The sequence below is a fragment of the Streptomyces iconiensis genome, assembly GCF_028657195.3.
In the GTDB taxonomy this organism is placed as follows: Bacteria; Actinomycetota; Actinomycetes; order Streptomycetales; family Streptomycetaceae; genus Streptomyces; species Streptomyces iconiensis.
In genome coordinates, this window is the sequence record NZ_JANCPR020000034.1 from 1 (window position 1) to 104,758 (window position 104,758).

Consider the following 104,758-nt stretch of genomic DNA (forward strand, 5'->3'; position numbering starts at 1 on the left):
GGGCAGGGGCAGGGGTGGGGCAGTGCAGTGGCGGGGGACCGGCGCCGTGCCGCCCCGGGGTGGAGCCGACGGAGGCGTGAGCGCGCACCTGCGACACTGAAACGGTGAACGTCCAGCAGGTTCAGCAGCCGCCAGCCTCCGGCCGGGAGGTTTCCCCGGCCCCGCCCTCCGCCGCCCTGGCGACGCACCGCGCACGCGCCGAGATCGACCTCGATGCGGTACGTGACAACGTTCGTACGCTGCGCGAGTACGCGCCCCGCGCGGAGCTGATGGCCGTGGTGAAGTCGGACGGTTACGGCCACGGCGCCGTGCCCTGCGCCCGCGCTGCGCGTCAGGCCGGTGCGGGTTGGCTGGGTACGGCGACGCCGGAAGAGGCGTTCGCGCTGCGTGCCGCGGGGGACCGGGGCCGGATCATGAGCTGGCTGTGGACGCCGGGCGGGCCCTGGCGGCAGGCGATCGAGCAGGACATCGACGTGTCGGCGAGCGCCCGTTGGGCCCTGGACGAGATCGTCGCCGCCGCGCGCGCGACGGGCCGTACGGCGCGCGTGCATCTCAAGGCCGACACCGGGCTCGGCCGCAGCGGCTGCCAGCCCGCCGACTGGCCGGACCTCGTGGCTGCTGCGCGCGCGGCGGAGGCCGAGGGCGCGCTGCGCGTGACCGGCGTCTGGTCGCACTTCGCGTGCGCCGACGAGCCGGGGCACCCCTCCATCGCGGCGCAACTGGACGCGTTCGGCGAGGCGCTGGACCAGGCCGGACGCGCGGGCCTCGACCCGGAGGTGCGGCACCACGCGAACTCGCCCGCCACGCTCACCCTGCCCGCGTCGCACTTCGACCTCGTCCGCACGGGCGTCGCCGTCTACGGCCTCTCGCCGTCCCCCGACGTGGGCACGTCGGCGGGGCTGGGGCTGCGCCCCGCGATGACGCTCAGCGCCTCATTGGGCCTGGTCAAGCAGGTGCCGACCGGCCACGGAGTGAGCTACGGACACGCTTACCACACCGCGGAAGAGACAACGCTGGCGCTGGTGCCGCTCGGCTACGGCGACGGCGTCCCGCGCCACGCCTCCGGCGTGGGGCCCGTACTGGTCGCGGGCAAGCGCCGCACGGTCGCGGGGCGGGTGGCGATGGACCAGTTCGTCGTCGACCTGAACGGTGATCTGGCGGCGGCCGGCGACGAGGCGGTGCTGTTCGGGCCCGGCGACAGAGGCGAGCCGACCGCCGAGGACTGGGCTCGGGTGACGGGCACGATCGGATACGAGATCGTCACGCGGATCAGCGGCCGGGTACCCCGGGTATACCTGAACGAGTGAGGGAAACCGGGCCCCTGTGACGGATGGGGTTCGTGAGCGCGTGGGCACCACGCGAAGGCACCGAGCAACGGCACGGCGCAACGGCACGCGCGATGACACCGCGCAACAGAACCGCGCAACGGCACCGACAGTACGGGGGCTTGAGCATGAGCGAGAGCGACAAGGTGCGTGATGCCGCGAGAGCCGTCGCGGCCGTCGGTGCGGCCGATGTGGCGAGGGAGGCGGCCAGAGAGGCGCGGGAGACGCTGAATACCCCTGGCGGAGCGGCCGATTGGCCCCGTAAGGCCGGGATCGCGGGCGTCGCCATAGGGGTCGTCGCAGCGGGCGTCGCGTTCGAACGCCTCACCGTGCACCGCGCGGTGCGCCGCAGGGCGCGTGCCGCGCTGGACGCGGCCGGCCCGTACGGCTCGCTGCGGGGCACCCGGGGCAGCGCGGTGGCCGAGGACGGCACGGAGCTGTACTACGAGGTGGAGGAGCCGGCCGACTTCACCGGAGGACCCGGCGAGGCCGCGGCCTCGGGCGACGGGGTGGGCGGTCCCGAGGTCGACTCCGTACGGCTGGACGGCGCCAGGCACCCGAACGGCGCGGAAGCCGGGCACTCGGACGCCGCCGGCCAGGAGCACGCGGAACCCCAGGAGCACACGGACGGCTCCATGGGCGGGGCTCAACGGGGCCTGCTGCTGCGGCTGTTGCGTGGCGCGCGGGAACGTGCGGGAGAAGCGGGGGAGCCCGGGGGAATGGGGGTAGCGGGAGAAGCGGGGGCAGCGGGAGAAGCGGCGCCGCTCACCGTGGTCTTCTCGCACGGGTACTGCCTGAACCAGGACGTGTGGCACTTCCAGCGCGCCGCCCTGCGCGGCGCCGTGCGGACCGTCTACTGGGACCAGCGCAGCCACGGCCGCTCCGACCGCGCGCCCGTCGGGGAGCGGGTCTCCATCGACCTGCTCGGCCGCGACCTGAAGGCCGTGCTCGACGCGGCGGTGCCGGAGGGCCCCGTGGTGCTGGTGGGGCATTCGATGGGCGGTATGACGGTGATGGCGCTGGCCGACCAGTACCCGGAGTACATCGCCGAACGGGTCGCGGGCGTGGCCTTCCTCGGCACGAGCGCGGGCGGGCTCGCCGACGTCACCTACGGGCTGCCCGCGGCCGGGATACGCGCGGTACGGCGCGTGGTGCCGGGCGTGCTGCGGGCGCTGGTCTCGCAGACGGAACTGGTCGAACGGGGGCGGCGTGCGGGCGCCGACCTGTTCGCCGGGCTGGTCAAGCGGTACTCGTTCGGCAGCGCGCGGGACGTCGATCCAGGGGTCGCACGGTTCGCCGAGCGGCTGATCGAGTCGGTGCCCGTCGATGTGGTCGCCGAGTTCTACCCGGCGTTCGCCGAGCACGAGAAGACCGGGGCGCTGCCCGCCTTCGATGAGCGCCCCGCGCTGGTGCTCGCAGGGGACCGCGATCTGCTCACGCCGTACGAGCACAGCGAACGCATAGCCGCCGCGCTCCCCGAGGCCGAGTGCGTGATCCTGGAGGCGACCGGGCACCTGGCGATGCTGGAGCGGCCCCGGGAGGTCAACGGCCATCTCGCCGAGTTGCTGACGCGTACCATCCGGACGCATGGAAGCACCGCACCACCAGCACATGGTCCAGCCCCCGCAGGCCCCGAGCACCGGCGTCACCGTCACGGTTCCCAGCGCTGAGCGCATGCGCGAGCTGGGAGGACGGCTCGCGAAACTGCTGAGGCCCGGCGACCTCGTCATGCTGACGGGTGAACTCGGCGCGGGCAAGACGACGTTGACGCGCGGACTGGGCGAGGGCCTGGACGTACGGGGCGCGGTGACCTCGCCCACGTTCGTCATCGCGCGCGTACACCCGCCGCTGGCCGAAGGCCCCCCGCTGGTCCACGTCGACGCGTACCGGCTGGGCGGCGGGCTGGAGGAGATGGAGGACCTCGACCTGGATGTCTCGCTGCCCGACTCGGTCGTGGTCGTGGAGTGGGGCGAGGGCAAGGTCGAGGAACTGACCGAGGACCGCCTGCACGTGGTCATCTCCCGCTCACTGGGCGAACCGGGCGCCGGGTACACAGGCGACGCCGCGTACGGGGGCGACGGCGCGAATGCGGGCGAGGGCGACGCCGCGTACGAGGACGACGTACGGACGGTGACCGTGACCGGCGTCGGTGAGCGCTGGGTCGGAGAGGACCTGACGGCGCTGCGTGCGTAACGTGCGTCTCACGTCCCGACATGGTGTCGGCAAGATGTTGCGCGGTCGGTGTACCGCGTGGTCCCATGGGGAGTGAGAGCAGGGTTAGGTATACCTAAGTATGCCTGACCACGGCGCCACCAGCCCCCGGGAGGGAGCCATGACGGCACACGAGTCCCAGGAGCGTCCTGAGCAGGCTGTCGCGGGCAAGCCCAAGCCCAAGCCCGCACCGAAGACGCCCATGAGTGAACTGCTCGCATCCTGCGCCGCCGCGGCGGCGGTCTCGAACCCCCCGGCGGACACCGCGTCCCGCACCGAGGAGCCGACCGTCCCCGCGCAGCGCCCGAGCAGTCGCGCGGCGTAGCCAGCCGCGCCCCCAAGGGGCGCGGGGAACGGCGCGACCGGCCACGATGTGAACCGCGGTCCGCGATGCACGATCAGGGGCACGCGGTTCCGGGGCCGGCGACGAACAGGCGGCGCCCGCTCAGCGGACGACGACGACCTTGGTGCCGTTCGTCGCGAGAAGCCACAGCGCCTCGCCGTCCTCGCGCTTCTCGCGGATGCCGCCCGTCTTGCGTGAGCCGTCGGGCTTCGGCATCGAGCCGTCGACGGCGGCGCTGAAGCCGATGGTGACGCCCTGGACGTTCGCGAACCGTACGACGTTCTCGATGGGCACCCCGTCCGAGCCCGTGACGTGCGAAGAGCGCGAGGTGACCTTGTAGGCGCCGGGGGGCGGGCTGACGGTGCTCGGTACGACCTTGAACGTTCTGGTGACCTTCTCGCTCTTGTCGACCAGCCACACGCGACGCCGCTCCAGCGCGTAGACGACGCGGATGCCCTTGCCCGACTTGGCGGGCAGCGCCTTCTCGTCCTTGGAGGGCTTCTTCTTCGTGCCTGAGGCGCCGGGTGAGGGGGAGGAGGGCTGGGAAGCGGAGGGCTTGCCCGCCTTGTCCTGCGCCGCCGAAGCCTGGAACGCGAAGAAGGCGATCACCGCGAGTGCCACGGCCGTCAGCCCGGCCACGACCACTCCCGCGCTGCCGCCGCTGCTGCGTGCCACCGTGTGCCGCCACCCTTCGTGCCGTACCTGCGCTGCCGTTGACGGTAGCAGTACGGTAAGCACCCTTCCGGACGGACCGGCACCGGCCAGGCAGGGGTGGGGCACCGGCCAGGGCCGGGTCGGGCACCGGTCAGGCGGTGGCCTCAGCGAGGACTTGGAGTAACGGCGGCCCCTGTGTTGGCATATGGCGATGACCCCCCACGGTTCATCGACAAGCTCTACAACCCCCATACCGGAGTCGCGGAACCCCTACGACGAGCTGGCCTCGCTCGCTCCGCCCGGCACCCCGGCCCCCACCGGCGAGCCCAAGCCGAACCCGTACGACGCGCTCTCGTCCGAGCCGGGGCCCGATGACAACCCGTACGACCATCCCTATGAGGAAGGTCCCCTCGGGTTCAGCCTGCGCTCGGACTACGACGAACCGGCGTACGAGGACCGGATGCCGTATCTGCGTGCCGTACGCAGGCGGCGCCGCTCGCGGTTCACCACGACCGTCAAGCTCGGCATCGCGCTGTGCGCGCTCCTCGCCTTCCTCGCGATCGGTGACCGCTGGGCGGCGCTCTACGCGGAGGGCAAGGCGGCCGAGAAGGTCCAGGACGCGCTGAAGCTGCACGCGGCGCCCGAAGTGCACATCGAGGGCTTCCCGTTCCTGACCCAGCTCGCCGACGAGCGCCTCGACCACGTCGAACTGACGATCCCCGACGTCCCCGCAGGCCGTGTCTCGGTCGCGCAGGTCAACGGCACCGTCAACGATGTGAAGATCGTCGGCAACGCGCCGTCCTCCATCCAGGGCGCCGTGCTCGGCCGGATGAAGGGCGACGTACTGCTCGCCTTCGACGACCTCGACCGCGAACTGGGCACCTCGCAGGTGAAGTTCACGGCAGGCGGCAAGAACACCGTGCTGGCCGACGGCAAGCTGCCCGTGGCGGGCAACGAGGTCAAGGTACGGGCACGCGCCCATGTCCAGCGCACCGGCGACCACGGCGTCGGCACCACTGTCGACGACATGCGGCTGGATGTGCCCGGCCTCTTCAGCTACACCCCCGGCACGGGCAAGGACGCCGGGCTGCGGCTGGCCCGCCCCCTCGCCGAGCGCATCCAGCGCGACGCGGCCAAGGCCAAGGCGCTCTTCGGCGTACGCGCCATCGCGCAGCGCTTCGGCCTGTCCGAGGAGCGGGCCCAGCGCGTACGGCAGAGCGAGCGCGAGCTGCACCGGGTGACGGGGGCGCCGAAGTTCCTGGACAAGGTGATGCAGGTCAACATGCTCGACGTGCTCATCGACAATCCCTGGCTCCTGAAGAAGATCGGTATCGACCCCGGGCTGGTCGAGGGCCTCAAGAAGATCGAGGAGCCCAAGCTCGCCGACAAGCTGGCGCTGAACCTCAAGCTGCCCGAGATGCCCGGCGATGTACGGCTGCGCGGCATCTCGGTGGCCAAGGACGGCATCCGCGCTGACCTCACCGGCGTCAATGTGCCGTTCGGCAAGGGAGCTGACAAGGGAGCGGACAAGGACAAGGGCGGGGAGAAGGCCGCGGCGGGCGACCACTGAGCGCGGGCCGGGGTCCGGAGTTCCGGTACGGCTCCCGAAGGCGGGTAGCCGAGCGCGACGCAGAGTGACGGTGGGAGAGCGGGCGTTCGGTCGGCAGCGGGAGAGCGGGTGTCCTGGTCACGGCGGAAAATCGGGTGCCCCGGCAACGGCTGAGGGGCAGGTGTCAGGGCGATCGCGGGAAGGCAGGTGCGCGGGCGCCGTACGCTGGACGGGTGCTGATGCTCGCCCTGGATACCGCAACGCCCGCCGTCACCGTCGCCCTGCACGACGCCGACGGCGACCGTACGCTCGCCGCCTCCGACCAGATCGACGCCCGCCGCCACGGCGAACTGCTGCTCCCGGCCGTCGACCGGGTGCTGCACGAGGCCGGGCGGAAACTGGCCGATGTCACGGACCTGGTCGTCGGCGTCGGCCCCGGCCCGTACACGGGGTTGCGGGTCGGGCTCGCGACGGCCGAGGCGTTCGGGGCCGCCCTCTCGCTGCCCGTGCACGGGGTGTGCACGCTGGACGGCATCGCGTATGCCTCGGGACTGGAGACGCCCTTCGTGGTGGCGACGGACGCGCGCCGCAAGGAGGTCTACTGGGCGCGGTACGCCGATGCGCGCACCCGCCTCGGTGAGCCGGCCGTCGACCGTCCTGCCGACCTCGCCGAGCGCACAGGGGACGTGACCGCGCTGCCCTCCGTCGGCGCCGGCGCCGTGCTGTACGCGGACGTGTTCAGCGGCGTGCGCGAGGACCTGCCCGCGCACCAGTCGGCCGCCGCCCTGGCCAGGCTCGCCGCCGAGCGGCTGGCGCGCGGCGAGGAACTGCTGGCACCGCGCCCGCTGTACCTGCGGCGGCCCGACGCGAAGGTCCCGGCCAACTACAAGGTGGTCACGCCCAGGTGAGCGGGGCGGGGAGCGCGGGCATGAGCCCGGCCAATGGCGTCACGATGCGTGAGATGCGCTGGTGGGACATCGAGCCCGTGCTCGCGCTTGAGGAGGAGCTGTTCCCCGAGGACGCCTGGTCGGAGGGGATGTTCTGGTCGGAGCTGGCCCACGCGCGCGGCCCGTACGCCACCCGCCGCTACCTCGTCGTCGAAGGACCTGAGGGTGAGCTGGTCGGCTACGGCGGGCTCGCGGCCGTAGCCGGTATGGGTGACATACAGACCATCGGCATCGTGCCCGCCGTCCGCGGCACCGGACTCGGCGCGCGGCTGCTGCGCGCGCTGATCCGCGCGGGGACCGACTTCGAGTGCGAGGAGATCCTGCTGGAGGTGCGCGTGGACAACGCGCCGGCCCAGCGGCTCTACGAGCGCTTCGGCTTCGCGCCCGTCGGCATCAGACGCGGCTACTACCAGCCGGGCAACGTCGACGCCCTGGTGATGCGGCTCGCCGACCCCTCGACCGTCATCGAAACGCCGGACCCCGATCCGGACGGCGCCCCCGGCCCGGACGGTACCCCCGATCCGGACGGCGCCTCTGACCCGAACGGCACCCCCGGTCCGGACGGCGGCTCCGGTCCCGGCGGTGCCGTTGGCCCGGCCCGTACCTCGACCCGCGCCCCGACTCGCACTCCGACCCCGAGTACCCCCGGCACCCCGAATACCCCTAGCACCCCTCAAGGAACAGAACGCCATGGCTGACGAACCTCTCGTTCTCGGCATCGAGACCTCCTGCGACGAGACCGGCGTCGGCATCGTCCGGGGCCACACCCTGCTGGCCGACGCGATCGCCTCCAGCGTGGACACACACGCGCGCTTCGGCGGCGTCGTGCCGGAGATCGCCAGCCGGGCGCACCTGGAAGCGATGGTGCCGACGATCCAGCGCGCCCTGAAGGAAGCCGGGATCGCCGCGTCGGACCTGGACGGCGTCGCTGTCACGGCGGGTCCGGGGCTCGCCGGCGCGCTGCTCGTGGGCGTCTCGGCTGCCAAGGCGTACGCGTACGCGCTGGGCAAGCCGCTCTACGGGGTCAACCACCTGGCCTCGCACATCTGCGTCGACCAGCTCGAACACGGCGCGCTTCCGGAGCCGACCATGGCGCTGCTCGTCTCCGGGGGGCACTCCTCGCTGCTGCTCGCGCCCGACATCACCTCCGACGTACGGCCGCTGGGCTCGACGATCGACGACGCGGCGGGCGAGGCGTTCGACAAGGTCGCGCGCGTGCTGCACCTCGGCTTCCCCGGCGGCCCGGTCATCGACAGGTACGCGAAGGAGGGCGACCCCGCGGCCATCGCGTTCCCCCGCGGGCTGACGGGTCCGCGTGACGCGCCGTACGACTTCTCCTTCTCGGGGCTCAAGACCGCGGTGGCCCGCTGGATCGAGGCCAGGCGGAAGGCCGGCGAGGAGGTGCCCGTCGCCGATGTGTCCGCCTCCTTCCAGGAGGCGGTGACCGACGTGCTCACCCGCAAGGCGATCCGCGCCTGCAAGGACGAGGGCGTCGACCACCTCATGATCGGTGGCGGCGTCGCGGCGAACTCGCGGCTGCGCGCCATGGCGGAGGAACGGTGCGCGGCTGCCGGTATCACCCTGCGGGTGCCGCGCCCGAAGCTGTGCACGGACAACGGCGCCATGGTGGCCGCACTCGGTACGGAGATGGTCGCGCGCAACCGCGCACCCTCGGACTGGGACCTGCCGGCGGACTCCTCGCTCCCGGTGACGGAACCACACGTTCCGGGCGAGGCACACGGCCCCCACTCCCATGGGTCCGGCGACCACGCACATGAGCACGACCACGACCATGCCCACGCGCCTGACCATGACCATGTGCACGAGCTGAGCAGGAAGAACCTCTACGCCTGATGCCGACCGTAGCCCTCATGTGGGAGGCCAAGGCGGCGCCCGGCCGTGCCCCCGAACTCCTCGACTGGGCGCGCGCCCAGACCCTCGCCGCCGATCCTGAACGCCGCGAGCACTTCACGGCGCCCGGCGAACGCGTCCTCGTCATCACCTGGTGGGCGGGCGGCTACGACGCCGATGTGCCCGAACTCCCGGACCCGGCCGGGGACTTGATCGCCAGGCCGGTGCACAGGTGGCGGTTCGAACGCGTGTGAGGCGGCGAGGCGCCCGCTGGCGCCCCAGGTGCCGTACGCCCCAACTGTGGCCGCTGCGCGCGGAGTTCTGCGGACATACGGCCTGGTTTCCGGGCGAGGGTGCTGATTTACTCCTCGCGCCGGGACCGGCGGTGGGCGAGCGGGAGGGGCGGGGCGATGAGCTTGAGGGGTACTCGGGTACGGGGGAGCCAGGCGTGGGTGGCCGCGGCGATCGTCGTAGGGGCACTGGTGGCGGGCGCTGTACCGGGGCAGGCGAGCCCGCGCGCGGGAGCACACGGGGAGCGCGGTCCCCACGCGACGCCCCCGTTGCCCCACCCATTGACCCACCCGCTGATCCATCCGGCCGGTCACCCCGCGACGCCCCCGTCCGCGCACCCCGCCGCACAGGCAGCCATGGAGGCGGCCGTGAAGCGCGGCGTGCCGGGCGCGATCGGCCGCATCGAGGCGAGCAGGGGCACCGAGGCCGGCGCAGGCACCGAGCTGAGCGGGCGTATCGGAGCGAGCGGGCGTATCGGAGCGAGCGGGCGTATCGAGGCGAACGTGGCGCACGGGGCCCGCGCGAACCCCGCTGACGGTGCCCACGCGTGGAAGGGGACGGCGGGGGTCGCCGACCTGGCGAAGGGCACGCCCAGGAACCCGCACGATCACTTCCGTATCGGCAGCGTCTCCAAGACGTTCCTGGCCACGGTCGTGCTCCAGTTGGAGAACGAGGGGAAGCTGAGCCTGGACGACACCGTGGAGAAGTGGCTGCCCGGACTCGTCGTCGGGAACGGCAACGACGGCAGCAGGATCACGGTGCGCCAGCTCCTCCAGCACACGAGCGGCCTCTACGACTACCCGTACGACCCGGACTTCGACGCGGTCTACGGCACCGACGCGTTCCTGGAACACCGCTACGAGAGCTGGGCACCTGAGGCCGTCGTCGGTGTCGCCATGAAGCACCCGCCCGAGTTCGCACCCGGTACGAGCTGGAAGTACAGCAACACCAACTACGTTCTCGCCTCACTGATCGTCGACAAGGCCGCAGGCCGGTCGTACGCGCGGGAGATCGAGCGCCGCGTCCTCAAGCCGCTCAAGCTGCACGGCACTTCGCTCCCCGGTACGAAGCCGGGGCTGCCCGCACCGCACAGCCGGGGCTACGTCCGCTTCACGCCGGACGCCGCGCCCCTCGACGTCACCGGACTCAACCCCTCATGGGCGCGCGGCGCGGGCGACATGATCTCCACGGCGCGCGACCTCAACCGCTTCTACGACGCGCTGCTCGGAGGAAAGCTGCTGCCCCAGCGGCAGTTGGCGAAGATGCTGCGCACCGTGCCGACCGGTGACACGAGAACGCCGCGGGTGGCCTACGGACTGGGCGTTTTCGTCTACCGGTTCTCCTGCGGTGTCGAGGCATGGGGCCACGGAGGCGGCATCCACGGCTCCGCCTCCTTCGTGGGCACGACCCGTGGCATGAAGAACGCGGCCGGACGGCACGGGAACCCTCCGCGCACGATGGCGTTCCACTACAACGTCGCCGGGGGGAGCAGCCCCCACGAGGTCGCGGACGCCGAGTTCTGCGCGCGGTAGCTCCGTAGAGCGACAGCGCTGCGACACGGGGCCCCGCAGCGCTGTGGCCCCGTAGCGCGCACGGCTGCGCGGAGCCTGGCTGCACTCACCCTGTGTCACCCGGCAGGATGGGGTGTGCAGGTACGCACGATCGGGGACAGCCGGGGGGCCGTGATGCGCAGCCAGAGATCCGCACCGCGAACGGGTCCCGGGAGACGGCCCGCGCAGGTCTTCGTCACCCCGCGGCGGCACATACGGCAGCACACACGGCGGCCCCAGGCGGCGCCACCGGCAGCCGTACGGGCCCACGTCGCAGGGGCCGCCACCCCGCGGACTGCCGTCGAACGGTTTCTGGCCGCTCGGGCCCTGACCGTTCGGACCTCGGCCGTCCTGCTGCTCACGGCACTGGCAGCGCTCGCATCCGTACTCGCGTCGGCACCGCCCGCGACCGCAGGAGACGCGGGCGGCGGGGTACGGGACGCGCGCGGCAGCGTCACGTCAGCGAAGAGCGCCGAGGGCAGGGCCGACGGCGGGTCCGAGGGCAGGACCGACGGCAAGGCGCAGGGCAAGGCGGCGGGCAAGGCGGAGGACGGCAGGACGGACACCCCGGCCGCCTACCTCGCCGAGAGGCTCCGCGAGAACCCCGTCTACCTCTCCGACCAGTTCCCCCGCACGAACCCCCTCTCCTCGGCACCCAGGTTCGCCGAGCAGGCAAGGCGCACGGGTGTGCCCACGTACGTCCTCATCGTCCCCCGGGAGGCGGTCGACGTCGCGGACGGCGAGGAACTCCTGGCCGCCGTGCACGACAGGCTCGGCAAGAAGGGGCTCTACATACTGCTGGACGGCACAGGGGCCGCGCCCTTCGTCTCCACCTTCGGAGTGGACGTGCCCGCTGAGGACGCGGCGACGGCCACCCAGTTCGAACTTCCCTACGACGCGGGCACATTGCTCACCCTCACCCACTTCGTCGAGGCCCTGCGCTCCGACGACGTGGCCGAACGGGCCCGCGAGGCGCTCGACTCCGGCATCGACGGATCCGAACCCGACGACCTCTACACCGACCCCAGCGAACGCGAGGACCAGAGCACCGCCACGGGGTTCCTGCTCACCTGCGTGCCGCTGCTCCTCCTGGGCACGGGGCTGTACGTGGGGCGCAGGCGCGGTGGCATGGGTCCTGGGCCCGCGCTCGTCGGCTCCGTCGCGGCGGGAGCGGCCGTCCTCATCGGCGTCGGCGCCCTGTTCGTACACGACGACACCCGCTCCGACGGCGACCCGCTGCCCACGGCAGCCGATATGAACGCCAGAACGGAACGTGTGGCCGACGGGCTGCGCGAAAGCCCCCTCTACACCGACCCGCTGACATCCGGCGCGCTGACGCCCCGGCAGCGCGCCGCACTGACCGCACGCGCCGAACGGCTCGCCGTACCGGTCTACACCGCCGTCGTTCCCCTGGCGCCCGAGGACGAGTCGTCGGGACACGGCGACCGGCTGGCACAGCGGCTGCACAAGCGGCTCGGCAAGGACGGCGTGTACGTCGTCGCGGGTACGCGGCCCTCCGAGGGCATGGAGATCGTCAACTACGGGGGCAAGGCCGACAGCAGCGACCTCTACCGCTCCACCGACAAGCTGCGCCTCGGCTCCGCCGGCGGGGACACCGGCGGCAGCGGGGAGGGCGGGGAGGGTGAAGGTGCGGGAGAGGGCGGCGACTCCGGGCTCTACGAGCGGCTCGACGAGGTACTGGACCACGTCGAGGACGCACGCGCCTCCCGGCCCGGCGAGCCGTTCCTTCCGCCGCTGTCCGTGGAGGACCCCGTCGAGGAGGACGCGCTGCCGCCGCTGTACTCCGGACAGATGATCGGCGGCGCCGTTCTGGGCGCCTTCGGCGCGGCTGCCGGTACCGGCCTGGTCGCGGCGGGGTTCGGTATCGGGCGGCGCACGGGGCTCGTAGGAGCGCCTGTCTCCCGCGTCCGGGAGGTGGTGCGGCTGGCGGGCGCCGACCCGCTGAGCGCCACCCCCGATGTACCCCAGCGCCCCTCCAGCAGCTGGCTGCGCAGAACCGCGCGGCGCGAACTGGACGAGCTGAACGAGGAGTTCACGCACACCGCCGAGACGGTCTCCGACCAGGTGCGGGGCCGCGCGTGGGAGTGCCTGGACGCGGCGACCCTGCTCCTCGACCAGGAGGGTGACAGCCGCGTCGACGCGGACGCCGACGCGCCCACGCTCGCAGCCGGCCTCGCGCTGATACGTGCGGGCAGCGCCGCGCTGCGCGACCGGACGTGGGCCTTCCCCGTCGAGATGCGCCTGTGCGTCCTCAACCCGCTGCACGGCCAGGCCGTGAGCAACAGGAAGCTGAAGTTCCCCGGAGAGGACGGCCGCCCCCGCGCGCGCCCCGTCTGCGCCGGGTGCGCAGCGGCGCTGTCGGCACCCGAGGTCACCCGCGCGAAGGCCCAACGGGGCGTCATCGGGACCCGGTTGCTGCGGCTGCGCGTCCCCGGCGGCGGTTCGGGCGCGTACGAACCCTACGACCGCCTGCCAGGACCGCTCGCCGCCACCGACGGCACCGGCGCACGCGCCGGGCTCACCTCCGACCAACTCGTCCGCCGTGTACGGGAGCAGCTAGGTGTCCACTGAGCCACGCGCCGGACTCGGCGCCCTCCTCGCCCCCTTCGCCCTTCTCGCAGCGCTGCTGCTGCTGCCCCTGTCCCAGGCACCCCCCGCCGAAGCCGCAACCGGGCACACCACACCGGCACCGGCCAAGGCCGCGGCGGCCGGGCACGCGGCGGCCGTCACAGCCCCCGGCAAGGCCAGCCCGGGTGAGAAGATCGCGCGCGGCCTGCGCAAGTCGCCCGTCTACGTCGACCCGGCGTACGCGGACGCGCTGCCGCCAGGTCAGCGCGGCAAGCTGGCCGCGAAGATCGAGAAGTCGGGCATCCCGATCCGGATCGTCGTCGTCCCGTACATCTCCGGGGACGCCTGGGACGGCGATCCCGGCAAGATGGCGGACGTGGTGCGCGACCGGCTGGGCGAGAGCAAGAAGCGCGAGGCGGTCTACATGACGCTCAGCGCGTCCGGCGGAGACTTTCTGAACGGCTATGAGTACCCCGGTAAGCGGCATCAGGCGTTCTGGGGCGTGGCCGCCGTCGGTCACCTGGACGACATGAAGGACAAGAGCCTGTACACGAGGTTCTCGCGCGCCATCGAGATCGTGGAGGCGGGCAACGGGGACAAGGTGTACGAGGAGGCCACCAAGGACCTCGGCGACGCACCGTCCCGTGGCACCCTCGGGGGCGGTCTCTCCCCGCTCCTGATCACCGCGCTGGTGGTGGCCGGGCTCGCCGTGCTGCTCGCCGCCGCGCTGCTCGTCCGCTTCCTGCGGCACCGCTCCCGCACCTCCGTGCGCGTGCCCTTCACCTCGCCGCGCTCCGTGTTCGCCACGGCGCGTGAGGCCGACGAACGCGACCTGCGCGTGCGTGCCCAGCACGAAGTGGTGACCCTCGGCGAGGAACTGAGCGCACTGGAGTCCTCAGCGGCGCACGATCAGGCCGCGCTCCAACTCGCCCTCGACGCCTACGCGGCAGCGGGCACCGTGCTCGACGCGGCCGACGGCGTCCCCGACCTCGCGGGCGTCCTCGCGCTCGTGCACGAGAGCCGCCAGGCGCTCACCCGTGCCACCCGAGCCACCCGCGGTGCGAAGGGCAACCAGGGCGGCAGGAACCGCAGAAAGGCCAGGAGGGACGCCCAGCTGCCCCTGTGCTTCTTCCACCCGCTGCACGGCCCCGCCAGGGAACGGATCCGCTGGCGCCCCCTGGGCCGCCGCGACTCCCTGGACGTGGCCGCCTGCGAGACGTGCGCAGCCGCCGTCGCGAGTCACCGCGCCCCCGAGGTCCTCACGGCGGCCCAAGAGGGCCGTACCGTCCCGTACTTCGAGATACCGGCCGAGCGCAGCCTGTGGGCCGCCACCGGATACGGCTCACTCGGCGAGGGCACCCTGACCGAGCGCGTCGCGCGCGGTGACTTCTCGCGCGCCCGGGAGGCTCAGGAGGCGGCCGGCTGACGCAGCGGGCGCCCCAGCAGCATGCTCGGGGCGCCGGCGACCCGCGTGAGGAAGACGGTGCACGCCTCACCCCCGGCCCGGGGCTCCAACTTCAGCTTCCTGCGCAGCTCCTCGGGCTCAACGGCCGACCCCCGCTTCTTGACCGTGAGCACTCCGACTCCACGCTCCCGCAGCAGCGCACGCAGCTTCTTGACGTTGAAGGGCAGTACGTCCGTGATCTCGTACCCCGTCGCGTACGGCGTCACATGGGCGGCGTCCGCCGTCACGTAGGCGATCGTCGGGTCGATGAGCCGCCCGCCCACCAGCGCCGCGACCTCGGCCACCAGGTGCGCGCGGATCACCGCGCCGTCCGGTTCGTAGAGGAACCGCCCCACCGCCCCCACATCGGGGTCGGGCAGCCCCTGCCCGTGCAGGGTGTCCCCCGCGGGAAGGAGCGTCGCGCGCACGGCGCCGGGCCGGGGCTCCCCCTTTCCGGTGAACCACAGCACGGCTTCCTTCACGTCACCGCCGTCCGAGACCCACTCCGCCTCTGCTTCGTCCGGCACGGCCTCGTGCGGGATGCCAGGAGCCACCTTGAGCGCACCGTACGGCGATGCGCGTGCCGCCTCCACGGCCCAGCTCAGCGGCGGCGAGTACGCCTCGGGATCGAAGATCCTGCCGCGCCCGCCGCGCCGTGCCGGGTCGGCGAACACCGCGTCCCAGCCCTCGGTACCGACCTCCGTCACATCGGCGCAGCGCACCTCGACCAGGTCCCCGAGTCCCAGCGCCGCCACGTTCGCTCGGGCCACGGCGCAGGTCAACGGGTCCCTGTCGACGGCCAGCACCCTGAGGCCCTCGCGCGCCAACGCGAGCGCGTCACCGCCGATACCGCAGCACAGGTCGACGACCCCCCGTGCGCCCAGCGCCGCGAACCGCCGCGCCCGGTGCCTCGCCACGGGGGCGCGGGTCGCCTGCTCCACACCGTTCGGTGTGAAGTACATCCGCCGCGCGTCCTCAACGGGAAACTTCGCCGCCGCCCGCTGCCGCAACCGCGCCTGCGCGAGCGCGGCCGAGACGAGCCCCGCCGGATGCCGCTTCCGCAGCCGCGTCGCCACCGCGATCTCCCGCGAGGGCTCGTAGTCCCGCAGCTCCTCCAGAAGCGCCTGCCCCTCGTCATCCCTGAGCAGCGCAAACGTCTCAAGATCCACCCCCCGATTCTCCCCCGCCCCCCACCAGCCCCCAAGCCCACCCCACCCCAAGCCCGCCCTGAGGGCACCTCCCGGCCGGCGGCTGGGGAGGATTGCGGACGAGCGCGAGCGACAACCCCCGCGGCGGAAAACCGCAAACTCCCCGCAAGGAACAAGCGACAACCCAGCAGCGGGAGACCCCACAACCCGCGGCAAGGACCCGACCCACAACTCCACAGCGGGGAACCCCGCAACCCCGTAGCGGGACCCCGCAACCGCGTAGCGGGAGCCCCGCAAACCCCCGCAAGGGAACAAGCGTCCGCCCGCAGCGGGGACCCCAACACATCCAGGAAAGCCGGTGCGGCTAGCACTCCGCTTGACCGAGTGCTAAGCCAGGCATAATGTCGAGCCTGGCACTCTCCTCGTGGGAGTGCCAGCACTGCGCGACAGGCAGATCCGGCACCCGCGACGACGGATCTACCAGGTTGCCACCCCAGACATATGCCCCAGTGATGAGATCTCCGAAGGGGGAGGTCGGATCGTGACGACCGCCAGTTCCAAGGTTGCCATCAAGCCGCTTGAGGACCGCATCGTGGTCCAGCCGCTCGAAGCAGAAGAGACCACGGCTTCCGGCCTGGTCATTCCGGACACCGCCAAGGAGAAGCCCCAGGAGGGCACAGTCCTGGCCGTGGGCCCGGGCCGCTTCGAGGACGGTAACCGACTGCCGCTCGACGTCTCCGTCGGCGACATCGTGCTGTACAGCAAGTACGGCGGCACCGAAGTGAAGTACAACGGCGAGGACTACCTCGTCCTCTCGGCCCGCGACGTTCTCGCGATCGTCGAGAAGTAGTCAGCAGTCAGACTGCAGTGAACCGCGCCCTGGTGCCCGCTCCCTATGAGGTAGCAGGGGCCAGGGCGCGGCTCGTGCGAGACGTGTGAGAGGACAGAACGCTCCCATGGCGAAGATCCTGAAGTTCGACGAGGACGCCCGCCGCGCCCTCGAACGCGGTGTCAACAGCCTCGCCGACACCGTGAAGGTGACCATCGGCCCCCGTGGCCGGAACGTCGTCATCGACAAGAAGTTCGGCGCCCCGACCATCACCAACGACGGTGTCACCATCGCGCGTGAGGTCGAGGTCGAGGACCCCTACGAGAACATGGGCGCCCAGCTCCTGAAGGAGGTGGCGACCAAGACCAACGACATCGCTGGTGACGGCACCACCACCGCCACGGTGCTGGCCCAGGCGCTGGTCCGCGAGGGCCTGCGCAACGTGGCCGCCGGCGCCTCGCCCGCCGCCCTGAAGAAGGGCATCGACGCGGCCGTCGCCGCCGTCTCGGCCGAGCTGATCGCGACCGCGCGTCCGATCGACTCCAAGGAGGACATCGCCTCCGTCGCCGGGCTGTCCGCGCAGGACAAGCAGGTCGGCGACCTGATCGCCGAGGCGATGGACAAGGTCGGCAAGGACGGCGTCATCACCGTCGAGGAGTCCCAGACCTTCGGCCTGGAGCTGGACTTCACCGAGGGCATGGCCTTCGACAAGGGCTACCTCTCGCCGTACTTCGTCACCGACCAGGAGCGTATGGAGGCCGTCCTCGACGACCCGTACATCCTGATCCACCAGGGCAAGATCAGCTCCATCCAGGACATGCTGCCGCTGCTGGAGAAGATCATGCAGTCCGGTGGCTCCAAGCCGCTGCTGATCATCGCCGAGGACGTGGAGGGCGAGGCGCTCTCGACCCTCGTCGTCAACAAGATCCGCGGCACCTTCAACGCCGTCGCCGTCAAGGCGCCCGGCTTCGGCGACCGCCGCAAGGCGATGCTCGGCGACATGGCGACCCTCACCGGTGCCACGGTCATCGCCGAGGAGGTCGGCCTCAAGCTCGACCAGGCCGGTCTGGACGTGCTGGGTTCGGCCCGCCGCGTCACCATCACCAAGGACGACACCACGGTCGTCGACGGTGCGGGCAAGTCCGAGGACGTTCGCGGCCGGGTCGCCCAGATCAAGGCCGAGATCGAGACCACGGACTCCGACTGGGACCGCGAGAAGCTCCAGGAGCGTCTGGCGAAGCTCGCGGGCGGCGTCTGCGTCATCCGTGTCGGTGCGGCCACCGAGGTGGAGCTGAAGGAGAAGAAGCACCGCCTGGAGGACGCGATCTCCGCGACCCGCGCGGCCGTCGAGGAGGGCATCGTCTCCGGCGGTGGCTCCGCGCTCGTCCACGCGGCCAAGGTGCTGGAAGACAGCCTCGGCAAGGAGGGTGACGAGGCCACTGGTGTCGCCGTCGTCCGCCGCGCCGTCGTCGAGCCGCTGCGCTGGATCGCCGAGAACGCGGGCCTTGAGGGCTACGTCATCACCTCCAAGGTCTCCGAGCTTGAGGCCGGTCAGGGCTTCAACGCTTCGACCAGCGAGTACGGCGACCTCGTCAAGGCCGGCGTCATCGACCCGGTCAAGGTGACCCGCTCCGCGCTGGAGAACGCCGCCTCCATCGCCTCGCTGCTGCTCACGACCGAGACCCTGGTCGTCGAGAAGCCTGCCGAGGAGGAGTCGGAGGCCGGTGGCCACGGCCACGGCCACTCCCACTGAGGCATCCACTCCGCCGCCGGGCGCACCCCCAGAGCTTCACGGGGGTGCGCCCGGCGCGTTGTGTCGTCCGGCCTCCTCTCCTGGCGAGCCGACCGCTCCCGGCAGGCCGACCCGAGCCGGCCTCGCTCGGCGGGCTCGGCGAGTCGGCCCGTACGCGCCCCGCTCCGTGAACGAACGGCCCTACTTCGGGCCGTACTTGCGCCCCGTCGTCGACGAGGCGTGGGCCAGCACGGAGCGCGGGATGAGCCGCGAGGCCCCCAGCAGTGCCTTGTAGCGCGGGTCGGGCACGCACAGCGTCTTCCCGCGCGCGAGGTCCTGCAGCGCCGTCTCCACGACGCGGTCGGCGTCGAGCCACATCCAGTCCGGGATGCTGCTCGCGTTCATCCCGGCCCTGTCGTGGAACTCGGTACGTACGAACCCGGGGCACAGCACCATCAGCCGCACCCCGCTCCCCGCCATGTCCTTCGCGGCACCCTGCGTGAACTGTGTGACCCACGCCTTGGACGCGCCGTAGGTACCGCGGGGGAAGAAGGCGGCGACGGAGGCGAGGTTGATGACCCCGCCACGGCCGCGCTCGCGCATGCTCTCCGCCGCGGCCGAGGTGAGCCGCAGGACGGCTTCGCAGTGCACCTTGAGCATGGTGAGTTCGTCGGAGACGGGCACCTCAAGGAACCGGCCCTTGTTGCCGAAGCCCGCGTTGTTCACCAGCAGGTCAACGGAGTGTTCGCGGTCGCGCAGCCGGTCCTCGACCGCGGTGATGCCCTCTTCCGTCGCCAGGTCGGCCGTGAGGACGGCCGCCTCGACACCGTGCCGGTCGTGCAGTTCGGTCGCCTTCTGGCGCAGCCTTTCGGTGTCCCGTGCGACCAGCACGAGGTTGTACCCCCCGCTCGCCAGCCGCCGGGCGAAGGCGGCGCCGATTCCTGCGGTGACTCCCGTGATCAGTGCAGTCGTCATACGGGGAACGCTATCCGGAGCACGCCTCCCGGCGGGGGCCGAGTCCACAGTGCGGGGCGATACCGTTCGCCGGCCGAACTGCCCCTCAGAAAGCGGGCACCCGCGCCCCGTTCGCACGGTGTTCAGGCGGTCCGCTTGAGCGCCGTCTCCCGGGCCAGGGGGTCGAGCGCTTCCCCGGCGGCCAGGATGCGCGGCAGCAGGGCGGGTTCGGTGGTCAGGGAACGGAAGAGAAAGCTGACGGTCACCTCGTGCCCCGGCCGGTGCACGACCTCCACCGGATCGCCCGCGTGCACCTCACCCGGCTCGATCACCCGCAGATACGCGCCGGACCTGGCCCGCGCCATGAACCGCTTGATCCAGCCCCGCTCCTCCAGCCAGCCGGCGAACGTGCGGCAGGGGATCCGCATCGAACAGACCTCCAGCAGCGGCCCTGTGCCCTTGGCCCCGACCCGCCAGCGCTCACCGATCAGCGCGTCGTCCACGGCGAAACCCGTGGTGGTGAGGTTCTCGCCGAACATGCCGTTGCTCAGCTCGCGCCCCAACTCCTCCTCCCACTGGTCGAGTTCCTCGCGTGCGAAGGCGTAGACCGCCTGCTCGTTCCCTCCGTGGTGGCGCAGATCGCCGATCGTGTCCCCGGCGAGCCCGCTGCCGCCGGTCCCACGGGGCCCCGGCGCCGCGACGACCACGCCGGCACCGGGCTCGACCGGACGCTTGTCGATACCGGTCAGATGTCCTGCCGCGTCGGTGTGCTCCGAGCGGTGCGGTTTGCCGAGATTCACAGAAAGCACATGCATGATCCGAGCCTAGCCCGCATACCCCAAGGTGCTACGGCATTTTTTCCGCCCACCCCAAGGCTCCCTTATGCGGAGGTAGGCTTCACGCATGCTTGAGGCCCGTCATCTCCGCGTCCTGCGCGCCGTCTCCACCACAGGTTCCTTCTCGGCGGCGGCCCGTGAACTGGGCTGTACCCAGCCGGCGGTCAGCCAGCAGATGAAGGCACTGGAACAGTCGGCTGGAACCCCGCTCCTCGTCCGGGCCGGCCGCGAGATGCGGCTCACGGAGGCCGGGCAGGCCCTGGTCAGACATGCGGTGGGCATCCTGGCCGGGCTCACGGCCGCCGAGGAGGAGGTCGCGGCGCTCGCCGGGCTCCGGGCAGGCAGGGTGCGGCTGGTCTCGTTCCCGAGCGGCAGCTCCACCCTGGTCCCCACGGCCGTCGCCGCGATGCGCGCCGACCACCCGGGCACCCGCGTCTCCCTCGTCGAGGCCGAGCCACCGCGCTCGGTCGACATGCTCCGCGCCGGCGACTGCGAGATCGCCCTCGCGTTCCGCTACGAGCCCTCGCCCGAGTGGGACGACCTCGTCGTACGGCCGCTGCTGACCGACCGCCTGGTGGGCCTGGTCCCCGAGGGCCACGCCTTCGCCGACGCGGAAGAGGTCGGCATCGCGACGCTCGCCGAGGAGCCCTGGATCGCGGGATGCCCGCGCTGCCGGGGGCACTTGGTCGCGGTGTGCGAGGAGGCGGGCTTCACGCCGCGCATCGACTTCGCGACCGACGACTACCCCGCCGTCGTCGGCCTCGTGAGCGCCGGCCTGGGCGTCGCCGTACTGCCCGAGCTGGCGGTGGAGTCCGTCCGTACGAAGGGCGCACGCGCTGTGCGCGTCACCCCTGCGGTGCGGCGCGAGGTGGTGGCGCTCACGCTGCCGGATCTGGAGCAGGTGCCCGCCGTCGGCGCGATGCTGGACCGGCTGGAGGCCGCCGCCCGACGCTGAACCACCGGCGCCCGGGCGGCGGGCCGCCTCCGCGCGTGAACGTTTTTTCTCGGTGCCGGCAGCCTGCGGCTAGCCCTCGGAGCGCGCGTGCACCGACACCATCCGGTTCCTGGCACGCCCGAGCAGCTCTTCGCGTTCGTCCTCGGTCAGCCCGCCCCACACGCCGTAGGGCTCACGCACCTGGAGCGCGTGCGCCGCGCATTCAGCGCGCACGGGGCAGCGCATGCACACCTCTTTCGCGGATGCCTCCCGCGCGCTGCGCGCCGCGCCACGCTCCCCCTCGGGGTGGAAGAACAGTGAGCTGTCCACCCCACGGCAGGCGGCGACGAGCTGCCAGTCCCAAAGGTCTGCGTTCGGTCCGGGAAGACGGGAGAAGTCTGCCATCGCGTATCTCCTCGGTTGTGAGGGGTGCCCGTGAGTCACTCGTCGGTAAATATGACTCTTTGCGAATCTAACCAGTGATCCAGAGAAACGGAAGGAATGGATGCAAATAGGGCACTTCGGTAGGGATCTCTTTCCGGCTGTCCGGGGGTCGGGGATGGTGCTGATCTGTGTACGGCTGCTCACGTAGAGTGCTGGGAACGGCCCCGGAAATCCGTAACTCTTTCGGGTGACCGTCGTTGAGAGAGCGAAAGCGGTTGACTTGAAACAAGCCAGGGCACTGGTGTCCGAGGCCGTCGACCGCGCAGGTGAAGATTCTGAAGAGCAGCCTGGAGGCTCAAGGTGATGCGCATCAGCAGCGGAGGGCGGTCATGACATCCGTCCTCGTTTGCGACGACTCCCCGCTTGCCCGAGAGGCGCTACGCCGCGCGGTCGCGACCGTGCCCGGCGTTGAGCGTGTGACGACGGCGGCCAACGGCGAGGAAGTCCTCCGCCGCTGGGGCGCCGACCGATCCGACCTGATCCTGATGGATGTCCGGATGCCGGGACTTGGGGGAGTGGAGACCGTACGACGGCTCCTGTCCGCCGACCCCGGCGCCCGCATCATCATGCTGACGGTGGCGGAGGACCTCGACGGCGTGGCACTGGCGGTAGCCGCCGGTGCCCGCGGATATCTGCACAAGGACGCGTCGCGCGCCGAGTTGCGCGCGACCGTCACCCAGGCACTCGCCGACCCGACCTGGCGGCTCGCCCCACGGCGCCTCCGCTCGGCCGAGATGGGAGCTGCCCCCACGCTCACGGCGCGGGAGATCCAAGTGCTGGAGGGCATGAGTCACGGCCGCTCCAACGCGGAGATCGGCCGTGAGCTCTTCCTCTCCGAAGACACGGTCAAGACCCATGCCAGGCGGCTGTTCAAGAAGCTCGGCGCATCGGACCGGGCGCACGCTGTGGCGCTCGGCTTCCGCTGGGGTCTCGTCCGCTAGGTCCGACTGCTCGTAGGAACCGACAGCGCCGGACCGCCCCGGTCAACCGGCCCGCACGGCCCTACGGCGGCCTCGCCAGACGCCCGCCCGTCCGCATCGGTAGACGGGTGTGGCGGCGGGCCCGGCGCAGTAATTCGGCGCGTGCCGCATGCTTGGGAGTATGGAGTTCCTCGGGGACGGGTCGGTCGGGCGTGAGGGGAGGGCGCGGGACATGAGGGTCAGTGCGCCTGCGCATAACGCTTCGGCTCACATCTATGAGCGCGGTGCGGCGGACCGTGCGGCGTCGGTGCACCATGGACCGATGCGCGATGACGAGAACGGCGAGTCAGGGGCACCACCCGCTGCCGTTTCCGGTCACGGGGACGTGGCCGCCGAGGTCAGCGCCCTCGTTCAGCGCGCTGTCGAGGGCGATGCGCAGGCCACCCACGATCTGCTGGCACGTGTGCACCCGCTGGCGGTGCGCTACTGCCGTACGCGTCTGACCCGGCTTCCCGGAGACGCGCGTCACTTCGTCGACGACCTCGCACAGGAGGTCTGCATCGCGGTCCTCTGCGCGCTGCCGCGCTACCGGGACACGGGCAAGCCCTTCGAGGCGTTCGTCGTCGCCATCGCCCAGCACAAGGTCGCCGATCTTCAACGGGCCGCGATGCGTGGCCCCGGAAGCACGGCCGTGCCCTCGGACGAGATGCCCGAGCGGCCCGACGACTCCCTGGGCCCCGAGGAGCGGGCACTGCTCAGCAGCGACGCCGAGTGGGCCAAGAAACTCCTGGCCAATCTCCCGGAACACCAGAGGGAACTCGTTCTGCTGCGCGTAGCGGTGGGGCTGACGGCCGAGGAGACCGGGCAAATGCTGGGAATGTCACCCGGCGCCGTGCGCGTTGCACAGCACAGAGCGCTGAGCAGGCTGCGGGCACTCGCCGAGCAGTGACAGGGCGGCTTCTCCCTCTCGGAGAGCGGGGCCGGGCACCCTCTCAGGCCCGTTAGCATGGACGTCCGGTCGGGGCAAGCATGGGAAAGGTGTCATGACAGACAGGGTTGCTGATGTAGACGGAGTGCCCGCCAAATTCGCCACTCTTGGCCTGACATACGACGACGTGCTGCTGCTGCCGGGCGAGTCGGACATGACCCCCGAGGACATCGACACCAGTTCTCTCGTGTCCCGCAACGTCCGGGTGAACGTACCGCTGCTGTCCGCCGCCATGGACAAGGTCACCGAGGCGCGGATGGCCATCGCGATGGCCCGCCAGGGCGGTGTGGGCGTCCTGCACCGCAATCTCTCGATAGAGGACCAGGCCCGCCAGGTCGATCAGGTCAAGCGCTCCGAGTCCGGCATGGTCGCCGACCCGATCACCATCAGGCCCGACGCGACGCTGGAGGAGGCCGACGCACTCTGCGGCAGGTTCCGCATCAGCGGCGTCCCGGTGACCGACGGCGCGGGCAAGCTGCTCGGCATCGTCACCAACCGCGACATGGCCTTCGAGCTGGACCGCAGCCGCCAGGTCCGCGATGTGATGACGCCGATGCCGCTGGTCACGGGCAAGGTCGGCATCTCGCGTGACGAGGCGATGGAGCTGCTGCGCCGCCACAAGATCGAGAAGCTTCCGCTGGTGGACCCCGCCGGCACGCTCAAGGGCCTCATCACCGTCAAGGACTTCGTGAAGGCCGAGCAGTATCCGCTCGCCTCCAAGGACTCCGAGGGCCGGCTCCTCGTCGGCGCCGCCGTCGGTGTCGCGGGTGACGCGTACGACAGGGCGCAGGCGCTGATCGAGGCGGGCGCCGACTTCGTCGTCGTCGACACGGCGCACGGCCACTCCCGGCTCGTCGGCGACATGGTCGCCAAGATCAAGTCGAACTTCCCGCGCGTCGACGTCGTCGGCGGCAACATCGCCACACGCGACGGCGCCAAGTCCCTCATCGACGCCGGTGCCGACGGCGTCAAGGTCGGCGTGGGCCCCGGCTCCATCTGCACCACCCGCGTGGTCGCCGGCATCGGCGTACCCCAGGTGACCGCGATCTACGACGCGGCACTCGCCGCGAAGGAGGCCGGGGTCCCGGTCATCGGTGACGGCGGTCTCCAGTACAGCGGCGACATCGCCAAGGCCATAGTCGCCGGCGCCGACACCGTGATGCTCGGCAGCCTCCTGGCGGGCTGCGAGGAGTCGCCGGGCGAGCTGCTGTTCATCAACGGCAAGCAGTTCAAGTCCTACCGGGGCATGGGCTCGCTCGCCGCGATGCAGACGCGCGGCGGTGGCAAGTCGTACTCCAAGGACCGCTACTTCCAGGAGGGCGTCTCCGGGGACGACAAGCTCATCCCCGAGGGCGTGGAGGGCCAGGTCGCCTACCGCGGCCCCGTCTCCGCCGTCGTCCACCAGCTGATCGGCGGCCTGAAGCAGTCGATGTTCTACATCGGCGGACGCACCGTTCCCCAGATGAAGGAGAACGGCCGCTTCGTCCGCATCACCTCGGCGGGCCTCAAGGAGAGCCACCCGCACGACATCCAGATGACGACGGAGGCGCCGAACTACACGCGGCGCTGAGCGGTGTCCGCCGGAGGCCCCGGACTGCACTGCACGCGGGCCTGAGCGGCGTCCGCCGGCGTCGAGGCGGATCGGGTACCAGCAGTTTTCCGAGCCCGTGGCCCTCCGTGGCCGCGGGCTCGGGCGTGTCAGCGATACTGGGTCGCGGCACACCAGAGTGAAGGGCTGTAAACGTGACTGAGATCGAGATCGGGCGCGGAAAGCGCGGGCGCAGGGCATACGCCTTCGACGACATCGCCGTCGTGCCGAGCAGGCGCACCCGCGATCCGAAGGAGGTCTCCATCGCGTGGCAGATCGACGCCTACCGGTTCGACCTGCCGTTCCTCGCGGCGCCGATGGACTCGGTTGTCTCCCCCCGCACCGCGATCCGCATCGGCGAGCTGGGCGGCCTGGGCGTCCTCAACCTCGAAGGGCTGTGGACGCGTTACGAGGACCCCGAGCCGCTGCTCCAGGAGATCGCGGAGCTGGACGAGGCCACGGCCAACACGCGTATGCAGGAGCTGTACACGGAGCCGATCAAGGAAGAGCTGATCGGGCAGCGCATCAAGGAGGTCCGTGACGCGGGCGTTGTGACGGCCGCAGCGCTGTCGCCGCAGCGTACGGTCGAGTTCTCCAAGGCGGTCGTGGACGCGGGCGTCGACCTGTTCGTGATCCGCGGCACCACGGTCTCCGCCGAGCACGTGTCGAGCGCCGCCGAGCCGCTGAACCTCAAGCAGTTCATCTACGAGCTGGACGTGCCCGTCATCGTCGGCGGCTGTGCCACCTACACCGCCGCGCTCCACCTGATGCGTACCGGTGCCGCCGGCGTCCTCGTCGGCTTCGGCGGCGGTGCAGCGCATACGACCCGTAACGTCCTGGGCATCCAGGTCCCCATGGCCACCGCCGTCGCCGATGTCGCCGCCGCGAGGCGTGACTACATGGACGAGTCCGGCGGTCGCTATGTCCACGTCATCGCCGACGGCGGCGTCGGCTGGTCCGGCGACCTGCCCAAGGCCATTGCCTGCGGTGCGGACGCGGTCATGATGGGCTCTCCCCTGGCCCGCGCCACGGACGCGCCGGGCCGCGGCCACCACTGGGGCATGGAAGCCGTCCACGAGGAACTCCCTCGCGGTCGCCGGGTCGACCTCGGCGCGGTCGGCACCCTCGAAGAGGTCCTTCTTGGGCCATCGCACACGCCGGACGGTTCGATGAACTTCTTCGGAGCGCTGCGCCGGGCCATGGCCACGACGGGCTACTCCGAGCTGAAGGAGTTCCAGCGCGTAGAGGTCGCCGTCGCCCGTTGACCCCGGGCCCCTGCCCCGCCCTTTCACCGTTTCTTGCAGGGGAGGGCCCCATATCCCCCCACCTGTTCAGCCTCGCTCGCGCTCGTCCTCAATTGCCGGACGGGCTTTAGCTTCAGGGCTTCGCCCCTTCGCGGGGCGGGGGAGTCCAGAGGGGGCGGAGCCCCTTTTGGCGGGGGGATTGCCGGGTAGGGGTCCCCCCGGACGGAGTCTGGGGGAGGAGCCCCCCGACGCCCGGTCGGCGAGGCCAACGGGGAAAGGGGCGAAGCCCCATATAGAGCACGGGGGCAGAGGGCGAAGCCCTACGACTAACGGAAGCGGGGCCGACGGGGGCCAGCTCACAACCGGTGCGCGGCACCGGTTGGGCTGGCGCCGCGCGTGTCCAGCAACAGCTGCGCCTTCGCAGCAAGCCCCTGCAAATCGTAAGTCCGATGATTCTGCAGCAGCAGAGTGAGATCCGCAGCGGCGGCGGCCTCGTACAGCGAGTCCGCGCGGGGCACAGGGTGCCCCGCGACCCGCCACTGCGGCACATACGGATCGTGGTAACTGAGCTGCGCCCCCAGCTCCTTGAGCCGAGTGGCCACCTCCCGCGCGGGAGCGCCCTCCTGACTGGGCAGGTCCGGCTTGTACGTGACCCCGAGAAGCAGCACGCGCGCACCCCGCGCTGACTTGCCGTGCTCGTTGAGCAGCGCGGCGGCCCGCTGCGAAACGTAGCGCGGCATACGTGCGTTGACTTCCTGCGCGAGTTCGACCATGCGTAGCGGATAGCCGAGCGAACGGCTGTGGTACGGAAGGTAGTTGGGGTCGACGGGCACGCCGGGGCCGCCGACTCCGGGCCCGGGCCGGAAGGACTGGAAGCCGAACGGCTTCGTCTCCGCGCAGCGTACGACGTCCCACAGGTCGATGCCGAGGTCGTGGCAGAAGACGGCCATCTCGTTCATGAGGGCGATGTTGATCTGCCGGTAGTTGGTCTCCAGCAGCTTGGCCGTCTCGGCCTCGCGGGGGCCGCGCGCGCGGACGACCTTGTCGGTGAGGCGCCCGTAGAAGGCGGCGGCTGCCTCGGTGCAGGCGGGTGTGAGGCCGCCGATGACCTTCGGGGTGTTGGTGTAGTCGTGGCGCCGGTTGCCCGGGTCGAGGCGCGTGGGGGAGCAGGCGAGGTGGAAGTCGCGGCCTGCGCGCAGCCCTGAGCCCTCTTCCAGCGCCGCGCGTACGACGTCTTCGGTACTGCCCGGGTAGACGCTGGATTCGAGGATGACGATGGTGCGCGGGCGCAGGTGCGCTGCCAGGGTGCGGGCCGCGGTGAGGACGGGGGCGAGGTCGAGCGCGCGGTCGGCGCCGAGCGCCGTGGGGGTGCAGATGACGGCCGTACGGACACGGCCGAGTACGGCGGGGTCGGAGAAGGCGCGGAACCCTCTGGCGAGCATCCGGCGCACTTCGGCCGCCGTGAGGGGCGCGTCACCCGGAGGGCGCCCCGCCGCGATCTCGGCGATGGTGGAGGCGTCGGGGTCGTACCCGATGGTGCCGATTCCGCTCGCGGTGGCGGCCTGGGCGAGCGGCAGCCCCGAATGGGCGAGTCCGAGAACGGCGAGGTCTGCGGGCATGACAGCGGTCTTTCCTTCCCCTGTCGTCCCGGGTCCTGTCCGGGACGAACTGCGAGTGGTGGGCGCCGCAAATTAGGTTAAGGGCCTATATGACAGATATGTCGGATTGGCCGCGAAGCCGTGCCCGCGACCGGCCAAAGTCGTGGGAATGGGGGACCATCGGGAGGGAACCAGAGGGCAGCGTCCACGGCCGTTCATGAGCGGGAACCGACACGAGCACCACGGGAGGCAGCAGTGAGGACAGCGGCACTGGGACCGGATCAGCGTGCGGAATCGCTGGCGAAGATGGCGGACGGCGAACTCGACGTGCTGGTCGTCGGGGGCGGAGTGGTCGGTGCCGGAACGGCGCTGGACGCCGTCACGCGCGGGCTGTCCACCGGGATCATCGAGGCGCGCGACTGGGCCTCGGGCACCTCCAGCCGGTCCAGCAAGCTGATCCACGGTGGGCTGCGCTATCTGGAGATGCTGGACTTCGCCCTCGTCAGGGAGGCGCTCAAGGAGCGCGGTCTGCTTCTGGAGCGGCTCGCACCGCATCTGGTGAAGCCGGTTCCGTTTCTGTACCCGCTCAAGCACAAGGGCTGGGAGCGGCTGTACGCGGGCACGGGCGTCGCCATGTACGACGCCATGTCCCTCTCCTCGGGCCATGGACGCGGACTGCCCACGCACCGCCACCTCACGCGACGTCACGCTCTCCGGGTCTCTCCCGCTTTGAAGAAGGACGCGCTCGTGGGCGCGCTCCAGTACTACGACGCGCAGGTGGACGACGCGCGGTACGTCGCGACGCTGGTGCGTACGGCTGCCGAGTACGGGGCGCTGGCGGCCAACCGGGCCCGGGTCGTGGGCTTTCTGCGCGAGGGTGAGCGGGTCGTGGGCGCGCGGATCCAGGACCTTGAGCAGGGCGGCGAGTTCGAGGTGCGCGCGCGGCAGGTGGTCAACGCGACCGGTGTGTGGACGGACGACACCCAGGGGCTGATCGCGGAGCGCGGGCAGTTCCATGTGCGCGCTTCCAAGGGCATCCACCTCGTCGTGCCCAAGGACCGCATCAACTCCACCACGGGGCTCATCCTCCGCACGGAGAAGAGTGTCCTGTTCGTCATCCCGTGGGGGCGGCACTGGATCATCGGCACCACGGACACCGACTGGGACCTGGACAAGGCGCACCCGGCGGCTTCCAGCGCCGATATCGACTATCTACTGGATCACCTCAACTCCGTGCTGTCCGTGCCCCTCACACGCGACGACGTGCAGGGTGTGTACGCGGGACTGCGCCCACTGCTCGCGGGCGAATCCGATGCGACGAGCAAGTTGTCGCGCGAGCACACGGTCGCGCATCCGGTGCCGGGGCTGGTGGTGATCGCCGGTGGCAAGTACACGACGTACAGGGTGATGGCCAAGGACGCGGTGGACGAGGCCGTGCACGGCCTGGACCACAGGGTCGCCGAGTGCGTCACCGAAGAGGTGCGGCTGGCGGGCGCCGAGGGGTACTTCGCGCTGTGGAACGGCCGCGCGAGGATCGCTGAGCGCTACGGGTTGCACGTCGCGCGCGTCGAGCATCTGCTCAACCGCTACGGTGCGATGGCCGACGAGGTGCTCGACCTGATCGCAGCCGACTCCAAGCTGGGCGAACCGCTGCCCGCCGCTGACGACTACTTGAAGGCCGAGGTCGTCTACGCCTGCACCCATGAGGGTGCGCGCCACCTGGACGATGTGCTGACGCGGCGTACGAGGATCTCCATCGAGACCTTCGACCGGGGCACGTTGAGCGCGCGGGAGTGCGCCGAACTGATGGCACCGGTGCTGGGCTGGGACGCCGACCAGATCGACAGGGAGGTCTCGCACTACGAGAAGCGGGTGGAGGCCGAGCGCGAGTCGCAGCTTCAGCCCGATGACCAGACGGCGGACGCGGCGCGGCTCGGCGCGGAGGACATCGTCCCGTTGTGAGGGGCGAAAGTCCCCCGATGGACTGGTCGTTACGGTAAGTGCTGTTGGCTGTGTGACCCCGGGTGAGAAGTGGTGGGGCTGTGGTGTAACTGTGCCGCCCCCGTACGCGTCTTGTCAGGGCGATGGTTCACAATGAAGGCTCTGCCGGGGGCGGTCTCTCACGCAGAGGGGACACAAGGGGTTTCATGAGCGAGGACGCGGGACGGCTGGTAGGCGGTCGCTATCGGCTCGGGGAGGTCCTCGGGCGCGGTGGCATGGGGACCGTCTGGCGCGGACAGGACGAGATCCTGGGCCGCACGGTCGCGGTGAAGGAGCTTCGGTTCCCGTCGAGTGTCGACGAGGAGGAGAAGCAGCGGCTCATCACCCGCACCCTGCGTGAGGCCAAGGCGATCGCCCGTATCCGCAGCGGCAGTGCCGTCACGGTCTTCGACGTCGTGAACGAGGACAGCAGGCCGTGGATCGTCATGGAGCTGGTCGAGGGCCACTCCCTCGCCGACAAGATCAAGGAAGACGGCCCGCTGGAGCCGCAGCGCGCGGCCGAAGTCGGCCTCGCCATCCTCGACGTGCTGCGCGCCGCGCACCGCGAGGGCATCCTGCACCGCGACGTGAAGCCGTCCAACGTCCTGTTGGAGGACGTGACGGGCCGTGTGGTCCTCACCGACTTCGGTATCGCGAAGGTCGAGGGCGACCCGTCGGTCACCTCGACGGGCATGCTGGTCGGCGCCCCCTCCTACATCTCGCCCGAACGGGCGCGCGGCAAGCCTCCGGGTCCGCCGGCCGACCTGTGGTCGCTGGGCGGACTGCTGTTCGCCGCCGTCGAGGGACGCCCGCCGTACGACAAGGGCTCGGCGATCTCCACCCTGACGGCCGTGATGACGGAACCCGTTCCCGTCTCCGAGCGGGCCGGTGAGCTGAGCGAGGTCATCGCGGGGCTGCTCGTCAAGGACCCCGAAAAGCGCCTCGACGTGGACGGCGCACGTGTGCTGCTTGAGCCCCTGGCCTACGGCTTCCGGGGCGGGAAGAGCCCCAAGGGGGCCGAGAACGGCTCCCAGTCCACGCGTACGGCCACGCTGCCGCCGGCCCCGGAACCGGTGTCCCCGGCGTCCGGGAGCCCGTCAGGCGGCTCCTCAGGCGGTTCGGGCGGGCGCCGCAAGAAGCGTCCGGAGAGCGGAAGTTCGGCTGACCGGCTGCGCGGGGCGCTGAAGTCCGTACGGAACGCGGCGGGCGCAGCCGGCGCGGGGGCTGCGGGCAGCGGCTCCGGCACGGGCAACGGCTCCGGCACCGGGGACCGGAACGGCAACGGGACAGGCGACAGGAACGGCAACGGCAACCGTGCGGGATCCGGTACGGGCAGGACCGGAAGGGGTAGCTCCTCCGGCGGTGCGCACGCCGGCGGCAGGCGCGACGGCGCCAGGAGCGGCGCTTCCGCCTCTTCCGCAGCCTCGGCGCCACCCGTCGTGCCGCCGGTGCCCTCCAGCCCGCCCTCGGCCACGCCTTCGTTCCGGAAGGGCCCCGAAGGGCAGCCGCAGCGCGCCGGCGCCACAGGCCCCGGCACCTCGACACCTGGCGGAACCGGCACTTCCGGCACCGGCGCCGCCGGCGCCCGGACGGGCGCCGGAGGCAGGCACGGCTCGGGTGAACAGCCGGTCGGCACGGGTGGCAGCGGCAGCAGAGCGCTGCCGCCCGAGAGCGGCGGCAGCGACGCGATCACCTCGCTGCGCGACCTGCGGGAGCTGCCCGAGCTGCGGAAGGGGATTCCGCGCCGGGTGCTCGCCATAGGGATTGCCGCCGTTCTCGCCCTCGTCGTCGTGATCGCGCTGATCGCCGCCGTGGCCAATGGCGATGACAAGGAAGGCGGTTCGGGCAAGGGCTCCTCCTCCGGCGAGGGCGCTGCCGACGGGGCCGGCAGCGGCAAGGGCGACAAGGGCGGCCAGGAGGACAAGAGCGGTCAGGACGGCGGCTCCGGTTCCGGTGACCAGAAGGACGGCGAGAAGCCCGACAAGCAGGACGAGGCGGCGAAGAAGCCGGAGAAGCCCGCTCTGCCCGGCGGTTACGCCAAGGTCACCGACGGCAGGTTCCACTTCTCCATGGCGCTGCCCGGCGGCTGGAAGCGCACCGGGATCGCGGGGCAGAACTCCGGCGGCAAGTACTCGGCGCCCGGCGGCGGTTATCCTAGGATCCAGATCGACTTCAACAGCAGCCCGCTGGACGACGCCGCCGGTGCCTGGCGCGGATCGGAGCCGAACGTCAGGGGGAGCAGCCCCGGCTACAAGGGGCTGGGCATCAAGACGGTCGGCTGGCGCGGCTATCCGACGGTCGCCGACTGGGAGTTCACCCGGAACGGCGACGGCGGCAAGGAGCGCGTCCTCAACCGCGGCTTCAAGGTGGACAACAAGCGCGGCTACGCGATCATGATCACCTGCAAGGCCGGTGGCTGGCAGGACAAGGCGTGCAAGACGCTGCGGCAGACGGCGTTCAAGACCTTCAAGCCGACCGGATGAGGGCGGTTCCGGACCGCGTCTTCGGGGGAAGGGCCTAGAGGCCCACGTGCCGGCCGTACGGACCGAGTGCCCAGTAGGACCACGCCGGGCGGTTTTGGCACGTATCGTGAAAGACCGCAGACCGTAAGCATCCGCAATGAGGCGGAGTAGGAACGGAAACCGACGGTCTCGCGCGCTGTGGGGAGGCGTCGTGGAGGACTACGCGGGATACGCGGGGCGGCTGCTCGCCGATCGCTATCGCCTGCCGCGCCCTCCTTCCGAGGAGTACGAACTCGCCGAGACCACCGCATGGGACACCGCCAGCGGTCAGGAAGTACTCGTACGCCAGGTGCCGTTGCCCGAGGTGGTCGAGGCCGAGGTCGTCGGGGACGACCACCGCCAGGGTGACGTCGGCGCCGGCGGGGTGCGCGGCTCTCTCGGGCGGGCCACGCGCAGGCCGGCCGACCCCGTGGTGCGCCGCGCGGTCGACGCCGCGCTCGCCGCCTCCCATGTGCCCGACCACCCGCGGCTCGACCAGGTCTTCGACGTGTTCGTCGAGGGCGACGGGCTGTGGATCGTCAGCGAACTCGTGCCCGCGAGGCCACTTGCGGCGCTACTGGCCGAACGACCACTTGGTGCGCACCGCGCGGCCGAGATAGGGGCCGATCTACTGGCTGCCCTGCGGATCGTGCACGCGCACGGCTGGGCACACCGGAACGTCACCGCCCGCACCGTCCTCATCTGTGAGGACGGGCGGGCGCTGCTTACGGGGCTCGCGGTGGGTGCCGCCGAGGAAGCTCTGTGCGGCTACGACCCGTTGCCCGAGCCGGGGAGTGCCCAGCCGCAGCCCTTGGGCGGCGTCCGTGCCCCGGGTGCGCCGGGGCCGGGCCCCCACGGCGATCTGGGACCCGACGAGGGCCAGGCTCCTGGCTACGGCGCCGATCCGCGTGCTACCGGCGCCGATTCCGGCTCCGGTTCCGGTGCGGATCGGGGACCAGGAAGCGGCCGGGCCGGATCGGGCGAGCCGGGCGCGGCGTTCGCGGCCAGGCGGGAGGCGCGGGGCGGCCCCGTCGCGCAGGGGCCGGGCGCGCATGGCCCGTACACGCAGGTGCAGCAGACGCAAGTGCCGCGTGGGCCGGCGACGTTCACCGGGCAGCCGCTGCCGGAGGGTTTCGACCCGCGCCACGACGGGCCGCGTGAGGTCCACCCGTCCGACGAGGGCCCCCGTGAGGACGGTTCGCGCGCGGACGGCGCCGGCTGGGGCGGACCTCCCGTACGCGGGGTGCCGGGGCGCCGTCCGGCGGGAGGCGACGCGCGCAGCCGGGGCATCTTCGGGTTCGAGGGCGTGGACCCGGACGAGGGCGAGAACGAGCGAGGCCGACCGGGTCAGGGGCCGGGTGCGGGACCTGGGCCAGGACCGCACAGCCTTCCTTCGCAGGGCCGGGGCGGCAGGCCGGGGCCCGGCGGTCCGCAGGCGCCCGTGGCGCACGGTTACGGAACGACGGGTGCGCCGGGCGTGACCGGGCGGATCGGAGGGGCGGGAGCGGCCGGGGGCGCCGAAGGGGCCTCAGGGGACGCCTCAGCGCGTGCCGCGCGGCGCGGCGCCATCGCGGCGTACCGCGCGGGCACCCAGCGTGCCGCCGCCGAGTCCCGTGACAGCGAGCGCCGTTCCGCCGACGAGGGCACGAACGGCCCCGCGGCCGACTGGTGGGCAACGGCTCCGGGCGGCGACCAGGGGCAGCACGGCGCTGACGGGCGCGGCCCGGGGCGCGCGCTCGATGACGACGTGCGCTGGCTGCCCTCGGACGAGGACGAGGTACTGCCCGACGCGGTGGACGGCGGCGTGCGGGGAATCGGGCGCGACGAGGTGTACGGGCCAGGAGCCGCGGGACCGTACGGGCAGCTTCCGGCAGGAAGCGCGCCGGGGCCCACGGCGCTGCCCGGCGCCCGGGGCAGCAACCGCCGCAGCATTCCCGCCGCTTGGAGCACAGGGGCGGCAGCTGACGACCGGGCGCCGGAGAACCGGCCGCCCGGCAACGATCAGCCGACCGGAAGCGACCGGCCGGCCGGGGACGGGCGAGGGTCGGGCGACGCGGGTCTCCGGATCTTCGAAGCGCCCGCCGAGGACCCGCAGGAGCGTGCACACCCCTGGGACGAGCCGTACGACTCCTACGAGCCGTACGAGGCAGCAGAGGGTTATGACGCCCCTGACGAACCCGGTGACGGCGCCGGGCAGTGGGCCGGGCACGCCGGGCACGGGGCGACAGGCGGACACGAGCGGCCCTGGGGCGGCGAGGCGTACGAGGGCCGCTACAGGGGCCCCACGACGGCGCTGGCGGCCGAGCGCGCGCGGCACACCCGTATGACGGTCGTGGGACCTGTCACCGAGCGGTGGGCGCCCGAGCAGGCGGGACCCGTCTACGAGAACTGGCGGCTGGCACCCCCCGTGGGGCCGGCGGCCGACCTGTGGGCGCTGGGCGCCCTGCTCTTCCGTTCCGTACAGGGGCACGCGCCGTATCCGGAGGACAGCGCGGCCGAGCTGGTGCAGATGGTGTGCGCCGAGCCGCCCGCCTTCGCCGAGGACTGCGGTCCGCTGCGGCCCGTCGTCGAGTCGCTGATGCGCCAGGACCCCACGGAGCGGCCCGACTTCGAGGAGCTGCGCGGGTGGCTCCGCTCGCTCATAAGGTCGGCACCGGAGCCGGAGGTGGGGCTGCGTACCGTGACGGCGCCGCCCTCGCTGGAGCCGGGTGAGCCCGCCGACCCGCGCAGGCTGCCGATCGTGCGGCGGCGCGGCGAACTGGTGCGCAGCCGCAGGCGCAGGCGGCAGAAGCGCCCGGCCGTCCCTGAGCGCCCGCAGTACGGGAGCGCTGCCGAGCACGAGCCGCACCATGAGCCCGCCGGGCCGCACAAGCGGGCACGCGCGGGCAGCCCGCGCCGACTGGGCCGGCTGGTGGTGGGTCTCGTCCTGCTCGGGATGGCCGCAGCCGTGATGTACGCGATGTGGTTCATGCCCAAGCAGGGCGAGGGCCAGGGAGCGCAGAAGGGCTCCGTCGTGGTGCCCGACGAGCCGGGCGCTTCCGGTGAAGGGCGGGACGGCGAGGGCCGGGAGGACAAGGGGTCGCGGGACGAGGCCGAGGACCCCGGGGGCGAGGGCAAGGGCAAGGGTGACGGCACGTCCTCGTCCGGCACCGGACCGCGGGAGAGCAAGCCGGCGGAGGCGCCCAAGGGGTACAAGACCAGCAGGGACCCGGAGGGCTTCCAGGTCGCCGTCCCCGAGGCGTGGGACCGCCGCTCGGCCAACGGGCGCGGCCAGGTGCGCTACAACGGCGGCGAGGTCGAGATGGTCGTCGTCAAGGGCCGCGACAGTACGAAGAAGTACGGCAAGGACCCGATGACGTACCAGAGCGAGGACGAGCCGGAGCTGGCCGCCTACCGAGCCTCCGACTGGGCGGGCACGGGCGGTCTGCGGCGTATCGACGTGGGGGACACGGCGATGGCCGAGGGCACGTTCAAGTGGAAGGACGGCGGGCGCCAGGTGTACGCGCGCAACCGCGCGCTGATCCTCGACGGGCGCTACCACGTGCTCCTCGTCGTCGGTTCCGAGGCACGCAAGTCCGAGGTCGACCAGCACTTCGAATCCGTCGCGGACACCTACAGGGTGACGCGCGGCTGAAGCGGCCGGAGATGCCGGCCTTATGGGTCGCTTCTCCCTTGACGGAAGTGTCCGCAGGTAAGCGTCATTTCGGCTCCGTGGCGGCCATCTACGTGTGGCTACGGGCCCGTTGGTGTCACAGGAGCGTGAACGTGCTGGCAACGGGACCGCTTCAGAGGGTAATGCTGGGGCATGACGAACCAGGGGGACAGGTCGGGCGAGCCGACCAGCTACGGGTTGCAGCCGCCCGGCGTGCCGCAGCAGGGCCGGGCGCAGGGCGTGCCGGCCGGCTACGAGCCCACACAGGCAGCCGTACAGCCAGATGTCGCGCAGGGGCCCGCTGCCGCTGAGGGCGAACCGGGCGTGGAACGCCTCGTCGGGGGCCGTTACCGCCTCATGTCCCGCCTGGGACACGGCGGTATGGGCACCGTGTGGCGCGCGCACGACGAGGTGGTGGACCGCGATGTCGCCGTGAAGGAGCCCCGGTTGCCCGGCCACCTGGTCGAGCGGGAGCGGCAGACGATGTACGAGAGGATGCGCCGCGAGGCCCGTACGGCCGCGCGCATCGAGCACCCGTCCGTCGTCACCATCCATGACGTCGTCATCGAGAACGGACAGCCCTGGATCGTGATGGAGCTGGTCCAGGGGCGTTCGCTCGCCGATGTGCTCCAGGAGGGCACCGTCGACGTGCGCGAGGCGGCCCGTATCGGCCTCGCGGTCGCGGGCGCGCTCGACGCCGCGCACGGGAAGGGCGTGCTGCACCGCGATGTGAAGCCGGACAACGTGCTGCTCGGACGGTACGACCGCGTGGTGCTCAGTGACTTCGGGATCGCGCAGGTGCAGGGCGAGCAGGGGCTGACGGAGACGGGGGCCTTTGTGGGCTCGCCCGAGTTCGTCGCGCCGGAACGCGTGCTGGGGCAGCGCCCCGGGCCCGAGTCGGACCTGTGGTCGCTCGGTGTGGTCCTGTACGCGGCGACGGAGGGTGTCTCGCCCTTTCGCCGCTCCAACTCGCCCGCCACGCTCCAGGCGGTGCTCTCGGCCGAGCCGCAGCGGCCCACGCGCGCGCTCAGTTCCTCCGGCGCTTTCGGCATGCTGCTCACTCGGCTGCTGAACAAGGAACCAGGGCTGCGCCCCGACGCGCAGGAGGTCAGGCAGACGCTCATGGACGTGGCGCGTCCGCCTCAGCAGCAGCTCAAGGCGGTGCGCGACCCGGCAGCCGACAACGCCGTACGGCGCATGGCGCGCGGCTACGGGGCGCGGATGCGCACCAGCCGCGCATGGCAGTTCGGCACCGGGGGTGCGGTGGTGGCGCTGGCCGCAGCGGTGACGCTGCTCCTCGTGCTGACGGGCGAGCGACTGCCGGACGGCTGGAAGACGCGCGACGAGAGCAAGCGCGTCGGGGCGACGCTCGCCGTGCCGGGCGATTTCGAACGCAGCGCCAAGCAGAACGAGGTCACCTTCACCGACCCCGGCGACGACTTCACGATCCAGCTGACGCGCTCGGCCGAGAACATCAAGGGCAACTCCCTTGAGGAGGCCAACTCCTGGAAGGACTACTACGAGGACGGCGCGGAGGTCCAGTACAGCGACACCATGGGCAGGGTGAGGTCCGCCGTGGAGGACGAGGTCGTGCACCAGGGCAAGAAGGCGGCCATCGTCAGGACGACCTACAAGGAAGTCCCCGACGGCGCATCGGGACCACAGGGGCCCTATCTGCGCCGGCACGAGCTGGTCTACGTCAACCCCGACGACGAGCGCTGGCGGCTGGTGGTCGACATGCCCGCCAGGGGCGGTGACCGCAAGGAAGGGGAGCGGATCTTCGAAGAGGCCGTCAAGACCCTCAAGATCAAGGAACTGTGACGGGTCGGGTGCCGGGGGCAGGGGGCCTTGGGCCGCGGCCTGGAGCCCCGGGGTTCGCGCCCTGGGGCCGGGGGCTCCGCCGGTGATTGCTGTCTGCCAGTGATTACTGGCGGATTCAGTGAAAAGCGGTTACCGCTGGGTATACGAGTCGGCGCCGGGAGTCGTACTCTCGAACGCATGACGGAGACGCAGGAGAGCACCAGCCTCACCCCCGGCACCTCGGACCGCGGGAACCCGGTCGCTCCGGTGCCCGCCGGAGCGCGCACGGCGGCGGACGTGGTCACCCCGTCCCTCGTCGCCGACCTCACCCGGGGCGTCACGGGCAGCGGAACGACCCGTAGTCACACGCCCTTCACCGGCGAGGTACTGGCCGAACTGCCCGAGTCCACACCGGAGGACGTCGCCGCGGCCTTCGGCGCCGCGCGCGCGGCGCAGCGCTCCTGGGCCGCGACGCCCGTACGGCAGCGCGCCGCCGTCCTGCTGCGCTTCCACGACCTGGTGCTCAAGCGCCAGTCCGAGGTACTGGACCTGATCCAGCTGGAGACGGGCAAGGCACGGCTGCACGCGCACGAGGAGGTCCAGGCGGTCGCGGTCGCCGCGCGGCACTACGGGCGCAAGGCGGCCTCGTATCTGCGTCCCAGGCGGCACACGGGCGCGATACCGACCCTCACCAAGGTCACCGAACTGCGCCATCCGCGCGGTGTGGTGGGGCAGATCGCGCCCTGGAACTACCCGTTCGAGCTGTCCGTCGGCGACGCGCTGCCCGCCTTCGCCGCCGGGAACGCCGTCGTGATGAAGCCCGACACCGAGACCGCGCTGACCGCGCTGTGGGCGCGCAGGCTGCTCATCGAGGCGGGCCTCCCGGAGGGCGTGTGGCAGGTCGTCATAGGTGAAGGCCCCGTTGTGGGCCCCGAGGTCGCCGACCGCGGCGACTATGTGTCGTTCACCGGCTCAACCCGTACGGGGCGCGAGGTCGCACAGCGCGCTGCGGCCCGTCTCGTGGGCTGCTCGCTGGAGCTGGGCGGCAAGAACGCGATGCTCGTACTGGAGGACGCCGACCTCGACAAGGCGGCGGCAGGTGCCGTGCGCGGCGCCTTCTCGTCGGCCGGCCAGCTGTGCATCTCCATAGAGCGGCTCTACGTCCACGAGTCCGTCGCCGACGCCTTCCTGGAGCGCTTCCTCGCCCGTACGCGCGCGATGCGCCTGGGTACGGCGCTCGCCTACGGCGCCGACATGGGCTCGCTCGTCTCGCAGCGGCAGCTCGACACCGTCACCCGGCACGTCGAGGAGGCGGCGGAGAAGGGCGCCAAGGTGCTCGCGGGCGGCAGGGCACGCCCCGACATAGGCCCGCTCTTCTACGAGCCGACCGTGCTGGAGGGCGTCGAGTCACCGATGGCCGTGTGCGGCGAGGAGACCTTCGGGCCCGTCGTCTCCCTGTACCGCTTCTCGGACGTGGACGAGGCGGTCGAGCTGGCCAACGCGTCCCCGTACGGCCTCAATTCCAGCGTGTGGAGCACCAGTGGTGCCAGGGCCCGTGAGATCGCCTCGCGGCTGCGTACCGGGACCGTCAACGTCAACGAGGGCTATGCGGCGGCCTACGGCAGCGCGCAGGCGCCCATGGGCGGCATGGGCGACTCGGGCCTGGGACGGCGGCACGGGTCCGAGGGCATCCTGAAGTACACCGAGCCGCAGACCGTCGCGCATCAGCGCGTGCTGCCGATGGCGCCGTCCCTCGGGATGGACGACGAGAAGTACGCGGCCTTCATGTCCCGTTCGCTCAAGGCGCTGAAGACGCTGCGCTTCCGCTGATCCGCCGCACCCTCTCCGCCCGCTCTCCCTGAGCGCCCTGTCCGCCCACCCCCGTCCCCCGCGCACCCCCGGCCCCACCCCACGCCAGCACCGTCCGTACCGTTCAGCGTCGAACCGGAGGCCCCCGTGTCCCAGACCAGCCCTGCCCGGAAACGGACGGATTCCGGCTCGGACGAGCCGTATGACTATGACGTGCTGGTGGTCGGTTCGGGGTTCGGTGGTGCGGTCTCGGCGCTGCGGCTGACCGAGAAGGGCTACCGGGTCGGTGTGCTGGAGGCGGGCCGGCGCTTCTCGCGGGAGGAGTTGCCCCGCAACTCCTGGGATCTGAAGAACTTCCTGTGGGCGCCCGCGCTGGGCCTGTACGGCATCCAGCGCATCCATCTGCTGGCGAATGTCATGATCCTGGCGGGTGCGGGGGTGGGTGGCGGCTCGCTGAACTACGCCAACACGCTCTATGTGCCGCCCAGGCCGTTCTTCGAGGACCGCCAGTGGGGCCACATCACCGACTGGCAGGCAGAGCTGGCCCCGTTCTACGACCAGGCGCGGCGCATGCTGGGGGTGCGGCTCAATCCGACGACGACGCCCTCGGACGTGCATCTGAAGGCCGCCGCCGAGCGTATGGGGTGCGGTGAGAGTTTCCATCTCGCGCCGGTGGGTGTCTTCTTCGGTGACGGTCAGGACGGGGACGGGCGGCGGGTGCGGCCGGGCGGCACCGTTGCCGACCCGTACTTCGGTGGCGTGGGTCCGGCGCGTACGGCCTGTGTGGAGTGCGGTGAGTGCATGACGGGCTGCCGCAGAGGCGCCAAGAACACGCTCAACGAGAACTACCTGTACCTGGCCGAACAGGCCGGTGCCGTCATCCACCCCATGACCACGGTCGTCGGCATCCGCGAGCGGGCCCCGCAACCCGGGGCCGGACCCGGCCCCGGTGCGGGAGCCGAGGGTGCGGGGGCCGGGTACGAGGTGGCGACCGTCAGGACGGACGGGCCGCGCCGGTACCGCAGGGAGAAGCCGCGTGTCCTGCGTGCGCGTCATGTGGTGCTCGCGGCGGGAACGTACGGCACCCAGACCCTTCTGCACCGTGTACGCGACGCGGGCACCCTGCCCCGGCTGTCCGCGCGGCTGGGCGAGCTGACCCGTACCAACTCCGAAGCACTGGTGGGCGCGCAGACCGTTCCCGGGCGCTACCGCAAGAAGTGGGGCAAGGACGCCGAGCTGGACTTCACCAAGGGTGTGGCCATCACCTCGTCCGTGCACCCGAACGCGACCACGCACATCGAGCCGGTCCGTTACGGCAAGGGCTCGAACTCGATGAGCGCGCTCACCACGCTCCAGGTTCCCCAGGGCACCGGGCTCCCGGACTGGTTGGCGCACCTCGTCAACTGCGTTCGCCATCCCGGCCTCTTCGCGCGTTCCCTGTCGGCACGCAAGTGGTCGGAACGGGTCATCATCGGTCTGGTCATGCAGACGCACGACAACTCCCTGACGACCTACCGCAAGGACAAGGGCCTGGGCAAGGGCCTGCTCACGGCCCGCCAGGGCCACGGAGCGCCCAACCCCGTGCACATACCCGAGGGCGCCGAGGCCGCCGGCATCCTCGCCGAGGAGATCAACGGTTTCGCGGGCACCAATGTGGGCGAACTGATGGGCACCCCGCTCACGGCGCACTTCCTGGGCGGCTGCCCCATCGGCGACACGGCGGACTCCGGCGTCATCGACCCCTACCACCGCCTGTGGGGCCACCCCGGCATCTCCGTCGTGGACGGCTCAGCCGTCTCCGCCAACCTCGGCGTGAACCCCTCCCTCACCATCACCGCACAGGCCGAACGCGCCATGTCCCTGTGGCCCAACAAGAACGAGACCGACCCCCGCCCCCCACAGAACACCCCGTACCAACGGCTGGAACCCGTCCCCCCGCGCCAACCCGCCGTCCCCGAGGACGCGTTCGGTGCCCTGCGGCTGCCGCTGCTGCCGGTGCCGTCCGTACCGCCCGCGTCCACGGAGGACGAAGGCGTCCAGTAAGGCGACCAGCAAGGCGGCCATCAGCCGAGCGCGGCGCTCCCGCCAGGCCGGACCGCGCTACACCCGCGCGCCGTCCGTCCTGCGGCGGCGCACCGCGAACACCGCGCCGGCGCCGAGGGCCACGGCGGCGGCGCCCGCCAGCGCGAAGAGCGGCAGTACGTCGGAGGAGCCGGTCTCGGCGAGGCGGCCCGTCGGGGAGAACTTCCTGTCGCCCATGGGCTTCACGCGCAACGGCTTCTTGGCGACGCCCTGTGGTGCGTGGTTCCGCGGCGCGGCGCTCGGTATGCGGCCCGGTCGCGCGCTCGCCTTCAGAACGTCGAACTCGTAGTAGCCACCCGTCGACAAGTAGCACGCACCGTTCTCGTCGACGTACGCGCCGAGGCTGAGCGCGAAACCGAGCCCGTCCGGCGCCTCCTTGGCGACATCGAGGCGCAGGTCGAGGGAGACCGTCTCGTGCGGGCGCACATCGGTGAAGCCGACGTAGCCCGCGTCCTCGTCGTGGTCGTCGGTGGAGATCGGCTCCCAGTCACCGGTGGCCGGGTCCTTGAACTGGAGCGTGAGATGGCGGCCGGTGTGCTCCAGGTCCTCGCCGTGCACGGTCCCGGCGAAGAGGCCGAAGTCGACGCGCTTGTAGGCGCGGTCGGAGCTGTTGACCACCTCGTAGGTGAACGCGTGGTATCCGCTGCCCGCAACGACCTTGGAGGGCAGCCCGTTGAGCGTGGTGCTCAGCTCGGGGTCCTCGGCGATCTCGTCGTCGGCGCACTCGTCCGCGTTCTCTGCGCCCTCTGCGTCGCCGGTGCCTTCTGTGCCGCCCGTGCCTTCTGTGTCGTCCGCGTGCTCTGTCTCCTCCGTGGGTCCCGTGCCGTCCTGCGGCTCGGAGGGCTCCCCGGTCTTCTCCCCGGCTCCGCTCTCCTGCGAGGGCCCCTCCGCCGCCTCGCCGGGCTGTTCGCCGGTGCCCGCGTCCGGGCGCCCGGACGCGGGCTCGTCCGGCTTCTCACCCGGCGCCGTACCGGGTCCGCCCGGCGTGGGGGCCGGGCCGGACGGCGCGGTGCTGGGAACCGGCGCCTCCGGTGGTCCCCCGGTCGCGGACGGCTTGCCCGCTGCCACGCTCACCGTGTCGGCATGTGCGGCATGTGCGGCATGTGCGGCGTAGGCGGCGGGCGCCGCGAGCAGAGCTGCGGGGGCGAGAACCGCCGTCGTGGCGACGGTGGCGTATACGCGGCAGAGCTTCATGAAGCCCTCTCTGGGTCTTGGTCGTACGAGGGCCGTAGCGGTGGGGGGCCTGGTCATCCGTGGAGTCGTCCGGGGGCCGGTGCTGTGGCCGTGCGCTTTGCGATCATCGAGACCCGCGGGGAAAGGGAAGGGTTGTAGGAGACCCGAAAACCCGTTTTCCGGGACGGAGTTGCCACGTCCTGGGCACGGTCGCCCACGCGCCTTCGTGTGAACACAGCGATTCGTGTGAACACAGCGAAGGGCCCCGGGATGCCGGCCGGGTGGGTGGCGGCAGCCGCGGGGCCCTTGGCGGTCAGCACAGGCGTCAGGGCAGCGCCCGTGCTGAAGGGCGGCGCCGGGGGGTAGCGCCGCTGGATTGGTTCGACCAATGGCAGAAGGCTGCCGGGACTGACAGGGGTCTGCCGGGACGTACCAATTGCCGTGAGTGGTAAGGGGTTTTCCCTCTCTGCATCGTGGTGGATGCGCCTCATGCTGCGCAACCGTTTCGACGGAGTCGGTGCAGACGTCTCAGCACTCGGTCGGAAGCCGTCGGCACAAGGGCCCTGAGCGGGCGATCCGAGGGCCTGAACGGGCGGCAGGGGGAGGCGAACCGGCGGGCCGGAGAGGTGACCTGGCGGGCCGGAGAGATGAACCGGCGGGCCTGGGATGAGCGGGGTGGGGTTCCGCGGAGCGGCCGGTCCTGAGCGTCCCCGGGACCGGCCGCTGTCGTGACCGGGCTGCTGTCCCCTGCCGTCCGGTCACAGCACCGGAGCGAGGTCCCACGACGCCGCCGACTTCCCCTCACGGGGAGAGCGGGCGTCTCATCGCTCCGATGACGCCGCCCCCTTCGCCGCCGGGCGCCCGGCAGTCGTCAGGGACACCCCGTCCAACGAAGCCCGTCCTGGCCGGTCACGCGCCGTACGGGTGAGGAGGCCCCGCCCCCGGCGCCTCCTGCCCTCTGCTGCCCTCTGCCGGGCGTCTGCCGCCCTCCGACAGCGTCTCCGCTGCCCCCTTGCCCTGCCGCCCATGCCCTACTTGCCCCTGCCCTACTGCCCCCTGCACAGGCCCAGGAGCGTCATGGCCAGGTCGCGGCCCGGGCGTCCCAGCTCGGTGCTGTAGTGGTCGAGGATCTCCATCTCGCGGGAGAGGTGCACGCGCCTGCCGCCGGACTCGATACGGATGCGCTGGATGTTCTCGGAGAGCTCCAGCCGCTCGCGTACGAGCCAGATGATGCGCGCGTCGAGCTGGTCGATGCGGACGCGTTCACCCGCGATCAGCGCCTCGGCGTCCTGGGGTGCGGCTGCCCCGTTCTCGTCGTTGCCTGTGCCCGGGGCACCGTCCGTATCGCCCTTGGCGGCGCCGTCCGTATCGCCACGGGAAGCGCGGTCCTGGACGGTACGCGCGCCGGCCGTGCCCGCTGCTGCGGCGTGGGTTCCGGCGCCGGTCCTGGTGGCGGTGCCGTTGCCGGCGCTGGTGGCTGCGGTGGTGTTCATGTCGGCTGCTCCTTGGGTCGCGGAGCCCACGAACCGTGGCGGCCCAGGAGCGAACATACCGGCGCCCCGGGCCATCGGCCCGGGGCGCCTGGATAAGTCGCGTGTCAGTGGTTCACACAGGACGACCATGGCAGCCGGTCGGGCCGGTGCCATAGGTAAACCAGAAGGTCGTGTGCGAGAACATGCGGGCCAGTATGCCCCCGCTCGCAGCGGGGGCCAAGTCCGGCCCCGTCCGGTGGCGCTCCCGGCACCGTTATCATCGGGAGTACACCCCCGCTTCACCGCCGAAAGGCAGCTTCGTGGCTCCCACACCGTCCGAGACCGTCCCGGACACCGTCCTCGTCGTCGACTTCGGCGCGCAGTATGCCCAGCTCATCGCGCGCCGTGTGCGCGAGGCCAGGGTCTACAGCGAGATCGTTCCCTCGACCATGCCCGCCTCCGAGATGCTCGCCAAGAACCCCAAGGCGATCATCCTGTCCGGTGGCCCCGCCTCCGTGTACTCGGAGGGCGCCCCCTCCATCGACCGCGACATCTTCGAGGCCGGCGTCCCGGTCCTGGGCATCTGCTACGGCTTCCAGCTCATGGCGGTGACACTCGGCGGCACGGTCGACAACACCGGCAGCCGGGAGTACGGGCGTACGGACCTCACCGTCTCCAAGGTGTCCTCCACCCTCTTCGAGGGCACGCCGGCCGAACAGCAGGTGTGGATGTCCCACGGCGACGCCTGTTCGGCGGCTCCCGAGGGCTTCACGGTCACCGCCTCCAGCTCCATGGTCCCGGTCGCCGCCTTCGAGAACGACGAGCGGAAGCTGTACGGCGTCCAGCACCACCCCGAGGTGATGCACACCACGTTCGGGCAGCAGGAGCTGGAGCACTTCCTCTACAGGGGTGCGGGGCTGGCCCCCTCCTGGACGACCGCGAGCATCGTCGACGAGCAGGTCGAGGCCGTACGCGAACAGGTCGGCGGCAAGCGCGCCATCTGCGGGCTCTCGGGCGGTGTGGACTCGGCCGTGGCGGCTGCGCTGGTGCAGAAGGCGATCGGCACGCAGCTCACCTGCGTGTACGTCGACCATGGACTGATGCGCAAGGGCGAGACCGAGCAGGTCGAGAAGGACTTCGTCGCGGCGACGGGCGTTCAGCTCAAGGTCGTGGACGCCTCCGAGCGCTTCCTGGCCGCGCTGGCCGGGGTCTCCGACCCCGAGCAGAAGCGGAAGATCATCGGCCGGGAGTTCATCCGGGTCTTCGAAGCGGCGCAGGCCGAGATCGTCGCCGAGGCACCCAGCGACGAGCCCGTCGCCTTCCTGGTGCAGGGCACCCTCTACCCGGACGTGGTCGAGTCGGGCGGCGGCACGGGTACCGCCAACATCAAGTCGCACCACAACGTGGGCGGCCTTCCCGAGGACATCGAGTTCCAACTCGTCGAGCCGCTGCGCAAGCTGTTCAAGGACGAGGTCCGGATGGTCGGCCAGGAGCTGGGCCTCCCCGACGAGATCGTCCAGCGGCAGCCGTTCCCCGGCCCAGGACTCGGCATCCGTATCGTCGGCGCTGTCACCCGCGAGCGGCTCGACCTGCTGCGCGAGGCCGACGCCATCGCCCGCGAGGAACTGACGGCCGCCGGTCTCGACCGCGACATCTGGCAGTGCCCCGTCGTGCTGCTCGCCGATGTGCGCAGCGTGGGTGTCCAGGGCGACGCGCGCACGTACGGGCACCCGGTGGTGCTGCGGCCCGTCTCGTCCGAGGACGCGATGACCGCCGACTGGTCGCGGCTTCCGTACGACGTGCTGGCCCGTATCTCGACGCGGATCACCAACGAGGTCGCGGAGATCAACCGCGTCACGCTGGACGTCACCAGCAAGCCCCCGGGCACCATCGAGTGGGAGTGACCCCGCTCGCTGAGACCCACTCCCACTGAGTGTCCACCGAGTACCGAGTACCGTGCGCCGCCTGTCCCCGCTGGGGGAAAGGCGGCGCACGTGTGTGCGAGCCGGGATACGGTGCCCCGGTGGCTGAGGAGTCTGAAGTTTTGGGCGGCGTGTGATCACGTTCTCCAACCGGGGCTGTCCGCTCGCGCTCGTCTCGCTGAAGGTCACATGGACGTCGTCCCCGCGCGGGAACGGGGCCATCCAGTTGTGCGCGAGGCCCCCGGCCTCCTCGTCGGTGGCTGTCGGGTGCTCCCAGCTGTGTGCACCGCCATAGACCGCGGCCTGGCATACATCGCCTATGTACTCCGCGAAGATCCGTGCCACGTACGGGCTGAGGCCCACAGGGAAGTCGGCTTTCATCTCCCGGCCCTCGCCCAGGACGAGCGCGGTGGCGTGAACGACGCGTGCTGCGAGCCGTGTGCGGCGGGTGGTGTGACGTAAGCGGTGGAGGAGAGGCACCGGGCGAGAGTAGCGAGGTGTGGGGCCGGCGGGGGAGGACTGGACAGAACGAGGGGCTTGCGGTTGGGGTGTGGGGGGCTTGTGTTGCTGGGTTGGCGTGGAGGGGGAGTGCTTCGTGGGGGCGCGGGTGGGGGAGTGGAGGCACCGGCATCGGAAGGCGTTGCTGGTCACCGGGCTGGTGGTGGTCGTACTCGCGCTGGTTGCCGTGCTCGTACGGGAGCCCGTGAAGGACGAGTGGCTGGCGCGGCGGGCCTGCGACGGGCAACTCCCGCGCGGCGAGCTGGACACGGTGCGTACGGATCTGCGGCTGGAGGGCGAGAAGGCGTTCCACAGCCGGGACCTGGGGCAGTACCGGTGCCTCCTGGAGAACACCGACGGCAAGGTGGTCGTCTCGGTGAACGCCTATACGCGCCCCGCCGACCAGCGCCAGGAGCTGTCCCGGATCGGTAAGGAGTACCAGCCGCAGAAGGTGCTTCCCGGAGGACTGCCCGGGTTCGCGAGTGACAACGGCGACATCCACCTGATGCCGAAGTGCCCGCGCCTGGGCAAGGACTTCGACGGGCAGCCCCGGCGCATGCTGGCCACTACATGGGTGCCGTTCGCCTCCCGTAGCGACCAGGAAGCCGCGCTGCTCAGGATGGCCGTCACGATGGCCAACGACGCCTCGGACAAGCTCGGTTGCGGTGCGAAGCCCCTTCCCGCGCCCAAGAAGGACGCCGTGGCCACCGAGGGCAAGGAGATCCCGCGTTCCCGCGCGCAAGGCACCGCCTGTGGTGCGCTGGCTGACACCAGCCTCCTGGGGAAGGCGCGGGACGCGAAGGTACGCGTCGCCGTCTCCGACGAGGCGCCCGTGGGCCGCTGCACGCTGTCCGTCGTGGGCGGGGCGGACAAGGCGGGCGGGGATGAACAGCGGGTCGTGGAGCTGACGAGCTGGTACGGCGACTGGGCAGGCGGTACGGGGGAGATGGGCTCGGGCGACAGGTCCTACTTCCTGCGTGCGGACGGCAGCCGCGCGCCCTTGTCCGGCGCCTCCGACGCCTGGGCGACCGCGCGGTGCGACGGGGAGAACGCGGGCTTCGCGGCGCACTGGGGATACGCGCACGGGGACGGATACAAGGTCTTGGACGGCAGGCTGCCCAAGACCAAGAGCGCGCGCGCCGAGCTGCTGCGCGAACTGGTCGCGCGGTTCGCGAAGGACCAGGTGAAGCGGAAGGGATGTGCCGGGCTGAAGGTGCCGGGGGAGAGGGACTCCGAGCTGCGCCGCTAGGGCCCTGGGCCGCCTCGCCGAGTACGGGGGCCGGCAGGCAACGCCCCGGCTCCCGCAGGGGTGTTCCGGCTTCCGCAGGCAACGTCCCGGCTCCCGCTGGGGGTGTTCCGGCTCCCGCAGGCGACGTCCCGCTCTCAGTAGCCGAGGCCGGGGGACGAGGAAACTCCGCCGCGCAGGTTCATGGTGAGCTGGTAGCCGTGGTCGAGCGAGCCGCGCAGCCGGTTGGCGTCATGGGCGGGGACGTGGCGTTCCCGTATCCACAGGTCGACCGTACGGCGCAACTGCTGTCGCCCGTCCATGAACCAGGCGGCGGCGTCCTTCTTGCCGTGGCCCGACGCCGCTGCGCCCTCGACGGCCCATGCAGCGGCCGACTTCGTGGGCGCGCGGTGCTCGGCGGCGCTCTCGGGTATGTGCGCGGCGGCCGAGGGACGCGCGGAAGCGGCGTAGCCGCCCCGGCTGTGGCGGAGTACGGCGGCGTCGAAGGCAGCCGCTCCGGAGATGTCTCCGTCGGCGAGGTGCCGGTCGCGGGCGTGCGTGAGCACGGCGATGCCGTCCATGCCGGTCTGCAGCCGCGAGAAGGCGGTGCGCTCGGAGTCGGCGCGCTTCGCCTTCCCTCCGACCACGGCCTCGTCGCCGTGCACGGGGTCCAGGGAGGCGGCGGCTTGTGCGCGGAGCGCGTCGTACAGCGTGGCGTAGCTCTCCGGGTCGGCTGCGAGGTCCTGGATCACCGTGTTGAGAGCGGATGAACTGCGGTCGTCATGGGAGAAGTTGACGCGCACCTGGTCGCTCCGCTTGTCGAAGGTGGCGCCGGCCTCCCGCGCGTATCCGCTGACGCCCTCGTTCACGGACGCGGGCCAGCCGGAGAGCAGGCGTGCCGCGTACGGCCTGAACCCGGCGGGGAACGCGGCCTCTTCCTCGCTGCCGAGTGTGCGCACGGACGCGTGCAGGACACGGGACATCGCCTGGGTGTGACGTACGGCGCGCGCGTCCCCGGCCTTCGCGCCCTCTGTGGCCTTCGAGCCGCCGTCGGCCTTGGTGCCCTCCCCGGCCTTCGCGCCCTCCCCGGCCTTCGCTCCTGTGGTCGCGGCGAGCAGGATGCGGCCGATGACGTGGGACCCGGAGGGGCCGTCGCAGGTGTTCCAGTGGTCCTGGGCGAGGAGCTGCGTCAACCTGTCGCTCTCGGCGTCTCCCTGGCCTCCCTCGCCCCCTCCCTCTCCCGCGCTCTCGTCAGCGGGTGGGAGGGACGCCGCGTCCGGGCCCGGATCGAGGGTGCGGGTGGCGCGTTCGGGGTCGTCCGCCAGACGTGCTGTCGCGCGCGGTGGCGTCCAACAGGCGTCGCCCGCCTGTGCGTTGAGGGCGACGACGCCGGAGGCTCCCACAAGGACCAGCACCGCCACGGGTATCCACAGTCCCGGCCGTATCCGGCGTCGCTCTGCCCCCTGTTCACTCATGCGGATGACGCTACCGCTCGGAGGGTGGCGTGAGCGACCGGTGTGCGGATGTTGTGTTCCTGCGGCCGTATGTAGTACTTCTTATACATGAGCGAGCACGTGCACAACAGGCTGGCGGCTGTGCGGGCCGAACGGAAGGTCTCGCGACAGCAGCTCGCCGAGGCGGTCGGGGCGCACTACCAGACGATCGGGTACATCGAGCGCGGGCAGTACAACCCCAGCCTCGACATGGCGCTGCGTATCGCCGCGCATTTCGAGCTGCCAGTAGAGGCGCTGTTCTCCCTGGAGCCGCTCCGCCCGCTCACGGCCGAGGTCTACGGCAAGGACAGCGACACACAGCGAACGGGGAGGAACACGGCATGAACGCCAACGCGACGCGCTACGACAAGGCCGACAGGGGACGCTACGACAAGTGGACGTTCAAAACCATGAACGACCAGCGCACCAAGGGCTACCACGCGACCCGGGCCGCCCGGCGCCGCATAGTCGCCGCGCACCTCACCACCACGGCGCTCGGCCTCGCGGCCGTCATCGGTGCGTACGCCGCCTCACGCCCGTGGCTGCTCGCCGTTCTCGTCGCCGCGATGATGGTATGGACCCCGCTGACCGGCCTTCTCAATTCCATGACCCGCGGACTGTTGGAACTGCGTACGCGCCTCCTGGACGAGCGCCAGCTTGCCGAACGCGGCACCGTCCACACCTTCGCCCACCGCATCACAGGGTGGGCGCTGACCGCGGCGCTCTTCGCCTTCCTCGTCGCCTCACTCGCCGGCGCCTCCCTCGCCTCCCTCACGGTCCCTCTGGCCGCCACAGGGCTCGCCCTCCTCGTCGTCCAGCGCCTCCTGCCGCTGTGGATCGCGGCCGTTCGCGTCGCGGACGAACCCGAGGACGAGGAGTAGGCCCCGCCCCCGTGGAGGAGACCGGGTGCCGGGGGTGAAACCCCTGTGCGTGCGCGGGGGACGGGGGACCAGACTGACGGCCATGGATCAGGTGCGTGCCGTCGTGGGGCTGGTCGACCGGGTGTTGGGGGACGCGGTATTGGGGGCCTACTTGCACGGTTCGGCCGTGCGCGGCGGGCTCCGTCCTGCCAGCGACGTGGACGTACTGGTGGTGTCGCGGCGGGCGATGGACGAGCGGGAACGGCGCACGCTGACCGGAGGGCTGCTGGAGATCTCGGGGCTCTCGGCCGAGGTGCGGCCGGTCGAGCTGACGGTGGTGGTGCGGTCCGAGGTCCGGCCGTGGCGCTACCCACCGACAGGGGACTTCCTGTACGGGGAGTGGCTGCGGGACGAGTTCGAAACCGGCGCACTCCCCCGCGCTGAGCCCATGCCGGATCTGGCGTTGCTGCTCACGATGGTGCTGGCCGGCGACCACCCGCTGCAGGGACCGCCACCGGCGCGGCTCCTGGACCCCGTACCGCACACGGACCTGGTGCGGGCGAGCGTGGCCGGCCTTCCCGGCCTCATGGACGAGCTGGAGGACGACACCCGTAACGTCGTACTGACCCTCGCCCGCGTCTGGTCCACGCTCGCCACCGGCGAGATCCGCTCGAAGGACGCCGCCGCCGACTGGGCTCTCGCCCGACTGCCCCCGGAACACGCCCCCGTACTGGAGCACGCCCGCTACTTGTACCTCAACAGCCTCTACACGGAGGAGCGTTGGGACACCGCTCTAAGGGAGAGCGTGCGCCCCTACGCGGACCACGTGCTGGCCGGGATCGACCAGCTCAGGGACGGATGAGGGGCGCGGCTCCCCGGCGGCGCCGAGGCCACCGGGGGCCGCAGGGGACCGCCGGACGTGGATCGCCGGACGGGGGCTGTCGGTGGCCCGGCTACCCCAGGTCCAGCGCGTTGCGCAACCCCAGGCGGTACCGCACGCGGTCGTGCCGCTTCAGCGCCTCGATCGCGGGGGCGCGGAAGAGCGGGGTGAGGGTGCAGCGTTCGGCGTCGGAGCCCTCGCGGTCCAGGAGGGCGTTGACGGCCTGGCGGGCCGACGCGTTGGCGCCTTCCATGGTGGCGAGGTCGATGTCGACGGTCACGTAGTCGCCGGCCAGGTAGAAGTTGGGGATACGGGTGGCAGCGTCCGGGCGGTTGTGGAGGGTGCCGACCGGGTGGATGAGCAGCTCGTCCTCGTTGATGGGGTGCGGTGTGCCGATGCCGTCGACGCCCGGGTCCAGGAACCAGGAGTGCAGGGCGCTGTCCTTGAGCACCGTCTTGCCCGTGTCGTTCAGCGCGGCCTTCAGCTGCGCCCACACCTCCTTGGCGACCTCGTCCCGGGTGCACTCCTTCGCCGTCTTCCCGTAGAGGATGCCCCTCTTGTCCCACTCGGAGATGTCGACGGACAGGCAGTCGGCCGCGACGCCGTCCCCGTAGTCGGCGGGGAAGTCGCGGTCGGGCCAGTGCGTCGCCTGGCTGATGGCGGTGAGCGACCAGGGGGAGTCGATGCAGTTCAAATGACCGTTCAGGATGGGGGTGCGCTCGGTCAGATAGAACTGGATGCCCGTCATCCAGTCGGTGCGCAGCTTGTCGCAGCGCGCCAACTGGGGGTCGGCCGCCCGTAGTTCGCGGCTCCACAGCAGCCGCGCGTGCTCGACGGGGAGAGCGCAGACGTAGTGGTCGGCCGTGATGTTCTCCCGCTTGCCGTCCGCGTCCTCCACGGTGACGTAGGGGACCTTCCCGTCGGCGTACGGGATGGCGCGTACGGTCGAGCCGACGCGGAACTCGACGCCCAGGGTGCGCAGATGTTCCACCCAGGGGTCGATCCACGCCTCGTTGGTGGGCGCGTTCAGTATCCGGTCGGGTGGCCCGTCGGCGCCCAGGCCCAGCGCGTTGAAGACGAACGCCTCTCCCAGGGTGCCCACGGTGCGCGTGCTGGCTTCCTCGGCCTTGGTGGCGACGATGTTGCGGGTGATGCCGATGGCGAGGATGCGCTGATAGTCCTCGGACATCTTCTCCGCGCGCACGAACTCCCACCAGGGAGTGGCCTCCCACTGCTTGTCGCGCCGCTCGTCGCAGCTCGTGAGGAAGACCAGCGCCCGGTTGACGAAGTACGCCGCCTCGCGCGCGGGGAGCCGCAGCGCGGTGTCGAGGAGGGCCCGCAGCATCCGGGCGATGTCGTCCAGGGACAGCTCGGGCGGCTGGTTGCCCTCCCACGGGATCGGAAAGCGCAGGTCCTCGCGGCCGGTGCGCGCGAACATCATCTCGCGCGGGAAGACGAGGTTGTCGAACACTCCCCGTGCGTTCCCCGGGAACGGTATGCGCCGCATCGTGTCCGGCAGGTTGTGATAGATCCCCGGGATGAAGCGGAAGCCGTGCTCGCCCGGCAGCGGCTTACGGCCTCCCTTCGCGCTGTCCGGCACGTCCATGCTGCGGGCCTTGCCGCCGAGCGCGCGGCGCTCATGCACGGTGACGGCGAACCCGCGTTCGGCCAGTTCGTGCGCTGCTGTGAGCCCGGCGACACCGCCGCCCAGCACCGCGACGGTCGGCCGCTCCCGCGCCCCGCGCCCCCGGCCGCCGTCCCGCTCGGCTGCCGTGGCGACCGTGCCCGCCGTCGCGGCGAGTGCGGCCGTCGCCCCCGCACCCGCCACGAACGTACGTCTGGTGGATTCCTTACGCATCGTGCCCGTCCCCCTCCGACTCCCGCTCCCCGGCCCGCCCACGGCAAGCCCTCCGGCTTACCGGTGGTAAGCCATGCGGTCGCAGGAGCATAGAGCGGCCACACGCACCCCGGAAGGCACGCGCACCGCATGCGCGACAATGGCCGAAATCTCGTCCGCTGTACGGGAGTTGGGCCGCATGCCCGTGCTTCCCGAACGCGGGGGGCCGGGCAGCCGCTGCCTAGGCTCTACGGGTGAGCAGGTGCACCCCCTGGAACTGCCGCCGGTCGGTGGGCTGGGGCTCGCGAACCATCCGGGCCACCTCGGCCAGCCCGGCCTCGCGCAGCAACGCGGCCAGGTGGTCGGGCCACCACCGGTAGGCCGGAGCGACCGCGTGATCGAAGACCTGCGTCGGCCGGGACGGACCCTCGCTTGCCGAAAAGCCGATCAGGAGGTGGCCGCCAGGTGCCAGCACGCGGGCGAACTCCGCCAGAACGGCGGGGAGTTCCCGTGGGGGAGTGTGAATGACGGACCACCGGGAGAGCACGCCGCCCAGCGTGCCGTCAGCGAGGTCCAGCCCCGCCATTGAGCCCACCTCGAACCGCAGGCCCGTATATGCCTGCCGAGCCAGCTCGATCATCGCGGGAGAGGCATCGACACCGAACGCCTTCAGCCCCAGCCCGTCCAGATGAGCGGTGACATGGCCGGGCCCGCACCCCAGGTCCGCCACCTGACCGTCCCCCTCCGCACGTACCGCCTCCGCGAAGGCACCCAGGAACGCGCGGTCCAGAGGGCTGTCGCGCAGCGAGTCGCGGAAGAGCTGCGCATAGGTGGAGGCGGCGGCGTCGTAGGACTCGCGGGTGGCGCTGAGGGCATCGTGTTCGACCATGCGCGCGACACTAGTTCCCGGCACTGACGACACCGGGTCCTGGCGCTGAGACGCCGGGAGGGCAGCGGCGCTCCCGCCTGTGCGCCCGTTCCCGCGCACCGTTCTTTCGCAGCCGACCCTGCGTACCCGTTCCTGAGCGCCAGTGCCTGTTCGGCCGCGCTGCCGCGGGCTGTGCGTGGTGCCGCGGAAGCTGCGGGCTGTCGCGCGTCGGCGGTCGGGGGCTGAGGCGATTGCCTTCAGGTCCTGCCAGGCTCAGTTCGTCCTGAGGGCCTGTCCGGGCTGCCCGGGCTCACCGTGCGGGAGGGTGCCCTGGTCACCGCTCCTCACGTGGCGTAGTCGCCCCAACTCGTAGCGTAGGATGCGTACTTGATGGCGCACCGAGTGCGCCTCCTCCCCGAGATGGCTTTTGCGTGTCGGACCCCTGCCCAGGGGGCCCGAACGGGCCTCCTCCGGAGCGGTCCCGGCTAGGCCGCGCTGTTGGGAGGAGGCGCCAGTGGGGCGTCATCGAAAGAAGGAGTGTTCCCTGCGGGCCGAGGCCCGCGCCGCCACCGTTCTGGTAGCCCTCGGGCTACTGATCGGCACCGGCGCGGCACTCGGAAAGTGGGCGGCAAGCCGCCTGCTGAACCGCTCGGAGTGACCCACTACCCCCCGAAAACCTGGGGATAGGGAGTCATAACTCCAAGGACCCTCGTCGGCCGCTGTTGCCTAGCAGCCGGCGGGGGTTTCTTCTGTTGTGCGTTCGGAGTGACCCACTACCCCCACATAAGCTGGGGATAGGGAGTCATAACTCCAAGGACCCTCGTCGGCTGCTCCTGCCAAGCAGCCGGCGGGGGGTTTTCTTGTGTGTTCTACGGTACCCCGCACATACCCGCTCGCGCAGCCGTGCCACGAACGAGGGAACGGCGGGGAGTTGGGGTCACACCAGTCGTCGTGCCGTGGCCCAGCGGGTGAGTTCGTGGCGGTTGGAGAGCTGGAGCTTGCGCAGTACGGCGGAGACGTGGGACTCGACCGTCTTGACGGAGATGAAGAGCTGCTTGGCGACTTCCTTGTACGCGTAGCCGCGCGCGATCAGACGCAGGACCTCGCGTTCGCGCTGGGTGAGGCGGTCGAGGTCCTCGTCGACGGGGGGCGCGTCCGTGGAGGCGAAGGCGTCCAGGACGAAGCCCGCGAGGCGGGGCGAGAAGACGGCGTCGCCGTCGGACACGCGGAAGATGGCGTTGACGAGGTCGCCGCCGGTGATGGTCTTGGTGACGTAGCCGCGCGCGCCGCCCCTGATGACGCCGATGACGTCCTCGGCGGCATCGGACACCGACAGCGCGAGGAAGCGTACGGGCTGGTCGGCGTCGCCCATCATGGGGGCGCTGCGGCGCAGCACCTCGACGCCGCCGCCGCCCGGAAGGTGGACGTCCAGGAGTACGACCTCGGGGCGGGTGGCCTGGATGACGGTCATCGCCTGGTCGACGTCCCCTGCCTCGCCCACGACCTCGACGCCGGTCTCGTCGGTGCGGCCGATCTCCGCCTGCACGCCCGCGCGGAACATGCGGTGGTCGTCGACCAGGACGACACGGACGCGGCGTTCTCCGCCGGCTCCGTCGCCGCCGCCGTTCCCGGCGTCGCTGTGCTGCTCGTTCGTTGCCTCGGTCACGACTCCGCCGCCCTCTCCATCTCCAGCTCCACCTCTGTACCCTCGCCCGGTGCCGTGCGCAGCCGCGCGGTGCCGCCGTTGCGCTGCATCCGGCCGATGATGGACTCGCGTACGCCCATCCTGTCGTCCGGCACCGAGTCCAGGTCGAAGCCCGGCCCCCTGTCGCGTACAGAGATGAAGACCGTACGCCCCTCGACCTCAGCGAACACCTGCACGGCGCCGCCCTCACCACCGTACTTGGCGGCGTTGACCATCGCCTCGCGCGCGGACTGGAGCTGCGCCGTGAGGCCCTCGTCCAGGGGGCAGTCGCCCACGCAGACCACCTCCACGGGAACGCCGTGGTAGTCCTCGACCTCCGCCGCTGTGGCGCGTACGCCCTCGGCCAGCGTCGCGGGGCCCTCTGTCTCCTCGCCGGACTCGCCGGCCGTCTTGCCCGTACCGTCCGGCTTGTAGAGCCACGCGCGCAGCTCGCGTTCCTGGGCACGCGCGAGGCGGGCGACTTCGCGCGGCTGCTCGGCGTTGCGCTGGATCAGCGTGAGGGTGTGCAGCACCGAGTCATGGACGTGTGCGGCGACTTCGGCGCGCTCCTGTGCGCGAATGCGCATCAGCCGTTCCTCGGACAGGTCCTGCATCATCCGTACGAGATACGGGCCAGCCATCAGCGCGATGCCGACCAGTACGGCGAGTGCTGCCTGGAGTACGGAGCCGAGATGGCTGACCGAGCCCTGGACGACGACGATGCCCGTGACGCCCACGGCGACCAGCGCGACGCCGGCCGCGCTGCGCGCGATGGGCAGCAGCCGCTTGCGGCGGCTGACCTCGGCCCAGTGGGCGCGGCGGGAGTTGTCGGCCTGGCGCCACACCAGCGCGACGCCCAGCCCGATCAGGACAACCGGCCACAAGTAGGTGTTCGCCGCGCCGAACTGGAGGTTGTCGACGATGATCACCACGGCGGCGATCAGCGCGATCATGGCGAGGATCTGGCCCTTGTCGGGCTTGCGTACGAAGCGGCGCCGCCTGCCGTCGGGCCCCGTCACGGCCTCGGCGAAGCCGCCGCCCCGTACTCCGCCTGTGCCCAGTGGCACGACGAACCAGAACGCCGCGTACAACAGCACCCCGAGCCCGTTGGCGACGCTCAGCGCGATGAAGACGATACGGACCCACGAGACCGGCAGCCCCAGGTGTCCAGCCAGGCCGCGTGCGACACCGCCGAGCATGCGCCCGTCCGCGCTGCGGTACAGCTTGCGCAGGGACTGCTCTTCGGGGGGCGGCTCCGTGGACGCGTGCGCGGTCGGAGGGGCTGGCGCTGTCATGCACCGATCGTCACATGCCCTGTGGTGCGGGACATCAGGGTTGAGCCCTGAAGCGCCCCCGATGCGCTCGGCCGTCCCCCCGGACGATCTCAGGGAACCGTCCGGGTAGGGCCCCGATGCCCCGGCGTGCCCGGGCGGCGACCATAGGGCGTATGACCGAGGAGGAGCAGGGACCCCCGGGGCGCGGCGTCACATCCGCCGGGACAGCGGGCGGCGTACCCGCCGGTGGCCCGCCAGAGGACGCCTCGCCGGACGATGCCTCGCCGGGCGATGCCTCGCCGGGCGACGGTGCGATCGGCGGTGCGCTCGGCGGTGCGCCCAATGGAGGTGCGTCCGGTGGCGGTGTGCCCAATGGAGGTGTGTCCGGTGGTGGTGCGCCCGCCGGGGCCCGGCGCGGCGGGCGCGCGGGTGTCGCCGAGGGGGCGCGGGGTGCGGAGAAGCCGAAGCTCAGGCGCAGCGGTAAGCACAAGGTCGCCGGCGGTGTGTGCGGGGGGCTGGGGCGCTACTTCGACCTCGACCCGGTGATCTTCCGGGTGCCGCTGGTCGTGCTCTCCGTCGTCGGCGGTCTGGGGCTCGTCTTCTACGGCTTCGCGTGGCTGCTCATCCCCGCCGACGGCGCGCGGGAGAACGAGGCGCGGCGGCTGCTGTCGGGGCGCGTCGAGGGCGCCTCGCTCTCAGCGATCCTCGCGGCGCTCGTCGGCTGCGGCCTGTTCCTGGCCTCCATCGGCAGCCGCAGCGTGCCCTTCTCGGTGCTGCTGATCGGCGCCGTCGCCGGTGCGGCCTTCTGGTCGCAGCACAGGCGGCAGGCCGAGGCGGCGGGTGCCGAGGGCGCGCAGGTCGATCCGACGACCGCACACGCCGTCGCCGACGCGCCTCCCGAGACGCAGGCGCCCCCGGCGCCCTTCGCGCCCTCGTGGTGGCGTGAGCCCCTCACCAAGGAGGCGGGCGCCACCAAGGAAGCCGGGGCCGGGGGCGCGGAGGGTATTCCCCTCGGCTACCTGTGGGGCCCTGAGGACGCCATGGAGCACGTGGGGCCGCCCAGGACGGACCCGCGCGGGTTCGTGCCCGAGGGCACCGCAGGGCCCCCGGGGGCGCCCGCCGTACCTCCCAAGGGCGGCCCGCCGGCGCGGCAGACCAGCGGCTCGCTCGGCGGGCTGATCCTCCTGCTCGCCGTACTCGCCGGAGGGATCGCCACAGCGGCGACCTGGAACACCAACCCGCTCGGCACCAGCCTCACCGTCGGACTGAGCTGCGCGCTCGCGGTGTTCGGCATCGGTCTGGCCGTGAGCGCGTTCGTGGGCCGCGTCGGAGCGGGCACGATCGTCGCGCTCGTGCTGACCTCGGGACTGCTGGCGGGCGCTGCGGCGCTGCCCAAGGACATCTCGGCACAGTTCCGCGATGTGCGCTGGGTCCCCACCGCGACCAAGGAGGTCGAGCCGCACTACGACCTCGGGTCAGGCTCCGGCGAACTCGATCTGCGCGAAATCGGCCTCAAGAAGGGCCAGTCCGTACAGAGCGAGACACGGGTCGGCGCGGGACAGATGAAGATCGTCGTGCCCTCCGACGCGACCGTGGAGGTCGAGGCCGAGGTGGGTGCGGGCGACACACGGTTCCCCAAGAGCCTGGACGCGGACGGCGATGTCGTCTACGACACGGCGGGCGGGTTCGGGCAGAGCCGCTCCATGACCCTGCGTCCCTTGGACGGTGCCGTCTCACGGGGCACCATCGAGCTGAAGCTGAGCATCGGCCTCGGGCGCGCGGAGATCGTCAGGGAGCTGCCGTCGGGTGAGCGGTCCGACAGACAGGTGGGACCTGACGCCACCGGGCCCGCAGGAGACAGCCGGCCGGCGGAAGACAGCCAGGAGGGAATGAACCCGTGATCAGGCACTCGTTCGAGCCCTCGCGGCTGCTACTGGGACTCATCATGCTGGGCGCGGCCGTCGCCTACTTGATGGACGCCTCGGGCACGTGGGAGGTCCCCTTCTGGGCCCTCCTCGTCATCGTCCCCGCCGCCCTCGTACTGGCGGGCCTCACCGCCCTGATGACCCTCGTCACCCGCCGCACCCTGGCACGCAGGCGCGGGAGCGAGTGAGGAACGGCCCTGCGCCTCCGTACGCACGGCGGGGCCTTTTCGTGAGCACCGGGAGCACTACTGGTTCGTGAGCACCAAGAGCACTACTGGTTGCTCACTTCCTCCTGGTTGCCACTATTCGCTCCTACTGGGTGCGCACCTTCCACCGGGCACTCGCTCCGCCCCGCCATCAGCCGAAGATCTGCTGGCCCCTGCGCCTTCTGCGGACGGCGAGCAGCGCGTCGACGGAGAGCATGGGCGAGCCGGCCATGACCAGAGGGAGCCAGGCCATCAGGTAGGGGAGATCGTTGCCGTAGTAGTACGGGTCGCTCGCCCAGCTCACCGTCATCCACAGGCAGAAGGAGATCAGGGCGCCTCCCGCTGCGGCCAGCCGGGACCATAGGCCGAGCAACGTGGCCAGCCCGACGGCGAGTTCACCGCAGGCGATGGCCAGGCCGAACCCTTCGGGACTGTGCTGTGCGAGGTCGACCATCCATGTCGCAGCGGCCGTGTCGTGCACGGAGTCCAGCGTCCCGGAGAGTGAGCCGGGGCCCGAACCGGTGAGGAACGCGGAGTCGGTCAGCTTGTCGATTCCCGCGTAGACGAAGGTGATTCCGAGGAAGAGGCGCAGCGGCAGCAGCGCGTACCGCGACGCCGTGGCGCGCAGTCCCACGGGCGCCCCGGCGACGGGGCCCTGAAAGCTGCTGACCGCCTTCGAGGCGCCGCTGTCTCCGCCCGGCCGTCCTGTCAGAGGCATGCGCGTCCCGCCTTCCGCAAGCGTGTTCGGTGTACGGGGCGATTCTTCCCGTACCGCCTCCCCTGAAGGCAAGTACGGACCTCGGAGTCGGGAGGTTCCGTGCACGCATACGGGTCCCCGCGGGGCGTGAGCGGGTCCCTACGGGGCAGTCGGCGACCGCGTCCCCACGGGGTCGGTCCGCGACCGCGTTCCTACGGGGGCCGGTCCGCGACCGCGTCCCTCCGAGTCGGCCGACGTCCCCGCGGGGTCAGTCGACGACGTCGATCGGGTACCTGTTGGTCTCCACACCCGCAGCCGTGACGACCTGTACCTCGACCCTGCCGGGCTCGACCTCCACAGGAACGGGCACCGTGACGGTGGCGTCCTCCGGGCTGGTGAAGCCACCGGCGACGGGGATCAGCGGCACATGGACGTGCACCGTGCCGATACGGACCACCATCCGCGCGAGCCGGTCGGGAGCTCCCGCACCCGGCGGAATGAAACCGGCGCCCCGGATCTCGATGTCGTCGCCCGTGCGGATCGGCGCGTGCAGGTCACCGATCTCGCGGGCGCGTACGACCGACAGGACGACGGGCCGCCCGCCCTCGGCGTACTTCCCGGCCAGGTACGTGGCCGCCGAGACGACCACAAGGAGTGCCAAGCCCCATGGAAGGTCGGGGAGTTCGTCCGGGCGGCGGGTGAGGCGTACGGCGGCGAAGGTGACGGCCACCGCGTTCACCAGCGCGTACTGCACATCGGAGAACGAGCCCTTGCCGCCGTCGTCGGTCAGCACGTCGGAGGCGCGCGGACGGTCGGCCCGCACCTTCTGCAGCCGCCTGCCCTGCACCCGTACGGCCACGACGCGGCGGGCCACGACGGCCACGCCGCAGGTGAGCGCCAGCACGGTGAGGACGCCGGCGGCGCGCGACAGGTCGAGGCCCTCCAGGAGGACGCGGCGGTCCCCGGCTCCGGAGGTCCCGGCCAGTTCGGCGGCCAGGAGCAGCACGGCGAAGACCGCGAGCAGCACCCATGAGGCCGCCACGACGCGTGAGGTCGACAGCCTGTTGTCCTCACCGATGACGGGAGCCAGGGCACCGCCGCGTGCCCGGTGCAGCCAGGCGGCGACGGACAGGGCTCCGGCGGCGACCACGGCGGCCACGAGCGCGGCCGTGCGCGCCAGCGACCATCCGGACCCGGAGGCGAGGGCGGTCACCAACTGGCCGAGCAGCAGCGCGCCGACGGCGGACCATACGGCGATCACGGTGCGCTTCCACAGGCGTGCCACCCACACCTGCCCCTCGTCGCGCCCCCGGTCGGCGACGGTGCGTGCCGACTCGGTCAGCTCGTCGGACACCCACTGGCGTGAGGCGCTCTGTGAGTGCGCCAGACCCGCGGGGACACCCTGGCCGTCAGCGAGTTCGTCACGGCGCCGCAGAAAGGCGTCCAGGGCGCGGCGATAGCCCTCCCTGGCGCTGTTCGGACAGTCGTCGCAGGCGCAGCGCGAGTGGCTGTGCGCGTGCTGCCGGGACAGGTGCGAGGGGAGCGGAGAGCGGGAGCGGGTGCCCGGGGGTTCCTCGTAGGAGCTGTTGCACGCGCCTGTACCGGCGTGGGTGCTCGTACGCGCGCCGGGTACGCGTGCCGCACCCGCGCTGTCCGTTCCTCCCACGCCGCTCGTTCCGCCTGTGCCGCGCGCCTCACTGGCGCCGCCCGAACCCTTCGAGCCGTCCCGAGCCGTGTCCACGGCCACTGCGCAACCCCGCCTCTCAACTTGCAAGCAATGGAAGGGGATTGTGCCTTATATGGGCGGGGTCAGCTCAGCAGGTCAGGCTCGTCGCGGGTGATACTCGTGTAAAGAGGTTGATAGTTGATCCACGCGACGAGGTCGCTGCCGAGCTGTTCGCGGGTCGCGACGGCGCTCCTGTGGTCGATGGGTACCGGCTTGCCCGCCGCCTTGGCCGACAGCTGGATCTCGCAGGCCCGCTCCATCTGGAGAAACCACCACGCAGCCGCGTCGACCGAGTCCCCGACCGTCAGCAGGCCGTGATTGCGCAGGATGACGCCCTTGTGGGACCCGAGGGCCGCCGCGATGCGCCCGCCCTCCTCCTCGTCCACCGTCACGCCCGTGTAGCGGTCCAGCAGCGCGTGGTCCTCGTAGAAGGCACACGCGTCCTGGGTGATCGGTTCCAGGGGCTCACCGAGCGCCGAGAGCGCCCTTCCGTACGTCGTATGGCTGTGGGCGACCGCGACGACATCCGGCCGCGCGCTGTGCACGCGTGAGTGAACGACGAACGCCGCCTGATTGACATGGTGGCGGCCCTCCAGGACCTGACCCTCCTGGTTGACGAGGATCAGATCGCCGACCGTGACATGGCGGAACGGGATGCCGAAGGGATTCACCCAGCAGCAGTCCGTGAACTCCGGGTCCCTGGCGGTGATATGGCCCGCTACTCCCTCGTCGTACCCCAGGCGTGCGAACAGCCGCAGCGCGGCGGCCAGCCGCTGCTTGCGGTGTGCGCGTGCCTCCCGTAGCGAGGTGTGTTCGGGCGGCATCGCCAGATGGAGCCGGTCGGGGGGTATCGGCGCTGGCTCCTGGCCTGGGGGCTGTGCCGGCTGGGTCATGGACGGCTCCTCCGTTCCGCACATCCGCGGGCGCGTACGTACGGGAACGGAAGCTACCTCTGGGTACCGCAAGTGAACAGGGGTGCGCGATCACCAGTGCCGCCCCCGGCGTTCGGAGCGTTCGGTCATCCCGGGCGGACGGCGCCGGAGAACGGCATCTCGCTGATCGGCGCCACCCGTACCGCCGTACCGGGGCGCGGGGCGTGGATCATGCGTCCCCCGCCTGCGTAGATGCCCACATGGCTCACGCTGTCGTAGAAGAACACCAGGTCGCCCGGCGCCAGTTGGGAACGGGACACACGCCTGCCCGACTCGATCTGGCCATACGTCGTCCGGGGCAGCGAGACGCCTGCCGCCTTCCACGCGGCCTGAGTCAGACCGGAGCAGTCGTACCCGGAAGGTCCCGTACCGCCCCACACATAGGGCTTGCCGATCGCCTGCCGCGCGAACGCCACGGCACGCGCCGACCTCCCCGACGGCGCCTGCGCCGCACCGGGCACCGCCTGCGCCGCGCCGCCGGCCGCACCCTCCGCCGTACCCGCTCCCTGCCCGGAGGAGGCGTTCCGTCCGGCCGGAGCCGCGTCCCGGGCGGCGCCCGCACGGGCGGACTTCGGGACGGCTTTCTCACGGAGCGCCTTCGCGCGCTCGCGGGCCGAGAGGCGGTCCAGTAGTGCGTTCGCCTTCTTGAGCTTGTCCCGCACGGTGCGCTTGTGGTCGCGCGCCTTGTCGGACGAGGTCTCCAGTGAGGAAGCCGTCCGCTTCGCCTCCCCCCGCAACTGGGCCAGGTCACGCGCCTGCCGGGAGATACGGTTCACCGCCCGCGCCTGCTGGTCGCCGGCGCGCTCGGTGACGGCAGCACGCTCCAGGTAGTCCTCGGGTGACGAGGAGAGCGCCAGCCGCAGCGTCGGGTCGGCGCCGCTGCCCTCGCGGTACTGCGCCGTCGCGTACGAACCCGCCGCGTCCCGCGACGCGTTCAGCCGCGCCCTTCCGCGCGCCGCCTCGTCGCCCAGGGACTCCAGCTTGTCCTGCGCCTTGTCCGCCCTATCCCGCGCGCCGTTGTACTTCTCGGTCGCCCGCTCCGCCTCGCGGTGCAGCCTGTCCACCTCGCTTCTGACCTGAGCGGCGCTCTGCCGGGGCTGTGGCTGCGGCTGCGCGTGCCCCGAGCCGGCGAAGGAGGTCCCGCCGACCGCACCCGCGAGCGCCAGCGTGAACGCCGCGCGGACGGCGGAGAGCCGGGTACCGGATACCCGGGCTGCCGGGAGGGCGAGCCGTGCTGCCGGAAGGGACAGCCGGACTGCCGGGAGGGAGAGGGAGGGTGTGGGGGGCTTTCGGTGCGAGGCCATGGTGAGGCCGTCACTTCCTTACGTCATCACGTCGAACGGTCGTATGGGGCCCGGCAGCCGGAGTGGCCGCGCCGACCGGCGAAGGCGCGGCCACCTGGACGAGGACGCTAAGCGGGCACCCCGTGATCCGGCGAGACAATGACCGTTACTGTCCGCATTCGTCCGCCTCGGTACGGTCCCGTCCGTGCGGGCGCCTGATGCCCGACGCATATGCGTCACGCCATGACCGAGGAGCGTTCCGGCCTCGACGGTCCGGCGGGGGGTGTGCTAGTGGGCCCGAGATGCCCCGGATACGCTCCGGGCATGGACGTACTCATCAATGTCTTCGTCGGCCTGCACATCGTCGGTATCGCCGCGCTGCTCGGCGGCTTCTTCACGCAGATGAAGGCGATGGGTCGAGGCGAGGCCCGGATCGCACCCGGCATGCTGCACGGGGCGCTGACGATGCTCGTGACCGGCGTCGCGCTGGTGGGCCTCAACCAGGCCGACGACCAGTCGGTGAACAACGTGAAGATCGGGATCAAGCTTGTCCTGCTCATCGCGATCCTCGGCATCACGTACGTCAAGCGCGACGACGAGAAGGTGGCACCGCCCGTCTTCGGCGCCGTCGGCCTCCTGACGCTCGCGAACATCTTCATCGCGGTCCTCTGGGTATGACACCGGACGCATGAGGGCGACACCGGACTCGGCGGGCGCGGAACCGCGGTCCTACAGGTGCGGCCTTCCCGGCGTGCGCGCCTGTAGCTGCGCGCTTGGGGACGAGCCCCTGTAGGCGCGGCCCCCTGGACCGCGGACCCATGGACCGGCCGGCCCCTGAATCGCGGCCTCATGGACGCGAAAAGGCGCCGGACAGGCCGAGTTCGGCCCGTCCGGCGCTCTGTGACTGTCCCTGTCAGGCCCGGCGGGGCTACGCGGGGCGCACCGCCGAATGGAACGGCATGTAGTCGATGGATTCGTAGCGTATGTTCGCGCCCGGCTTGGGCGCGTGGATCATCTGACCGTCGCCCACGTAGATGCCGACGTGACTGACATCGTCGTAGAAGAAGATCAAGTCCCCGGGCTTCATCGCCGACTTGGCGACCTTGGTGCCGACCTTGACCTGGTCGAAGGTCGTACGGGGGAGCGAGACGCCGCCCGCCTTCCACGCGTCCTGGGTGAAGCCCGAGCAGTCGTAGGAGTTGGGCCCCGTGGCGCCCCACACATACGGCTTGCCGAGCTGCTTCTTGGCGAAGGCGAGCACCTTCTGTGCCTTCGCGCCGTACGAGCTGTCCGGCGTGCCTGAGCCGTCGCCGGGCTGGGAGCCGCCACCGCCGGGCTGCTGCGAGCCTCCGTCGCCGCCCTCACGCTGCCGCTCGCGCTCCTTGCGCGCGGCCTCGCGCTGTGCGGCCTCGGCGCGCTCCTTGGCCTTCTCGCGGGCCTCAGCGCGCTTTTGGCGCTCGATCTCGGCGAGGCGGGCCTTCTCCTGCGCCGTGAGCTCGGACAGCAGCTGGCGTGCCTCGGTGAGCTTGGACTGGATCTCGCGCTTGCTCGACTTGAGCTTCTTCTGTGAGGCCGCGAGCGAACTGAGCTGCTCCGTCGCCTCGGCACGCTTCTCGTTCGCCGCCTTCTGCGACTTCTGGAAGCTGGCGACGGCCTCCTTCTGGCGCCCGGTCATCCGGTCCATCAGGTGCGACTGCTTGAAGAAACCCTGCGGGTCCTTGGTCAGCAGCAGCGTCGCGGTCTGTGAGACGCCGCCGGTGCGGTACTGCGCCGCGGCGTAGGTGCCCAGGACGCGGCGCTCGTCGTTGAGCTTGTCCGTGCGCTTCGCGACCTGGTCGAGCATGCCGTCGACCGCCTCGCGCTGCTTGTCGGTCTTCTCCTTGGCCGCGTTGTACCTCTGGGTTGCCGACCCCGCCTGCCTGTAGAGGGTGTCGACCTTGTCCTTCACGTCCGACAGCGACTGCTTGCCGCCGCCGTCGTCGGGGTCGGCGGGTGCCGCGTTCGCGCCCTGGGAGAGCAGCGTGACGGAGGCGAGCGCGGCCGTCGTGACGCCTATGGCGCCCCGCGACCAGGCGGGGGACGTGGCGGACTGGAGAACTCGGGTGCGCGGCTTGCGATGCGACGCCAAGGCCGGCGACTCCTTCCGTGAACCGCTTACCGGGTTAGCTGCCGGGTTCGGGCTTCGGAAGGTTGCCCTACAGAGCGCGACCCTCCCGTGGGGGAGGTGAGGGACCGCTCTGATTCACCCCTGGTGGTACGTGTGGGTCCCCGGTTCCGGCAAGGCCGGACTCAGCGGAGGCTGCCCGCGCCGGCGCTTTCGCCGACTGGGGGGCCAGGCTGCCTGAGAGGGCACCGTAGCCAAGGTGTGGTGCGCCTGTGAAGGCGGATGTTCGATTCGCCGCTATCTTTCCGTTATCTTCGCCGTGATCCGGCCGTTGTCGGTGGGGCCGCCTAGACTCGGGCGACGATGAGCAGCCTTTTCGACGACAGCTTCCTCGCGGACCTCGACGGCACAGCCCCCGAGGCGGACGCGCCCCCTCCGCCACCGGAGGGCGCCGAGCGCCATGGACCGGACGAGGAGATCCCCGACGATCTCTTCCAGGGCACCTTCGCGGGCGCGGGCGCCGCAGGGCCGGGACGTGACGCTTACCACAGAGACGGTGCCCCGCGCTCCGTCGTCGACCCCGCTGCGCTGCTGGACGGCATGAACGAGCAGCAGCGCGAGGCCGTCGTGCACACCGGCTCCCCCCTGCTCATCGTCGCGGGCGCCGGCTCGGGCAAGACCCGTGTGCTGACCCACCGCATCGCGTATCTGCTCGGCGCGCGCAGCGTCCACCCCGGTCAGGTCCTCGCCATCACCTTCACCAACAAGGCCGCCGGTGAGATGAAGGAGCGGGTCGCCGAGCTGGTCGGGCCCCGCGCCCAGTCGATGTGGGTCTCCACGTTCCACAGCGCGTGCGTACGCATTCTGCGCCGGGAGAGCAAGAAGCTGGGCTTCACCTCATCGTTCTCGATCTACGACGCGGCCGACTCCAAGCGCCTGATGGCCCTGGTCTGCCGCGATCTCGATCTCGACCCCAAGCGCTTCCCGCCCAAGGCGTTCAGCTCGAAGGTCTCGAACCTGAAGAACGAACTGATCGACGAGGAGGACTTCGCCGGCCAGGCCGGCGACCAATTCGAGAAGCAGCTCGCCGAGGTGTACACGATGTACCAGGCGCGGCTGCGCGAGGCCAACGCGCTGGACTTCGACGACCTGATCATGACGACGGTCCATCTGCTCCAGGCGTTCCCCGACGTCGCCGAGCACTACCGCCGCCGCTTCCGGCACGTACTCGTCGACGAGTACCAGGACACCAACCACGCGCAGTACCAGCTCGTACGCGAACTGGTCGGCCCTCCCGAGGAGCAGACCGAGCTGTGCGTGGTGGGCGACGCCGACCAGTCGATCTACGCGTTCCGCGGTGCCACGATCCGCAACATCCTCCAGTTCGAGGAGGACTACCCCGAAGCGACGACGATCCTCCTGGAGCAGAACTACCGCTCCACGCAGACGATCCTCAGCGCCGCGAACGCCGTCATCGAACGGAACGAGGACCGGCGCCCCAAGAACCTGTGGACGCAGGCCGGTTCGGGCCCGCGCATCACCGGTTACGTCGCCGACACCGAGCACGACGAGGCGCAGTTCGTCTCCGAGGAGATCGACAGGCTCACCGACGAGGGTCAGGCCAAGCCCGGCGACATCGCGGTCTTCTACCGCACCAACGCGCAGTCCCGCGTCTTCGAAGAGATCTTCATCCGCGTCGGCCTGCCCTACAAGGTCGTCGGCGGCGTGCGCTTCTACGAGCGCAGGGAGGTCCGCGACATCCTCGCGTACCTGCGGGTGCTGGCGAACCCGGAGGACGCGGTGCCGCTGCGCCGTATCCTCAACGTCCCCAAGCGCGGCATCGGCGACCGCGCCGAGGCGATGATCGAGGCGCTCGCGCTCCGCGAGAAGATCACGTTCCCGCAGGCGCTCGTCCGCGTCGACGAGGCGTACGGCATGGCCGCGCGCTCCGCGAACGCCGTCCGGCGCTTCAACGCGCTGATGGAGGACCTGCGGACCATCGTCGAGTCCGGAGCGGGACCCGCCACCGTGCTGGAAGCGGTACTGGAGCGCACCGGCTACCTCGCCGAACTCCAGGCGTCCACGGACCCGCAGGACGAGACCCGCGTCGAGAACCTCCAGGAACTCGCCGCCGTGGCGCTGGAGTTCGAGCAGGACCGGAGCGATGAGGAGACGCCGGGCACGCTCTCCGACTTCCTGGAGCAGGTCGCGCTCGTCGCCGACTCCGACCAGATCCCCGAGGAGGGCCAGGACGACGGCGTCGTCACCCTCATGACGCTGCACACGGCGAAGGGCCTCGAATTCCCCGTGGTCTTCCTGACCGGCATGGAGGACGGCGTCTTCCCGCACATGCGCGCCCTCGGCCAGGTCAAGGAGCTGGAGGAGGAACGCAGGCTCGCCTACGTGGGCATCACCCGCGCCCAGGAGCGGCTGTATCTCACCCGCGCCGTCATGCGCAGCGCCTGGGGCCAGCCGTCCTACAACCCGCCTTCACGCTTCCTGGAGGAGATCCCCGCGGACTTCCTCGACTGGAAGCGCACCGGCTCCGCCGGGCCGCCCGCAGGTTCCGGAGCGGGCGTCTCCGCCTCCCTCTCGTCCTCCGTCGGCGCCTCCGCACGGCGCGGCGGCCCCTCCGGGTTCGCCACACGGCGCGCGAACGAGCGCCCCGTGGTGTCCCTTCAGGTGGGCGACCGTGTCACGCACGACAGCTTCGGGCTGGGCACCGTGGAGTCCGTCACGGGCAGCGGCGACAACGCCGAGGCCACGATCGACTTCGGCGGCGAGAAGCCGAAGCGGTTGCTGTTGCGGTACGCGCCGGTCGAGAAGCTTTAGCGCTGCGCTGGCTGGTGCCCGTGTGTGGGTTGCCGTGAGTGTGTTGCGGGGCTCGTGAGTGTCCCCCGCCGTGGGTGCGTTGCGCGGTGCTCTCGTGAGTGCCACGAGGGTGCCCCTGTGGGTGCGTTGACGGGTGCGGGGCGTTTGTGGCTGGGCGCGCAGTTCCCCGCGCCCCTGACGGGGCGCAGTTGCCCGCGGTCCTGACGGGGCGCGGTCTGACGGGGCGCGGGGGTCAGCTGATGTTGAGGCCCTTGTCCTGGAGCCAGGGGATGGGGTCGACGGCCGAGCCGCCGCCGGGGCGTACCTCGAAGTGGAGGTGGGGGCCTGTGGAGTTGCCCGAGCTGCCGGAGTAGGCGATGGTGTCGCCCGCCTTGACCTCGCCGGAACGGATCTTGGAACTGCTCAGATGGCAGTACCACGTCTCGGTGCCGTCCTTGGCGGTCACGATCGCCATGTTGCCGTAGGACATGTCGTACTTCGTGGTCACCGTGCCGTCCGTGGCCGCCATGACGGACGTGCCGTAGCTGACGGGGAAGTCGATGCCGGTGTGTACGGACATCCAGTTGACGCCTGCCTGCCCGTAGTGCGCGCTGAGGGTGTGGTCCTTCACCGGGATCACGTACTTGGGCCGCATCGCCTCCTTGCGCGCGGCCTCCTTGGCCTTGCGTTCGCGCTCGGCCTCCTGGCGCTGCTTGAGGTCGATGCGCTCCTGGGTACGGCTGGCGCGGTCGGCGAAGTCGTCGGCGTCGGCCGAGAGTCCGGCGAGCTGGCTGTCGAGCTTGTTGTTCGCGGCGGAGGGTTTGACGGGCCCGGTGTCGGGTGCGGCGACCGGCGCGGGTGAGCCGGGCTTGTCGCCCTCGCCGTCACCGCCGCCCATCACGGTGGCGGCTGCCGCACCTGCCACACCCATGACGGCGACGGACGGTACGGCCACGGTCATCAGCGCGCGGCGGCGGGGCTTGGGGGAACGGCGGCGTCCGCGCGAGTGCGGGGCCACGGCGGCCGGCGGCGCGGCATCGGGCTCGTACCCGGCGTCGGGCTTGTAACCGGGGCCGTGGTCGCGGTCGTGCTCGTGGTCGGGAACGCGGTCCTCGCCGTATCCGTGCGAGTCGTACGCGTGGCCGTCGTCGTGGCCCTGGCCCTCGTCGTAGGGAAGGCCGCCGTCGAAGTCGTGGGCAGCGCCAGGGGCTTCCGTCTCGCGGGACGCCGGATCAGGAAAGCCCCAGGTGTCGGCCGTGTCGTACTCGTGCTGCTGCGCGAAACTCCACTGGCCGGTCGCGTCCTGGTCGCAGGCGTACGCGCTGTCCTGGCCGAACTGCTCGAACTGGCCCGTGTGACCGGGCTGCTGTTCGCCATAGGTGTCATGGGGCGCGTAACCGGCGCCGGCCTGCGCCTCGTACCCGCCGCCCTGGGGCGCGTACGCCTCGGGGGACTGGTGCGCGGCGTAGTCGCCTTGCGTGCCGTACTCGTCGTACCCGTAGGCCGCGTTCTGGGCGCTCAGGTCCCAGGCGCCCGTGCCCCAGCCACCCGTGTCCTGGACACCGAAGTTCCACTGGCCGGTCCCGTCGGCCGGAGCGGGGTAGCCGTAGCCGGTGGACTGGTCGTAACTCGCGGTGTTCTGGGCGCCGGTGCCGTACGCGCCGGTGCCGTACGCGCCGGTGTCGTACGTACCCGTGTCGTACGTACCCGTGGGGTAGGCGCCGGTGTCGTAGGCACCGGTCGCGTAGGTGCCGGTGCCCCAGGAGGTGGGGGCGTACGTTCCCGTACCGCCGTCGCTGCCGGGGAGGTTGCCGAAAAGGGGATCTTCGTCGCCGTAGGAGCCGGTGGCGTACCCGTCGTACGAGTCGGCCGGGTGGGGTCCCGTGCCGTAGGTGCCGTACGCCGACTGTCCGTAGTTCGCGTCATACGCGCCGTACGAGAAGCCGGAGCCGGGGTCGTCGGGACTCGGGACTCCCGACGGATGACGGTCGTTCACCACCAACTTCTCTTTCGCCTCGGCGACAGGGGCGGAGCAGTGCGGTGACTGTACCCGGCGGTATGCGACGGCGACAATCTTCGGGGGGTTTTAGCCGCTGAGGAAAAGGGCAATCGGCCGTCTTTCGGCGGACTACGGACTGGTAGCCGGGGCCGAGTTCGAAATACGTTCGATGGGAAATGATCGTCAGGCCAGGCCGCCCGCCGCCCGGGGCCGCACGGTCTGAACAGCGATTCCAGCGCCCAACTCCGCCCGAATACGGGCCGAAACACCGTAGTCCACCGGCAGTGCCAAATGTCCTACTCGCTGCCACGGGACATTGGATACCCGCAGGTCGGAATGGTCGAGTCGGGCGGTTTCCGGGGGGAATCAGCAAAGTCCCGAGTGAACTCGGGAAACAGAAGGAACGCGTCGCGCACGCCTCCGGTGTCTCAACGGTCAACTCCCTGAGCACGGGCGAACCGGGGCGCACCTGCGCGCGATCGAGTGCGGCGGGAGCGCGGGGACCACGTGTGTGCCGGAGCGCGGCGGTCCCGGGGAGATCGCCGCACGGACGCGCGCGTCGCCCCCGAGGCGTTGAACCTAATAGCGGGCGATCGGCCCGCGGTCGCCGCGTGCGGTCGCGAGGACGCCGCCTCCCGGGAGTGCTGGGTACGGGCAGTCACAGATCGGCTCGCGTGGATGCCCTGCCGGATCGGCGCGTGGGGCGGTCCGTGCGCGGTACAGGGGTGAACGCGGGGGATGCGGACGCGGTGTGGGCGCGGTGCCGATGTGGTGCGGGGAGTGGGTCCGGCCGTGCGGCTCTCCCCGGTCGCTCCTGTTCCGGTGGATACGTGGGGGTACGACATGAGTCATGCGCGTTGTCCCACGTGTGATTTCGCCCTCCCTTCCGAGCGTGGAACGGCCGGGTGCGGGATGCTGGGGATAACGTGCGTTCACTCCCCGTAGCTGGGGCGTCTCGTAGGCCCTCGTAGAGGTAGATCTCGTAATGGAGGCAGTGATGGGTGTGTCGGGTCCGATCCGCGTGGTGGTCGCCAAGCCTGGGCTCGACGGGCACGATCGCGGCGCCAAGGTCATCGCACGCGCGCTGCGCGATGCGGGCATGGAGGTCATCTACACCGGCCTGCACCAGACGCCGGAGCAGATCGTCGACACCGCGATCCAGGAGGACGCGGACGCGGTGGGCCTGTCCATCCTGTCCGGCGCCCACAACACCCTGTTCGCACGGGTGCTGGAGCTGTTGCGCGAGCGGGACGCCGCCGACATCAAGGTGTTCGGCGGCGGGATCATCCCCGAGGGCGACATCGCGCCGTTGAAGGAACAGGGTGTCGCCGAGATCTTCACGCCCGGCGCCACCACGAACGAGGTAGTGAGCTGGATTCGCGAGCACGTCGGGCCAGTTGCCGCCTGAGCCACCCCTTCAACCGCCTGGCACCTCCGCACTCCCTCCACCGTCCCCGTGGTCGGGGCACTGATTGGCCCTCCGTGGTCGGGGCACTGATTGCCGTCGGGGCGCCGAAGAGGTGAACTCCTTAGGGTTCGGGCGTCAGTTCGGCGAGCATGGTGGCGCGGAGACGGAGCGTGGCCACCATGCGTTGGAAGGACTCGGCCCAGTAGGCGCCGGCTCCGGGGGACTCGGTCTCTGAGGCGTCGGGGACGGCCGCGAGCGGTTCCAGGCGCTCGGCGTCCGACGGGTCGAGGCAGCGTTCGGCCAGGCCCATCACTCCGCTGAAGCTCCAGGGGTAGCTGCCCGCGTCCCGGGCGATCTCCAGTGCGTCGACCACCGCCCTGCCGAGCGGCAACGGCCAGGGCACGCCGCAGACTCCCAGGATGCGGAACGCCTCGGAGAGACCGTGCACCGCTATGAAGCCGGCCGCCCACGCGCCGCGTTCCTCCTCCGGCAGTACGGACAGCAGCTTCGCCGGGTCTCCGGGGCCCTCGGTGAACGGGGCCGTCGGCGGGCCGATCAGTGCGCGTGCCCAGTCGGCGTTCCGCTGTCGTACGGCAGCGCCGCACCAGGCGGCGTGCAGGTCGTCGCGCCAACCGTCCGCCACGGGGAGCGCCACGATCTGCCCGGGTGTTCTGCCGCCCAGCCGCTCACCCCATACGCGCAGAGGCGCCGCCTCGACCAACTGGCACAGCCACCAGGCCCGTTCGCCGCGGCCCGTCGGTGGTTTGGGTATGACGCCGTCGCGCTGCATGTCCGCGTCGCACTCGTGCGGCGCCTCCACCACGATGCCGGCGGGTCCTGCCCCGGTCACATGGTTCTGTGCGACACAGGTGCGGGCCCGGGCCGCCATGCGGGCCGCCAGCGCGGAGCCGGGCAGCGCGGCGAGCAGCTCGGCCGCTGTCGCGCGTACCGTACGGCTGCGGTCGGTCAGGGCACGCTCCAGGAACGGTTCGTCGTCGGGACACAGGCCCTGCCGCAGCGAGTCGAGGAACATCAGCCTGTCCTCGGCCCGTTCGGACTGCCATGACGAGGCGAGCAGCGCGAGCCCCGCGCCGGGGTCGCGCCTGCGCAGCGCGCCGAGCAGAGCCACCCGCTCGGCGAACAGGCCCTCCTCCCAGGTGCGCTGGATCTCGCCTTCGTGTTCCTCTCCCTCCGGTATCCGGCGCTGCACGCCGTCGCGGAGTGCGAATTTCCAGTCCTCGTTCTGCCGCGCGAGCCACAGCGCGCGCGGGCCCGCGAACGCCAGCGTTTCGGCGCGCAGATCGGTGCGCGCCCGCGCCGCGTCCAGCAGCGCGGGCAGCTGCGCGACCGGTGCCCGGTACCCCCGCGCGTTCGCCGCCGCGAGCCACTGGGGCAGCAACTCGCCGAGATCGGGTGCCGGCCCGCGCCGGCCGCCACCCGTGGTGGCCGTACCGCCGCCCGCGCGGTTCGCCAGCAGCAGGGACAGACGCCGGCCGGCGGCCTTCGGCGGTGTGGGGCGCGGATCGTCAGGCGCCGGCTCCGTTCTCCGGTGCGGCGCGGCGGGTCTGGCTCCGGCGCGGCGCCGTACGGTCTCCACGGCGGCGGCGTCCAGGAGCGCGCCCACGCTGCCGCCCGGGGGCGTTCTGCGCTCCACTCCCAGCAGTGCCGCAGCGACCAGCTCCCCCCAGGGAGCGGTCTCAGCGGTGCCGGGCCGCTTCTGTGCGGCCCCGGACTCGGACAACTGCGGCTCACCCATGCTTCCCCCTCCACACCTCGTGCTCACCCAGCTTTCGTGCGCCGCCTCTGTGCGGTATTCCGTGCCCCGCCCCTGTGCGGTGTTCTGTGCGCCCTGCCCCTGTGCGATGTTCCGTGCGGTATCCCGTGCGGTGTTTCCGTGGGCCGCTTCCGTGGCCCGTTCCTGGGCGCCGCCTCCGTGTGCCCTTCGCCGGGAAGTCCGGCGAAGGGCACACGGCTTGCGGCGCGGGGCTCACAGTCCCCGGCTCATGGCGCTTCCTGGCCCATGGAGCCCTCCGCCCACGGCAGTTCCCTGTTCAAGGAACGGCCCTGTTCACGGGGGAGCCCCATGCACAGGGCTGCCCTGTTCACCGCCGTCCCCCTTCACAGGGGGACGGCGACGCCCTCGCTCCAGGTCGCGTACGGCGCGAAGCCCCGGTGGCCGCACTCCCCGAACACCGTGACGGGGCCCTCTGCCGAGATCGCCACGAGCTTCCACAGCGTCCCCGGCGCCGTCCCTGGCGCCAGGGGTATCGCCAACTCGCCCTCCGACGAGACCAGTTGCCACTCCTTTCTCGCTCCGGCCGGTCGGCTGCCCGGCCCCGGCACCGGTCCTGGCCCGGACTCCGGCCCCGTCGTCGGCGGGACCGGCACCACGTCTCGCAGCACATACGGCCACCCGTCCAGCCACGGGTCGTCGCGCAGTGCCTCGCCGTACGCGGTGAGCGCGTCCGGCACGTCGCCGCCGGGCGGCAGGAAGCCGGGGCGGGGAACCCCATGCCGTTCCCCCAGCGCGGCGCGCAGCGGGCGTACGCCCGGGTAGTACGCCAGATCCGCTTCCAGCGTCGTCCCCACGGGCAGTGCCAGCTCGGGCGGGCGCCCCCCGGCGCCGTAGGAGAGGAGGAGCGCGATCCTGTCCGTCGCCCTGCCGTACAGCCATATGCGGCGTGCCGTCAGGCGCCCCTCGTCCGTGTCCCGCTGTGCGAGGACCAGCCACTCGTCCCGCATCCGCGCCTCGTCGTCGGCCAGCAGTTCGGCCGCCTCCACCGTCAGGCCCACCCGGGCCCTGACGGTTTCGGCCAGCGGACCCGGCAGTTCGTCGAGCCGCTGATAGCCGCGCGCCAGCATGTGCAGCAGCGCGCACTCCGCCAGCAGTCGCTCGGGCCAGCCCTCGCCCGAGCCGGGGACCGTCCCCAACTCCCGTATGCGCGCTGCCAGCCCTGGCACCTGTGCGTCGACCATGCGGGCCGCCATTTCCTCCCACGGCGCGTATCCCGCCTGGTCGGTGCCGGCGAGGCCGCCGCGCAGCAGGTCCTCAAGCCGCTGTTCCAACTCCTCGGCCCCGCCTGCCATACGTGCCGCGCGCTGCTCGGCACGCCTTCTCGCTGCCTCAGCTCGCGTGTCGGGAGTCCTCGTCGCTCCCTCCTCCGCGTCCGCTCCCGGTTGCTCGTCCTCGTCCCGGCCCGCGCGTGATCCCGTGCCCGTACGTGTGTCCGACCCCGCTTCCGCTCGCGTACCTGATCCCGACCCCGCCCCCGATCCTGTCGCCCGACCGGCAGTCACGCCCTGCCCGTTGACCTTGCGCTCGGCGCGCTGCCGCCTTCCGCTGATCCACTCGCCGGCCCACTCCGGAGGCTCCGAAGCCTCCGCGACCGCCACCTCGTCGCCCGCCCACAGGAGCAGCAGGCCCATCGCGTGTTTGCAGGGGAACTTCCTGCTCGGACAACTGCACCTGTATCCCGGCCCGTTACCCCCGTCCAGGTCGACCACGGTCTGATACGGCCTGCTGCCGCTGCCCTTGCACAGCCCCCAGACCGCCCCGCTGCCCGAACCCGCTTGCGTCCACGGGCCGGGCGCCGACAGCTTGCTTCCCGCTCGACGTGACGCCTCATCAGGCGCCAGCGCCCATACCTGCTCCGCCGTCCAGCGGACTGCCTGTCCACCCATGCAGAAAACGGTAGGCGGCACCACTGACAATCCCTCCCGGCCTGGCATCGCCGCAGGTCAGCGCGATTGTCAGTGGCGGGGTGCAGAGTGGATGACGGATCGGCCGAGGCGGGGTTCGCGGCGGCCGGTTCGCCCTCATCAGTCCTGCGCAAAGGGGGAGTTGTGACCGATAGCCTTGCCGCGGAACCGGCGGCCGTACTGCGTCCGCATGCCGAGGACGCCTTCGCCGACGAGCTGAAGGTGCTCGCCGCCGTCGACGACAGGCCGCGCCCCGAGCGCTGGCGCCTGTCACCGTGGGCCGTCGCCACGTATCTCCTCGGCGGCGAGCTGCCCGGGGGGCAGGTCATCACGCCCAAGTACATCGGGCCGCGCCGCATCGTCGAGGTGGCCATCAGCACCCTCGCGACGGACCGTGCGCTGCTGCTGCTCGGGGTGCCTGGCACGGCCAAGACATGGGTGTCCGAGCACCTGGCTGCGGCCGTCAGCGGCGACTCGACGCTGCTCGTCCAGGGCACGGCGGGTACGGCCGAGGAGTCGATCCGCTACGGATGGAACTACGCACAGTTGCTCGCCCAGGGCCCCAGTCGCGAGGCGCTGGTGCCCAGCCCGGTGATGCGCGCGATGGCGGAGGGCATGACGGCGCGGGTCGAGGAGCTGACCCGTATCCCGGCCGACGTACAGGACACGTTGATCACCGTGCTGTCCGAAAAGACGCTGCCGATACCGGAGTTGGGCCAGGAGGTGCAGGCCGTCGGCGGCTTCAACCTCATCGCGACGGCCAACAATCGCGACAGGGGCGTCAACGAACTGTCCAGCGCGCTGCGCCGCCGGTTCAACACCGTTGTGCTGCCGCTGCCCGAGACGGCGGAGGCGGAGGTGGAGATTGTCGCGCGCCGCGTGGACCAGCTCGGCCGCTCGCTCGACCTGCCGCCCGCTCCGGAGGGCTTCGACGAGATCCGGCGCGTCGTCACGGTCTTCCGCGAGCTGCGGGACGGCGTCACCGACGACGGACGTACGAAGGTCAAGTCCCCCTCGGGGACGCTCTCCACGGCCGAGGCCATCTCCGTCGTCACGGGCGGCCTCGCACTGGCCGCGCACTTCGGGGACGGCGTCCTGCGGGCCGGCGACGTCGCCGCCGGAATCCTCGGAGCCGTCGTACGCGACCCGTCCTCCGACCGCGTGGTGTGGCAGGAGTATCTGGAGGCCGTGGTGCGCGAGCGCGAGGGCTGGAAGGACTTCTACCGCGCCTGCCGAGAGGTGTCGGTATGACGGATGCCGGGGGAGCCGGTGTGACGGATGCCGGGGGAGTCCGCGTGACGGGGGCGGAGGGAGGTGGCCCGTTGCTGCTGGGGGTGCGGCACCACGGGCCCGGATCGGCGCGGGCGGTACGCGCCGTGCTGGAGGAGTACGCGCCGCGCGTCGTGCTCATCGAGGGCCCGCCCGAGGGCGACGCCGTCGTCGGGCTCGCGGGCGACATCGGCATGGTGCCGCCCGTCGCCCTGCTCGCGCACGCCGTGAACGAACCGGGAAAGGCGGCCTTCTGGCCCCTCGCGGAGTTCTCCCCGGAGTGGGTCGCGATCCGGTGGGCCGTCGCACGCGGCGTGCCCGTCCGCTTCATCGACCTGCCGGCCGCGCACGCGCTGGCGATGGCGGAGGAGACGGAGGAGACGGAGGAGGGGGAGACCTCGGGGGAGGCCGGATGTGACGGTGACGGCGGATGTGACGGTGACGGCGGGGGCGACCGTGCGGATCGGGGCGACTGTGCGGGCCGGGGTGACCGCGAGGACCCGGGTGACCGTGGAGACGGGGACGAGCGCGCAGACGGGGACGAGCGCGCAGACGGGGACGAGCGTGGAGATGGCGACGAAGGGCCGGGCGTCCGGCACCGTGACGGTGTAGGCGACCGGGGCGAGCGCGAGGGCAGCGAGCGCGGGGGTGGGGGCGAGGGAGAAGCCGGGTCCGGTCACGGTTCCGAGCGGGGGCCCGCCATCGAGTCTGATCCCGATCCCGACCCGCACTCCGATCATGATCCCGATTTGGGTTCGGGATCCGGTACCGATTCCGGTTCCGAAGCCGATCCCGGGCGAGGGCCCGACGCTGGACCCGGACCCGGACCCGGACCCGGTACGGGTCCAGGCCCGAGGCCCGGAGTCGGCGCCGAGCTGCGGCTCGACCCGCTTGCGGCGCTCGCAGAGGCCGCCGGGTTCGACGATCCGGAGCGGTGGTGGGAGGACGCGGTCGAGCACAGGGGCGGCGGGGCGGGCCGTCAACGGGGCGGCGGGGCACGGGAGTTCGACCCGTATGAGCCGTTCGCCGCGCTCGGTGAGGCGATGACCGAGCTGCGGGCCACACACGGGGACGGCGGCCACCGGCGTGACCTCGTCCGTGAGGCGCACATGAGGCTGCGACTGCGGGAGGCCCGCAAGGAGTTCGGGGACGCGGCCACAGCCGTCGTCTGCGGCGCCTGGCACGTGCCCGCGCTCACAGCCCGCACGACGGCGACGGCCGACCGCGCCATGCTCAAGGGCCTGCCCAAGGTGAAGGCCGAGGTCACGTGGGTTCCGTGGACCCACAGGCGGCTGGCACGCCAGTCCGGATACGGAGCGGGCATCGCCTCGCCGGGCTGGTACGGCCATCTCTTCTCCGTACCCGACAGGCCGATCGAGCGCTGGATGACCAAGGTCGCGGGCCTGCTGCGGGAGCAGGATCACCCGGTGTCCTCGGCCCATGTCATCGAGGCCGTGCGCCTGGCCGAGACCCTCGCCGCCATGCGCGGAAGGCCACTTGCCGGGCTCACCGAGACGACCGACGCGATACGGGCCGTGCTGTGCGAGGGCTCCGACATCCCCATGGAGCTGGTGCGTGACCAGCTCGTCGTCGGCGATGTGCTGGGCGAGGTTCCGGAGAGTGTCCCCGCCGTGCCCCTGCAACGTGACCTCGTGCGCGAGCAGCGCGCCGTACGGCTCAAACCGGCAGCCGCCGAACGGGAGTTGGAGCTTGACCTGCGCAAGGAGACGGACGCGGCGCGCAGCAGACTGCTCCACAGGCTGCGGCTCCTCGGCGTCGCCTGGGGCGAGCCGGCCATGGCCCGTACCGGCAGTACCGGCACCTTCCGCGAGAGCTGGCGGCTGCGCTGGGAGCCCGAACTGTCCGTACGGGTCGCCGAGGCCGGGATCTGGGGCACGACCGTAAGGGGGGCGGCGACGGCGAAGGCCAGTGCCGAAGCCGCCGAGGCGGGCGGCGCGCTGGCCGATGTCACCTCCCTCGCCGAACGCTGCCTGCTCGCCGAACTGCCCGACGCGCTCCCGGTCGTCATGCGTGTGCTCGCCGACAGGGCGGCGCTGGAGTCCGACGTCGGCCATCTCGCCGAGGCGCTGCCCGCGCTTGTGCGCACGGTGCGTTACGGCGATGTACGCGGCACCGACGCGGGGTCGGTCGCTGAGGTCGCCGCGGGGCTGGCCGAACGGGTGTGCGTGGGCCTGCCGCCCGCGTGCGCCGGCCTCGACGCGGACGGCGCCCGGGACATGCGGGGCCATCTCGACGCCGCGCACCACGCGGTGAGCCTGCTCGCCCGCACGACGCTGAGCCACGGCACCCCGATACCGGTGGACGGCGCGGGTCTCCTGGACCGTTGGCGTGCGGTGCTCCGCACCCTCGCGGGGCGGGACCGGGTGCCAGGACTGATACGGGGCCGCTGCGCCCGGCTGCTGCTGGACGACGGGCGGCTGGACGATGCGGAGGCCGCACGGTTGATGAGCCTGGCGCTGTCCCCCGGCACCCTGCCCACCGAGGCGGCGGCGTGGGTCGAGGGGTTCCTCTCGGGCGGCGGCATGCTGCTCGTGCACGACGAACGGCTCCTCGCGCTGGTCGACCGCTGGCTCGCGGGTGTCTCGGGGAACGCGTTCACGGACGTACTGCCGCTGCTGCGGCGGACGTTCGCGGAGTACGAGGCCGGAGTGCGGCGCACCCTGGGGGAGTTGGTGCGGCGCGGGCCGGGGCCCGGACCGAGCGGCGGTACCGGCGGCAGAGCCGGCTCGGCCCCCGCCGCCGGGGAGAGCCTGCCCGGATTCGGCCCCGGCCTCGATACGGCACGCGCCGACGCGGTGCTGGCGACGGTACGGCTGCTGTTGGGGCACCGCGAGGGCGGCGCCGGGGCTGGCCAGGGCGCCGGTGAGGGCGGTGCCAGGAGCAGAGCCGGGGCCGGGACCGAAGGGGAAGGCGAGGGGGAAGGCGAAGGCGGCGGCGGAAACGGCGGTGCGGTGAGCGAGCGGGAGGGAGCGGGCGTATGAGCGGGACACCTGTGGCGGGCGGGACCCAGGACGCCGCCGACGAGCGGCTACGGCGCTGGCGGTTGGTGCTCGGCGGCGGGGAAGCGGACGGTACGGGCTGCGAACTGGGCGCGTCGGACGGCGGCATGGACCGCACGCTCGACGCCGTATACGGCGGCGGACTGGGCGCCTCCGCGCCCCATGTCTCCCGCTGGCTCGGCGACATCCGTACGTACTTCCCCAGCTCGGTCGTACAGGTGATGCAGCGCGACGCCATCGACCGCCTCGGCCTGGCCTCGCTGCTACTGGAACCGGAGATGCTGGAGGCCGTCGAACCGGACGTCCACCTCGTCGGCACGCTGCTGTCGCTCAACAAGGCGATGCCGGAGACCAGCAGGGAGACCGCCCGCGCGGTGGTGCGCAAGGTGGTCGACCAGTTGGAGAAGCGGCTGACCAGCCGCACGCGTTCGGCGCTCACGGGGGCGCTCGACCGCTCGGCGAAGGTCAGCCGTCCCCGGCACCGCGACATCGACTGGAACCGCACGATCCGGGCCAACCTCAAGAACTACCTGCCCGAGTACGGCACCGTCGTGCCCGAACGGCTGATCGGGTACGGGCGTGCGGCCCAGTCCGTGAAGAAGGACGTCATCCTCTGCATCGACCAGTCGGGATCCATGGCGTCCTCCGTCGTCTACGCCTCGGTCTTCGGCGCCGTCCTCGCCTCCATGCGGACCCTCGACACCCGGCTCGTCGTCTTCGACACCAGCGTCGTCGACCTGACCGACGACCTCGACGACCCCGTCGACGTGCTCTTCGGTACCCAGCTCGGCGGCGGTACGGACATCAACCGCGCCCTCGCCTACTGCCAGTCGCGCATCAGCCGGCCCGCCGAGACGATCGTCGTCCTCATCAGCGACCTCTACGAAGGCGGGATACGCGACGAGATGCTGAAGCGGGTCGCCGCCATGAAGGGTGCCGGCGTGCAGTTCGTCACCCTCCTCGCCCTCTCCGACGAGGGTGCACCCTCCTACGACCGGGACCACGCCAGCGCGCTCGCCGCGCTGGGCGCCCCCGCGTTCGCCTGCACCCCCGACCACTTCCCCGAGGTCATGGCAGCCGCGATAGAAAAACGCCCCCTCCCGCCACCACCCGAGTAACTCCCACCCGCGAGGTGCGTGGCCGCATCGAGACCCCGAGCCGGTGGACGGCCCCGCCCCTTCCGCCGTACTGGTCCGCCGTACTGGTCCGCCGTACCGGTGGGAAGGGCCCGCTCCCTTCCCACCGCGTCGGTGACGTACCCGCGCCGCTGGTCCGGCGGTGCCGTGTGCGTTTTCCGTGCGGATGGGTGCCGCCGGACTCCCGCCGTCCCGGGTGAGCACCGTTGCTGAGGGAAGCGGCTGAGGGAAGGGTGTGAGCGTTGGCCGCCCCGGCGGAGCGGGGGCGGTCGGCCCCCGCGCGAGGTGGGGGCAGGGCGGGGCCCGGGGCGTGCTGTGACCGGTCTCACCGCGTTCGTGTGAGCTGCAATTTAGGCAGCGCACGTACGCAGAGCTAACCTGCAAGGCGGACATGCCGCGTGCACGGTGGACGCCGCGGCCCTGCGGCACGCCCACGCTGACATCGACCGCGATACCACTGATTAAGGGGACGGACGCGCGTGGACCTGTTCGAGTACCAGGCGAGGGACATCTTCGCCAAGCATGACGTACCGGTGCTGGCCGGTGAGGTCATCGAGACGCCCGAGGCGGCGCGCGAGGTGACCGAGCGACTCGGCGGCCGTGCGGTCGTCAAGGCGCAGGTCAAGACCGGCGGCCGTGGCAAGGCCGGTGGCGTGAAGCTGGCCTCCGACCCGGCGGACGCGGTCGAGAAGGCCGGCCAGATTCTGGGCATGGACATCAAGGGCCACACGGTCCAGAGGGTGATGCTCGCCCAGACCGCCGACATCGCGGAGGAGTACTACGTCTCCTTCCTCCTCGACCGCACCAACCGCACCTTCCTGGCGATGGCCTCCGTCGAGGGCGGTGTCGAGATCGAGGAGGTCGCGGCCACCAAGCCCGAGGCGCTGGCCAAGATCCCGGTCGACGCCATCGAGGGTGTGACCGAGGCGAAGGCCCGTGAGATCGCGGAGGCGGCGAAGTTCCCCGCCGAGCTGATCGACCAGATCGCCAATGTCCTCATCAAGCTGTGGGACGTCTTCATCAAGGAAGACGCGCTGCTGGTCGAGGTGAACCCGCTGGTCAAGACCGGCGAGGGCAAGGTCATCGCGCTGGACGGCAAGGTCTCGCTGGACGAGAACGCCGACTTCCGCCAGCCCGACCACGAGGCGCTTGAGGCTGCTGACAACCAGTCCGGGGCCGCGGCGGAGCTGGAGGCGGCGGCCAAGGCCAAGGGCCTCAACTACGTGAAGCTCGACGGCCAGGTCGGCATCATCGGCAACGGCGCGGGCCTGGTCATGTCCACCCTCGACGTGGTGGCCTACGCGGGCGAGAAGCACAGCAACGTCAAGCCGGCCAACTTCCTCGACATCGGTGGCGGCGCCTCCGCCGAGGTGATGGCCAACGGCCTGGAGATCATCCTCGGCGACCCGGACGTCAAGTCCGTCTTCGTGAACGTCTTCGGCGGCATCACCGCCTGTGACGCGGTCGCCAACGGCATCGTGCAGGCGATGGAGCTGCTCAAGTCCAAGGGCGAGGACGTCAACAAGCCCCTGGTCGTGCGTCTCGACGGCAACAACGCCGAGCTGGGCCGCAAGATCCTCACGGATGCAGCCCACCCGCTCGTGCAGCAGGTGGACACCATGGACGGCGCGGCCGACAAGGCCGCCGAGCTGGCCGCCAAGTAAGCCCGGACGAGACCGAACGAGGACATCGACACACCATGGCTATCTTCCTCAACAAGGAGAGCAAGGTCATCGTCCAGGGGATGACCGGCTCGGAGGGCCAGAAGCACACCAAGCGCATGCTGGCCTCCGGCACCAACATCGTCGGCGGCGTGAACCCCCGTAAGGCGGGCACGACCGTGGACTTCGACGGGACCGAGGTCCCGGTCTTCGGCGGCGTCAAGGAGGCCATGGAGGCCACCGGCGCCGACGTCACGGTGATCTTCGTACCCCCGAAGTTCAGCAAGGACGCCGTCGTCGAGGCGATCGACGCGGGCATCGGCCTGGCTGTCGTGATCACCGAGGGCATCGCCGTCCACGACACCGCGTACTTCTGGGACTACGCCTCCCAGAAGGGCAACAAGACGCGGATCGTCGGCCCGAACTGCCCGGGTCTGATCACCCCCGGCCAGTCGAACGCCGGCATCATCCCGGCCGACATCACCAAGCCGGGCCGTATCGGCCTGGTCTCGAAGTCGGGCACGTTGACGTACCAGATGATGTACGAGCTGCGTGACATCGGCTTCTCGACCTGCGTCGGCATCGGCGGTGACCCGGTCATCGGCACCACGCACATCGACGCGCTCAAGGCGTTCGAGGCCGACCCGGAGACCGACCTGATCGTGATGATCGGCGAGATCGGCGGCGACGCCGAGGAGCGTGCGGCCGACTTCATCAAGGAGAACGTCACGAAGCCGGTCGTCGGCTACGTCGCGGGCTTCACGGCGCCCGAGGGCAAGACGATGGGCCACGCAGGCGCCATCGTCTCCGGCTCCTCCGGCACCGCGGAGGCGAAGAAGGAGGCCCTGGAGGCCGCGGGCGTGAAGGTCGGCAAGACCCCGTCCGAGACCGCACGCCTCGCGCGCGAGCGCCTCAACGGCTGAACAACAGCCTCAACGGCTGACCGCTGACGCTCTGTTCGAGCGCCGAGCGAGTTGACGGGCCCGCACCCGCGGAAGGGTGCGGGCCCGTCAACGTTCGTATGCGGGGACTTCACGCGGCCCCTGGGCCCTGTGCGATCTCTGGCCACTGTGCGATCCCTGGCCTCTATGCGGCCCCTGTTCCTCCTGTGACCGCTGAGCGTCAGAAGACCCCCCGGACTGCTCGGCACCGCGCCCGCGGTGCGTCTCGCCGGACTTCTTGAAGTCCTTGAGGTGCATGCGGGCGTTGGTGGAGCGGAGCTGGGGGAGGTACGCGCGGCGGGTGGCCGCTGCCGGGTCTCCGGGACCTGGCAGCGCCAGGCCGGCCCGGCCGACGGGCGGGAGGCCGGCCTTCTCGGGGAGGATGCCGCCCGGACTGACGGCCGACGGGACTGCGGGCGGCACGGCGGCCGGGGCACTCGGCCCGGGCCCCGGCCTCGGCTGCTCGCGCCGGGGAGCGGCCGGGTCATCGGCCGTCACCAGCGTGAACACCGTCGCCGCCGTCACGGTCGCCGTCAGCCCCACCGAGGCGCGGGTCCAGCGCCGTGTGGTGTGTTCGCTGCCCCGCCGTACGAGTGGGGGCGGCGAGGTCCGTACGGGCTGCGCCGCCGCGAGTTCGCGCAGCCTGCGGGCGAGGAGGGCACCCCGTTCGTCCTCTGCCGTATCCCGCAGCTCCGGCCAGTCCTGGGCGAGCGCGGCGCGCGCATGCGTGATCCGGCCGGCCGTCGCGCGGGTGCTGGCCTCGGTCTCCGCCGCGGTGTCGGGCAGGCTCAGTCCGATGCAGTCGAAGAGGACGAGAGCGGCGCGGTAGGAACGCGGCAGCTTCAACAGCGCGTCCAGCAGCGTCCTGTCCGCGGGCGGCCCCGCGTACGCCTCCGCCCGGCGCCGTCCGGGGAGCAGCTGGTGCCAGGGCGACAGTGCGTACCCGTACGCCGTCGCGCGTACCCATCCCCCTGGGTCGCGGTCGGCGGCCACCTCGGGCCACCGCTCCCATGCCTGGTGGAACGCCCACTCCACCGCGCGTTCCGCCACCCGCCGGTGCCCGCACAGCAGGAAGGTCTGCCGCATCAGCGGCCGTGCGTGCAGCTCGTACAGCTGGTCGAACGCCTCGGTCGGGCTCTCCGGCGCGTCCGGCACGGGCGCGGGTGCCACCCGCGCGTGGGCCTCGTGCACTGAGGACTCGGCGTGCTCGGCGTATTCCCTGGACGCGCGCGCCGCGGGCGGTGCCGGGACCTTCGGCAGCTGCGTCTTCACGATGAAACGAGCGACGGGAGCCGATACCTCCGCTTCCTTCGCAGCCGCCTCCGCCTTCTTCGGAGTCGCCTCCGCCTTCTTCGGAGTCGCCTCCGCCTTCTTCGGGGTCGCCTCCGCTTCCTTCGGGGTCGACTCCGCCTTCTTGGGGGTCGCCTCAGCCTCCTTCCAGACGGGGTCCTTGGGCGCGAACTCTCCCGGGGGCGGCTTCTCCGCTGCGGGCCTCTTGGCCGCCGTGGACATTCCTGACGCGGCGTCTGACCTGTTGCTGTGCTTACGACCTGACGGGGCGTCGGGTGTGCCCGCCTCCGCTCCCTTGGGTGCGGTGTTCTTCGCGGTGTTCTTCGCGGTGCCTTTCGTGGGCGCCTTCGTGGGCGACTTCGCGCGGCCGTGTGCGCCGCGCTTCGCGGTCTTCTTACGGGGTGTGCGCTTGTCGGAGCGGGGGCCGGGGGCTGTCATGCGGCGGCAAGTGTGGAGAAAAGGTGCATAACGCTTAGCTTGGGCGACACAGCGATGAATTGCCTGCTACCAGGGCGAAACGGGTGTTCTTGGCAGCATGACGGCGTGAGCCAATTGACGCACCGTGGCCCGTCGTTGTCCCCAGGGCGCAGCGACCACCGTCCCCTGCCCCTCACCACCGGCTGGTTGCTGGGTGGTGCCCTCGCCGCCGGGCTGGGGCTCGGCGCGTTCGCCGTCGTCGTCCTGCTGCTGTGGACCGTCTCTCCGTACCCCGACAGTGGGGCCGACGGGGCGCTCCACTTCGCCGCCGACCTGTGGCTGCTCGCGCACGGGACCCAGCTCGTGCGGACGGAGACCCTGTCGGGTGTGCCCGCGCCTCTCGGGATCACCCCGATGATGCTGACCGTGGTGCCCGTGTGGTTGCTGTGCCGTGCCGTACGGGAGGGGCTGGACGCGCGCGTGGAGGCGGGCGGCGACCAGAGTGCCTTCACCGTTGCCGGATGGGTGGCGGGCGGCTATCTGCTGGTCGGTGCCGCGGCCATCGCCTACGCGCGGAGCGGCCCGATCCAGGTCGACGGGCTGAACGCCGCCTGGCATCTGCCGCTCGCCGTGCTGTGTGTGACGGGAGGGTGCGCGGGACTCGTATACGGCCGGTCCCCGCTGTCCGCGTTCGCGTCGCTGCCCTCCTCGCTGCTCGCCGAGCCGAAGGCCCGCCGCCTCCTGCGGGCGCTCGCGCGCGAACGCATCGCCGTCGCCGTCCGTGCGGCGAGCGCGGCCGTCGTCGTGCTGTGCGGCGGGGGCGCGCTCCTGCTCACGGGCGCCGTCGTATGGCATGCGAACGCCGTACGGGAAGCGTTCCCGCAGCTCACGGGCAGCGCCTCGGGCCAGTTCGCGATGCTGCTGCTCGCCATCGCGCTGTTGCCCAACGCCGTCGTATGGGCGACGTCCTACGGGCTGGGCACCGGCTTCACGCTCGGAGGCGGCAGCGTCGTCGGCCCCGTCGTCGCGGACGGCTACCCGCCGCTGCCGCCCTTCCCGCTGCTGGCAGCCGTGCCCGACGAGGGGCCGGGCGGGGTGGTGGTGTGGTGCCTGGCAGGTATGGCGCCGCTGGCGGGGGGCGCGGTGTGCGGCTGGTGGGTGGGGCGTTCCGAGGTCGCGCTCGGAGGCCCGAACGGTACGGGTTACGGCTGGCGCCGCATCCTCAACACGGTGCTGCTCGCCGCCCTGTTGTGCGGTGCCGTCCTGGCGCTGTTCGCGGCGTGCGCGGGCGGCGGGCTCGGGGCGCAGGCGCTCGGGCACCTGGGCCCGTACTGGTGGGAGACGGGCGGCGCTGCCTTCGCCTGGGCTTTCGTGGTGGGCACACCCATGGCGTTCTGGGTGCGGTGGTGGAGGCTGCACACCGACCGCATGGCGATCGCCGCAGCGCGGGAGGCGGCCTCGGTGGAAGAGCACGGACTCGGCGAGGAGTGGCACAGCGACGAGTCGCGGCGTGTGCGCTGGTCCGCGATGAAGGCCGCCTCGGGCGGCCTCATGCCGCCGTTCGACCCGGACGAACCGCTGCCCGCACCCGTGCGAGAGCAGACCCCCGAGCGGACATCCGGGCGATCGCCCGAGCGGGCGGCGCCGGCGCGCACACCGGAACAGGTGCCGGAGGACGCAGAGGCAGGCCCCGACAGCCCTGAGCCCGAGCCCGACGGTGCGGAACGGAGTACGGAGGAAGAAGGCGGCGGCGCAGGGCACACAGGGGGTACGGGAAGCGCGAACCGCGCTGCTACGGAGCACGCGGACCCTGCCGACCCTGCCGGGGCCACCGGCGGAACCAGCGGGAGCGGAACAGCCCCCGAGTCCGGGGGCGGTGGGTCAGAGGACGACGGGCGCGAGGGCAACGGGGACGCGGGAACCCCCCGCACCTCGTAGCGCTCGCGCACGCACCTCGTAGCAGGGCGGCCCCGCACCCGCGGCTCGTAGCGGACGTGCGCACGCTCGCGCACGGGTCCCGTAACGAACGGCCGCGCACCCATCGGCGTCCACCGTCATCGGCGTCCACCGTCCACCGCCCCCTGCCCCCAGAGACGGAGGGTCAGGTGCGGCTCTTCAGGAGAGGGTCAGGTGCGGCTCTCCAGGAATGGACGCAGCTCTTCCGGAAGGTGGTTCTTGCAGTCCTCACGGCTGGACTGGGTGAGCGCGTCTTCCTGACACGTGTAGTAGTCCTTGTAGACGGACTGGAACGTGAACGTCGCCGCCACGAGCGCCAGGGTCAGACCTGCCGTGACGATGCCGCCGATGGCCGCCGTCTTCTTCGCCTTCGCCGCCTGCTCCGGAGTCACCGTCAGCGGGATCTGCGGCTTGTTCTCGGGCGAGGGTGTCTCGGCCACCCCCTCGCGCGTACGGTCCGTGCCCGCGACGTCCTCGGCCGTCGCGCGCGTGCCGCGGCTCTTGGAGCGGCGGCCACCCGGGCGGGAACCGGAGGAGGAAGCGGACTTCGGCGGTTTGCCGCGCAGCGCGCTGATGCCCCAGTACAAGGACAGTGCCCCGAGCAGCAGGGCGACCTGCGGCAGGCTGAGGAGCGCGAAGAAGAGGCCCCAGATACCGGCGTGTAGCGCGTAGCGCGCGTGGCGCTGGAGCGGGTCGGTGGGGTCCCAGCGCATGCCGCGCTGACCACCGGGGCCGCCCTGACCTCCCCCTCCGTGGCCTCCGGGGCCGCCGTTGTTCCCGTTGCCGCCGTTTCCTGGCCGGCCGCCGAAGCCACCGCTCTGCCTGCCGGGCTGGCGGCTGCTCCACTGGCTGCCCCACCGCGACGGCTTGCCCTCGCTCCCGGAGTCAGAACCCGACCCCGAGTCAGAACCGGAACCCGAATCCGAACCCGCGTCAGAACCGGAATGCGAACCGGAACCCGGTCCCTGGCCGCCGTCGAAGCCCGAACCCGACTCAGAGCCCGCATCCCCGTTGCCCGAGGTCCGGCGCGGCTCCCACGGCTGGTCCGGCTGCCCCTCCGGCGGTGGCGCGAAGGGATTGTCCTCGCGAGAGGGGCTGTCGGAGGAAGCCGCACGGCGGCGTCGGTCGGTCATCAGGTGTGTGTCTTCCTTGTCGCTTCCGCGTCGCTTCCACGGCACTTCGGCCCGTACAGAGCCGTGTCCCTGACGCTACCTTCCGCATGCGCCCCCGTCCCGTGGGGGCTGTCTGGAGTGCCGGTATCGTTGTCGACGGTCGGACGCTTCGTAGAGTTCCCCGGAATCTTCCGGTCCACGGCTTGTGCGACCGCACAATCCCGTCTCCCCCGCGAGAGAGAGCCCCGTCGTGGCCGCGCAGTCCTTCCGTCCCGTCCAGCAGGCGCGTCTCGTGGTCCTGGTGTCCGGCTCGGGCACGAACCTCCAGGCGCTGCTCGACGCCGTGGCCGCTTCGCCGGGGGAGGCCCCGTACGAAATCGTCGCCGTCGGCGCGGACAGGAACGGCATCGAGGGCCTGGAGCGTGCCGAACGGGCCGGGATCCCCACGTTCGTATGCCGTGTCAAGGACTTCGCCACGCGCGAGGAGTGGGATGCGGCGCTGACGGCGGCCACGGCGGCACACGCGCCTGACCTGGTGGTCTCGGCGGGCTTCATGAAGGTCGTCGGCAAGGAGTTCCTGACCCGCTTCGGCGGGCGGTTCATCAATACGCACCCCGCGCTGCTTCCCAGCTTTCCCGGTGCCCACGGCGTACGTGACGCGCTCGCGTACGGCGCCAAGGTGACCGGGTGCACCGTCCACTTCGTCGACGACGGCGTCGACACAGGGCCCGTGATCGCGCAGCGCGCCGTCGAGGTCCTGGAGGAGGACCACACCGACGAGGGTGCCGCTCTGCACGAGCGGATCAAGGAAGTCGAACGACGGCTGCTCGTGGAGGTCGTGGGCCGTCTCGCCCGCGACGGCTACCGCATCGAGGGGCCGAACAGGAGAAGGGTACGACTGGGTCATGAGTGAGACTGCCGGTACCGGCGCCAAGCGGCCGATCCGCCGCGCGCTGATCAGCGTGTACGACAAGACCGGCCTGGAAGGGCTGGCACAGGGGCTGCACGCGGCGGGCGTTCAGCTCGTCTCGACCGGTTCGACCGCGAAGAAGATCGCGGCTGCCGGAATCCCGGTCACCGCCGTCGAGGAGCTGACGGGCTTCCCTGAGTGCCTGGACGGACGGGTCAAGACCCTCCATCCGCGTGTGCACGCGGGGATCCTCGCCGACCAGCGGCTGGAGGCGCACCGCGAACAGCTCGCCGAGCTGGGCGTGGAGGCGTTCGAGCTGGTCGTCGTCAACCTCTACCCGTTCGAGGCGACGGTCGCCTCGGGAGCCTCGTCCGACGAGTGCGTCGAGCAGATCGACATCGGCGGCCCCTCGATGGTCCGCGCGGCGGCCAAGAACCACCCCTCGGTAGCGGTCGTGGTCAACCCCGACCGCTACGGAGACGTGCTCCAGGCCGCCGAGGACGGCGGCTTCGACCTGATGGCGCGCAAGAAGCTCGCGGCAGAGGCGTTCCAGCACACCGCCGCCTACGACGTGGCGGTCGCCGGATGGTTCGCGGGTGAGTACACCGAAGAGCCCGCGGAAGGCACGGGGGGCGCTGAGTTCCCCGGGTTTCTCGGCGTGACCTTCACCCGTAAGAACGTGCTGCGCTACGGCGAGAACCCGCACCAGCCCGCCGCGCTCTACGCGTCCGGCAGCGGTGGCCTCGCCGGCGCCGAGCAGTTGCACGGCAAGGAGATGTCGTACAACAACTACGTCGACACCGAGGCAGCGCGGCGCGCGGCCTACGATCACGACGGGCCGTGCGTCGCCATCATCAAGCACACCAACCCCTGTGGTATCGCGGTCGGTTCGGATGTCGCCGAGGCGCACCGCAAGGCGCACGCGAGCGACCCGCTGTCCGCCTATGGCGGCGTCATCGCCGTCAACCAGCAGGTGTCGGTGGCGATGGCCGAGCAGGTCGCCGGCATCTTCACGGAGGTCGTCGTCGCGCCCTCGTACGAGGAAGGCGCCGTGGAGGTCCTCTCCCGTAAGAAGAACATCCGGGTGCTGCGCTGCCCCGAAGCACCGCGGGCGCACACCGAGTTCAGGCCGATCGACGGTGGCGGCCTCGCGCAGGTCAAGGACGCCTTCCAGGCGGAGGGCGACGATCCGGCCAACTGGCGGCTCGCCGCGGGCACCGCGCTGCCGGACGACGAGCTGGCCGAGCTGGTGTTCGCCTGGCGCGCGTGCCGCGCGGTGAAGTCCAACGCCATCCTGCTGGCCAAGGACCGCGCGACCGTCGGCGTCGGCATGGGCCAGGTCAACCGCGTCGACTCCGCGCGCCTGGCGGTGCAGCGTGCGGGAGAGGAGCGCGCACGGGGGTCGTACGCCGCCTCCGACGCGTTCTTCCCCTTCCCCGACGGCCTTGAGGTACTGACCGAGGCCGGGGTCAAGGCCGTGGTGCAGCCCGGCGGTTCGGTCCGCGACGACCAGGTGATCGAGGCAGCGGCGGCGGCCGGAGTGACGATGTACCTCACGGGGACACGGCACTTCTTCCACTAGAGGCTGGGAGCGCTGCTGCCGCGGGACCCGCTGTTACGGGGCTGCTGTTACGGGAGCCGCCGCCCACGGGGAGGGCCGCACGGCGCACGCCTGTGCCCCGGCGAATGAGGCCGGGGCACAGGCGGAAGCGACGAGCGTCGAGCGGTGAACCGCGAACGGTGAACGGTGGGCAGCGGGTCGCCGGACGCCGTGGCGGGGGCTGCGCTGCCTTCCGAACCGCCTCAGAAGCGCGGGCGGTTGAACCACTGGCCCGCCGCGCTCAGCGAGCAGAAGATGATCGTCAGGATGGCCGTGGCCAGCCACAGCACGTACAGCAGCATGGCGCCGGGGCCGTATACGTCGTTGCTGCTGCTGGCGACACCGAGGAAGCCGAGCAGCGGCACCAGGCTGTTGAGGGACGCGGCGATGATGGCGGTGATCCGGGTTCCGGCGGCGCCCTTGCCGAACATGGAGGCGGGCACGATGTGCAGCGCTGCGAGCCCGCCGAGGATCAGGAAGAAGATCACTCCGACACCGGCGGCGCCGCCGCTGGCCCCGTCGAGGCCGGGCACCTCGTTCAGCCCGTCGGCGGCTGCGAGGAACCCGATGAGGCCGATCACGCCGGCCAGTGCCCACAGCGAGCCGGCGACGAACAGCAGTACCCGGGCCGTGATCACGGCCCCCGGCATCCGCGCCACGTTCGGCGGCATCGGGCCGCCGGGGTACCCGGGTATGCCGCCCTGCTGGGGGTAGCCGTACATCGGTTGCGGGGGAGCCTGCTGGGGATAGCCGTATCCCGGCTGGCCCTGTGGGGGCGCCGCGTACGGGTTGTTGGGGTCCTGGCCTGGGGGCGGTGGGTAACTCACGCTGTTCCTCCGAGCGGTGTCGAGGGGGACGGTCGGACATGGGAGCTCCGGAGAAACACACGTCCGGTCCTGCATGGACACCGACTCCCCCGGTTCGGCGCCGTACCGCCCGCCCTCCGTGACCTGACGGCGCCTTTGCCCAATGTTGGTGTCGGCGTGTCGCGCTGTCCAGCCGGGTTTCTCGACCGTGGCGAATCCGCAACGCACCGTGAGGGACTCCGGTGACCGTCCGTCAGACCAACTGCCCGTCCAGCACGCGGAGATGGTCCTCGCGCACCAGATCGAAGCGGAGCGCGTGCGCTACGAGGGATTCGCGTAAGGCATCGTCCGCGAACCTCCCGTCCGGCCGTGCGCCCGGTGGGTTGCCCGGCGGGGGCAGCCGCAGCTTCAGGCCCAGGTAGTCGATGTTCCATGCGACGGCTGCGGGCTTCACCCCTGGCCAGACGGGCCGCAGCCGGCCGACCAACTGCTCCACGGTGGGAGACGTCGCACAGGAGCCACCGCGCAGCCTCGGCTCGCACAGCGCCGCCAGTACGAGGAAGTACCGGCGGGTGCGGTCCAGCGGAAAGGCCAGCGGGGACGGGTCGTCGGGCCCGACGTCCGCCTCCTCGCGCCACTCCCAGGGGCCCCGGTCCCCGGAGCTTCCTCCCCGGCCTCCCCGACCACGCGCACCGCTCCGGCCTCCCCGAACGCAGTCCTCCGCTCCGCCCGGCGTCCCCGGCCCCTCCGGGTGGCCGAGCCCTCCCGGGGACTCGGGGTAGGCGAGGTAGTCGTGCCGGGGCGCCAGTACGTCGAATCCCGCGCTTCTGCCGTCGGCGCGCAGCGTCACCCGCGCGAACTCGAAGGGCACCGGCGCGTCCGCCCGCCCCGGCGCGACCCTGATGCGCTCCCCGGCGCCCTCGGGGTTCCGTACGACATAGGTCTGGTCGCGGCTGAAGTTGGTGAGTATCCAGAAGGCGCGGGTCGCCGTGATCTCCCCGGCGGCGGGCGCGACTCCGGGGTGCGCGACGGTCAGTGCGGTGTCCGGAGGCGCCGTACGGCCGAAGCGCAGTGTCTGGCCCGGCTCCAGCCGGTGCTGTCCCTCGGGCTTCCGGCACCCGTCCGGGATGATGATCACGCTGAACACATCCGCAGGATACTGACTCTCGGTCGCCCATCACAACGGAGAGTGAGAATGGCGGCGTCAGGCGCTGGCGGGCCGGGCGGGGCCGGGGCAGGACGAGTTGGGCCGAGGCGGACCGAGGTGGACCGAGGCGGGGCCCGGCGGGCCACCTGATTGGAGACCACGCGCGCGTATCCGGGAGGATGGGCCCATGACCGCCCAGATTCTCGATGGCAAGGCCACCGCAGCCGCGATCAAGTCCGACCTCACCACGCGCGTCGAGGCGCTCAAGGCCCGGGGGCTCACACCCGGTCTGGGCACGCTGCTCGTCGGCGAGGACGTCGGCAGTCAGAAGTATGTCGCGGGCAAGCACCGCGACAGCCAGCAGATCGGCGTCAACTCCCTGCAGCGTGAACTCCCCGCCACGGCAACCCAGGAGGAGATCGAGGCGGTCGTCCGCGAGCTGAACGAGGACCCCTCCTGCACCGGTTACATCGTGCAGCTCCCGCTCCCTCGCGGTATCGACACCAACCGCGTGCTCGAACTCATGGACCCGGACAAGGATGCGGACGGGCTCCACCCCACGAACCTCGGCCGCCTCGTCCTCAACCAGCCGGGGCCGCTGCCCTGCACCCCCGAGGGCATCCTCGTCCTGCTGCGCCGCTACGGCGTCGAGGTGAACGGCGCCCATGTCGTCGTCGTCGGACGCGGCGTCACAGCGGGGCGCCCGCTGCCGCTCCTGCTCACCCGTAAGTCCGAGAACGCGACCGTGACGCAGTGCCACACGGGCACCCGCGACCTGCCCGCGCTGCTGCGCCAGGCGGACATCGTCGTGGCCGCTGCCGGTGTGCCGCACCTCGTGAAGCCGGAGGACGTGCGGCCCGGTGCCGCTGTCCTCGATGTGGGGGTCAGCCGGGACGAGAACGGCAAGATCGTCGGCGATGTGCACCCCGGTGTACGGGACGTCGCCGGATGGATCTCCCCCAACCCGGGCGGTGTCGGCCCCATGACCCGCGCTCAACTGCTGGTGAACGTGGTCGAGGCGGCCGAACGCTCCCTGGGCTGAGCGTTTTCCTCGCGGGGCGCACCCGGTCGACCGCGTCGGCCGGTCCGGACCGGCCCGGATCGGCCCGCGCCGGACCGAAGCCGACCGGTACTGAGCGGACTGGTCCAGGCGGGACGCGGGGGCGCATCACCGGGGGCAGGTCGCACTACCGGGGGCAAGTCGCACTAATGGAAGGAGCCCCGATGAGTGGGGACAGGGCGGCGGAGCCGCGGAAGAAGTCGCGGAGGTTTCCCGCGCTCACACGGGACACCGCGCGCCCGGAGGGCGGCGGCAGGGCGATGGGCGGCGAGCACGCGGCGCCGTACCGGCAGTGGCCGCTGCTCGCCGTGTGCGCCGGTGTCGCGCTCGGCCTGCTGGTGACGGTGCTGCACTTCCGCGCGGGCACTCTCGTCATCGGTGCCTCGATGCTCGGCGGCGCCGCACTGCGCTGGTGGCTGCCGTCGGTCGGGATGCTCGCGGTGCGCTCGCGCTTCACCGACCTGCTGACCTACGGCCTGCTGGGGCTGGCGATCACGCTGCTGTCGATGATGGCCCAGCCGAGCCCCTGGCTCAGGCTCCCGTTCCTTGAGGACGTGGTGCACTTCTCGGTCCGCTGACCGAGCCGGTTCGCTGACCGGGCCTGACCGTTGGCTGGTCGGTCCTGTCCGCCGCCGTCTCCTCCGTGTGCTCCCCCCGGCGCGTGCTACGGGCGCGTCACGAACCCGTGCCGGGATGGTGGTGTGCGGGAACCTCGTGCGCGCTGCGCGCATCGTCCATGACAAGAAGGCGTGCCGGTCTGTCCGGCCGGCTCACCCGCCGCACGCTGGAGGGTGCGACGCCTCGGGGGACGGACGAACGCGGGGTGGAACATGGTGCGTTGGCAGGCACTGCCTGATTCGCTGGATCCACGAGCACGTCAACTCGTTGTACAGATGCGCAGGTTGAAGGACCACAGCGGACTCACGCTGGCGGCGCTCAGCTCCAGGACCGCGTACAGCAAGTCGTCCTGGGAGCGCTATCTGAACGGCAAGAAGCTCCCGCCACGCGCCGCCGTCGAGGAGCTGGCACGCGTGACGGACACCGATCCCACGCGGCTGTCGGTGCTGTACGAGGTGGCATGGGAGGCCGAAGCTGCGGGTGGCCGCGGGGCGCGTGAGGCGGCGCTCGCCACCGCCGGGGTGCGGGACGCGTCCGACGCGCATGAGGGGGTTGAGGGAGTCGAGGGGGCGACTGGGCGTGTGGGACCCGTCGGGTCCGGCCCGTCCGCCGCGGCCGACGGGCCGGACGTGCCGCGCCCGGAGCCGGTCGAGCGCCTGCCGCTCACCGTCGTACGGGTCGGAGGGGCGCCGCCGCCTCCACCGCCCCGGCACAGGGCTGTCGGGGGACTGCTCGTCGGCGCTGTCGCCGGGTTCGTGGTGGGACTGACCGCACTGTTCGCGATGGCGCCCTGGGACGAGGACCGCGCCGTCGAACGTACGGGTGGTCGGAGCGAACTGGTCGGTGCGCACGAGGGCGCGTTCCCGAAGCATCCGAAGGGGAAGACGTACCGCTGCGACGTTCAGCGGCACGACGGCCGTACCTACGCGGGCCACAGCGCCACCCGTCAGAAGGTGATCGAGATCAACTCCGTCGGCTGGGAGGTCGTCGAGGCGCAGTGCCTGTTGCGCGAGGCGGGCTTCTCGCCGCAGGGCACCGACGGGATCTACGGCGACAACACCGTCAACGCGGTCAAACGGTTCCAGAAGGGGCAGGGCCTCGCCGATGACGGCGCCGTCGGGCCCGAGACCTGGAAGGCGTTGCGCAAGTGAGTACCCCATGGGCGGATTCCGGGCAGGCGCTCCCGCCCGAGTGCGTCCGGCTCGCTGAGGCCCTGCGGGAGCTGAGGGCCCGCAGCGGGCTCAGCCTGGCGGCGCTCAGCTCCAGGACCGCGTACAGCAAGTCGTCCTGGGAGCGGTATCTGAACGGCAAGACACTGCCGCCCCGGCATGCCGTCGTCGCACTGTGCCAGGTAGCGCGCGCACCCGCCGGGCGCCCCCTCGCGCTGTGGGAGCTGGCCGAGGCGGTGTGGAGCGGGCGCGGGGCGGCCGGTGCGGAGCGAGAGGGAACGGCCCTCGTCCCGGGGCCCGCAGGCGCGGCGGCGACAGCGGATGCGGGGGACGGCGGAGAGGCCGCCGGCGCCGGAGAGGCCCCGGGTGGGGGAGGGGCTGTGGGTACCGGAGAGGCCGCGGGCGCGGGGGCCCGAGGCGGCGGACGGTGGGGCGGTGAAAGGTGGCGCGGCGGACGGTGGGGCGCCGTCCGGCTTGTGGCGCCGGCCGTGCTCGGCGCGGCCGTGTGCGCGGGCGCGTTCGCGCTGACGCTTCTCCTGTGGCCCTCGCCCTCGCACTCGTCCCCGCCCTCCTCGGAGCCGGCGGCACCCGGGTCTTCAGCTCCGGCCTCGTCCGCCCGTGATGAGGGCGGGGGCCAGCGGGACGGGGACGGCGGGGACGGCGGGGCCGATCGAGCGGAGGGGGCCGAAGCGGCGCGTGACGTCCGTGATGTCGTCGTCGGCTGCCGTGATGCGCGCTGTACGGGCAAGGATCCGGTGCAGATGCGCTGCGGCGCCGGCGAGCCACCACGTACTCTGCGCACGTTGCGCGTAGGGGGGCGCACTCTCGACGTCCGTTTCCAGCCGGAATGCGGCGCGGCCTGGGTGCGGATGTGGGGCCAGCGGGTTGGCGACCGGGTCGAGGTGAGGGCTCCGGGTGCCGAGCCGCAGAGTGAGGTCATCGATGACGAGTACGAGACGGGGCAGCGGCGCTCGACCCCGATGGTGGCCGTCGCCGGGGACGACATCGGGGACGTACGAGCCTGTCTTGTGTCACGGCGAGGTACCAGGGAGTGCTTCGCAGCACATACATGAGCGGTATGTCCGGGGTGTATTCGGGGTTTTTTAGGACTTATTGGCTTTCGGGGTCTGAACTGGCGTCCGAAGGTGCTGGCAGACTAGGGGTACGCGTGACCGACGGGGTGTGCGCGGGTGTGGGTATTGGCCCGTAATGCTCCCGTGCGCCCCCGATCCCGGAACTGACATCCTGGCTGTCTGCATCCCCCTGGGTAGCCAGTACGCAGCCCGGGGGGCCGCGGCGCAGTACGGGGGAAGTCAGCACTGTCGGGGGGACAAGGGGGAGGCAATGCCTCGTTGGAGGGCGCTACCGGAGGAACTGGATCCACAGATCCGGGAGTTCGCGAGCCAGCTTCGGCGGCTCGTCGACCGTAGCGGTATGAGCGTCGCCACCATCGCGGACCGCACGGGCTACAGCAAGTCGTCGTGGGAGCGCTATCTGAACGGACGGCTGCTGCCGCCGCGAGGCGCGACGCAGGCGCTGGCCGAGGTGACGGGCACCGATGTCCGCCACCTGGGCACGATGTGGGAGCTGGCCGAACGGGCGTGGAGCCGCAGTGAGATGCGGCACGACGTCACGATGGAGGCCATACAGGTCGCCCAGGCGCGGGCCGCGCTGGGTGAGTTCGGCGATGACAAGGACAGGGGACGCAGGCGCCGTAAAGGCAGGGCAGGTTCCGGTGCGGGGGGCGCGGGGGCCGGTGGCGAAGGTCCGGTGGCGCCGCCGATGCCCTCGGAACAGGCACGGGGGCAGGGAAGCGGCGGCACAACGGCGCCGCCGTCCACTTCCGGAGCCGCGTCTTCTTCCGCCGCAGCGGCTTCGGCCGCCTCGGCTTCCTCGGCCTCGCACTCTCCCAGCCAGGAGACCAGCGGGCCCGAGGACGGTACGCGCGCGCTGCGGCGACCGCCCGTCGCAGGCCAGGACAAGGGCACCGCGCGGCTCCGCAGGGACGGGCACGGTGCGTCGGGCCCGGACAAGGGGACCACGCCCCTCCGCAAGGACGTGCTCGGCGCCACGGGCAGCGCGGCCGGTACGCGCGATCGCGCACCGGGACAGCAGGGCCGCAGCCACGGCCCGCCCGTGGCCTCGCAGCAGCAGGGGCAGCAGCGGGTCGACCTCGCCGCGTGGGGCGCTTCCGGGCCAGGCGGCGCGGGTACGGTGGGCCCGGGCACCGGCGCTCCAGGCCCCGGCGTCGGCGCGCCGGGCCCCGGCGCCGGTGCGGGTGCCGGCCGTCCCGGCGCGGGCGCCATGGGCCCCGGCGCTGGAGACGGGGGCGGCCCTGCGACCACCGTGCAGCCACCCGTTCCCGCGGGCTCCGACATGCCGGGTCCCGCCACACCGGCGGCTCCGGGCGGCGGCGGTGGCGGACGCAGAGCGGTCAAGCAGGGCGCGGGACGGCGCAGGACGACGATGTTCCTCGCCGGGCTCGTGGGCGCGCTCGTCGTGATAGCGGCTGCCGTCTTCTTCATCGACCTCGGCAGCGGGGGCGACGACACGGCGTCGGCTTCGCCCTCGCCCACCAAGAAGTCGCAGAACCTGCCCTCCGGCGTGAAGTGTTCGGGCGAGGAGTGCTCGGGCAAGGACCCCGAGACGATGGGCTGCGGCGGCCAGTACGCAAAGACCACCAGCTCGGCATGGGTCGGACCCAGCTACATCGAGGTCCGGCACAGCAAGGTGTGCAAGGCGTCATGGGCGCGCATCACCAGCGCCTCGACGAAGGACGCGCTGCGCATCACGGCTCCCGGCGGGCAGGCCGAAAGCGACAAGGTCGGCACGACCAATGACGCGTACACCGAGATGGTCTCGGTGAAGAACCCGAACGACGCAAAGGCGTGTGCCACGCTCGCCGTCGGTACGAAGGGCTGCGTGACACCGGGCAAGACCGTGCAGTGACCCCCGCGGTGAACTTCGCCGCGAACCGGTGGCGCACCTTGCGGTGAACTTCGCCGCGAAGCGGCAGCGCACCTCGCGGTCAGCCCTGCGGTGCGGCGCCAGTGTCCGGCCTCGCGCCGCACCCCCGGATCCGCCCGGTACTTCGGGCCGGACCCGGGGGTGAGGTGCGTCCGGGGTCGGATAGCCTGGCTGATGGGTCTCTTGACGTAGAGAGACTTCCGGCCACCCGCCAGCCACGCCAGGTACTACGGAGAAAGCCATGACCCGCACTCCCGTTAATGTCACCGTCACCGGCGCCGCCGGTCAGATCGGCTACGCGCTGCTCTTCCGAATCGCCTCCGGCCAGCTGCTGGGCGCTGACGTGCCGGTCAGGCTGCGCCTGCTGGAGATCACCCCCGCGCTGAAGGCGGCCGAGGGCACCGCGATGGAGCTGGACGACTGCGCGTTCCCGCTGCTCCAGGGCATCGACATCAGTGACGACCCGAACGTGGCCTTCGACGGCGCCAATGTCGCGCTGCTCGTCGGCGCCCGCCCCCGTACCAAGGGCATGGAGCGCGGCGACCTGCTGGAGGCCAACGGCGGCATCTTCAAGCCGCAGGGCAAGGCCATCAACGACCACGCGGCGGACGACATCAGGGTGCTTGTCGTCGGCAACCCGGCCAACACGAACGCGCTCATCGCGCAGGGCTCGGCCCCCGACGTACCGGCCGAGCGGTTCACCGCGATGACCCGCCTCGACCACAACCGCGCGCTGACCCAGCTCGCGAAGAAGACCGGTTCCCCGGTCGCAGACATCAAGAAGCTGACGATCTGGGGCAACCACTCCGCGACGCAGTACCCCGACATCTTCCACGCCGAGGTCGCGGGCAAGAACGCCGCACAGCTGGTCAACGACGAGAAGTGGCTCGCGGACGAGTTCATCCCGACCGTCGCCAAGCGCGGCGCCGCCATCATCGAGGCCCGCGGCGCCTCCTCGGCCGCTTCGGCGGCGAACGCGGCCATCGACCACGTCCACACCTGGGTCAACGGCACGGCCGACGGCGACTGGACCTCCATGGGCATCCCCTCGGACGGCTCCTACGGTGTGCCGGAAGGCATCATCTCCTCCTTCCCGGTCACCACGAAGGACGGCAAGTACGAGATCGTCCAGGGCCTGGAGATCAACGAGTTCTCCCGTACCCGCATCGACGCTTCGGTCAAGGAGCTGACCGAGGAGCGCGACGCGGTCCGCGGTCTCGGCCTGATCTGAGGCTCTGCGCCTGCGCTTCGCGTTCTCGCGTTCTCGCGTTCGCGCGATGTCGCGATGTCGTGTTCGACGGCACGACCGAGGGCCCGTACGGAGTGATCCGTACGGGCCCTCGTCGCGCTCCAGGGTCGGTTCGCGGGCGACCGGTGGCCGGCAGCGTGGAGCGGTCATGTCCGTGGTTCGGTGCGCCGGCGGTGGCGGGCCACGGCGTCGTTGTTGGCACAGCGGACGGTGCAGTAGGCGCGGCGGCCGTTGCGTGAGGTGTCGACGTACGCGCGGGCGCACGCGATGCGGGCGCAGCGGCCGAGGCGGGTGGGAGCGGCGAAGCAGACGACGTAGGCGAGCCCGGCGGCGGTGACCGCGCGGATGTGCGCCGCGGGACCGGCGTCGGGGGCGCTGTAGTGGAGATGCGGGCCGTGGCCGTCGTGCGTCGTGATGTACGGGCGGCTCGCCGCAGCGGACAGCAGCTCGTTGACCCTGCGGCAGCGCTCCTCGGTGTCCTGTGGTGCGAAGCAGGGGGCGAGCCGGAGCGCCCAGGCCGCTGTCTCCTGCGCCTGCTCGGGGCTGAGGACGCGTTCGGCGATGTCGTGCGCCGCCAGCAGGGGTTCAAGGGCCTCCGGCGTGAAGGGCGCCGGTGCGTTCACCAGATCGGCGGCCAGCCTCGCCGCCTCGCCGCCGTAATGGTTGAAGTGCATACGTCGATGACACCACGGGCGTGGGGCGAGTTCGAGGGCCCGGCGGAGTCCTTGAGTTCTAGCGGTTGTCGCAACACCCCAGTTCAGGGGATGCGATGGACTTCAAGGGTCGGGGAGGGGTTTTCCGGGCGTACGGATGGCGGGCAGGGGTTCTCCGGGCGGCGTCCGGAAGGGGTTCTTCGAGGGCCGGGGTTCTCGGGCCGGGGCGCCGCGGTCAGTTCCCGCCGGCCTCGCCGCCTTCCTCCTCCTCCGCCGTCATCGCGTCCTCGTAGGCGCGCAACGTGCCGACTATCAGGGCGCGTTCGGCCGGCGACAGCTCGGTCATGGCGTGCCGCCACGCCGTCGCGCCACGGGCGAGCCAGCCGGCGATGGTGGGCCGCCTGGCCTCCGTGATGCTGACGATGCGGCGGCGCCTGTCCCGTTCGTCCTCGTGCCGCTCCAGTACGCCCTTACGGCTCAGCTCGCCCACCATCAGGCTCACCGTCGTGGGGGCGACCTCCAGCCGTGCGGCGAGGTCGTTGACGGTCAGCGGTCCGTCGAAGAGCAGATACGAGAGAAGCGAGAGGTGGCGGGGGGCGAGCGCCAGCGACTGGAGCTCTTCGGGCACCGGGACCCGCTTCACCCGGCCCACGATGCGTGGCATGAGCAGGAGCAGCGCACGCACGGCGTCGTCCTCGGCAAGTCCCTTCTGCTGTCTGTCCGTTGACACGGGTCCATCCTCCTCTTACCTTTGTTATCAAAGATGCTTTGCTGTCAAAGGGAGTGTCGCCAGCACGCCATGTTAGCGATCCGGGTCTTCACCTTGCCGAATGGAGTGTCGCCATGCCCCACTTTGACGTGCGGATTCACGAAGAGGCGCTGGACGGGACGGCCGAGCCCCAGTTGATCCACGAGCTGACCGAGGCGGTCGTGGCCGTGTACGGCGAGCGGTTCCGCGAACTGGTCGTCGTGGAGCTGTTCGGCATCCCCGACGGGTACTGGGGCGAGGGCGGGGTCCCGTCCCGCAAGCTCGCACCGGTGGTCACGCTGCGGCTGCGCGAAGGCGCCTTCGCCCTCCCGCAGTTCGAGAAGGCGCCGGCCCAGCTGATATCCGCCCTCACCGATGGCGTGGTGGCGGTGTTCGGCGAGGAGATACGGGAGCGCGTGACGGTACACCTCGTCAGTGTCCCCTCGGGCCGCTCGGGAGTGGGCGGCGAACTGGTCTGAGGGGGCAAGGCAGTGCACATGTAACGGTTGAACTGCTTTAGAGGGTGACGCCACGCTGCTCGTATGCGGCCAACTCCCCCAGAAAGACACCGGTATCGCGACGGAACCCTTCCCGACAGCCCTTCCGCTCGCGATTCAGCTCCCGACCATGCCCCAGGCCAAGCCCCCGTCCTCGGCTTCGCTTCGGGCCCCGCCTCCGGCCGGCGTCCCGCTTCGGGTCAGGATCCAGCCTCGGGTCAGGGCCTCGTTTCGGGCCGGAGTCCCGGCTCGGGCCCGGGTCCCGGCTGCGGACCGGGCGCGGAGGGTGGACCGGCCCCCGGCTCCAGTCCGGGGCCCGGCTTCGAAGTGGACCAGTGCCCCGTCTGCTGGCGGTCGGCTCCGGCGGGGACACACAACTGGATCCTGCGTTCCCGGCACTCCACCTCACTGGGCGAGCTGGAGTACGTCACCTGCCCGTGTGGCTGCCTCGTCGTCCTCCTGGAGGGGCAGCTCCTCACCTCCCTTGTGGGCGCGGTGAGTTCAGGGGGCGCGGCGGACTGATGTGTGCCCTGTTCATGCGCGCCGGGTGGCGGGTATCGACGCCGGGTCGTGGGGCTCCTCCGGCGTGTCCTGCGCCTTCCAGGGTTCCGGCGGGCGGCCGGGGCGCAGGCGGAGGGCGAGGCTCAGGGTGACGGCGAGCGAGACGGCGGCGAGGGCGGTCATCGCCGTGGAGGGAGAGGTGCGCTCGGCGACGGCTCCGGCGAGGGCGGCGCCCACACCCTGCATGGCGAGCATGCCGGAGGAGTGCAGACCGAGGGCGTGCCCGCTCAACTCCTCGGGGGTGAGCGTCATCAGTCGCTCCTGGAGAAGAAGGCTGGCGGCGTAACCGGCATTCGACAGCGTGACAAGGAGGAGCGCGACGGAGAGCGGGGGATGGAGGAAGAAGACGAGATACGGAGCGGCGAGCATCAGCAGCAGCGGTACCCCGAGCCGCTGCCGCCACCGCAGGGGCACAAAGCGGCCGGCCAGGGTGTCCCCGGCGAGCATGCCCAGCGCGCCACAGGCGAACAGCAGCCCCGCGTGGTGGGGCGCATAGGGGACGTAGAGGGATTCGCAGCCGACGATCAGCCCGTTGGGCACCCAGAGAGCGAGGTAGATGGAGCGACGGGGAGGGGAGGCCCAGAGGCGGGCGTTGTTGCGCCAGGTGTCCGCGACCGACGGGCGGCCGGTGGCGCGAGGTGGCCGGGCGGCGAGGCCGAACCGGGCGACGACGGCCCCCGCGAGGTACAGCGCGGCACCTGTCAGCAGCACGCCGCGTGGGGAGAGCGTGACCAGGAGGATGCCGCCGAGCGCGAAGCCGCAGATCTGCATCGTGCCGGCCGACATGTTCAGCACGGAGCGGCCCAGCAGGTATCCCTCCTTGGCGAGGATCTCGTTGAGGAGGCCGTAGCGCACGCCGCCGCCCAGGGAGGCCAGCACGCCCAGCACCAGCAGCACCGTGAACGCGGCCCACACCGGTAGCCCGGGCACGGCCTGGACCGTGGTGCCCAGGGCGAAGGCGAGCAGCAACGCGGTCATCGTGGCGCGCGGAGGCAGCCGGTCCGCCGCCGACAACAGCGTGGCCGCGCCGATGAGTTGGGCCAGGGACGGGCCGAACATCGCGAGGGAGGACAGAAGGGGCGAGCCGGTCGCCTCGTAGATCAGAGTGCCAAGAGCCAGTCCGCTCACGGTCTGTCCCGCGACCTGGAGTGTGCTGGTCAGAAAGAGAGGGGTGAACTCGGGAGCGCGGAACAGCTCGGTGTAGGTGCGCATGGGGAGAGTCTTGGGTGGGAGGAAGGGGATCGTTACTGTTTCGCAGGGAGGCGAAACATGGGGTGGTGGCAGGTCAACGCGGACACGCTCGCGAGCAGCCGGTTCGTCATCTCGCCACTGGCCGAGACCATCGCGAGCCTGAAGGTCCTGCAGCGCGGAACCGCTACCCATCCCGGCGAACGGGCGTGGCTGGGCACCCACCTGGGGGCCTACCGGCGCCGGCTCGCCCGCGACCCCCTCGCGGCGCACATCCTGCGGGCGGCCCTGCGGCCTCGATGGAACGCGGACTACCTCACCCCACCGCCCGAGTTCGAAGGCGAGGCCGACTTCGCGCACGAGGTGGCATCCGTACGGGAGACGCCGCCCGAGGCCGCGCGGAGAGACCTGGTTGTGGCGCTTGAGGAACGGCTGCCCGCCCTGCTGGAGCGGGACGACCTGCCGGAACGTACGGCGGACACCTTGGAGTGGGTGTGGCGGGAGACGGTGCTGCCTTCCTGGCCCCGGCGGCGACGGGTGCTGGAGGCGGACGTGGTGGCTCGCACGGCCCAGTTGAGCCAGGGCGGCTGGGCGGCGGCGCTGGATGACATGCGGCCGGGGATGCGCTGGCTCGGCGACAGCAGATTGCAGATCAACTCGCGCGACTACCCACCGCGCGAACTGGCGGGCGCCCGGCTGATGTTCGTTCCCGTCACGCCGTGGCAGAGCTGGGTCGCCTGGGACACGGGGCTGCCGGGGGCGGCGACTCCCGCCGTACCCGAGGTCAGTGGCGCCGCCGGGGGCGGGGTCGGGGGCGCCCCGGACGGCGGGGCCGGGGCCGAAGCCGGGGCCGTGGGTGAAGGCGTGGGCGATGTCCGGGCCCGGGCCGGGGTCGGGGGCGAAGCCAGGGTCGGGGTCGCTGGCGGGGATGCCGTCGTCTACGCCGCTGGTAGTGCCGCCGTCACTCAGGCAGTGGCCGGGGCACGGGCAGGGGGCGGGGGCGGAGCTGGTGGG

Annotated in this window: 79 protein-coding genes, 1 pseudogene and 1 riboswitch; of the genes and pseudogenes, 52 read left to right on the plus strand and 28 right to left on the minus strand. The window is 71.5% G+C overall.

Translation table 11 applies throughout. From position 1 onward, the window contains the following. The first annotated feature begins 176 nt into the window (after positions 1-176). The 4 genes from alr (at position 177) to NMN56_RS29040 (ending at position 3,861) form a co-directional block, all read left to right on the plus strand. The gene (gene alr / locus NMN56_RS29025) at positions 177-1,307 is read left to right on the plus strand and encodes an alanine racemase (protein ID WP_274040545.1); all 1,131 of its coding nucleotides are present in this window, start codon (positions 177-179) and stop codon (positions 1,305-1,307) included. 146 nt (positions 1,308-1,453) lie between these two features. After that, positions 1,454-2,995: an alpha/beta fold hydrolase gene (locus tag NMN56_RS29030; RefSeq protein WP_274040292.1), complete on the plus strand. Its 1,542-nt coding sequence runs from the start codon at positions 1,454-1,456 to the stop codon at positions 2,993-2,995. Next, positions 2,913-3,518 carry a tRNA (adenosine(37)-N6)-threonylcarbamoyltransferase complex ATPase subunit type 1 TsaE gene (gene tsaE / locus NMN56_RS29035; protein ID WP_430542734.1) on the plus strand — a complete coding sequence of 202 codons (606 nt, stop codon included), beginning with the start codon at positions 2,913-2,915 and terminating at the stop codon, positions 3,516-3,518. The genes NMN56_RS29030 and tsaE overlap by 83 nt, the downstream gene beginning before the upstream one ends. 139 nt (positions 3,519-3,657) lie before the next feature. Then, entirely contained in the window at positions 3,658-3,861 is a 204-nt protein-coding gene (locus NMN56_RS29040) for a hypothetical protein (RefSeq protein WP_274040291.1), read from the plus strand. A gap of 120 nt (positions 3,862-3,981) precedes the next feature. Here the strand turns inward: NMN56_RS29040 and NMN56_RS29045 are convergent, their stop codons facing one another. Then, complete coding sequence (locus NMN56_RS29045) at positions 3,982-4,554, minus strand: hypothetical protein (protein WP_274040290.1); 573 nt, start codon at positions 4,552-4,554, stop codon at positions 3,982-3,984. Between the two features lie 190 nt (positions 4,555-4,744). Here NMN56_RS29045 and NMN56_RS29050 point away from each other — a divergent pair, with 190 nt between their 5' ends. The 8 genes and pseudogenes from NMN56_RS29050 to NMN56_RS29085 all read left to right on the plus strand — a co-directional run bounded on the left by NMN56_RS29050 (position 4,745) and on the right by NMN56_RS29085 (position 14,736). Further along, positions 4,745-6,103, plus strand: a complete 1,359-nt coding sequence (locus tag NMN56_RS29050; RefSeq protein ID WP_274040289.1) for an LmeA family phospholipid-binding protein — start codon at positions 4,745-4,747, stop codon at positions 6,101-6,103. A 212-nt stretch (positions 6,104-6,315) separates the two neighbouring features. Then, complete coding sequence (gene tsaB, locus NMN56_RS29055; protein ID WP_274040288.1) at positions 6,316-6,990, plus strand: tRNA (adenosine(37)-N6)-threonylcarbamoyltransferase complex dimerization subunit type 1 TsaB; 675 nt, start codon at positions 6,316-6,318, stop codon at positions 6,988-6,990. Between the two features lie 20 nt (positions 6,991-7,010). Continuing rightward, a pseudogene (gene rimI / locus NMN56_RS29060) lies at positions 7,011-7,520 on the plus strand (ribosomal protein S18-alanine N-acetyltransferase); the annotation flags it as partial. Between the two features lie 199 nt (positions 7,521-7,719). Continuing rightward, positions 7,720-8,883 (plus strand): tRNA (adenosine(37)-N6)-threonylcarbamoyltransferase complex transferase subunit TsaD, encoded by a 1,164-nt coding sequence (tsaD, locus tag NMN56_RS29065; protein ID WP_274040287.1) that lies wholly within the window; start codon positions 7,720-7,722, stop codon positions 8,881-8,883. Next, a complete protein-coding gene (locus NMN56_RS29070) occupies positions 8,883-9,134 on the plus strand; it encodes a hypothetical protein (protein WP_274040286.1) in 252 nt (83 codons plus the stop codon). Before tsaD ends, NMN56_RS29070 begins: the two co-directional genes overlap by 1 nt. Before the next feature lie 198 nt (positions 9,135-9,332). Then, a complete protein-coding gene (locus NMN56_RS29075; protein ID WP_280842637.1) occupies positions 9,333-10,703 on the plus strand; it encodes a serine hydrolase domain-containing protein in 1,371 nt (456 codons plus the stop codon). A 153-nt stretch (positions 10,704-10,856) separates the two neighbouring features. After that, entirely contained in the window at positions 10,857-13,313 is a 2,457-nt protein-coding gene (locus NMN56_RS29080; protein WP_274040284.1) for a hypothetical protein, read from the plus strand. Further along, positions 13,303-14,736 (plus strand): hypothetical protein, encoded by a 1,434-nt coding sequence (locus NMN56_RS29085; protein ID WP_274040283.1) that lies wholly within the window; start codon positions 13,303-13,305, stop codon positions 14,734-14,736. The genes NMN56_RS29080 and NMN56_RS29085 overlap by 11 nt, the downstream gene beginning before the upstream one ends. Here NMN56_RS29085 and NMN56_RS29090 read toward each other — a convergent pair. After that, the gene (locus NMN56_RS29090; protein ID WP_274040282.1) at positions 14,718-15,923 is read right to left on the minus strand and encodes a class I SAM-dependent methyltransferase; all 1,206 of its coding nucleotides are present in this window, start codon (positions 15,921-15,923) and stop codon (positions 14,718-14,720) included. The genes NMN56_RS29085 and NMN56_RS29090 overlap by 19 nt on opposite strands. Before the next feature lie 520 nt (positions 15,924-16,443). Between NMN56_RS29090 and groES the strand changes: the two genes are divergently transcribed. Both groES and groL read left to right on the plus strand, forming a co-directional pair. Beyond that, positions 16,444-16,752 carry a co-chaperone GroES gene (groES, locus tag NMN56_RS29095; protein ID WP_274040281.1) on the plus strand — a complete coding sequence of 103 codons (309 nt, stop codon included), beginning with the start codon at positions 16,444-16,446 and terminating at the stop codon, positions 16,750-16,752. 106 nt (positions 16,753-16,858) lie between these two features. Further along, a complete protein-coding gene (gene groL / locus NMN56_RS29100; RefSeq protein ID WP_274040280.1) occupies positions 16,859-18,484 on the plus strand; it encodes a chaperonin GroEL in 1,626 nt (541 codons plus the stop codon). Between the two features lie 180 nt (positions 18,485-18,664). Here groL and NMN56_RS29105 read toward each other — a convergent pair whose 3' ends face one another. After that, positions 18,665-19,438 carry an SDR family NAD(P)-dependent oxidoreductase gene (locus tag NMN56_RS29105; protein ID WP_274040279.1) on the minus strand — a complete coding sequence of 258 codons (774 nt, stop codon included), beginning with the start codon at positions 19,436-19,438 and terminating at the stop codon, positions 18,665-18,667. A gap of 122 nt (positions 19,439-19,560) precedes the next feature. Then, complete coding sequence (locus tag NMN56_RS29110; RefSeq protein ID WP_274040278.1) at positions 19,561-20,232, minus strand: MOSC domain-containing protein; 672 nt, start codon at positions 20,230-20,232, stop codon at positions 19,561-19,563. An 88-nt stretch (positions 20,233-20,320) separates the two neighbouring features. Here NMN56_RS29110 and NMN56_RS29115 point away from each other — a divergent pair, with 88 nt between their 5' ends. Continuing rightward, entirely contained in the window at positions 20,321-21,208 is an 888-nt protein-coding gene (locus tag NMN56_RS29115; protein WP_274040277.1) for a LysR family transcriptional regulator, read from the plus strand. Positions 21,209-21,277: 69 nt separating this feature from the next. Here the strand turns inward: NMN56_RS29115 and NMN56_RS29120 are convergent, their stop codons facing one another. Beyond that, positions 21,278-21,592 carry a WhiB family transcriptional regulator gene (locus tag NMN56_RS29120; RefSeq protein ID WP_274040276.1) on the minus strand — a complete coding sequence of 105 codons (315 nt, stop codon included), beginning with the start codon at positions 21,590-21,592 and terminating at the stop codon, positions 21,278-21,280. Positions 21,593-21,960: 368 nt separating this feature from the next. On the opposite strand from NMN56_RS29120, the gene NMN56_RS29125 reads away from it, so the two are divergent. The 4 genes from NMN56_RS29125 (at position 21,961) to NMN56_RS29140 (ending at position 26,392) form a co-directional block, all read left to right on the plus strand. Next, positions 21,961-22,572, plus strand: a complete 612-nt coding sequence (locus NMN56_RS29125) for a response regulator transcription factor (RefSeq protein ID WP_003948568.1) — start codon at positions 21,961-21,963, stop codon at positions 22,570-22,572. Between the two features lie 301 nt (positions 22,573-22,873). Beyond that, positions 22,874-23,500: a sigma-70 family RNA polymerase sigma factor gene (locus NMN56_RS29130; RefSeq protein ID WP_274040275.1), complete on the plus strand. Its 627-nt coding sequence runs from the start codon at positions 22,874-22,876 to the stop codon at positions 23,498-23,500. A 94-nt stretch (positions 23,501-23,594) separates the two neighbouring features. Beyond that, positions 23,595-25,109 (plus strand): IMP dehydrogenase, encoded by a 1,515-nt coding sequence (guaB, locus tag NMN56_RS29135; protein ID WP_274040274.1) that lies wholly within the window; start codon positions 23,595-23,597, stop codon positions 25,107-25,109. Positions 25,110-25,282: 173 nt separating this feature from the next. Continuing rightward, positions 25,283-26,392 carry a GuaB3 family IMP dehydrogenase-related protein gene (locus tag NMN56_RS29140; protein ID WP_274040273.1) on the plus strand — a complete coding sequence of 370 codons (1,110 nt, stop codon included), beginning with the start codon at positions 25,283-25,285 and terminating at the stop codon, positions 26,390-26,392. A 335-nt stretch (positions 26,393-26,727) separates the two neighbouring features. On the opposite strand, the gene NMN56_RS29145 is transcribed toward NMN56_RS29140, so the two are convergent. Further along, the gene (locus NMN56_RS29145) at positions 26,728-27,990 is read right to left on the minus strand and encodes a nucleotide sugar dehydrogenase (RefSeq protein WP_274040272.1); all 1,263 of its coding nucleotides are present in this window, start codon (positions 27,988-27,990) and stop codon (positions 26,728-26,730) included. A 234-nt stretch (positions 27,991-28,224) separates the two neighbouring features. Here NMN56_RS29145 and NMN56_RS29150 point away from each other — a divergent pair, with 234 nt between their 5' ends. The 6 genes from NMN56_RS29150 (at position 28,225) to NMN56_RS29175 (ending at position 41,754) form a co-directional block, all read left to right on the plus strand. Next, positions 28,225-29,931, plus strand: a complete 1,707-nt coding sequence (locus NMN56_RS29150) for a glycerol-3-phosphate dehydrogenase/oxidase (RefSeq protein WP_274040271.1) — start codon at positions 28,225-28,227, stop codon at positions 29,929-29,931. A 185-nt stretch (positions 29,932-30,116) separates the two neighbouring features. Further along, positions 30,117-32,432: a serine/threonine-protein kinase gene (locus NMN56_RS29155; protein WP_274040270.1), complete on the plus strand. Its 2,316-nt coding sequence runs from the start codon at positions 30,117-30,119 to the stop codon at positions 32,430-32,432. A gap of 136 nt (positions 32,433-32,568) precedes the next feature. Beyond that, a complete protein-coding gene (locus NMN56_RS29160) occupies positions 32,569-36,084 on the plus strand; it encodes a protein kinase family protein (RefSeq protein WP_430542735.1) in 3,516 nt (1,171 codons plus the stop codon). A gap of 171 nt (positions 36,085-36,255) precedes the next feature. Then, entirely contained in the window at positions 36,256-37,923 is a 1,668-nt protein-coding gene (locus tag NMN56_RS29165; protein WP_274040268.1) for a serine/threonine-protein kinase, read from the plus strand. A gap of 177 nt (positions 37,924-38,100) precedes the next feature. Further along, entirely contained in the window at positions 38,101-39,732 is a 1,632-nt protein-coding gene (locus NMN56_RS29170; protein ID WP_274040267.1) for a succinic semialdehyde dehydrogenase, read from the plus strand. Between the two features lie 126 nt (positions 39,733-39,858). Continuing rightward, entirely contained in the window at positions 39,859-41,754 is a 1,896-nt protein-coding gene (locus NMN56_RS29175; RefSeq protein WP_274040266.1) for a GMC oxidoreductase, read from the plus strand. 57 nt (positions 41,755-41,811) lie between these two features. Here NMN56_RS29175 and NMN56_RS29180 read toward each other — a convergent pair whose 3' ends face one another. Together NMN56_RS29180 and NMN56_RS29185 are read right to left on the minus strand one after the other, a co-directional pair. Continuing rightward, a complete protein-coding gene (locus NMN56_RS29180) occupies positions 41,812-42,987 on the minus strand; it encodes an LAETG motif-containing sortase-dependent surface protein (RefSeq protein ID WP_274040265.1) in 1,176 nt (391 codons plus the stop codon). A 1,025-nt stretch (positions 42,988-44,012) separates the two neighbouring features. Next, positions 44,013-44,459 carry a chorismate mutase gene (locus NMN56_RS29185; protein WP_274040264.1) on the minus strand — a complete coding sequence of 149 codons (447 nt, stop codon included), beginning with the start codon at positions 44,457-44,459 and terminating at the stop codon, positions 44,013-44,015. 299 nt (positions 44,460-44,758) lie between these two features. On the opposite strand from NMN56_RS29185, the gene guaA reads away from it, so the two are divergent. Continuing rightward, positions 44,759-46,342 (plus strand): glutamine-hydrolyzing GMP synthase, encoded by a 1,584-nt coding sequence (gene guaA / locus NMN56_RS29190; RefSeq protein WP_274040263.1) that lies wholly within the window; start codon positions 44,759-44,761, stop codon positions 46,340-46,342. 613 nt (positions 46,343-46,955) lie between these two features. Then, on the plus strand, positions 46,956-48,107 hold the full coding sequence (locus tag NMN56_RS29195; RefSeq protein ID WP_274040262.1) for a hypothetical protein: 1,152 nt from the start codon (positions 46,956-46,958) through the stop codon (positions 48,105-48,107). A 134-nt stretch (positions 48,108-48,241) separates the two neighbouring features. Here NMN56_RS29195 and NMN56_RS29200 read toward each other — a convergent pair whose 3' ends face one another. Continuing rightward, positions 48,242-49,558, minus strand: a complete 1,317-nt coding sequence (locus NMN56_RS29200) for a hypothetical protein (RefSeq protein WP_274040261.1) — start codon at positions 49,556-49,558, stop codon at positions 48,242-48,244. Between the two features lie 87 nt (positions 49,559-49,645). Here NMN56_RS29200 and NMN56_RS29205 point away from each other — a divergent pair, with 87 nt between their 5' ends. From NMN56_RS29205 to NMN56_RS29215, 3 genes are all read left to right on the plus strand, one after another. Then, complete coding sequence (locus NMN56_RS29205) at positions 49,646-49,921, plus strand: helix-turn-helix transcriptional regulator (RefSeq protein ID WP_274040260.1); 276 nt, start codon at positions 49,646-49,648, stop codon at positions 49,919-49,921. Then, positions 49,918-50,457, plus strand: coding sequence for a hypothetical protein (locus NMN56_RS29210; protein WP_274040259.1), 540 nt, complete (start codon positions 49,918-49,920; stop codon positions 50,455-50,457). Before NMN56_RS29205 ends, NMN56_RS29210 begins: the two co-directional genes overlap by 4 nt. Positions 50,458-50,539: 82 nt before the next feature. Continuing rightward, entirely contained in the window at positions 50,540-51,298 is a 759-nt protein-coding gene (locus NMN56_RS29215) for an aminoglycoside adenylyltransferase family protein (protein WP_274040258.1), read from the plus strand. Between the two features lie 91 nt (positions 51,299-51,389). Here NMN56_RS29215 and NMN56_RS29220 read toward each other — a convergent pair whose 3' ends face one another. Together NMN56_RS29220 and NMN56_RS29225 are read right to left on the minus strand one after the other, a co-directional pair. Beyond that, positions 51,390-53,174 (minus strand): hydroxysqualene dehydroxylase, encoded by a 1,785-nt coding sequence (locus tag NMN56_RS29220; RefSeq protein WP_274040257.1) that lies wholly within the window; start codon positions 53,172-53,174, stop codon positions 51,390-51,392. A 220-nt stretch (positions 53,175-53,394) separates the two neighbouring features. After that, positions 53,395-54,042, minus strand: a complete 648-nt coding sequence (locus NMN56_RS29225; RefSeq protein WP_274040256.1) for a class I SAM-dependent methyltransferase — start codon at positions 54,040-54,042, stop codon at positions 53,395-53,397. 493 nt (positions 54,043-54,535) lie between these two features. Here NMN56_RS29225 and NMN56_RS29230 point away from each other — a divergent pair, with 493 nt between their 5' ends. After that, positions 54,536-54,679 carry a hypothetical protein gene (locus NMN56_RS29230; RefSeq protein WP_274040255.1) on the plus strand — a complete coding sequence of 48 codons (144 nt, stop codon included), beginning with the start codon at positions 54,536-54,538 and terminating at the stop codon, positions 54,677-54,679. A 279-nt stretch (positions 54,680-54,958) separates the two neighbouring features. Here NMN56_RS29230 and NMN56_RS29235 read toward each other — a convergent pair whose 3' ends face one another. Further along, positions 54,959-55,687 (minus strand): LuxR C-terminal-related transcriptional regulator, encoded by a 729-nt coding sequence (locus NMN56_RS29235; RefSeq protein ID WP_274040254.1) that lies wholly within the window; start codon positions 55,685-55,687, stop codon positions 54,959-54,961. Beyond that, positions 55,684-57,000 (minus strand): PspC domain-containing protein, encoded by a 1,317-nt coding sequence (locus NMN56_RS29240; RefSeq protein WP_274040253.1) that lies wholly within the window; start codon positions 56,998-57,000, stop codon positions 55,684-55,686. Before NMN56_RS29240 ends, NMN56_RS29235 begins: the two co-directional genes overlap by 4 nt. Before the next feature lie 152 nt (positions 57,001-57,152). Here NMN56_RS29240 and NMN56_RS29245 point away from each other — a divergent pair, with 152 nt between their 5' ends. Together NMN56_RS29245 and NMN56_RS29250 are read left to right on the plus strand one after the other, a co-directional pair. Then, positions 57,153-58,880: a PspC domain-containing protein gene (locus tag NMN56_RS29245; protein ID WP_274040252.1), complete on the plus strand. Its 1,728-nt coding sequence runs from the start codon at positions 57,153-57,155 to the stop codon at positions 58,878-58,880. Beyond that, positions 58,877-59,092 (plus strand): hypothetical protein, encoded by a 216-nt coding sequence (locus NMN56_RS29250; protein WP_274040251.1) that lies wholly within the window; start codon positions 58,877-58,879, stop codon positions 59,090-59,092. Before NMN56_RS29245 ends, NMN56_RS29250 begins: the two co-directional genes overlap by 4 nt. 169 nt (positions 59,093-59,261) lie before the next feature. Here the strand turns inward: NMN56_RS29250 and NMN56_RS29255 are convergent, their stop codons facing one another. The 4 genes from NMN56_RS29255 to NMN56_RS29270 form a co-directional block, all read right to left on the minus strand. After that, positions 59,262-59,828, minus strand: a complete 567-nt coding sequence (locus NMN56_RS29255) for a DoxX family protein (protein WP_274040250.1) — start codon at positions 59,826-59,828, stop codon at positions 59,262-59,264. A 247-nt stretch (positions 59,829-60,075) separates the two neighbouring features. Then, positions 60,076-61,338 (minus strand): hypothetical protein, encoded by a 1,263-nt coding sequence (locus NMN56_RS29260; RefSeq protein ID WP_274040543.1) that lies wholly within the window; start codon positions 61,336-61,338, stop codon positions 60,076-60,078. Positions 61,339-61,616: 278 nt separating this feature from the next. Next, positions 61,617-62,426 carry a class II aldolase/adducin family protein gene (locus tag NMN56_RS29265; protein WP_274040249.1) on the minus strand — a complete coding sequence of 270 codons (810 nt, stop codon included), beginning with the start codon at positions 62,424-62,426 and terminating at the stop codon, positions 61,617-61,619. Between the two features lie 125 nt (positions 62,427-62,551). Continuing rightward, positions 62,552-63,769 (minus strand): C40 family peptidase, encoded by a 1,218-nt coding sequence (locus tag NMN56_RS29270; protein ID WP_274040248.1) that lies wholly within the window; start codon positions 63,767-63,769, stop codon positions 62,552-62,554. A gap of 303 nt (positions 63,770-64,072) precedes the next feature. Here NMN56_RS29270 and NMN56_RS29275 point away from each other — a divergent pair, with 303 nt between their 5' ends. After that, entirely contained in the window at positions 64,073-64,426 is a 354-nt protein-coding gene (locus tag NMN56_RS29275; RefSeq protein WP_274040247.1) for a hypothetical protein, read from the plus strand. A 250-nt stretch (positions 64,427-64,676) separates the two neighbouring features. On the opposite strand, the gene NMN56_RS29280 is transcribed toward NMN56_RS29275, so the two are convergent. Then, positions 64,677-65,876, minus strand: coding sequence for a C40 family peptidase (locus NMN56_RS29280; protein ID WP_274040246.1), 1,200 nt, complete (start codon positions 65,874-65,876; stop codon positions 64,677-64,679). Positions 65,877-65,884: 8 nt separating this feature from the next. Further along, a riboswitch (cyclic di-AMP (ydaO/yuaA leader) is annotated at positions 65,885-66,053 on the minus strand. A gap of 162 nt (positions 66,054-66,215) precedes the next feature. Here NMN56_RS29280 and pcrA point away from each other — a divergent pair. Beyond that, complete coding sequence (gene pcrA, locus NMN56_RS29285) at positions 66,216-68,684, plus strand: DNA helicase PcrA (RefSeq protein WP_274040245.1); 2,469 nt, start codon at positions 66,216-66,218, stop codon at positions 68,682-68,684. 232 nt (positions 68,685-68,916) lie between these two features. On the opposite strand, the gene NMN56_RS29290 is transcribed toward pcrA, so the two are convergent. Next, the gene (locus tag NMN56_RS29290) at positions 68,917-70,659 is read right to left on the minus strand and encodes a M23 family metallopeptidase (RefSeq protein WP_274040244.1); all 1,743 of its coding nucleotides are present in this window, start codon (positions 70,657-70,659) and stop codon (positions 68,917-68,919) included. A 1,000-nt stretch (positions 70,660-71,659) separates the two neighbouring features. On the opposite strand from NMN56_RS29290, the gene icmB reads away from it, so the two are divergent. Beyond that, the gene (icmB, locus tag NMN56_RS29295) at positions 71,660-72,070 is read left to right on the plus strand and encodes a coenzyme B12-dependent isobutyryl CoA mutase small subunit (RefSeq protein WP_274040542.1); all 411 of its coding nucleotides are present in this window, start codon (positions 71,660-71,662) and stop codon (positions 72,068-72,070) included. A 121-nt stretch (positions 72,071-72,191) separates the two neighbouring features. On the opposite strand, the gene NMN56_RS29300 is transcribed toward icmB, so the two are convergent. Both NMN56_RS29300 and NMN56_RS29305 read right to left on the minus strand, forming a co-directional pair. Beyond that, positions 72,192-73,826: a DUF5691 domain-containing protein gene (locus NMN56_RS29300; protein ID WP_274040243.1), complete on the minus strand. Its 1,635-nt coding sequence runs from the start codon at positions 73,824-73,826 to the stop codon at positions 72,192-72,194. Positions 73,827-74,188: 362 nt separating this feature from the next. Beyond that, a complete protein-coding gene (locus NMN56_RS29305; protein ID WP_274040242.1) occupies positions 74,189-75,751 on the minus strand; it encodes an SWIM zinc finger family protein in 1,563 nt (520 codons plus the stop codon). A 162-nt stretch (positions 75,752-75,913) separates the two neighbouring features. Between NMN56_RS29305 and NMN56_RS29310 the strand changes: the two genes are divergently transcribed. The 5 genes from NMN56_RS29310 (at position 75,914) to sucD (ending at position 83,778) form a co-directional block, all read left to right on the plus strand. Beyond that, positions 75,914-77,020, plus strand: a complete 1,107-nt coding sequence (locus NMN56_RS29310; protein WP_274040241.1) for an ATP-binding protein — start codon at positions 75,914-75,916, stop codon at positions 77,018-77,020. Next, entirely contained in the window at positions 77,017-80,040 is a 3,024-nt protein-coding gene (locus tag NMN56_RS29315; RefSeq protein WP_274040240.1) for a DUF5682 family protein, read from the plus strand. Before NMN56_RS29310 ends, NMN56_RS29315 begins: the two co-directional genes overlap by 4 nt. Beyond that, positions 80,037-81,176: a VWA domain-containing protein gene (locus tag NMN56_RS29320; RefSeq protein WP_274040239.1), complete on the plus strand. Its 1,140-nt coding sequence runs from the start codon at positions 80,037-80,039 to the stop codon at positions 81,174-81,176. Before NMN56_RS29315 ends, NMN56_RS29320 begins: the two co-directional genes overlap by 4 nt. Before the next feature lie 497 nt (positions 81,177-81,673). Then, positions 81,674-82,858 (plus strand): ADP-forming succinate--CoA ligase subunit beta, encoded by a 1,185-nt coding sequence (gene sucC, locus NMN56_RS29325; RefSeq protein WP_274040238.1) that lies wholly within the window; start codon positions 81,674-81,676, stop codon positions 82,856-82,858. Between the two features lie 35 nt (positions 82,859-82,893). Further along, positions 82,894-83,778, plus strand: coding sequence for a succinate--CoA ligase subunit alpha (gene sucD, locus NMN56_RS29330; protein WP_274040237.1), 885 nt, complete (start codon positions 82,894-82,896; stop codon positions 83,776-83,778). 87 nt (positions 83,779-83,865) lie between these two features. Here the strand turns inward: sucD and NMN56_RS29335 are convergent, their stop codons facing one another. Continuing rightward, positions 83,866-85,524 carry an RNA polymerase sigma factor gene (locus NMN56_RS29335; RefSeq protein WP_274040236.1) on the minus strand — a complete coding sequence of 553 codons (1,659 nt, stop codon included), beginning with the start codon at positions 85,522-85,524 and terminating at the stop codon, positions 83,866-83,868. A gap of 105 nt (positions 85,525-85,629) precedes the next feature. Here NMN56_RS29335 and NMN56_RS29340 point away from each other — a divergent pair, with 105 nt between their 5' ends. After that, complete coding sequence (locus NMN56_RS29340; RefSeq protein ID WP_274040235.1) at positions 85,630-87,441, plus strand: cell division protein PerM; 1,812 nt, start codon at positions 85,630-85,632, stop codon at positions 87,439-87,441. Between the two features lie 188 nt (positions 87,442-87,629). Here the strand turns inward: NMN56_RS29340 and NMN56_RS29345 are convergent, their stop codons facing one another. Next, on the minus strand, positions 87,630-88,592 hold the full coding sequence (locus tag NMN56_RS29345) for a hypothetical protein (protein WP_274040234.1): 963 nt from the start codon (positions 88,590-88,592) through the stop codon (positions 87,630-87,632). A gap of 229 nt (positions 88,593-88,821) precedes the next feature. Here NMN56_RS29345 and purN point away from each other — a divergent pair, with 229 nt between their 5' ends. Beyond that, the gene (gene purN / locus NMN56_RS29350; protein WP_274040233.1) at positions 88,822-89,484 is read left to right on the plus strand and encodes a phosphoribosylglycinamide formyltransferase; all 663 of its coding nucleotides are present in this window, start codon (positions 88,822-88,824) and stop codon (positions 89,482-89,484) included. After that, on the plus strand, positions 89,477-91,063 hold the full coding sequence (gene purH / locus NMN56_RS29355; RefSeq protein ID WP_274040232.1) for a bifunctional phosphoribosylaminoimidazolecarboxamide formyltransferase/IMP cyclohydrolase: 1,587 nt from the start codon (positions 89,477-89,479) through the stop codon (positions 91,061-91,063). Before purN ends, purH begins: the two co-directional genes overlap by 8 nt. Positions 91,064-91,284: 221 nt before the next feature. On the opposite strand, the gene NMN56_RS29360 is transcribed toward purH, so the two are convergent. Next, positions 91,285-91,908: a DUF3824 domain-containing protein gene (locus NMN56_RS29360; protein WP_274040231.1), complete on the minus strand. Its 624-nt coding sequence runs from the start codon at positions 91,906-91,908 to the stop codon at positions 91,285-91,287. Between the two features lie 232 nt (positions 91,909-92,140). Next, entirely contained in the window at positions 92,141-93,034 is an 894-nt protein-coding gene (locus NMN56_RS29365; RefSeq protein ID WP_274040230.1) for a hypothetical protein, read from the minus strand. Positions 93,035-93,221: 187 nt separating this feature from the next. Here NMN56_RS29365 and NMN56_RS29370 point away from each other — a divergent pair, with 187 nt between their 5' ends. The 6 genes from NMN56_RS29370 to NMN56_RS29395 all read left to right on the plus strand — a co-directional run bounded on the left by NMN56_RS29370 (position 93,222) and on the right by NMN56_RS29395 (position 100,079). Then, positions 93,222-94,076 (plus strand): bifunctional methylenetetrahydrofolate dehydrogenase/methenyltetrahydrofolate cyclohydrolase, encoded by an 855-nt coding sequence (locus NMN56_RS29370; RefSeq protein WP_274040229.1) that lies wholly within the window; start codon positions 93,222-93,224, stop codon positions 94,074-94,076. Positions 94,077-94,258: 182 nt separating this feature from the next. Further along, the gene (locus NMN56_RS29375; protein ID WP_430542736.1) at positions 94,259-94,672 is read left to right on the plus strand and encodes a DUF3017 domain-containing protein; all 414 of its coding nucleotides are present in this window, start codon (positions 94,259-94,261) and stop codon (positions 94,670-94,672) included. Positions 94,673-94,924: 252 nt separating this feature from the next. Continuing rightward, on the plus strand, positions 94,925-95,863 hold the full coding sequence (locus NMN56_RS29380; RefSeq protein WP_347178680.1) for a peptidoglycan-binding protein: 939 nt from the start codon (positions 94,925-94,927) through the stop codon (positions 95,861-95,863). After that, positions 95,860-96,954 carry a helix-turn-helix domain-containing protein gene (locus tag NMN56_RS29385; protein ID WP_274040227.1) on the plus strand — a complete coding sequence of 365 codons (1,095 nt, stop codon included), beginning with the start codon at positions 95,860-95,862 and terminating at the stop codon, positions 96,952-96,954. Before NMN56_RS29380 ends, NMN56_RS29385 begins: the two co-directional genes overlap by 4 nt. Positions 96,955-97,315: 361 nt before the next feature. Further along, positions 97,316-98,830, plus strand: coding sequence for a helix-turn-helix domain-containing protein (locus NMN56_RS29390; protein WP_430542737.1), 1,515 nt, complete (start codon positions 97,316-97,318; stop codon positions 98,828-98,830). Positions 98,831-99,089: 259 nt separating this feature from the next. Further along, complete coding sequence (locus tag NMN56_RS29395) at positions 99,090-100,079, plus strand: malate dehydrogenase (RefSeq protein WP_274040225.1); 990 nt, start codon at positions 99,090-99,092, stop codon at positions 100,077-100,079. A 164-nt stretch (positions 100,080-100,243) separates the two neighbouring features. Here NMN56_RS29395 and NMN56_RS29400 read toward each other — a convergent pair whose 3' ends face one another. Both NMN56_RS29400 and NMN56_RS29405 read right to left on the minus strand, forming a co-directional pair. Further along, positions 100,244-100,771, minus strand: coding sequence for a CGNR zinc finger domain-containing protein (locus NMN56_RS29400; RefSeq protein WP_274040224.1), 528 nt, complete (start codon positions 100,769-100,771; stop codon positions 100,244-100,246). 214 nt (positions 100,772-100,985) lie between these two features. Next, positions 100,986-101,414: a MarR family winged helix-turn-helix transcriptional regulator gene (locus NMN56_RS29405; protein WP_274040540.1), complete on the minus strand. Its 429-nt coding sequence runs from the start codon at positions 101,412-101,414 to the stop codon at positions 100,986-100,988. A 179-nt stretch (positions 101,415-101,593) separates the two neighbouring features. Here NMN56_RS29405 and NMN56_RS29410 point away from each other — a divergent pair, with 179 nt between their 5' ends. Continuing rightward, the gene (locus NMN56_RS29410; protein ID WP_274040223.1) at positions 101,594-101,977 is read left to right on the plus strand and encodes a tautomerase family protein; all 384 of its coding nucleotides are present in this window, start codon (positions 101,594-101,596) and stop codon (positions 101,975-101,977) included. A 552-nt stretch (positions 101,978-102,529) separates the two neighbouring features. Here NMN56_RS29410 and NMN56_RS29415 read toward each other — a convergent pair. Then, complete coding sequence (locus NMN56_RS29415) at positions 102,530-103,768, minus strand: MFS transporter (RefSeq protein ID WP_274040222.1); 1,239 nt, start codon at positions 103,766-103,768, stop codon at positions 102,530-102,532. 57 nt (positions 103,769-103,825) lie between these two features. Here NMN56_RS29415 and NMN56_RS29420 point away from each other — a divergent pair. Further along, a partial coding sequence (locus tag NMN56_RS29420) for a transcriptional regulator (protein ID WP_283742518.1) occupies positions 103,826-104,758 on the plus strand: 933 nt, incomplete at its 3' end.

Bases quoted from the DNA above. Each gene is read 5' to 3' on its own strand.
- NMN56_RS29160 (WP_430542735.1), top strand. From the start codon at position 32,569: ATGAGGCGGAGTAGGAACGGAAACCGACGGTCTCGCGCGCTGTGGGGA.
- NMN56_RS29375 (WP_430542736.1), top strand. From the start codon at position 94,259: ATGAGTGGGGACAGGGCGGCGGAGCCGCGGAAGAAGTCGCGGAGGTTT.
- NMN56_RS29130 (WP_274040275.1), top strand. From the start codon at position 22,874: ATGCGCGATGACGAGAACGGCGAGTCAGGGGCACCACCCGCTGCCGTT.
- NMN56_RS29390 (WP_430542737.1), top strand. From the start codon at position 97,316: ATGAGCGTCGCCACCATCGCGGACCGCACGGGCTACAGCAAGTCGTCG.
- NMN56_RS29410 (WP_274040223.1), top strand. From the start codon at position 101,594: ATGCCCCACTTTGACGTGCGGATTCACGAAGAGGCGCTGGACGGGACG.
- NMN56_RS29120 (WP_274040276.1), bottom strand. From the start codon at position 21,592: ATGGCAGACTTCTCCCGTCTTCCCGGACCGAACGCAGACCTTTGGGAC.
- tsaE (WP_430542734.1), top strand. From the start codon at position 2,913: ATGGAAGCACCGCACCACCAGCACATGGTCCAGCCCCCGCAGGCCCCG.
- groL (WP_274040280.1), top strand. From the start codon at position 16,859: ATGGCGAAGATCCTGAAGTTCGACGAGGACGCCCGCCGCGCCCTCGAA.
- NMN56_RS29220 (WP_274040257.1), bottom strand. From the start codon at position 53,174: ATGCGTAAGGAATCCACCAGACGTACGTTCGTGGCGGGTGCGGGGGCG.
- NMN56_RS29030 (WP_274040292.1), top strand. From the start codon at position 1,454: ATGAGCGAGAGCGACAAGGTGCGTGATGCCGCGAGAGCCGTCGCGGCC.
- NMN56_RS29110 (WP_274040278.1), bottom strand. From the start codon at position 20,232: ATGCATGTGCTTTCTGTGAATCTCGGCAAACCGCACCGCTCGGAGCAC.
- NMN56_RS29145 (WP_274040272.1), bottom strand. From the start codon at position 27,990: ATGCCCGCAGACCTCGCCGTTCTCGGACTCGCCCATTCGGGGCTGCCG.
- NMN56_RS29040 (WP_274040291.1), top strand. From the start codon at position 3,658: ATGACGGCACACGAGTCCCAGGAGCGTCCTGAGCAGGCTGTCGCGGGC.
- NMN56_RS29395 (WP_274040225.1), top strand. From the start codon at position 99,090: ATGACCCGCACTCCCGTTAATGTCACCGTCACCGGCGCCGCCGGTCAG.
- NMN56_RS29210 (WP_274040259.1), top strand. From the start codon at position 49,918: ATGAACGCCAACGCGACGCGCTACGACAAGGCCGACAGGGGACGCTAC.
- NMN56_RS29200 (WP_274040261.1), bottom strand. From the start codon at position 49,558: ATGAGTGAACAGGGGGCAGAGCGACGCCGGATACGGCCGGGACTGTGG.
- pcrA (WP_274040245.1), top strand. From the start codon at position 66,216: ATGAGCAGCCTTTTCGACGACAGCTTCCTCGCGGACCTCGACGGCACA.
- NMN56_RS29335 (WP_274040236.1), bottom strand. From the start codon at position 85,524: ATGACAGCCCCCGGCCCCCGCTCCGACAAGCGCACACCCCGTAAGAAG.
- NMN56_RS29345 (WP_274040234.1), bottom strand. From the start codon at position 88,592: ATGACCGACCGACGCCGCCGTGCGGCTTCCTCCGACAGCCCCTCTCGC.
- NMN56_RS29255 (WP_274040250.1), bottom strand. From the start codon at position 59,828: ATGCCTCTGACAGGACGGCCGGGCGGAGACAGCGGCGCCTCGAAGGCG.
- tsaD (WP_274040287.1), top strand. From the start codon at position 7,720: ATGGCTGACGAACCTCTCGTTCTCGGCATCGAGACCTCCTGCGACGAG.
- NMN56_RS29400 (WP_274040224.1), bottom strand. From the start codon at position 100,771: ATGCACTTCAACCATTACGGCGGCGAGGCGGCGAGGCTGGCCGCCGAT.
- NMN56_RS29240 (WP_274040253.1), bottom strand. From the start codon at position 57,000: ATGACAGCGCCAGCCCCTCCGACCGCGCACGCGTCCACGGAGCCGCCC.
- guaB (WP_274040274.1), top strand. From the start codon at position 23,595: ATGACAGACAGGGTTGCTGATGTAGACGGAGTGCCCGCCAAATTCGCC.
- NMN56_RS29245 (WP_274040252.1), top strand. From the start codon at position 57,153: ATGACCGAGGAGGAGCAGGGACCCCCGGGGCGCGGCGTCACATCCGCC.
- NMN56_RS29265 (WP_274040249.1), bottom strand. From the start codon at position 62,426: ATGACCCAGCCGGCACAGCCCCCAGGCCAGGAGCCAGCGCCGATACCC.
- NMN56_RS29315 (WP_274040240.1), top strand. From the start codon at position 77,017: ATGACGGATGCCGGGGGAGCCGGTGTGACGGATGCCGGGGGAGTCCGC.
- NMN56_RS29205 (WP_274040260.1), top strand. From the start codon at position 49,646: ATGAGCGAGCACGTGCACAACAGGCTGGCGGCTGTGCGGGCCGAACGG.
- NMN56_RS29165 (WP_274040268.1), top strand. From the start codon at position 36,256: ATGACGAACCAGGGGGACAGGTCGGGCGAGCCGACCAGCTACGGGTTG.
- NMN56_RS29270 (WP_274040248.1), bottom strand. From the start codon at position 63,769: ATGGCCTCGCACCGAAAGCCCCCCACACCCTCCCTCTCCCTCCCGGCA.
- NMN56_RS29070 (WP_274040286.1), top strand. From the start codon at position 8,883: ATGCCGACCGTAGCCCTCATGTGGGAGGCCAAGGCGGCGCCCGGCCGT.
- purH (WP_274040232.1), top strand. From the start codon at position 89,477: ATGAGTGAGACTGCCGGTACCGGCGCCAAGCGGCCGATCCGCCGCGCG.
- NMN56_RS29305 (WP_274040242.1), bottom strand. From the start codon at position 75,751: ATGGGTGGACAGGCAGTCCGCTGGACGGCGGAGCAGGTATGGGCGCTG.
- NMN56_RS29370 (WP_274040229.1), top strand. From the start codon at position 93,222: ATGACCGCCCAGATTCTCGATGGCAAGGCCACCGCAGCCGCGATCAAG.
- NMN56_RS29300 (WP_274040243.1), bottom strand. From the start codon at position 73,826: ATGGGTGAGCCGCAGTTGTCCGAGTCCGGGGCCGCACAGAAGCGGCCC.
- NMN56_RS29185 (WP_274040264.1), bottom strand. From the start codon at position 44,459: ATGAACACCACCGCAGCCACCAGCGCCGGCAACGGCACCGCCACCAGG.
- NMN56_RS29415 (WP_274040222.1), bottom strand. From the start codon at position 103,768: ATGCGCACCTACACCGAGCTGTTCCGCGCTCCCGAGTTCACCCCTCTC.
- NMN56_RS29215 (WP_274040258.1), top strand. From the start codon at position 50,540: ATGGATCAGGTGCGTGCCGTCGTGGGGCTGGTCGACCGGGTGTTGGGG.
- NMN56_RS29320 (WP_274040239.1), top strand. From the start codon at position 80,037: ATGAGCGGGACACCTGTGGCGGGCGGGACCCAGGACGCCGCCGACGAG.
- NMN56_RS29170 (WP_274040267.1), top strand. From the start codon at position 38,101: ATGACGGAGACGCAGGAGAGCACCAGCCTCACCCCCGGCACCTCGGAC.
- sucD (WP_274040237.1), top strand. From the start codon at position 82,894: ATGGCTATCTTCCTCAACAAGGAGAGCAAGGTCATCGTCCAGGGGATG.
- icmB (WP_274040542.1), top strand. From the start codon at position 71,660: ATGGGTGTGTCGGGTCCGATCCGCGTGGTGGTCGCCAAGCCTGGGCTC.
- NMN56_RS29050 (WP_274040289.1), top strand. From the start codon at position 4,745: ATGACCCCCCACGGTTCATCGACAAGCTCTACAACCCCCATACCGGAG.
- NMN56_RS29115 (WP_274040277.1), top strand. From the start codon at position 20,321: ATGCTTGAGGCCCGTCATCTCCGCGTCCTGCGCGCCGTCTCCACCACA.
- NMN56_RS29180 (WP_274040265.1), bottom strand. From the start codon at position 42,987: ATGAAGCTCTGCCGCGTATACGCCACCGTCGCCACGACGGCGGTTCTC.
- NMN56_RS29155 (WP_274040270.1), top strand. From the start codon at position 30,117: ATGAGCGAGGACGCGGGACGGCTGGTAGGCGGTCGCTATCGGCTCGGG.
- NMN56_RS29125 (WP_003948568.1), top strand. From the start codon at position 21,961: ATGACATCCGTCCTCGTTTGCGACGACTCCCCGCTTGCCCGAGAGGCG.
- NMN56_RS29380 (WP_347178680.1), top strand. From the start codon at position 94,925: ATGGTGCGTTGGCAGGCACTGCCTGATTCGCTGGATCCACGAGCACGT.
- NMN56_RS29225 (WP_274040256.1), bottom strand. From the start codon at position 54,042: ATGGTCGAACACGATGCCCTCAGCGCCACCCGCGAGTCCTACGACGCC.
- NMN56_RS29105 (WP_274040279.1), bottom strand. From the start codon at position 19,438: ATGACGACTGCACTGATCACGGGAGTCACCGCAGGAATCGGCGCCGCC.
- NMN56_RS29405 (WP_274040540.1), bottom strand. From the start codon at position 101,414: ATGCCACGCATCGTGGGCCGGGTGAAGCGGGTCCCGGTGCCCGAAGAG.
- NMN56_RS29275 (WP_274040247.1), top strand. From the start codon at position 64,073: ATGGACGTACTCATCAATGTCTTCGTCGGCCTGCACATCGTCGGTATC.
- NMN56_RS29080 (WP_274040284.1), top strand. From the start codon at position 10,857: ATGCGCAGCCAGAGATCCGCACCGCGAACGGGTCCCGGGAGACGGCCC.